This is a genomic window from Variovorax sp. J22G73, assembly GCF_030317035.1.
GTDB lineage: Bacteria > Pseudomonadota > Gammaproteobacteria > Burkholderiales > Burkholderiaceae_C > Variovorax.
The window spans coordinates 1-111,389 of the sequence record NZ_JASZYK010000007.1 but is presented as its reverse complement, the minus strand read 5'-3'; the positions used below and the strand labels follow the sequence as shown (position 1 = coordinate 111,389).

The following is a 111,389-nucleotide window of genomic DNA, read 5'->3' as shown; positions in this document are numbered from 1 at the left end:
ACGGGCTGGCGCTGCACCCGCCGTTGCTCAAGCGCTATGTCAACACGCTGTTCATCACCATGCTCGGGGCGGTGGTGGTGCGCATGGTCACGCTGCAGATGCAGCACCCGCAGTTCCAGTACGGCTACCTGATGCCGGTGCTGCCCGTGCTGCACTGGTTCCTGCTGTTGCGCGCCGGCCGGCACATCTACGAGACAGCGCGCAACAGCCTGGAGCTGCTGTTCCACAACCACATCCTGATCAAGTCGCTCACGCAGCAGCGGCAGGCGGCGGTGTCGGCCGTGGCCATGAAGAACCGCTTTCTGGCCAGCGCCGCGCACGACATGCGCCAGCCGGTGCTGGCGCTGTCGCTGTACGCCGACTGGCTGCGCAACGAGCCCGAGCTGGTGCTCGAGCTGGCGCCGAAGATCGTGCGCGCCACGCACGCGGTGAACGCGCTGTTCGACTCCATGTTCGACCTGGCGCGCATCGACTCGGGCCAGGTGCGCCTGCACGTGGAGCGCGTGGACGTGCCCGAGCTGCTGCACGACCTGGAGCTGCAATACCGCCCGGTGGCCGAGAGCCGCGGCCTGGACTTTCGCGTGCACGTGTGCGAGGGCTCGTTCCTGACCGACCCGATTCGCGTGCGCCGCATGATCGGCAACCTGCTGGCCAATGCCATCAAGTACACGACCGAGGGCGGCGTGCTGCTGGCCGCGCGCACCACGCGCGAAGGCTTGCGCGTGGAGGTGTGGGACACGGGCATAGGCATTGCGCCCGAGCATCTGCGCGACGTGTTCCTGGAGTTCTACAAGGTGGCGGACCATGCGGGCACGTCCGACGGCTTCGGCCTGGGCCTGGCCATCGTGGCGCGGCTGTCGCATGTGCTGGGGCACCCGGTGAGCGTGCGTTCGCGGCTGGGCAGCGGCAGCGTGTTCCGCGTGGCGCTGCACGACGCCGACGAGGCGGTGGCGCAGGCGCGGGTGACGGCGTCGGGCGGCGGGTGAGCGAGTGAGCGAGCGAGTCAGCGGCCACGGCGGCCACCCATAAAAAAAACCGCGCACTGCGCGGTATTTTTTAATTTTCGGAAACGGAGATCAGCCCGAGAGCAGTCCGTTGGTGCGCGCGTAGTGCAGCGCCTGCGTGCGGCTCTTCACGCCCAGGCGGCGGAACAGGCGCCACAGGTGGACCTTCACCGTGTGCTCGCTGATTTCCAGGTCGGTGGCGATGTCGCGGTTGCTCATGCCCTTGTCGAGCATGGCGATGAGCTGCGTCTGGCGCTTCGACAGCTTGCCGCTGTTGGCGGCCGGGGCGTCGTCGGTTTCCTCTTCCGAGCCGGCCATCAGCAGGCCGCGCAGGGCGGCCGCCAGCTCGTTGGAGCTGGCCGACTTCTCGATGTAGGTGTCGGCACCGGCCTCGATGCAGGCGTCTTCCATGTCGGCCGCGGGGGCGGCCGAGTACACGGCGATGGGCACGTTCGGGTAGACCTGCTTGACCGCGATCACGCCCGACACGCCGTTGGTGTCGGGCAGCTTCAGGTCCAGGCAGAAGAGCGTGGGGGCGCCACGCTGCTGCACGGAGCCCGCCAGCTTGTCGAGGCGCTCGAGTTCGACGATGTTCTCGGCCGGGCGCAGGCGCCGCAGGACCATCACGATCGCGTCGCGCATCAGGGGGTGGTCGTCGATGACATAAATGCTCATGTTTTCTTCCTTTGTGATCGCACCGTCTTCTCTCTCTGTTTCCTGCTCACCAGCGGATGGCCGATGGGCTCTTCCGGGTCAACTCCCTGGGTTGGTGGGCGTTGCCTCCGCCAGTGCCTCCAGCGCCTCGGTGACGGCGCGTGTTCCTTGTGTGTCGATGGGTTCGAGCTGGGCGGCCAGCGAGGCCAGGGCCTCGCCGCGCTGCGCCTGCAAGAGCGCGATGGTACGGCCCGCTTCCTGCGGCGTTGTGAAACCACGGCTCTGCAGCAGGGTTTCGCCGCGCGCGTCCAGCAGCTTGAAATAGAAGAGGCCGTCGGCCTTCTCGCGGTACTGCTTGAAGCTCGGCCTGGCGACCTTCGCCGCCTTGGCGCCGGCCTTGTCCTTGCCGGCGGCCAGGTTGCGCAGGCCCACGGCGTGGCGCAGGCTGGTCATGAAGGGCTTCGACAGCGCGCGGGCCTTGTCGGCGCCGATGAGCAGGATGCGCTCGATTTCGGCGGGGTCGTTCATCAGCGCTTCGTAGCGCGCGCGCAGCGGGGCCACTTCCTGGTCGATGCGCTCGAACAGCGTGTGCTTGGCGTCGGCCCAGCTGATGCCGTCGGCATACGCCTTGCGCAGCGCCTCGGTTTCCTCGGCGCTGGCAAAGGCCTGGTAGATCTGGAACAGGGCGGAGCCTTCGGTGTCCTTGGGCTCGCCGGGCGCGCGCGAGTCGGTCACGATGCTGGAGATCTGCTTTTGCAGCTGCGCGCGCGGCGCGAACAGCGGAATCGTGTTGCCGTAGCTCTTGCTCATCTTGCGGCCGTCGAGGCCGGGCAGGGTGGCGACGGCGTCGTCGATCTCGGCGTCGGGCAGCGTGAAGTGCTCGCCGTACTGGTGGTTGAAGCGCTGCGCCATGTCGCGCGCCATCTCGATGTGCTGCACCTGGTCGCGGCCCACGGGCACCTTGTGCGCGTTGAACATCAGGATGTCCGCGCCCATGAGCACCGGGTACATGAACAGGCCGGCCGTGACGTCGGCGTCGGGGTCTTCGCCCTTGGCCACGTTCTTGTCGAGCTGCGCCTTGTAGGCATGCGCGCGGTTGAGCACGCCCTTGCCGGTCACGCAGGTCAGGAACCAGGTGAGCTCGGGGATCTCGGGAATGTCCGACTGGCGGTAGAAGGTGACGCGCGCCGGGTCGAGCCCGCAGGCCAGCCAGCTGGCGGCGATCTCGAGGGTGGAGCGCTGGATGAGCGCCGGCTCCTGCACCTTGATGAGCGCGTGGTAGTCGGCCAGGAAGAAGAAGCTCTGCACACCGGGCGCGACGCTTTGCCGCACCGAGTGGCGGATCGAGCCGACGTAGTTGCCGAGGTGCGGCGTGCCGGAGGGCGTGATGCCGGTCAGGACGCGCAGGGGAGCTTGGGAAGACGAGGCCATGGAACGAGGAGACTTAGAGCAGCAATGCCTTGAGCGGGGTGATGAGCAGGTTGATGACGTAGTAGCCCACGTCCATCAGCGGGCGCAGCCAGTAGTTGCTGACCACGCCAGCAATGACGAGACCCATCACGATGAAGAAGCCGTAGGGCTCGATGCGCGCCAGGAACTGTTGCGCGGGGCCGTTGGGCAGCAGGCCCGCCAGCACGCGGCCACCGTCCAGCGGCGGCAGCGGAAACAGGTTGAAGGCCCACATCACGAGGTTGACCAGGATGCCGCCTTGCGCCATCTTGATGAAAAAGGTTTCATTGACGCCGGAAGCCACCAGGGCCACCAGCACCAGCGCCCACAAAATGGCCTGGATGAAATTGGACACCGGCCCGGCCAGCGCCACCCAGATCATGTCGCGCTTCGGATGGCGCAGCCGCCCGAAGTTCACGGGCACCGGCTTGGCATAGCCGAACAGGAAGGCGCCCGAGGTGGCGAAGTACAGCATCAACGGCATCAGGATGGTCCCGATGGGGTCGATGTGCTTCATCGGGTTGAGGGTGACGCGTCCCATGACCTCGGCCGTGTTGTCGCCGAAATGGCGCGCCACATAGCCGTGAGCCGCCTCGTGCACGGTGATTGCGAAGATCACCGGCAGTGCGTAGATCAGTACGGTCTGTATCAGATTGGAAATATCCACCGGGCGATTGTGTCAGACGGAACGTGCAAAACAGCCCGAATTCACAGGCCCAGCACGGCCAATGCACCGCGTCCCTGGCGCACCACGACCGGGTCGTCGCCCGTGCCCATGGGCGTCAGGTCGACCACGGTGGTGGGCTCGGACGCGCAGGCGCCGGCGTCGATGACAGCGCCGATCTGCTTCTCGAAGCGCTCGCGGATGGTCTGCGCGTCGTTCAGCGCCTCGGTCTCGCCGGGCGGGATCAGCGTGGTGGCCAGGAGCGGCGCGCCGTGCAGCGCCAGCAGCTCCAGCAGCACCTTGTGGTCGGGCACGCGCAGGCCGATGGTCTTGCGCTGCGGGTGGCTCACGCGGCGCGGCACTTCCTTGGTGGCTTCGAGCAGGAAGGTGTACGGGCCCGGCGTGGCGGCCTTCAGCAGGCGGTACTGCTTGTTGTCCACGCGCGCGTAGTTGGCCAGCTCGCTCAGGTCGCGGCACAGCAGCGTGAGGTGGTGCTTGTCGTCGACCTGGCGGATGCGGCGCAGCTGGTCGACCGCGTCCTTGTCGTCGAGGTGGCAGCCCAGCGCGTAGCTGGAGTCGGTGGGCACGGCCACGATCTCGCCGCGCTCCAGCAGCGCAACGGCCTGCTTCAGCAGGCGCTGCTGCGGGTTCTCGGGGTGGACTTCGAAGTACTGGGCCATGTCTGGATTCTCCTGTTCAGGATTCGGCGGGTTCGATGGGCACGCGGCGCTCGCGCACCGTGAGCCATGCGCCGGCGGCGCCGCAGACCGCGATCATCGCCATCCCGATGAGCGAGAAGCGGTCGGGCACATGCGAAAAGATGAGCCAGCCGCCGAGCATCGCGAACGCGATCTGCGCATAAAGATAAGGGGTGAGCGTGGAGGCCGGCGCGCGCTGGTAGGCCAGGATGAGCATGAAGTGCCCCACCGTGCCCATGAACCCCATGAGGCACAGCAGCGCCCACCATTCCCACGAGGGCAGGGCGCTCCATGCGAAGGGCAGCGCCACCGACGCGATCAGCGTGCCGACCCAGCCCGTGTAGAAGTGCATGGTCAGCGGGTTCTCGGTCTGCGCCAGCTTGCTCGTGAGCACCTGGAACCAGGCGTTGGTCAGCACCAGCCCCAGCGGCAGCAGGATGGCCCAGCTGAATGCGCTGCCGCCCGGGCGCAGGATGACCAGCGTGCCCGCGAAGCCCCCGGCCACCAGCGCCCAGCGCAGCGGCGACACATGCTCCTTGAGCGTGGTGGCGGCCAGCAGCGTGATCACCAGCGGCGCGATCAGCACGATGGAGGTGAACTCCGCCAGCGGCATGTAGCGCAGGCTGAAGAACGCGAACACGCTCGACGCCAGCAGCAGTGCCCCGCGCAGCACCTGGTAGCGCGGATGGCGCGTGCGCAGCAACCCCACGCCGTGCAGCGGCAGCAGCACCAGCGTGGTGGCCACCGCCTGGAAGGCATAGCGAAACCACACGCCCATGAGGATGGGCACGCCCAGCGTGGAGAACTTGGTGGCTGTGTCCAGCGTGGCGAAGCAGCCCACCGCCAGCACCACCAGGCCGATGCCCGCGAGGATGCGTTCGGATTCCCTGCTGCGGCTGGCCTGCTGGGCGGCGCGTGCATTGGCCAGCGCAACGGTCGCCGCGCTGTCGGTGCCGGGCCGCGGGCTCTGGCTCACTGCTGGATGCGGTCGCCGAGCAGTTCCCACACGGGAGTGAGCGCGCCGGGCAACGGCGGCAACTTGCCCAGGTCGCAGTGGCTTTCGTCGGGGCTGTGGAAATCGCTGCCGCGCGAGGCGGCGAAGTCGAATTCGAGCGCCTTGTCGGCGTACTCGACGAACTCGGCCGGCGTGTGGCTGCCGGTGACCACCTCGATGGCTTGGCCGCCGTGCGCCTTGAACTCGAGGAACAGCGCGTACTCCTCGTTGGCCGTGAACTTGTAGCGGCCCGGGTGGGCGATCACGGCCATGCCCTTGGCGGCGGTGATCCAGTGCACCGCGTCCTTCAGCGTGGCCCAGCGGTGCGGCACGTAGCCGGGCTTGCCTTCGGTGAGGAACTTGCGGAACACCTCGGGCGTGTCGCGGCAGTGGCCCTGCTCGACCAGGAAGCGCGCGAAGTGCGTGCGCGAGATGAGCTCGGGGTTGCCCACGAACTTCAGCGCGCCTTCGTACGCGCCCTGGATGCCGACCTTGGCCAGCCCCTCGGACATTTCCTGCGCGCGCTTGCCGCGGCCGCCGCGCGTGTCGTACAGGCCCTGCGACATGGCGGCGTCGTCGGGGTCGAAGCCCAGGCCGACGATGTGCACCGTTTCGTTGGCGAAGGTCACCGAAATCTCGGTGCCCGTGAGGTAGCGCATGCCGTTCGCACGCGCTGCCGCCGCGGCGCGGTGCTGGCCGCCTATTTCGTCGTGGTCGGTGAGGGCCCAGAGCTCCACGCCGTTGGAGGCCGCGCGCGCGGCCAGTTCTTCGGGCGTCAATGTGCCGTCGGAGACCACGGAGTGGCAGTGAAGATCGGCGTTGAGAATGGAGGACACCCCTGCATTCTATGGGGTCTGGAACATCGGTGCGGGCGCGTGGATGCTATGCAATGCGCTACTAAATAAATAGCATTACCGCACCGCTGGACGCGGCTCAGCGCTTCTTGCGAAAAGCCGCCCAGGCCGCCACCGCGGTGAAGCTGGCCACGATGGCCACCACGATCCAGAAGCCGTGCTTGTGGTCGGCCAGCGGAATCCCGCCCACGTTCATGCCGAACAGGCCGGCCAGGATGTTGATCGGCAGCGCCAGCACCGTGACCACCGTCAGCACGAACAGGCTGCGGTTGTTGTCCTCGTTCACGTTGGCGGCAATTTCTTCCTGCAGCAGCTTGATGCGCTCCTGCAGCGCCTGCATGTCGCGCAGCACCACCGAGAACTCCTCGGTCGAGCCACGCAGCTCTTGCGCGTCGGGCTCCGACATCCAGGCCGGCGGCCCCTGCAGCAGGCGGAAGAGGGCGGCCGGCTCGGGCGCCAGCAGCCGCTGCAGCCGCACCAGCAGCCGGCGCAGCACGCCCAGGCGCGCGCGCTTGTGGTCCAGCCGACCGGCCAGCAGTTCGTCTTCGATGCGGTCGATGCGCGAGGTCACGCCGCGCACGATCTTCACCAGCACGTCGGCCTGCGCGCGCAGCAGGTGCTCGAGCAGTTCGGTGCTCGAGCGCGGCGCGTCGCCGGCCTTCACCGCCGTGCGCAGCGCATCCACCGAGCGCAGCGGCTTGGTGCGCGCCGTGACCACCAGGCGCGGGCCCACGCTGATCCACAGCGTGGAGATGTCCGAGGGCTCGAAGCTGAACTCGAAGTGCACGTCGTTGATGACGGCAATCAGCGAGTCGTCCGCGCGCTCGATGCGTGTGGAGGGCAGGCCTTCGTGCAGCGTCTCGTAGAAGGTGTCCGACAGGTTCGCGTGCCGCAGCAGCCAGCGCTCCGCGTGCGCGTGGCTCAGGTTGAAGTGCAGCCACACATAGGCCGGATCGCGCTCGCTGCATTCGCGCTCGCGCTCCTCGGCCAGCCACGCCGCGGCCTGCGCCGAGTCGATGGCCCGCGCGGGCTCCGGCGCCGAGGCGTCGAACAGGTAGCCGGAGATCAGCCCGGCTTCGTCGCCGCCGTAAGACTGGGCGGCGAGGTCATGAAATGCCGACAAGGTGCGTGGTCAGGAAAAGGAGCGGATCGAAAAAGCGCGAATCAGGCGGCGTGATCAGAAGACCCGCGTGAACAGCCAGTACAGCGAGCCCGACAGCAGCATCGCCACCGGCAGCGTCAGCACCCAGGCCAGCGCCAGGTTGCGCAGCGTGGACATCTGCAGGCCCGAGCCGCTGGCCGTCATGGTGCCCGCCACGCCGGAAGACAGCACGTGCGTGGTGGACACCGGCAGCCCGTACATGTCGGCCGCGCCGATGGTGATCATGGCCACCACCTCGGCCGAGGCGCCCTGGGCGTAGCTCAGGTGCGTCTTGCCGATCTTCTCGCCCACCGTGACCACGATGCGCTTCCAGCCGATCATGGTGCCCAGGCCCAGCGCGATGGCCACCGCCACCTTCACCCACAGCGGAATGAAGCGCGTGGCGCTGTCGAGCTCTTCGCGGAAGGCGTTCACGCGCATTTTGGTGTCGGCGTCGAACTTGGCGGCGCCGCTCTTGTCGAGGTGGCGAATCGCTTCCGAGGCCAAATACATGTCGTTGCGAACGTTGGCCACGGCCTCGGCCGGCACGGCGGCCAGCGAGCCGTGCTTGCGCACCTGCTCGCCGATGCTGCCGGCGGTGATGGCAAGCGCCGGCACCACCGTGGGGGCGAACTCGCGGGTGCGCACATAGGTCGACAGCGCGTCGCGCGCGGCGGCGGGCTGCAGCGCCGGCAGCGAGGTCGGCACGCTGCGGTTGAGCGCGGTCTGCGCCATCTCGGCCACGGCCACGAACTTGATGGTTTCGTCGGCCGGCATCGCGCGGTTCAGCGCATAGGCCATGGGCACCGTGCCCACCAGGATCAGCATGATCAGCCCCATGCCCTTCTGGCCGTCGTTGGAGCCGTGCGCGAACGACACGCCCGTGCAGGTCAGGATGAGCAGGCCGCGAATCCACCACGGCGGCGGCGCGCTGCCCTTGGGTTCTTCGTACAGCGCGCGGTTCTTCACGAAGGCGCGCAGCGCCAGCAGCAGCAGCGCCGCGCAGCCGAAGCCCACCAGCGGCGACAGCAGCAGCGAGTAGCCCACCTTGGTGGCCTGCGCCCAGTCGACACCGCTGGTGCCGTCGCGCCCGTGCATCAGTGCATTGGCCACGCCCACGCCGATGATCGAGCCGATCAGCGTGTGCGACGACGACGCCGGCAGCCCCAGCCACCACGTGCCCAGGTTCCAGATGATGGCGGCGATGAGCAGCGCGAACACCATCGCGAAGCCCGCGCCCGAGCCCACCTGCAATATGAGCTCCACCGGCAGCAGCGCGATGATGCCGAAGGCCACCGCCCCGCTGGACACCAGCACGCCCAGGAAGTTGAAGAAGCCCGACCACACCACCGCGAAGTTGGGCGGCAGCGAGTGCGTGTAGATCACCGTGGCCACCGCGTTGGCCGTGTCATGGAAGCCGTTGACGAACTCGAACCCCAGCGCAATCAGCAGCGCCACGCCCAGCAGGATGTACGGCACCCAGGTGGTCACCGGCGCGCCCGAGGACGTCACGTCGCCCACCAGGCTCCAGGCCGTGAAGAGCAGGCCGGCGGCCAGCAACCCCACGAAGGTGATCAGCGTGAGCGGACCGGGCTTGGCATCGAGCTTGGGCCGGTGCGCGGCGCCGGGCGCCGGTGGCATCTCGGCTTTGGGGGCGGCGAGGGTGTTCATGGCGGCGGTTTTTTAAGCTGTTGGTATGCCGCGGATGGTGTTCCGGGTATATGACAACTTTGTGTCGGGACCTGTAAAAGAGCGTTCGTCCGTCACGCAGCGGTCATACAGGCGGCGCAGCATGCTTTTTCCTTCGCCTTCCCATTCGAGCTTCCATCATGCTGAACAGCGCCCTCCCGGACCACGAAGAACTGATGCAACGCATCGCCCGCGACCTGATCGACAGCTACGACGAAGAGCTCGAGCTCGAGATCGAGGACCGCAACATCGACGCGCTCGACCCTGCCGCCAGCATTGCCAGCAGCAGTGCCGACAAGGCCGCGCGCCAGGCCTACTTCAAGGAACTGTTCCGCCTGCAGGGCGAGCTGGTGAAGCTGCAGGACTGGGTGCAGCACAGCAAGCAGAAGGTGGTCATTCTTTTCGAAGGCCGCGACGCCGCGGGCAAGGGCGGCGTCATCAAGCGCATCACCCAGCGGCTGAACCCGCGCGTGGCCCGCGTGGCCGCGCTGCCCGCGCCCAACGACCGCGAACGCACGCAGTGGTACTTCCAGCGCTATGCCGCCCACCTGCCCGCCGCCGGCGAAATGGTGCTGTTCGACCGCAGCTGGTACAACCGCGCCGGCGTGGAGCGCGTGATGGGCTTCTGCTCGGACGACGAGTACGAGGAGTTCTTTCGCACCGTGCCCGAGTTCGAGAAGATGCTGGTTCGCTCGGGCATCAAGCTCATCAAGTACTGGTTTTCCATCACCGACGACGAGCAGCACATGCGCTTTCTCGGCCGCATCCACGACCCGCTGAAGCAGTGGAAGCTCAGCCCCATGGACCTGGAAAGCCGCCGCCGCTGGGAGGAATACACCAAGGCGAAGGAAATCATGCTCGAGCGCACCCACATTCCCGAGGCGCCGTGGTGGGTGGTGCAGGCCGTCGACAAGAAGAAGGCGCGCCTGAACTGCATCAGCCACCTGCTGGGCCAGCTGCCCTACAACGAAGTGCCGCACCCGACGGTCGAGCTGCCCGAGCGCGTGCGCCACGCCGACTACCTGCGCCAGCCGGTGCCGGCCAACATGATCGTGCCGGAAATCTACTGAAGCACGCGGGGCCGGGGCGGAGACGGCCGCCGGGCAGGTTCCTGGCAGGCAGCTAGGCCGCCCGGCGCTTTGCCTTCACACTGCGCCATGGCCCGCCGCTCCACCGCCTCCGTCTTCGCCCGCGCGTACCAGCGCAACCTGCGTGCGCTGACCAAGGTCACGCTGAGCAACAGCAAGCGCATCGCGGGCCAGGTGCAGCGCGCCGCCGCCAAGCGGCTCAAGCCACCGCCCGGCAAGGGCGACTGGCTCAGCGGCATGGCCGTGGGCGCGGGCGGGGCGCGGGGCTACCACCTGTTTCGCCCGGCCGACCTGCAGCTCGCGCCCGGCGAGAAGCTGCCGCTGATGGTCATGCTGCACGGCTGCGGCCAGACCGGACGCGACTTCGCGGCCAGCACGCGCATGAACGCGCTGGCCGTGCGCCACCGTTTCCTGGTGCTCTACCCCGAACAAGACCGCCTCGCCCACCCGCAAGGCTGCTGGAACTGGTACGAGCGCCGCTCGGGCAAGGCCGACGCCGAGGCCGCCACGCTGATGGCCGCGGTCGACCAGGCCTGCATGCTCTACCCCGCGGACCGCGACCGCGTGGCCGTCGCCGGGCTCTCGGCCGGCGCCAGCATGGCGGCGCTGCTGGCCACGCGCTATGCCAACCGCTTTCGCGCCGTCGTCATGCATTCGGGCGTGGCGCCCGGCGCGGCCAAGTCGTCGGCCACGGCGCTGGGCGCCATGCGCGGCAAGAACGTGCCGCCCATGCCCACCACCGCCGTCGGCAAGGCCCTGGGCGCCGCGGCCGTCTTCGCCACCTTGCCGCCGATGCTGGTGCTCCACGGCGACGCCGACGCCGTGGTGGCGCCGAGCAATGCCGTGAGCAGCGCCGCCGTGTGGGCCACGGCCCTGGGCGCGCGGCCCGGCATGCCGCGCAACATGCAGCGCGGCAAGCGCCGCGCCATGCAGGTGACCGACTTCAAGCGCAAGGGCCGCACCGTGGTCACGCTGTGCGAGATCGCGGGGCTCGGGCATTCGTGGAGCGGCGGCGCCTCGGCGCTGATGTTCAGCGACCCGACCGGGCCCGACGCCACGCGCATGGCGTGGGCGTTCGCGCTGGCGCAGTTCAAGGCGACGCAGAAGACGGTCTAGCAGCGTCGCGCTGTCATGCCGCGACCACGTCGCGCGCCGCGGCCCGCCACGCGCCCGGCGCCATGCCCTTCTCGCGCTTGAAAGCCTTGCTGAACGCCGCCTCCGAGTCGTAGCCGACCGCCGCGGCAATCGTGCCCAACCGCGGCGTTGCCCTGGCCGAGCATGTTGCCGGCCTTGAACATGCGCCATTGCGTCAGGTATTCGAGCGGCGCCTGCCCCACGCGCTCCCGAAAGCGCTGGGCGAAGGCCGAGCGCGACAGGCTCGCGGCCGTCGCCAGCGACGCCATCGTCCAGTCGCGGGCCATGTCCTTGCGCATCGCGCGCAGGGCGGGGCCGATGCGCGCGTCGCCCAGCGCCGCGAGCCAGCCCGCCTGCGATTCGCCGTGGGCCGCGACATGCGCGCGCACCGCCTGCACGAACACGATGTCCGCCAGCCGGCTCACCAGCAGGCTGGAGCCCAGGCCGGGCTGGCCGGTTTCCATCGCCAGCAGCTGCAGCGTGCCCTGCAGCGCGAGGGCGCGGGCCTCTCCATCTTCACGTGCAGCGGCACCGGCAGCACCGGCAGCAGGTTGAGCAGGGGGCACGCCGCGCGCTGGTCGACATGGAACCAGCCGCAGATCGATGACCTCCCGGCGATGACCTCCAAGGTCATCGCCGCCATGCGCCTTCCTCCCAACACTGGAGCCCACCATGACGCAGTCGCACTTCGCTGCCCCGGCAGCCTCGCTTCCTTCTACGGCCCGCGCGGCCGTGCCGGGCCGACTCGCCCTGTGGGTGATGCTCAGCGGCACCTTCCTGGTGGTGCTGGACTTCTTCATCGTCAACGTCGCGCTGCCCTCGATGCAGCACGAGCTGCACGCCGGCGCCGCGACCTTGCAGCTGGTGGTGGCGGGCTACGGCCTCGCCACGGCGGCGGGCCTGGTCACAGGGGGCCGGCTGGGCGATCTGTTCGGCCGCCGCCGCATGTTCATGCTGGGCCTGCTGCTGTTCACGCTGGCATCGGCCGCCTGCGGCTTCGCGCCGAATGCCGAGCTGCTGGTGGCGGCGCGCGTGCTGCAGGGCCTGGCCGGCGCGCTGCTGCAACCGCAGGTGCTGGCGATGATCGGCCTGGCCTACAGCGGCGAAGACCGGGCACGCGCCTTCGCGGCCTACGGGCTCACGCTCGGGCTGGGCGCCACGCTGGGGCAGCTGGTCGGTGGCGTGCTGATCCATGCGGACCCTGCCGGGCTCGGCTGGCGCAGCTGCTTTCTCATCAACGTGCCCATCGGCCTGCTGGCGCTGGTGCTGGCACCGCGCGTGATGCCGCCGCTGGCGAACGGCGGCCAGGGGCGGAGCGGGCTCGACCTCGTCGGCATGCTGCTGGTGGCCGCGGGCTCGGTGGCCGTGGTGCTGCCGCTGGTCGAAGGGCGCGAGCAGGGCTGGCCGCCGTGGAGCTGGGTGTGCCTGGCCGCGGCGCTGCCCTTGCTCGGCGCCTTCGCGCTGCAGCAGCGTCGCCTGGCCGCATGCGGCGGTTCGCCGCTGGTCGCGCCGGTGCTGCTGGCCGACGGCCGCTTCGTCGCCGGGCTGTTCACCACGCTGGTCTTCTACGTGGGCAACGCTTCGCTGTACTTCGTGCTGGCGCTGTACCTGCAGCAGGGGCTGGCGCTGGGCCCGTTGGCGTCGGGGGCGGTCTTCATGTCGCTGGCGGTCGGGTTCTTCGCCACGTCGATGGCCGGGGCGCGGCTGGCGCGGCGCTTCGGCGGCAAGCCGCCCATCGCGCTCGGCGCGCTGGTGCTCGCGACGGGGCATGCACTGCAGTTCGCCAACGTGGCCGGCTGGCCGGGGCACACGCATGCGGCGCATGTAGTCGGGTGGATGGTGCCGCTGCTGCTGGTGCAGGGCGCCGGCCTGGGCATGGTGATGGCGCCGCTGGTGGCGACCGTGCTGGCCGGCCTGCCGCCGCAGCACGCGGGCGTGGCGTCAGGCGTGCTGTCGATGGTGCAGCAGGCGAGCAACGCACTGGGGGTGGCGCTGATCGGGATTCTTTTCTACGGGCGGCTGGGACAGGGGGCGGATGCGGCCAGTTACTCCGGGGCGTTCGGCGTGGCGTTGCTGTACCTGGTGGTGTCGGCGCTGCTGGTGGCGGTGCTGCACCGGCGTGGAAGCCGGGCAACGCCAGCGCCCTCGTGACGACGTACCCAATCCGGGCTTGTACAAGCCCGGATTGGGCTTCTTCAGGGAGCCCATGCCACACTCGCCGCCCGACTACAGGTGCGCCATGGACTCCGATCTGAAACTTCTGACCCAAGCCCTGCGCGACTTCGCCCAGGCCCGCGACTGGGAGCAGTTCCATTCCCCCAAGAACCTCGCCGCCGCCCTGTCGGTCGAGGCGGCCGAGTTGCTCGAGCATTTCCAGTGGCTGACCGAGGCGCAGAGCCGCTCGCTGCCGGCGGACAAGCGCGCCGAGATCGGCACCGAGATCGCCGACGTGCTGCTCTACCTGCTGCAGCTCGCCGACAAGCTCGGCATCGACGTCGTCGAGGCGGCCAGAAGCAAGATGCTCCTCAACGCGAAGAAGTACCCCGCGCAAGGTTGACTCCCGCTGAGTACCTCCGTGTACGCCACCCGGCGTATTTCACCTTCATGGTGCATTCCGCAGACTCCTCTCCACGCCAGCACAGCGCTGGCGACCCCGTTCAAACCACCCCGGAGCAGGAGTCCACATGCAACGTCGTTTCACACTCAAGGCGCTCACCGCCGCCGTCGCGCTGGCCAGCATTTCTGCTGTGCCGGCATTCGCTGCCGACACCATCAAGGTCGGCGTGCTGCACTCGCTGTCGGGCACGATGGCCATCTCGGAAACCGTGCTGAAAGACACGGTGCTGATGGCCATCGACGACATCAACAAGAAGGGCGGCGTGCTGGGCAAGCAGCTCGAGCCCGTGGTGGTCGACCCGGCCTCCAACTGGCCCCTGTTCGCTGAAAAGACCAAGCAGTTGCTCGGCCAGGACAAGGTCTCGGTGATCTTCGGCTGCTGGACCTCGGTGTCGCGCAAGTCGGTGCTGCCGGTGGTCGAGGAAATGAACGGCCTGCTGTTCTACCCGGTGCAGTACGAGGGCGAAGAACTCTCCAAGAACGTGTTCTACACGGGCGCCGCGCCCAACCAGCAAGCCATTCCGGCGGTCGACTACCTCATGAGCAAGGAAGGCGGCGGCGCCAAGCGCTGGGTGCTGCTGGGCACCGACTACGTGTACCCCCGCACCACCAACAAGATCCTGCGCGCCTACCTGAAGAGCAAGGGCGTGAAGGAAACCGACATCGACGAGAAGTACACCCCCTTCGGCCACAGCGACTACCAGACCATCGTCGCCGACATCAAGAAGTTCTCGGCCGGCGGCAAGACGGCCGTGGTGTCCACCATCAACGGCGACTCCAACGTGCCCTTCTACAAGGAACTCGGCAACGCCGGCCTGAAGGCCAAGGACGTGCCGGTGGTGGCCTTCTCGGTGGGCGAGGAAGAACTGCGCGGCGTGGACACCAAGCCGCTGGTGGGCCACCTGGCCGCGTGGAACTACTTCATGAGCCTGAAGAACCCGACCAACACGGCCTTCATCAAGGAGTGGAGCGAGTACGCCAAGGCCAAGAAGATCCCGGGCCACATGGACAAGCCGCTCACCAACGACCCGATGGAAGCCACCTGGATCGGCATCCACATGTGGAAGCAGGCCGTGGAGAAGGCCAAGTCGACCGACACCGACAAGGTGATCGCCGCCATGGCCGGCCAGACCTTCACCGCGCCCTCGGGCATCGTGTCGAAGATGGACGAGAAGAACCACCACCTGCACAAGAGCGTGTTCATCGGCGAGATCAAGGCCGACGGCCAGTTCAACGTGGTGTGGAAGACGCCCGGCCCGGTGAAGGCCAAGCCGTGGAGCCCGTACATCGAAGGCAACGACAAGAAGCCTGACTACCCGGCTGGCAAGTCGATGTAACTCATCGGGCAAGTCCCTGGCCTTGCTCCCTCTCCCCTCGGGGAGAGGGCGGGGGTGAGGGCAGCGGCGGCCAATCTGGCGGCCGCGTCTGTTGGAAGGCCGCCGGCCCTCACCCCAACCCTCTCCCCCAGGGGAGAGGGGGCAACACGAAACTCATCATGCTTCGACGAACCCTTCACTGCGCACTCGCCGCCATGCTCCTCATGGCATCGGCCGCCCACGCGCTGACCGCCGACGAAGCCCGGGCCATCGCCTCCGGCGAGTCCGAAGCCCGCATCGCCGCGCTCAACAAGGCCGTGCTCACGGCCGACGAGAAGACCGCCGCCTTCATCCAGGCGATGTCCGACGACGCGGTCAAGTTCACCGAGGACAAGGTCTTCGTGATGAAGGACGACAAGGGGTTCGACCCCGTCACCGGCACCGAGCTGAAAGTGCCCGACACCGCCGAAGACGTCGTCAACAACAACCTCATGCGCGGCGCGCTCGATGCCGCGCAGGCCGCGCTCAAGCTCACGAGCAAGGACGACGCGGTGCGCGCCGAAGCCGCGCAGGCGCTGTTCAAGGAGCCCGACGAGTCGCGCCTTCCCATGGTCGAGAAGGCGCTGGCCGCCGAGACCAACCCGAAGATCAAGGCGCAGCTCGAACTGGTGCGCGCCGCCGGCATGCTCACCAGCGCCGACAAGGTCAAGCGCCTCGCCGCCGCGAAAGAGCTGGGCAACAACCTCAACCCCGACACCAAGCTGCTGCTCAACCAGCGCCTGGCCGACGAGACCGAGGCCGACGTCAAGGCGGCCATCGTGGCCTCCATCGCCAACATCGACGCCTCGCTGGTGTGGGGCGACCGCATCAACGCCGTGTTCAGCGGCATCAGCCTGGGCTCGGTGCTGCTGCTGGCCGCGCTGGGCCTGGCCATCACCTACGGGCTGATGGGCGTCATCAACATGGCGCACGGCGAGCTGATGATGATCGGCGCCTACGCCACCTACGTGATGCAGGGCGTCTTCCAGAAGTACCTGCCGGAGGCCATGTTCGGCTGGTACCTGGTGGCCGCCATTCCGGTGTCGTTCCTGGCCTCGGCGCTGGTCGGCGCCATCCTGGAGCGCGGCGTCATCCGCTTCCTGTACGGCCGGCCGCTGGAAACCTTGCTGGCCACCTGGGGCATCAGCCTGATGCTGCAGCAACTGGTGCGCACCATGTTCGGCGCGCAGAACGTGGGCGTGGAAAACCCCGGCTGGATGAGCGGCGGCTTCACCATGCTGAGCAACGTCACGCTGCCGTGGAACCGCATCGGCATCATCGTGTTCGCGGTGCTGGTGCTGCTGGCCATGGGCTGGCTCATCGGGCGCACGCGGCTGGGGCTGTTCGTGCGCGGCGTCACGCAGAACCGGCCCATCGCATCGTGCATGGGCGTGAACACCGCGCGCATCGACACCTACGCCTTCGCGCTGGGCTCGGGCATTGCCGGGCTGGCCGGATGCGCGCTGAGCCAGATCGGCAACGTGGGCCCCGACCTGGGCCAGAGCTACATCGTCGACAGCTTCATGGTGGTCGTGATGGGCGGCGTGGGCCAGCTCGCGGGTACGGTGTACGCGGCGCTGGGGCTGGGCATTCTCAACAAGTTCATCGAAGGCTGGGCGGGCGCGGTGCTCGCCAAGATCGCGGTGCTCGTTTTCATCATCATCTTCATCCAGAAGCGTCCGCAAGGCATCTTCGCGATGAAGGGCCGGAGTGCAGAGGCATGAGCAAGGTCACATTGCCAACCAAGGGGCCGCTGCTGAGCGGCAAGGGCTGGACGGCCTTCTTCGTCGCGCTCATCGTGGTGTGCGCGGTGGCGCCCATGCTCAACATGTGGGTGCCGGTGGACAGCCCGCTGCACATGAGCGACTACGCGGTGGCGTTGGTCGGCAAGATCATGTGCTACGCCATCTGCGCGCTGGCCATGGACCTGATCTGGGGCTACACCGGCATCCTGTCGCTGGGCCACGGGCTGTTCTTCGCGCTGGGCGGCTACATGATGGGCATGTACCTCATGCGGCAGATCGGGCGGGACGGCAACTACAAGAGCGACCTGCCCGACTTCATGGTGTTCCTCGACTGGAAGGAGCTGCCCTGGCACTGGACCTTCAGCGGCAGCTTCGTCATGACGCTGGTGATGATCGTGGCGGTGCCGGGCCTCATCGCCTTCGTGTTCGGCTTCTTCGCGTTCCGCTCGCGCATCAAGGGCGTGTACTTCTCGATCATCACGCAGGCCATGACCTTCGCGGCCATGCTGCTGTTCTTTCGCAACGAGACGGGCTTCGGCGGCAACAACGGCTTCACCGACTTCAAGCGCATCCTGAACATCCCGATCGCCACGCAGGAGATGCGCATGACGCTGTTCGCGCTCACGGGCATCACGCTGCTGGGCTTCTTCCTGTTCGCCAAGTGGCTCATCGGCAGCAAGTTCGGCCGCGTGCTGCAGGCCATTCGCGACGCCGAAACGCGCGTGATGTTCTCGGGCTACAACCCGCTGCCGTACAAGCTCACGATCTGGGTCATCTCGGCCGTCATGTGCGGCGTGGCCGGCGCGCTGTACGTGCCGCAGGTGGGCATCATCAACCCGGGCGAAATGAGCGCGGCCAACTCCATCGAGATCGCCATCTGGGCGGCCGTGGGCGGGCGTGCCACGCTGATCGGCCCCATCATCGGCGCCTTCATCGTCAACGGTGCCAAGAGCTGGCTCACCGTGGCCTACCCGGAGTACTGGCTGTACTTCCTGGGTGCCCTGTTCATTGCTGTCACGCTGTTCCTGCCGAACGGCATCGTGGGGTTGGTGCGCAAGTGGATGTCGAGGGAGAAGAGAGGGCCGGCGGCCGACGCGCCGGCGGTGAGCGACGGCCGCGATGCCGCGCAGCGTGCCATTGCCGCCGAGCAAGGCATGGCGCCGGAGTCGCTGCACGCGCCGCTGGCCGCCGAACCGAAGGGAGCGCGCGCATGACGCCCGATCTGATGGAAGCCGGCGCCGAGCGCAACGCGCGCGCGCACGGCCTGCCGTATGCGAGCAGCATGACCGAGTCGGGCGGCCGCAGCGCCGACTTCGGCCGCCACGTGACGCCGGGCGAGGTCGACGTGACGCACGGGCGCATCCTGTACCTGGAAGACGTGAGCGTGAGCTTCGACGGCTTCAAGGCCATCAACAAGCTGTCGCTGGACATCGCGCCGGGCGAGCTGCGCTGCATCATCGGGCCGAACGGCGCGGGCAAGACGACCATGATGGACATCATCACCGGCAAGACGCGGCCCGACTCGGGCACCGTGTTCTTCGGCAGCACCATCGACCTGCTGCGCCATCGCGAGGCCGACATCGCGCAGCTGGGCATCGGCCGCAAGTTCCAGAAGCCGACCGTGTTCGAGCACCTGACGGTGTTCGAGAACCTGGAGCTCGCGCTGAAGACCAACAAGGGCGTGCGCGCGTCGATGCTGTTCAGGCTCGACTCCGCGCAGAGCGACCGGCTGGCCGAGGTGCTGGAGACCATCCACCTGGCCGACAGCGTGTCGCGCCTGGCGGGCAACCTGAGCCACGGCCAGAAGCAGTGGCTGGAAATCGGCATGCTGCTGATGCAGGACCCCAAGCTGCTGCTGCTCGACGAGCCCGTGGCCGGCATGACCGACGAGGAAACGGCGCGCACGGCGGAGCTGTTCCTCACGCTGAAGGGCAAGCATTCGCTGATGGTGGTGGAGCACGACATGAGCTTCATCCGCACCATCTCCGAGATCGTCACCGTGCTGTGCGACGGCTCGGTGCTGGCACAAGGCACGCTGGACGAAGTGCAGGCCGATGAACGCGTGATCGAGGTGTACCTTGGTCGCTGACCAAGGCAGCGTCGTGGTGCGGCGCCTGCCTTGCTCCCTCTCCCTCCGTGAGAGAGCAGGGGAGAGGGCCGACGGCGCACACGCCACGGCCGCGCCGGATACCGGGCGCTTTCAACAACGCCAGACGAAGGGCGCACGAACATGCTGACAGTCAAGAACATCCACCAGTACTACGGCGGTTCCCACATCCTCAGGGACGTGAGCTTCGAGGCGAAGCTCGGCAAGGTGACCGTGCTGCTCGGCCGCAACGGCGTCGGCAAGACCACGCTGCTGAAGTCGCTCATGGGCCTGGTGCCCATCAAGAGCGGCAGCATCGAGCTGGAAGGCAAGCCGATCCAGAAGTCGACCCCCTACGACCGCGCCAGGGCCGGCATCGGCTTCGTCCCGCAGGGCCGTGAAATCTTCGCCAGGCTCACCGTCGAAGAAAACCTGCGCATGGGCCTGGCCTACAAGAGCGGCAGCACGCCGATTCCGGCCGAGCTGTACGAGCTGTTCCCCGTGCTCAAGCAGATGATCAACCGCCGCGGCGGCGACCTCTCGGGCGGGCAGCAGCAGCAGCTCGCCATCGCGCGCGCGCTGGCGCCCAAGCCGCGCCTGCTGATCCTGGACGAGCCGACCGAAGGCATCCAGCCGAGCATCATCAAGGACATCGGCCGCGTCATTCGCATGCTGGCCGACCGCGGCGATATGGCCATCGTGCTGTGCGAGCAGTACTACGACTTTGCCCAGGAGCTGGCCGACGACTACCTGGTGATGGAGCGCGGCGAAGTGATTGCGCGCGGCCTCGGCAAGGACATGGAAGCGCAGGGCGTGCGCCAGCTGGTGGCGATCTGAGCTTCAGCGGGGCCGACCGCGCGCTGGCAAACCGATGCCGGTGCCGGTACCAGGGCCTCGGCAATTCCGTATCGGCATAAATTCAGGGTTTACCCTAAAATCCGGGTTCTGCCCGCGGCCGCCGGGCACCTTCCCAGGAGCCTGGCCTTGAACGCCTCCCCACCCGCGCTGGACAGCGCGGACACCGACATTTCCGTTTCTTCTTCTTCGTCTGCAGCACCCGTCAATTTCCTGCGCGCGGTGCTCGCGCTCGGCGTCGGCGGCTTTGCCATCGGCACCGGCGAGTTCGTCATCATGGGCCTGCTGCCCGAGGTGGCGAAAGACATCGGCGTGAGCATTCCAGAGGCCGGCCACGTCATCAGTGCCTATGCGCTGGGCGTGGTCATCGGCGCGCCGGTGCTCGCGGTGCTGGCCGCGGGCTGGCGCCGGCGTGCGCTGCTGATCGCGCTCATGGCCGTGTTCGCGGCCGGCAACTTCGCCAGCGCCGCGGCGCCCACCTACCTGCTGCTCAACCTGCTGCGCTTTGCCACCGGCCTGCCGCACGGCACCTATTTCGGCGTGGCCGCGCTGGTGGCCGCGGCGCTCGCGCCACCGGGCAAACGGGCGCGGGCCGTGGGGCTCGTCATGCTGGGGCTCACCGGCGCCACGCTGGTGGGCGTGCCCATCGCGGCGTGGCTGGGCCAGCTCTTCGGCTGGCGCGCGGCCTTCGTGTTCGTGGGCGTCATCGCGCTGGTGGCCATCGTGCTGCTGCGCCGCGACATTCCCGACCTGGCGCCGCCGGCCGGCGCCAGCCCGTGGCGCGAGCTGGGCGCGCTCAAGCGCAAGCAGGTGTGGTTCACGCTGGGCATCGGCGCCATCGGCTTCGGCGGCATGTTCTCGGTGTTCAGCTACATCAAGCCCACGCTGATCGAGGTGGCCGGCATGCCGCTGGGGGGCGTGCCCCTGGTGCTGGCGCTGTTCGGCCTGGGCATGGTCATGGGCAACCTGGTGGGCTCGCGCCTGGCCGACAAGTCGCTCATGCGCACCATCGGCGGCCTGCTGGTGTACGCGGCCGTGGTGCTCGCGCTGTTCACCTTCGCGGCGCACAACGTGTACACGGCGGCGTTCAACGTGTTCCTCATCGGCACCACGGTGGCGATCGGCCCGGCGCTGCAGATCCGCCTGATGGACGTGGCCGGCGACGCGCAGACGCTGGCCGCCGCGCTCAACCACTCGGCCTTCAACATGGCCAACGCGCTGGGCGCCTGGCTCGGCGGCGTGGCCATTGCCGCGGGCCTGGGCTGGACTTCGACCGGCTGGGTCGGCGCCTTGCTGGCGCTGGCCGGCATCGGCGTGTTCGGCTGGGCCGTGGCCAGCGCGCGCGCCACGGCGCGGCAGCCGGCCGCGGCAGCCTGCTGAAACATCGGCTGAACACCTGCCGATCGCCTGCAGAAGCGCTTCGGCATTCGCAAGGATGCAAGGATGCAAGGATCAGGGCGCGCGCGGCGCGGTGCGCGCGTGCAGCAGCGCCGCAAAGTTGCGCAGCTCCGCCGCGTTCAGGTCCGACACGGCCCACGCCTGCATGCCGCCCTGCGTCCAGTGCGCCAGCTGGTAGCCCTGGCGCGTGGAGAACACCGGCGGCATCGCCTTGCCCGTACCCTTGGCCTCGGCCGCGGGCCACACGAACAGGTTGATCACGTGCGGCCCCGCGCGGTACACCAGCGCCGCCACGGTGCGCCCGTCGAGGTAGTCCAGCCGGCCACCGGCGAGCGGAAAACCTTCGTCGGCCAGGTCGACCACGGGCGGTGAAAAGTCCAGCTTGCCGGCGAACCACGGCTTGACCGTGTGCTGGTCGGTGGAGGCCACATCGGCCAGGTGCGCGGCCATCAGCGAGCGCACGTGGTTGCCGGTGACGGCCTCGGCGAGCGCGTCGGAAGAGGGCGCCAGCGGCGACACAGGCCCCGCGAGCAGCACCAGCGCCAGCCCCCAGGCCGTGGCCGCGCCCGTGCCGAACCAGGCCAGTCCGTGCCACCAGCCGCGACGCTTTGGCAAAACGCTCGCGGCAGACGCAGGCGCAGGCGAAGCAACCGGCACGCGCACAGGCGCAGGCAACGGCACCGGTGCCGCAGGCATGGCCCCCGCCTCCGCCCGCACGGCCCGCCCGATGCGCTGCGCCAGCCCGCCCGGCGGCGCATGCCGCGCGGCCTGCCGGCGTATCAGCATGCCCAGTTCGTCGTCAGACATTGCCATGGTGCGTCCTTCCTCCCTCATCCCTGTGATCCCCGTGGTCGCCGCGATTGCCCTGGCCGCCCGGGCGGTCGTCGCGCAGGCTCTCACGCAGCAGCGCCCGCGCGCGCGACAGCCGCGACATCACCGTGCCCAGCGGCACGCCCGCGATGCGCGCGATGTCTTCGTAGCGCATCTCTTCCAGCTCGCGCAGCACCACCACCTCGCGGTACACCGGCGGCAGCGCGTCGATGGCGGCGTTGATGCGCTCGCCCTGCGCGCGCAGTTCCCATTGCCGCGCCGGGTCGCCGCCGGCGGCCGGTACAGCCGAGCCTGTGCCTGCGCTTTCCATGGCCGTTTCGCTGTCGCGCAGCTCGTCGAATTCGACCTGGTCGGCCAGCTGGCGGTTCTGCCGCATCCAGTCGAAGCAGGCGTTGCGCACGATGCCCAGCAGCCACGGCCGCGCGCTTTCTCCGCGCAGCCCGTCGAAGAAGCGAAAGGCGCGCAGGTACGCCTCCTGCACCGCGTCTTCGGCGAGCTGGTCGTCGCGCAGCAGCCAGCGCGCAAGGTTCCAGGCCGCGTCCAGGTGCGGCAGCGCGGCGGCTTCGAACTGGCGTGTGCGGTCGGTGGTCAACAGGCTCAAGGGCTCCTTCTTCCTGCATGACGGAGCGGGCCGGCGGTTTATTCCCGCGCGAAGGAAATTTTTTCTTCGCGCTGCACGGAATAAGCAGGGCATGTCATGCGTCATGCCCTGTACGGAATTTTCGGATTCTGCGTGCTCCCGCCCTTTTCAACAGGAGGTTTTTCACCATGCTCGCCCACCCCGCAATGTCCCGCTTCGCCCGAACACTGGTCGTGCTCTCGGCATTGGCCGCTTCGGCCGCCCCCGCGCTGGCGGCCGGCCCCAAGGCCTACGTCGGCAACTTCAAGGACAACACCGTCAGCGTGATCGACACCGCCGCCGAGCGCGTCGTCGCCACCGTGCCCGTGGCGGCGGGGCCCGACGGCATCGTGCTGGCGCCCGGCGGGCGCAGCGCGTTCGTCAGCGGCTCCAGCGCGTCTGCCGTGAGCGAGATCGACACCGCCACCGACAGCGTCACCCGCAGCATCGACGTGGGCAAGGGCCCGCAGGGCCTGGCCATGACGGCGGACGGCAAGTGGCTGCTGGTGGCCGTCAACGGCGACGACCGCGTGGCCTTCGTCGACACCGTGGCGCACGGCGTGAGCGCCAGCGTGGCGGTGCCCAAGCCGCACACCATCGCCATCCGGCCTGACGGGCGGCAGGCCTACGTGGCCTCGCAGGAGCCCGGCCACTTCGCGCTGGTCGTCATCGACATGGCCACCCGCGCCGTGGTCACGCAGATTCCGCTGGACAAGCCGCCGCGCGACCTGGAGTTCGACGCCGACGGCAAGTCGCTGTACCTCACGCTGGCCGGCGTGCCCGCGGTGCAGGTGCTGGACGCGGCCACCAACCAGTGGGGCGCGCCGGTGTCCACCGGCGTGTCGCCGCACATCGCGCAGCACTTCGCCGGCATGGCGAGCGGCGTGGTGGTGGTGCAGGGGCCGGGCGAGGTGATGCTGTTCGACCCTGTGGCGCGCGCGTCGGTGCGCAGCATCGGCGTGGGCAAGCAGCCGCACTGGCTCGACCTGTCGGCCGACGGCAGGAAGCTGTGGGTGAGCAACGAGGGCTCCAACGACGTGAGCGTGGTCGATCTGGCGGGCGGGCCGATGCACACGGTGGCGGTCGGCAACGCGCCGCGCAAGATCGCGGTGCAGCGCGTGGCCGCTTCGCAGGGCGCGAAGGCTGTGCAAGCCGTGCAAGGCACGCAAGCCGCGCATGCTGCGCATGCCGCCGGCTCCGCCCACGTGGCCATTCGCAACTTCGCCTTCGAGCCCGCGCAGGTCACCGTCGAGGTCGGCCAGACGCTCACCTGGCAGAACGACGACGGCTCGCCGCACGGCGTGGTCTTCAAGAACGGCACCGGCGGCATCGACCTGCTGCTGCCGGGCAAGGCCTTCGCGCGCAGCTTCGACAAGCCGGGCGTGTACGAGTACGCCTGCTCGGTGCACCCGTACATGACGGCGCGGGTCACGGTGGTGGCGCCGCAGTCACGCTCCTGAGCCCGCGGGTTGACAGGAGCGAGCGAAGCAAACGACAGTGCGGCGCATCGATCTGATGTGGGCACCGTCGCGTGCGAAGAATGAAGATGGAACGAATTTCGCGCCGGCGCCTGCTGTGCGGCGGGCTGGCGGCCGCGTCGCTGGGGCATCCTTTCTTGCGGCTGCATGCGCAGGGGTCATCGCGCGAGCTCTTCATGCTGGGCGTGGCCTCGGGCGCGCCGCAGCCTGATGGTTTCGTGCTGTGGACGCGGCTCGCACCCGACCCGCTGCAGGGCGGCGGCATGGGCGATGCGCCGGTCGAGGTGCGCTGGGAAGTCGCCGACGACGAGCGCTTCAGCCGCGTCGTCGCCAAGGGCTCGGCCACGGCGACCGAGGCGCTGGCGCATTCCGTGCACGTCGAGGTGGGCGGCCTTGCGCCGGGCCGGCCGTACTGGTACCGCTTCACCGCCGCCGGTGCGCGCAGCCCCGTCGGCCGCACGCGCACCGCGCCGGCCGATGCAGACGAGTCGACGCGACCGGTGCGCTTCGCCTTCGCCTCCTGCCAGCACTACGAGCAGGGCTTCTACGCCGCATACCGCGACATGGCCGAGCAGCCGCTGGACTTCGTCGTGCACCTGGGCGACTACATCTACGAGAGCTCGCGCGGCGCGGAGCGCGTGCGCCAGCACCAGGGCGGCATTCCGACGCAGCTGGCCGGTTTTCGCGACCGCTACGCGCTGTACAAGACCGACCCGCAGCTGCAGGCCGCGCACGCCGCGTTCCCGTGGCTGGTGACCTGGGACGACCACGAGGTGGCCAACGACTACACGAACGACATGTCGCCGCGCACGCCCGACCCGGCGCAGTTTCTCGCCATTCGCGCGGCCGCCTACCAGGCCTGGTACGAGCACATGCCGGTGCCCGAGCGCATGCGCCCGCGCGGTGCCGATGCAGTCATCTACGGGCGCCATCGCTTCGGCCGCATGGTCGACCTGCTGCTGACCGACGGGCGCCAGTACCGCTCGCACCACGTGTGCCTGTCGGGCCGCAGCGCGTCGCCGCTGGCCGACTGCGCAGACCGCTTCGCGCCGGGACGCAGCCTGTTCGGCGGGGCGCAAGAGGCATGGCTCGCGCGCGAACTCGCGGCGCCGCCCGCGCGCTGGACCGTGCTCGCGCAGCCCACGCTGCTGGCCGAGGCCGACCGCAAGCGCGGACCCGAGCACGGCTACTGGATGGACGGCTGGGACGGCTACGCCGCGGCGCGCACGCGCCTGCTCGACGGGCTGGCGCTGAACAAGGCGAACGGCGGCAGCGCGCTGGTCGCCAGCGGCGACGTGCATGCGTTCTGGGCGGCGGACCTGCGGCAAGAGCAGCAAGACCAGCAAGACCGGCATGGGGCCGCCATCGCGACCGAGTTCGTCGGCGGCGCCATCACCTCCGAGGGCCCGAGCGCCAAGAGCGTGGCGAACATGCTCGCGAAGAACCCGCACCTGCGCTACGGCCGCGCCGACAAGCGCGGCTATGCGCTGGTGACGCTCGATGCCGGCGGCGCCGCGGTCGAGTTCCGCGCGGTGGACGACGAGACGCAGGCCGGCTCGGCCGTGCGCACCATGGCGCGCTTCGGCGTGGAGCGCGGCGCGCCGGGCGTGCATGTCGAGAGCGCATGAAAGCGCATGAAAGTGTTTTGAAAGCGTCTGAGCGCGCCTGAAACCCGCGCGCGCCTGAAGGATTGGACGGCCGTGTCTATGATGGCCGCCGCCCTTTTTTCCTCACTTTCCGAGAGCGAAACACCATGAGCATTCCCACCACCCGTCTCGGCCGCACGGGCCTCACCGTGTCGCGCCTTGCCCTCGGCACCATGACCTTCGGCCTGCAGACCGACGAGGCGGTGTCGCACCAGATCCTGGACAAGGCGGCCGAAGGCGGCATCAACTTCCTCGACACCGCCGACGTGTACCCGCTGGGCGGCACGGTGGAAACCACGGGCCGCACCGAGGAAATCATCGGCCGCTGGCTGCAGAAGCAGGGCCCCACCGGGCGGCGCCGCTTCGTAGTCGCCACCAAGGCGGTCGGCAAGGTCGGCCCCAACAGCTGGGACCAGGGCGCCTCGCGCAAGCACCTGCTGGACGCCATCGACGCCTCGCTCAAGCGGCTGCAGACCGACCACGTCGACCTGTACCAGCTGCACAGCGACGACCGCGAGACGCCGCTGGAAGAAAGCCTGGAGGCGCTGGACATCATCGTGAAGTCGGGGCGTGCGCGCTACATCGGCGTGTCGAACTTCCTGGCCTACCGGCTGGCGCGCGCGCTGGGCAAGGCCGAGCTGCACAAGCTCACGCGCTATGTGTCGGTGCAGCCGCGCTACAGCCTGCTGTTCCGCGAGATCGAGCGCGAGCTGCTGCCGCTGGTGGGGGAAGAGGGGCTGGGCGTGATTCCCTACAACCCGCTGGCCGGCGGCCTGCTCACCGGCAAGTACAAGCCCGGTGCCAAGCCGGAGGAAAACACCCGCTTCACCCTGGGCACCGCCGGCAACATGTACCAGGACCGGTACTGGAACGAGCGCAGCTTCAACACCGTGACGCAGCTGCACAAGCTGGCGGACGAGGCCGGCGTGCCCCTGGCGACGCTGGCGGTGGCGTGGGTGATGGCGAACCCGCTGATCACCGCGCCGCTGCTGGGCGCGAGCCGGCCTGAGCAGCTGGACGCGACCCTGGCTGCGGCTGAGTACAAGCTGGAGCCGGCGCTGAAGCAGAAGCTGGACGAGCTGACGGCCGAGTACCGCAAGGGCGACGCGCCGCGCTGATCGGCGGTATTTCTCCTTCCCCCGCTGGGGGAAGAACCCGTTTTGCTCCTTCCCCCTCTGGGGGAAGGCGGGGATGGGGGCAAGCAGCGTTGGAAACAGGCGCTGCGTTCAAATGAGCGCCGTCGTGCCCCCACCCCAGCCCTCCCCCAGCGGGGGAGGGAGCAAGACGGGGCCCCGCTCCTCCCTTCGGCAGGGAGCAACTACGGAAACTGTCAGAACTGTCAGTTAACCGACAGCGAGCGGTTTGATGCCTGCACCTAGAGTGCCTTCATCATGGATTCATCCGCCGCCATCCCCCCATCGCGCAAGGCCTTCGCGCCGTCCGCCATCGCGCTGGCCGCCTTGCTGCTCGCAGGCTGCGCCGTCGGCCCCGACTACGTTCGCCGGCAGATGGACGTGCCGGTCGCCTACAAGGAAACCGGCGGCCCCTGGAAAACCGCCGCCCCGCAGACCATCGACGCGAGCCACCCCTGGTGGGACGCCTACGGCGACAGCACGCTCGGCGCGCTCATCGTGCAGGCCAACGCGGCCAACCAGAACATCCGCGTCGCCGAGGCCCAGTACCGGCAGGCGCAGGCCATCACCGCGGCGGCGCGCGCCAACTTCTTTCCGAGCGTCGGCCTGAATGCCGGCGCCAGCCGCGCGCAGACCAACAGCACCGGCACCGTCAAGCTGGGCACCACCGACACGCTCGGCCTCGCCGCCAGCTGGGAGCCCGACATCTGGGGCGCGGTGCGCCGCTCGGTCGAGGCCGACAACGCGAGCGCGCAGGCCAGCGCCGACGACCTTGCCGGCGCGCGCCTGAGCATCCAGACCACGCTCGCGCAAGACTATCTGCAGATCCGCGTGATCGACCTGGAGCGCGACCTGTACGCCAGCACCACCGCCGCCTATGCCAAGGCGCTGGAACTCACGCAGCACCAGTACGCCGCCGGCACCGTGCTGCGCTCCGACGTGGCGCTGGCGGAAAGCCAGCTGAAGACCGCGCAGGCGCAGGCGGTCGACCTCGACGCCCAGCGCGCGCAGCTCGAACACGCCATCGCGGTGCTCACCGGGCAGGCGCCCGCGTCGTTCTCGCTGGCGCGACTCGAAACGCCCGCGCAGCCGCCGACCGCCGAAACGCTGTCTTCCTCGGCCGCGCTGCGCGTGCAGCTGCAGGTGACGCCCGCGGGCCTGCCGTCGGAGCTGCTCGAACGCCGCCCCGACATCGCCGGTGCCGAGCGCCGCGTGCAGGCGGCCAACGCCAACATCGGCGTGCAGAAGGCCGCGTACTTTCCGCAGATCGTGCTCAGCGCCAGCGGCGGCTTCAGCGCGGCCAGCCTGGCCACGCTGTTCAACACGCCCAGCCGCGTGTGGTCGCTGGGCGCGGCGCTGGCGCAGACGGTGTTCGACGGCGGGTTGCGCAAGGCGCATACCGACCAGGCCGTGGCCGCCTACGACGCCTCGGTGGCGCAATACAAGCAGACCGTGCTCGGCGGCTTCCAGCAGGTGGAAGACAACCTGTCCACGCTGCGCGTGCTCGACAACGAATCGGCCCTGCAGGCCGACGCGGTGCGCGCCGCGCAGCTCGCCGAGCGACTGGCGCTGAGCCAGTACCGCGCGGGCACCGCCACCTACCTCAGCGTGGTGACGGCGCAGACGCTGTCGCTCACCAACCAGCGCACGGCCGCCCAGGTGCTGGGCCGCCAGCTGGCGGCCAGCGTGTCGCTGATCGCGGCGACGGGCGGCGGCTGGAACGCCTCCGATGCCAGTGCCAGTGCCAACACAACTGCCAGTGCGGCTGCCAGCGCCACCGCCAACACAAGTGCCACCGTTGCCGCCGCACAGAAGACTTCCGGGAATTGACGCCATGACGACCTCCGCAGACACCACCGCCGCGAACCCGCATCCCTCACACGCGCACCCGCACTCACCCTCGCAGCATCCACAGGAACCTCATCGGCGCCGCACCACCTGGCTCGCCGCCGCCACGCTCGTGGTGCTGCTGGGCGGCGGGGCCTGGGCGCTCACGCACCAGGCCGCCAACGCCGCCAAGCCCGATGCGCCCAAGACGCCGCCGGTGCAGGTGACCACCGCGCGCGTCACGCCGCAGAACGTGCAGGTCTACCGCTCGGGCATCGGCACCGTCGCCTCGATGGCCACGGTGACCGTCAAGGCGCGCATCGACGGCCAGCTCGACAAGGTCGGCTTCGTCGAGGGGCAGGACGTCAAGGCCGGCCAGCTGCTCGCGCAGCTCGACCCGCGCACGCTGCAGGCGCAGCTCGCGCAGGCGCAGGCCACCAAGGCGAAAGACGCGGCCACCCTCGCCAACGCGCGTGCCGACCTCAAGCGCTACACCACGCTGCTGGGGCAGGATGCCGCCACGCAGCAGCAGGTCGACACGCAGAAGGCGCTGGTCAACCAGCTGGAAGCCGCGGTGCAGAACGACGCCGCGCAGGTGCAGTACGCCGAGGTGCAGCTGAGCTTCACGCGCATCGCCTCGCCCATGAACGGCCGCGTGGGCGCGCGGCTGGTCGACCCCGGCAACATCGTGCACGCGACCGACGCCAACGGGCTGGTGGTCATCAACCAGATCGACCCCATCGCCGTGCAGTTCACGCTGCCCGAAGACGCGGTGCAGGACATCAACCGCGTGCAGCAGCAAAGCAGCCAGCCGCTGGCCGTGGTGGCCTACGACCGCAGCGGCGCGCAGCTGCTGGGCACCGGCAAGCTCATATTGCTGAACAACCAGATCGACACCACCAGCGGCACCGTGCAGCTCAAGGGCAGCTTCGCCAACCCGCAGCACACGCTGTGGCCCGGCCAGTATGTGAACGTGCGGCTGCAGCTCGACCGCCGGGCCGACTCGCTCACCGTGCCCGCCGCCGCCATCCAGCGCGGCCAGGACAACACCTACGTCTGGGTGATCGATGCCGAGAACAAGGCCGAGAACGTGCCTGTGCACGTGGTGCAGATCGCCGACGGCACGGCCGTGATCGACAAGGGCGTGAGCGCCGGCCAGCGCGTGGTGACCGACGGGCAGTACAAGCTCAAGCCCGGCGCTGCCACCGTGGAGCCGCCGCCCGCGCAGAAGGGTGAAAAGGCCGGCAAGGCCGAAAGCTCGACCCCGGCCGCGGGCGCCAAGCCCACCAGCGGGAGCAGCAATTGAGCATTTCCGCCGCCTTCATCAAGCGCCCCATCGGAACCACGCTGCTGGCGCTGGCCATCCTGCTGGTGGGTGCGGCGGTGTTCCCGCTGCTGCCGGTGGCGCCGCTGCCGCAGGTCGACTTTCCGACCATCCAGGTGTCGGCCAACCTGCCGGGCGCCAGCCCCGAGACCATGGCCTCGAACGTGGCGCAGCCGCTGGAGCGGCAGTTCTCGCTCATTGCCGGCCTGTCGCAGATGACCTCGACCAGCGGCCTGGGCTCCACGCAGATCACGCTGCAGTTCGACCTGGACCGCAGCATCGACGCCGCCGCGCTCGACGTGCAGGCCGCCATCAACGCCTCCACAGGCCAGCTACCGGCTAACCTGCCGAGCCCGCCGACCTTTCGCAAGGTGAACCCGGCCGACTCGCCCATCCTCATCCTGTCGGTGCAGTCGAAGACGCTGCCGCTCACCGAGGTGAACGACTACGCCGACAACATCCTGGCGCAGCAGATCTCGCAGATCTCGGGCGTGGGGCTGGTGAACATCGGCGGCGTGCAGAAGCCGGCGGTGCGCATCCAGGTCGACCCGGCCAAGCTCGCGGCATTGGGCCTGGGCCTGGAAGACGTGCGCACCGTGCTGGCGTCGGCCACCGTCAACGCGCCCAAGGGCACCATCGACGGGCCCAACCAGAGCTTCACCGTCTACACCAACGACCAGCTGCTGAAGGCCCAGCCCTGGAACGACGTGGTGCTGGCCTACCGCAACGGCGCGCCCATTCGCGTGCGCGACCTGGGCGTGGCGGTCGACGGCCCCGAGAACGCCAAGATCGCCGGCTGGGCCTATGCCGGCGCCGCCGCCCCCGAAGGCAGCACCGTGCAGAACGGCCGCTCCATCGTGCTGGCCATCACCAAGCAGCCGGGCGCCAACGTGATCGAGACGGTCGACCGCATCAACGCCGCGCTGCCGCGGCTGAAGGCATCGATTCCGCCGACGGTGGAGGTCAACGCCATCATCGACCGCACGCAGACCATCCGCGCCTCGGTGAAGGACGTGGAGTTCACGCTGCTGCTGACCATCGCCCTGGTGGTGGCGGTGATCTTCGTGTTCCTGCGCAACGTGCCCGCCACGCTCATTCCCAGCGTGACGGTGCCGCTCGCGCTGCTGGGCACGGTGGCCGTCATGTACCTGCTGGGCTACAGCCTGGACAACCTCTCGCTCATGGCGCTGACCATCGCGGTGGGCTTCGTGGTGGACGACGCCATCGTCATGCTGGAGAACATCTACCGCTACGTGGAAGAGGGCATGTCGGCCATGGAGGCCGCGTACAAGGGCGCGGGCGAAATCGGCTTCACCATCATCTCGATCTCGGTGTCGCTCATCGCGGTGTTCATTCCGCTGCTGCTCATGGGCGGCATCGTGGGGCGGCTGTTTCGCGAGTTCGCGGTCACGGTCACGCTCACCATCGTGGTGAGCGTGGTGATCTCGCTCACGCTCACGCCCATGCTGTGCTCGCGCTTCCTGAAGAACGAGCACGGCAGGCAGCACGGGCGGCTCTACCAGCTGTTCGAGCGCGGCTTCGACGCCATGCTCAACGGCTACAAGCGCGGGCTGCACGTGGTGCTCGACCACCAGTTCATCACACTGATGGTGTTCATCGCCACGGTGGCGGCCACGGGCTTCCTGTTCATGGTGATTCCCAAGGGCTTCTTTCCGCAGCAGGACACCGGCTTCATCTCGGGCTTTGCCGAGTCGGCGCAGGACGCCTCCTTCGCCTCCATGAACGCCCGCATGCTGGCGCTGGCCGACGTGGTGCGCAAGGACCCCGACGTGACCGGCTTTGGCATGAACGGCAGCTCGTCGACCTACAACACGGGCAACTTCTTCATCAGCCTGAAGCCGAAGGACGAGGGCCGCACGGCCACGGCCGACGAGATCATCACGCGGCTGCGCCCGCAGCTGGCCAAGGTGCAGGGCGTGAACCTGTTCCTGCAGGCGGGGCAGGACATTCGCGTGGGCGGGCGCTCGTCGCGCACGCAGTACCAGTACACGGTGACCGACGCCAACCTCGACGAGCTCAACACCTGGGCGCCGCAGCTGCTGGCGCGCTTCAGGCAGCTGCCTGAAATCACCGACCTGGCCTCCGACCAGCAGAACGCCGCCGCGTCGGCGGTGCTCACCATCGACCGCGACCGGGCGTCCAGCTTCGGCATCACGCCGGCCACCATCGACGCCACGCTGTACGACGCCATCGGCCAGCGGCAGGTGGCGCAGTACTTCACGCAGCTCAACAGCTACCACGTGGTGCTGGAGGTAACGCCCGCGCTGCAGCAGGACCCGGCGCTTTTCAGCAAGCTGTACCTCAACTCGCCCATCACCGGGCAGCAGGTGCCGCTGTCGACCTTCGTGAAGGTGGACACCAGCAAGACGGCCTACCTGTCGATCAGCCACCAGGGCCAGTTCCCGGCCGTGACCATCTCGTTCAACCTGGCGCCGGGCCATGCGCTGGGCGAGGCGGTGGACGCCATCAACAAGGCGCAGGCCGACATGGGGCTGCCGCAGTCGCTCACCGGTGCGTTCCAGGGCACGGCCCAGGCGTTCCAGGACTCGCTGTCTTCGCAGCCCTACCTGATTGCCGCGGCGCTGGTGGCGGTGTACATCGTGCTCGGGCTGCTGTACGAGAGCTACATCCATCCGCTGACCATCCTGTCGACGCTGCCCTCGGCCGGCGTGGGCGCCTTGCTGATCTTGATGGCGGGGGGCTACGACCTGAGCGTGATCGCGCTGATCGGCATCATCCTGCTGATCGGCATCGTGAAGAAGAACGGCATCATGATGATCGACTTCGCGCTCAAGGCCGAGCGCGAGCAGGGCATGTCGCCGCACGACGCCATCTACCAGGCCTGCCTGCTGCGCTTTCGCCCGATCATGATGACCACCATGTGCGCGCTGCTCTCGGGCCTGCCGCTGATGCTGGGCCACGGCTCGGGCTCCGAGCTGCGCCGCCCGCTGGGCTACGCGATGGTCGGCGGGCTGATACTCTCGCAGGCACTCACCCTGTTCACGACCCCGGTGGTGTACCTGTACCTCGACCGCGCGCACTACTGGTACCTGAGCCGCAAGGAGGCGCGAAAGGCCCGCAAGGCCACCCGCGCCGGCGAGGCGCCTCCGGCCGCCGAGGCGCACGGATGAGCGGCAGTTGAACCACGACAGCGACACGAGACATCGCACCGCCATGAAGATCCTGATTGTCGAAGACGAACTGAGAACCGCCGACTACCTCTCCAAGGGGTTGACCGAGCAGGGCTGCACGGTCGACATGGCGCACAACGGCATCGACGGCCAGCACCTGGCGCTCACCCACGACTACGACGTGATCGTGCTCGACGTGATGCTGCCGGGGCAGGACGGCTTCTCGGTGCTGCGCGAGCTGCGCGCCGTGAAGCAGACGCCAGTCATCATGCTCACCGCGCGCGACCGCGTGGAAGACCGCATCAAGGGCCTGCACGAGGGCGCGGACGACTACCTCATCAAGCCCTTCTCGTTCCTGGAGCTGCTCGCGCGGCTGCAGGCGCTGAACCGGCGCGGGCGCAAGCAGGAGCCGATGCAGCTGCGCATCGCGGACCTGCAGATCGACCTGCTCGCGCGCAAGGCCTTCCGGGCGAGCAGCAGCGGTGGCACCAGCACGCGCATCGACCTCACGGCCAAGGAGTTCGCCTTGCTCGCCGTGCTGGCGCGACGCCAGGGGGAGATCCTGTCGAAGACGGCCATTGCCGAGCTGGTGTGGGACATGAATTTCGACAGCAACACCAACGTGGTCGAGGTGGCCATCAAGCGGCTGCGCGACAAGATCGACGTGCCTTTCGGCACCAAGCTGCTGCACACGATCCGCGGCATGGGCTACGTGATGGAGGTGCGCGACACACCGAGCGTGCCGAGCGCGCCGAATGCGCCCGACGGAGCCCCCGGCGAGCAGGGCCGGCACGGGGAGGGCGCCGCGCCGTGAAGCGCTCCATCACCGCGCGGCTGGTGCTCATGTTCGCCGCCGCGGCGCTGGCCACCTTCACGCTCGCGGGCTTCGCGCTGCACAACGTGCTGGCGCGCGAGCTGGAGCGCCACCAGTACGAAGAGCTGGACACCACGCTGAAGAGCCTGCAGTTCTGGATCGGCGCCATCGGCTCGCCCGACCGCTGGTCGCGCGTGCAGGCGCGCATGGACACCCTGACGCCCGAAGACGGCAGCGTGCGCTTCTGGGTGCTCAGCGACGACCCGCGCTTCCAGTACGGCAAGGGCCTGGCGGAAATAGACGGCCTCACGCGCGAGGCCAACGGCCACACCAGCGCCATCGTGCTGCCCGGCGAAGAAAAACCGTTTCGCACGCTGTCCGCGCACATCGGCGCCTTCGAGCAGCGCCCGGCGGTGCGGCTCATCGTCGGGCGCAACACCGAGCCCTATGCGCGCACGCGCCACACCTTTCTGACGGCGCTGGTCGCGCTCGGGCTGGGCGCCATGCTGGCGGTGGCCTTCATGGGCTACTGGATCGCCCGCGTGGGGCTGCGCCCGCTGGAGCGGCTGTCGGCCGAGGCGCAGGCGCTGCGGCCCAAGACCTTGTCGCAGCGCCTGCGCGCGCAGCCGCTGCCGGTGGAACTGTCGGCGCTGGCCGAGGCCTTCAACGGCGCGTTGGCGCGGCTCGAAGAGGCCTACGGGCAGCTCGAGTCGTTCAACGCCGACGTGGCGCACGAGCTGCGCACGCCGCTGGCCAACCTCATCGGCAGCACGCAGGTGGCGCTGTCGCGCCAGCGCAGCGCCGAGGAGTTCGAAGAGGTGCTGCAGGCCAACCTGGAAGACCTGGAGCGGGTGCGCTCCATCGTCAACGACATGCTGTTCCTGGCGCGCGCCGACCGCGGCGAGGTGGCCACCGGGCTGGTGCTCACGCCGGTGGCGCAAGAGGTGCGCAAGACCATCGAGTTCTTCGAGTTCGTGCTCGACGAAACCCGCGCGCAGGTCGCCATCGAAGGCGACGTGCTGGCCGAGGCCCGGCTGGAAAGCGCGCTGTTCCGCCGCGCCATGTCCAACCTGCTGCAGAACGCCATCGAGCATTCGAAGCCGGGCGCGCAGATTGCCGTCACGCTGCGCGAAGCGCCGGGCGCCACGTGGATCAGCGTGTCGAACCCCGGCGAGCCCATCGACGCCCAGCACCTGCAGCACCTGTTCGACCGCTTCTACCGCGTGGACGCCGCGCGCAACGACGGCGGCGGGGAGCACCACGGCCACGGCCTGGGGCTGGCCATCGTGAAGGCGGTGGCGCGCATGCACGGCGGGCAGGTGGCCGCGTCGAGCGAAGGCGGGGTGAACACCTTCGGCTTCAGCGTGTCGCGCGGCACCTGAAAAAACGACGGCCTGCGGCGGGTTTTTCAATGGCCTGCCGCCGGTACGTTCTTGGGCCATGCAGGACAATCCCGCCTGGCATGAACCCCCCACCCACCCAGCGATTTTTCGCACCACCGACCGCAGCACAAGGGCACCCGGCATGGCACAGCTGATGTCGATGCTCGTGCAGAACGCGATCCTGGTGGTGTTCGCCGCCAGCTTCGCCGCGCGCCTGGGCCTGCCCGTGCCGGCGGCCGCGGTGCTGGTGCTCACCGGGGCGCTGCTGGCAGCGGGCGACGTGTCGGTGCCCGGCGTGGTGCTGGCCGCGGTGGTGGCCAACCTGCTGGGCGACGGTGCCTGGTTCTACGCGGGGCGGCGCTTCGGCTACCGCTTCATGCGCCTGCTGTGCCGCATCTCGCTGTCGCCCGACACCTGCGTGCGGCGCGGTGAATCGCTCATCACCGACTGGGGTGGGCTCTCGCTGGTGGCGGCCAAGTTCGTGCCGGGCGTGTCGGTGGTGGCGCCGCCCATGGCCGGGGCGCTGGGCATGTCGGTGCGGCGCTTCATCGGGTTCGACATTGGCGCCGCGCTGGTCTGGACGGGGTTGTTCCTCGGGCTGGGCTGGGTGTTTCGCAACCAGATCCAGGAGGTGCTGGCCGTCATGGCGCAGGCCGGCGGCATCGCCACCATCGCGCTGGCGGTGCTGCTGGTGGTCATTTTGGCGGTGCGCTACTGGCGGCGCCGCGCCTTCATGCGGCTCACGGGCATGCCGCGCATCTCGGTGGAAGAGCTGCACGCGCTGCTCGAAGGCGAGGAGCCGCCGCTGGTCATCGACGTGCGGGGCAAGGCCGGCGTGCAGGTCGACCCGCGGCGCATTCCGGGGGCGCAGTCGTACACGCTCAAGGCGCTGCAGCAGCGCGGGCTCGACCTGTCGCACGCGGCGGGGCGCGACGTGGTGCTGTACTGCAACTGCCCCAACGAGGTGTCGGCCGCGCAGGCCGCACGGGTGCTGCTGGCGCGGGGCGCCAAGCGGGCGCTGCCGCTCACGGGCGGGCTCGATGCGTGGGTGGCCTCGGGCCGGCCCACCAGCGTCGACTGACATTCCCCTGGCCTGCAGGAACCGGGAGCGCGTGCTAAGGTGCCCCGGCCCGGGTTAACCCTGGGCCACCCCTCTTTCATTTCCTGATCCACCGGGATCTCCCGACACCCGACAGCCACCGAGGCCCTTCGTGCCACTTCCCGACGCCCCCCTTCCCACCGCCGCGCAGAGCGCCCGCGCCGACGCGTCCGACCGGGCGAACGCCCAGGCCAATGCCAATGCCCAGGCCAATGCCCAGGCCGACGCACGTGCCGAACACGCCCCCGGCCTCAGCCCCGCGCTCACGCTGGTCTTCGCCGTCGCCTGCGGCCTGTGCGTGGCCAACATCTACTACGCCCAGCCGCTCATCGGCCCCATCTCCGAAACGCTGCAGCTGCACGCGGGCCTGGCCGGGCTGATCATGACCCTGACGCAGCTCGGCTACGGCGCCGGCCTGCTGCTGCTGGTGCCGCTGGCCGACGTGGTGGAAAACCGCCGGCTCATCGTCGGCGCGTTGTTTGGCGCGGTCGTCGGGCTGGTGGGCATCGCGCTGTCGAACTCGGCCGTCACTTTCCTGGCGGCCTCGTTCGTGGTGGGCACCTGCGCGGTGGCGGCCCAGGTGCTGCTGCCTTTCGCCTCGCACCTCGCGCCCGAGTCGTCGCGCGGCAAGGTGGTGGGCAACATCATGGCCGGCCTGCTGGGCGGCATCATGCTGGCGCGGCCCTTTGCCAGCATCGTGGCCTCGGCGCTGGGCTGGCGCGCGGTGTTCTGGGTGTCGGCCGTGCTGATGGCCGTGCTCATCGCCGTGCTGTGGCGCGCGCTGCCTGAGCGCCGCCCGCATGCCTCGGTGGGCTATGCGCGCACCATGGCCTCGCTGCCCGGCATCGTGTGGAACACGCCGCTGCTGCGCCGCCGCGGCTTCTACCAGGGAATGATGTTCTCGGCCTTCCAGGTGTTCTGGACGGCCGTGCCGCTCGCGCTGGTGCACGAGTTCGGCATGGGCCAGCGCGGCATTGCGCTGTTTGCGCTGGCCGGCGCGGCGGGCGCCTTGCTCGCGCCCGTGGCGGGCCGCCTGGCCGACCGCGGGCTCACGCGGCCCGCCACAGGCTGGGCCATTGCCGTGGCGCTGCTGTCGTTCGTGCTGGGCGCGGTGTCCATGCACTTCCATTCGCTGGCCGGGCTGGTGGCCGCGGGCATCCTGCTCGACGGCGCCGTGCAGCTGTGCCAGGTGCTGAACTTTCGCAGCCTGTTCATGCTGGCGCCCGAACTGCGCGGGCGGCTCAACGGGCTGTTCATGACCTTCATCTTCATCTGCGCGGCGGTGGCCTCGGGCATTGCGGCGGCGGTGTATGCCTTTCATGGCTGGAGCGGCGTGTGCCTGCTGGGCGGCGCCTACGTGGCGCTGGCGCTGCTGTACTACGGCACCGAGTTCCGTGCGCGGGCCGGGGCCCTGGCCGTGGGCCGGTAGCCGCGGCGTTCGATGGGTTCCCCGGCTTTTTCGCGACGCGTCCACGTCACCCAGTTCGACGGGGCCCTCATCTGGCCCACGCTGGTGGTGTGCGCGCTGTACACCGCGCTGATCATGGCTGCGACCGTCTGGATCATCGACATGGAGGCGACGGGCTGGTACATCGCGCTCGGCATGGTGGTGTGGCTGGCCCTGTTCGCCCTGTGGCTGGTGGGCCTGGTGGTCGTGGTGCGCGCATGGATCTGGGTGGAAACGCGCTGGCTGCGCGCGGGCGAGGCCCGGCCCAAGCCGTTCGACGCGACCGCGCAGGTCGACATCGGCGAAGACGGCTTCTCGGTCGAGGGGCTGGGCCGCGTCGACTGGATCGACGTGCTGACCATCGAGGGCATTCCCGACAGCGACAGCTACCTGATCGTTCACACACGCCCATTCAGGAAGCTGATGCTGGCGGCGCCCGTCGACGAGCTGGCGCCGGTCATCAACCACTACCTCGAGCTGAAAAGCAACGCCGCGCCGACCCGCGCGGGCACCTTGCAGAGCCGCGCGATGGCGGTGTGCTGGCGCTGCTTTCTGGCATGGATCTGGGCCGGCTATGTGCTGGCGGGCGCCGCGGGCATCGCGGTTTTCTCCAACGCATCGGACGCCGGTTTCCTGAAGACCATGGTGGCCTTGTGCGTGCTGCTGCCGTTGACCGCATGGCTGGTGTGGGCGATTCCGTTCGCGCAGGTCAGCACCTTCGCAGCCTCGCGGGTGCGCGCCTTCGAACTCGACGGCACGCAGTTGCGCAGCACCGATGGCCAATGGCATGCGGACCTGATGCAGGCCCGCGTGAGCTATCGGCAGGTCAGCGGGGTGGGCTACGCGTTCTTTCTGCTTGCCGTGCGGCCGAAGGCGGGCAAGCGGTTGGACCTGCTTCTGGAGGGGGACGCGGACCAGGAGGCGCTGCTGGACGCGTTGAGGGAGCGGAACGTGCTGCTTTCGTCGGCGAACCCGGAACGCTGAACGCCCCGTTCGCAGCGTTGCTACCGCTGTAGTGGCCTCACGGCCCTGGTGGTAGTCTTGCCGCCCCATGAATCTCCGCACCAAGATCGTTGCGCTCGCCGTGGCACCGCTGCTCGTCGCGCTGGTGCTGGTGGCGCTTGCGGTGCGCCACCAGGAGCACGACCTCGCGCAGCGCGAGCGGGCCCTCATCGAGCGCAGCTACATGGCGCAGCGCCGCAGCGAGCTGCGCAGCTATGTCGACCTGGCCGTGAGCAACCTGCTGCCGCTGTACGAATCGGGGCAGGACGACGAGGCCACGCGCGCCGAGGCGCTGCGCCGCTTGGCGGCGCTGAACTACGGCGACGACGGCTACTTCTTCGTGTACGACCTGGACGGCAACTCGCTCATGCATTCGCGCCAGCCCGAGCTGGTGGGCAAGAACCTGTGGGACATGCGCGACTCGCACGGCCGCTTCACCATCCAGGAGCTGATCAAAGGCGCGAAGGACAACGGCGGCGGCTACGTGGAGTACGAGTGGCGCAAGCCCTCCAGCGCGCAGATGGCGCCCAAGCTGGGCTACGTCACGGCCATGCCGCGCTGGAACTGGATGGTGGGCACCGGCCTGTACCTGGACGACATCCAGTCGACCATGGACACGCTGGACCGGCAGATGAACGCCAACGTGACCGCCACGCTGCTGTGGATCGCCGGCATCGCCGCGCTGTGCCTGGGCACGGTCAGCGCCGCGGGGCTGCTGCTGAACCTCAGCGAGCACCGCACCGCCGAGGCCAAGCTGCGGCTGCTGGCGCGCCGCGTGGTGCAGTCGCAGGAAGAAGAGCGCGGCCACCTCGCGCGCGAGCTGCACGACGGCACCAGCCAGACGCTGGTGTCGGCCAAGCTGCTGATCGAGTCGGCCGTGGAGCAGCTCGACCGGCAGAACCACAGCCCGCCGCCCGCATTGGGCAAGGCGCTGCAGCGGCTGAACGATTCGCTGGTGGAGGTGCGCCGCATCTCGCACCGGCTGCGCCCGGCCTTGCTCGACACGCTGGGCCTGCCCGCCGCGCTCGAACGACTGGTCGACGAGTTCCGCGAAGAGGGCAGCGTCGATGCCTCGATGATGATCGGCGGCGAGGCCTTCGAGCTGCAGCCCGAGGTGAAGACCGCACTGTTCCGCCTCACGCAAGAGGCGCTCACCAACGTGCGCAAGCACGCGCAGGCGCAGCGCGTGAGCATCGAGCTGAACTTCGACGAAGAAGCGGGCGTGCGGCTGGAGGTGAGCGACGACGGCACGGGCTTCGACATCGAGGCGGTGCAGCTCGACGCGCGCCGCGGCATCGGCCTGCGCAACATGCGCGAGCGCATGGAGGCCATCGGCGGCAAGCTGGTGATGTGTTCCAACGACGGACGCACGTCGATCGAGGCCGAGGTGCCGGTGCGCAACGCGCGGGCCGATGCAGCTGGCGCGGCGCGTGCGGCTTACGTCGGTGCGATGGGATGACCACGACACCACGACGACCATGACGATCACCAAGACCATCCGCCTCTTTCTCGTCGACGACCATCCGCTGGTACGCGACGGCCTGCGCGCGCGGCTGGGCTCCATGCCCAACCTGGAGATCGTCGGCGAGGCCGGCCACGCCACCGAGGCGCTGGCGCAGATCGACAGCCTGCGGCCCGACCTGATGCTGATGGACGTCGGCATGAAGGACATGAACGGCATCGAGCTGGCGGCGCTGCTGCTGCAACGCCAGCCGGCCACGCACATCGTGATGCTCAGCATGTACGACAACCCCGAGTACGTGCAGAAGGCCCTGCAGGCGGGCGCGCGCGGCTATGTGCTGAAAGACGCGCCAGCTGCGGAGATCGTCGCGGCCATCGAGGCCGTGTCCGCGGGCGGCACCTTCCTGAGCCCGGCGGTGTCGAAGAAGCTGTTTCGCACGCAGGCGCCGCGTCCGCTGCTCACGCCGCGCGAGAGCGAGATTCTTTCCGCGCTGGGCCGCGGCGAGTCGAGCAAGCAGATTGCGCGCGACCTGGGCCTGAGCGTGCGCACGGTGGAGGCACACCGCCAGAGCATCAAGCGGCGGCTGGGCATCGAGGGGCAGGCCGAGCTCATCAAGTACGCGGTGGAGCACGCGCGGGAGTTCGGGCAGGGCTGACCGGCATCTCGCTGTGAACGTGCGTGCCGAGCGCGCAATTTGCGCAAAAGACAACACACACGAAACCTGAACGAGCAAGCCGCTTCGTCTCGCGGCGGGCTGCAGTTGCCGCACATGCAAGTGGGGCAACGGTGGCGAATGCGAGACCAAAAAAGAGAAGAGGCGACGACCGAGGTGCTGAAACACCAAGGCCGTCTGACCACTTGACGTGCACGAGACTTCGACAAAGGAGCACACCAAGTGGCTAAGCGAACTATGGCCGGGTCGAACACGCCCGGCGCTTCCCCAGACCCCGCCCACCCCGGCGCGGCGCAACCGGAGCCGGTCGACCCCAGTTTCCCCGACACCGCCCACGGCGGCGGACCGGCTGGAGAACACCCTCGAAAGACTGAACTCCCTGCTGTGGTGTTGCCACGGCACCGGCGACGGATGGTTCGAGGAGGTGGGCGAGCAGCACCGGGACAACCTGCTGTGGATCGCGTCCGACCTGGCGCGTGAGGCGGTGGGGCTGTTCCAGGAAAGTGCGGGCGAACTTCGGAGTTGATTCGGGCGCGCACCGCGCGAAGTCACCTAAAGTCTCCTGAAGTCTCCTGAAGTCTCCTGAAGTCTCCTGAAGTCGCTTGAGAGCGCGCGCGCCGGCCCCACGGTCGGCGCGCCAGGAAAAAGCCATATTCAGTGGCCGCATCAATGGCGGCATCAATGGCCGCATCCCTACTGCATTCGGGGGATGCCCCGATCGTCGGTCAATGCCAACATCCCGCCCGTCCGATCTCCCCGCCGGTCGCGCTTGCGCCGTGCGGGCTTTCTTTCTTCTCCACAGAAATCACACTCGGGGGCATATGCACAACAGACCGTCGGTACTGCTGGCCTTGGTCGCAGGTCTTGTCTTCACGCTGTCGGGCTGCGGCAGCACGCAACCCATGCGATTGGCCTTGACCGAACTGGGGACCACATCGGACAGCGAATACGGCGCCTACGGGCTGCGCCTCATCAGGGCCGTCAACATCACGGGGCTGGGCCCCGAAGAGGTGGTCGGGACGATGACGACCGACCCGGACAAGTGGTCGATACGGGAGCAGCTGGCAAAGCTTTCGCCGTTCCGCTCGGACCTGCCCGACACGATGACGCCGCGGATACGGCCAGGGCCCTCGCAGATCGTCGAGCGCAAGTTCTGCAAAACCAGCGGCACCGAGCCGAAGAAATGCCAGGACGGCGGCGTCAAGCTGACAGAACTCACGTCGTTGCGCGACGGCCTGCAGAAGTACCAGCAGGCCGTGGCCGACGCCATGAATGCAGCGCTCAAGCAGGAAGCCTTGGTGGCGGCGAGAGGAGTGCTGGCCGAACACGGTGCCGAAGCGCAAGCCGCGTTAGCCAACCTGCAGGCACTCTTCCCCGAAGACAGCAAGACCACGTTGAAAGACCTGGCGGCTGCGCGGACACAGGCTGCGAAAAGCGCTGATGAAGCGTTCGATGCGCTCAACGCCAAGTTCGCGTCGACGCGCGCCGCCCTGAACACATCGGGCGTGCTGGTGACCAACTGGGAGCGCGAAGTCGTTGTCTCCGGCAGCGCCGATGCAGGGGAGAGCTTTCAGGCTTCGGCTTCGAAGAAGAAAAAGATCAGCGGCTTCCTGATCCTGGGAGAACCGGCGTCCATCAGTCTGCAGATTGGTTCAGACATCTTCAGCAGGGTCAATGAGGAACGGGCTGCGGGCGCAGTGTGGACTGAACGAGTCTTCAAGCGTCACCGCAACTACTTCACCTACTACCAGCTTCGCGCGAAGTACGTGGTGTTCGCAGAGAGCAACCTGAGTGCGCTGCAAGGCGCGCTGAAGGCCGACACCAAGGCGCTCATGGCCTCGCTCGGGCCTGCGGCCGCTGCCACCTTCGCCGGCAAGGTCGATGCATTGAAGCTGAAGGTGGAGGCCGCGTATGCCGCCGTTGCTGCAGCGTCTGAGTCCGGCGTGATGGACGCAAGCCAGAGCGTCACCACCCACCGCGACTTTTCGTTCGACAGAGCGCTGATGGACGCCCATGTGAAGAGCGAGATGGAACTTGCACAGACCAGCCTCCCGGTCATCAGCATGCGAATTTCGCTGGACGACTACATCGATACCCATCGCAACGAAATCCTGAAAGATCCGCCTCGCAGAAACTGATCGAATGCCGCAGAGCGTCGAGGCCTTTCCTTAATGGCGCAATCACCGCCAAGGCGACTCCAACCCCTTTACATAGTCAAAGACCAACTCACGCACCGCACCGCCATCGCGCGGCACCACGTACCAGCAACGCTCCGCCGGAATGCGCCCCGCCATGAACATCACGCGCACCACGGCTTCGTGCGCGTCGATGCGCAGCACATGCGCACCCACCGGCGCCACACTGTGCGTGCGCCCGAATTCAGTCAGTGCGCGCTCGCATGCATCGCGTCGTGAGCGCTTGCTGTCACGCCAGTTTCGAAGAAGTTCGAACCATTTCATTCTTGATGCGCTCTCATGCAACACGAACTGTCTCCCGGTAGCGCGCGGTTGACTTCTTGACACACAGATTTCTCCGGCCTCGCCGAATGCATCCACGTCCCCGCGCCGGGCATCGATCACGATGTTTCAATTTTGAAACCCCCGCGCTTCTCGATCCCCCCGGCGGGGCGTTTAAAGTTCGTCCCCCGGTAGCGCTTTCGCGCTATGGATTTTTCCCCCAACCGTTTCATAAAAAAGGAACCACCCGTTTTGAACAAGACCGAACTCATCGCCGCCATCGCCAACGACACCAACCTCAGCAAGGTCGATGCCGCTCGCGCATTGGACTCCGCTCTCGACAACCTCTCGCGCGCCCTGGCCGGCGGCGACACGGTGCAACTCATCGGCTTCGGCGCCTTCTCGGTGGCCGCACGCCCCGAGCGCACGGGCCGCAACCCGTCGACCGGCGAGCCGATGACCATCAAGGCCAGCAAGGCACCCAAGTTCACCGCCGGCAAGGCGCTGAAGGACGCGGTCAACGCTGCTCCCGCCGCCTGATCGCACGCTCCCCCGTGCATGACGCCCTTTGGCGGCCCCGGTGCGAACGCATCGGCCGCGAAGGGCGTTTCGCTTTCAGGTTCATCTTCAGAGAGATGGCGCGTTCCGCGATAGAGTCTGCGCACACCCACCAGACCCGTCATCCCGATGCATGAACTGCACGCCACGCACGACGCACTCCCACCCCGGTTGTCGTTTTCGTCTTCGTCGCGCATGCCGCGGCAATGGATCTCCAGGCTGCTGCCGCTCGCGGCCTGCGTCCTGATCGTCGGCTGCGCGGGCCCCTCCGGCGTCAAGCCGCGGCAAGGGCAGGGCCAGGCTCCCGTCGTCACCGGCGTGCCGCTGACCGACGAGCAATCGAACAGCGTCGCCATCCACGCGCTCGGCCTCGTCGGCACGCCGTACCGCTATGGCGGCAACACGCCTGACGGCGGCTTCGACTGCAGCGGGCTCATCGGCTACGTGTACCTCAACAGCGTGGGCCAGTCGCCGCCGCGCACGGTGGCGCGCATGTCGGGCTTCGGCCACCCGGTGGCGATGTCGGAGCTGCGCACCGGCGACCTGGTGCTCTTCGGTTCGTCCACGCCATCGCATGCAGGCATCTACGTGGGCGGCGGGCGCTTCGTGCACGCGCCTTCGACCGGCGGCGAGGTGCGGCTGGACAGGCTCGACGGCGTGTACTGGTCGCGCCAACCGCAGCAGGCACGGCGACCCGGCGCATGACCGTGGTGCGGCCCGACGGCAGCCCCGTCTACATCGGCTACGCAGGCGAAACCGTGGTGTCGCCCAACGGTGCGCACCGCACCGTGTGGAGCTACGAAACCGAGATGCCGCGCAGCGACAGCCTGAACAGCGTGATGCTCGACGGCGTCGTGATTCCGGGCCGCTACTGGGGGCGCGGCCACGCGTGGTCGCCGGACTCGGGCTACTGCACGCTGGAGAGCTACGGCGACGAAGGCAGCGTGCTGCGCATCGTGCGCGTGGCCGATCTCGCGTGGTTGAAGGTGGCCAAAAACGCGACCACGGTGTCGCTCGACTTTCCCCATCTCGTGCTGCACGGCTATGGGCGCGGCGACGACGGGTCGCACACGCGCCTCGCGTTCACGGGACACGAGCAGTGGGCGCCGCTGGCATCGCCGGCGCGCTGGGCATTCGGCGAACGCTGAGGCTGCGAAGCTGCCGGCCTCGTCGTCAGTCTTCGAGGTCGCGCTGCTTTCTTCGCCGCCACGCGATGCGCTCGTCGGTGGCGCGCGCCGGTTTGCATGCCGGTCTTGCGGTGATCGCCTTACTGCGTTGCAAGGGCTGCCAGTCGCCCGGCTGTTCCGCTTGCGACATGCTCAGCCACTCCGCGCCGCAATGGCTGCACGAAGCCACCAGCACGTCGCGCCCGCCGTGGCGTCCGAGCGGTGTTTGCGCGCCCAGCGCGGGCGTGCCGCAGCACGACCAGAGCAGCGTCATGTCGGGCCGCGCCCGCGCCTGACGGGCCCACGCCGCGGCGCGGTACCAGAGCGTTGCGTTCAAGGCCATGTCAGGCCACCTCAGGCCTTGGTGGCGCGCTTGCCCGGCCTGTCGAGCCTGAGCACGCGCACCAACGCCTCTGCCGAAATCACCCATGCGGCCGCCATGGCGGCCAACCAAACGATGTCCATTGCTCACCCATGCAAATGCAATGCATCGAGTGTCTGCAGGCCCGCATAAAAACGGCATCGAATGTTCACGCGCGCGCGTAAACAAAACATAAAAGGCGCTCAGGCGCGGGGCGACTTCACATGCTCCGGCCGCACCCCGAGGCCCACCGCGCGCGCCGGCAGCCGGCGCAACATGGGCCAGCGAGACAGCAGGCGCAAGGGCCACGGCACATGGCCCACCTTGGTGTTGACCTTGCCGCCGAGCACCGGCATGAGCACGCGGTCTTGCACCATGCGCTGCGCCGCCTGCGTCACGCGCACGGGCCATTCGCGGCGGCGCTGCAACTGCGGCAGCAGGGTGTCGATCTGCTTGTCGGTGGCGGTGCCCGCGAGCGACGCGGCCAGCAGGTTGGCGGCGGCCACGGCGTCCTGCACGGCCAGGTTGATGCCCACGCCGCCCACCGGGGACATGGCATGCGCCGCATCGCCGATGCACAGCATGCCCTTGCAGGCCCACGACTCCAGCCGGTCGACCATCACTTCGAGCAGCTTCACCGCGTTCCAGTCGGGCAGGGCCTGCGGCAGCCGGTCCTGCATGAAGGGGGCGACCTTGGCGATCTCGGCGTGGAAGGCGCCGATGCCGCGCTGCTGCAGCGCGTCGTGCCCGCCCTTGGGAATGACGAAGGCGCACTGCCAGTAGTCGCCGCGGTTCAGCGTCACCAGAAAGTGGCCGCCGGCGATGTGACCCGCGGTGGCGTCGGGGTCGCCGGGCTGCTTGGGAATGCGCATCCACAGCACGTCGATGGGCGCGCCGTAGCTGATGTGCGGCAGCGCCGCGGCATCGCGCAGGGTCGAATGCCGGCCGTCGGCCGCGACGACGAGCGAGGCGTGCAGCTCGACTTCCTGCGGCTTGCCACCGGCGGGGCTGCCAGGGCCGCGTGCACCGCGCCGCACCCTCACGCCGTTCACGCGCCCGTTGTCCTGCAGCAGGCCGATGGCTTCAGCGTCGGTCCACAGCTCGAAGCCGGGGTAGCGCCGCGCTTCCTCGCACATGAAGTCCAGAAACTCCCACTGCGGCATCAGCACCAGGAACTTGCTGTAAGAGGGCAGGTGGGTGAAGTCGGCCACGGGGAAGCCCTGGCCCTCGAAGGTGGCGCGCAGCTGGTCCACGCGGTCGTGCGGGCGCTGAAGGAAGGCATCGAGCAGGCCGAGCTCGTGCAGGACCTCGAGCGTGGACGGGTGCACGGTGTCGCCGCGAAAGTCGCGCAGAAAGTCGAGGTGCTTCTCCAGCACCACGACCTTCACACCGGCACGGGCAAGCAGCAGGCCCAGCACCATGCCGGCCGGGCCGCCGCCCGCGATGCAGCAGCGGGGGTGGTTGTCCATTGCGTCGATTCGGTTTGCTCCCTTGGACCCGATTGAAGGACCCAATCGGGTCCAAGGAAATATGGTGGCGCCTGGCGCGCTTCATGCGTGTAGGCCCGCAGGCATTGAACAGCGGGCGTGCGTCTGAAGTATTCGGGTTTTTACTTATCCGGGTTTTCCATTAAGCAAAGCCACGCACCCCGCCCACGCAGTCCGACGGATGCGCGGCGGCGCCCGCGCGGGAAGACTCGGCGGGTTCAATACTGGAGACATCCCCATGCACAGCATCCGCCGCCACCTGGTGTGGCTGGTCGTGGCCGTGGTCGGCGCGTTTGCGCTGGGCACCGTGGCCCTGACCCGTGGTGAAAGCGTCAACGCCCTCTGGGTGGTGGCCGCCGCGATCTGCACCTACCTCATCGCCTACCGCTACTACAGCCTGTTCATCGCCGACAAGGTGCTGGGGCTCGACGGCAACCGCAAGACGCCGGCGCACCGCCACAACGACGGGCTGGACTACGTGCCCACCGACAAGAACGTGCTGTTCGGCCACCACTTCGCGGCCATCGCGGGCGCGGGTCCGCTGGTGGGCCCGGTGCTGGCGGCGCAGATGGGCTACCTGCCCGGCCTGCTGTGGGTGCTGGCGGGCGTGGTGTTCGCGGGGGCGGTGCAGGACTTCATCATCCTGTTCATTTCCACGCGGCGCGACGGCCGCTCGCTGGGCGACCTGGTGAAGCAGGAGATGGGCGTGGTGCCCGGCATGATCGCGCTGTTCGGCACGTTCATGATCATGATCATCATCCTGGCGGTGCTGGCGCTCATCGTGGTCAAGGCGCTGGCCGAGTCGCCGTGGGGCACCTTCACGGTGGCCGCGACGATTCCGGTGGCGCTGTTCATGGGCGTGTACCTGCGGTTCATTCGCCCGGGGCGCATCGGCGAGGTGTCGCTCATCGGCTTCGTGCTGTTGATGCTGGCCATCTTCGGCGGCCAGGCCGTGAGCCAGAGCGCCGAGTGGGCGCCGCTGTTCACCTTCGACGGCAAGGCGCTCACCTGGATGCTGGTGGGCTACGGCTTCGTGGCCGCGAGCCTGCCGGTGTGGCTGCTGCTGGCGCCGCGCGACTACCTGTCGACCTTCCTGAAGATCGGCACCATCATCGCGCTGGCCATCGGCATCGTGTTCGTGATGCCCACGCTGCAGATGCCCGCGGTGACGCAGTTCGCGCAGGGCAACGGGCCGGTGTGGTCGGGCAGCCTGTTCCCGTTCCTGTTCATCACCATCGCGTGCGGGGCGGTGTCGGGCTTTCATGCGCTCATTTCCTCGGGCACCACGCCCAAGATGCTGGACAACGAGCGCCACGCGCGCTTCATCGGCTACGGTGGCATGCTGGCCGAGTCTTTCGTGGCGGTGATGGCGCTGGTGGCGGCGTCGTGCATCGAGCCGGGCGTGTACTTCGCAATGAACAGCCCGGGCGCGCTGGTGGGCACCACCGCGCAGCAGGTGGCGGCCACGGTGTCGGGCTGGGGCTTCGTCATCACGCCCGAGATGCTGCTGCAGACCGCCAAGGACGTGGGCGAGACCACCATCCTGGGCCGCGCGGGCGGCGCGCCCACGCTGGCGGTGGGCATGGCGCACATCCTGCACCAGGTGATCGGCGGGCAGGCCATGATGGCCTTCTGGTACCACTTCGCCATCCTGTTCGAGGCGCTGTTCATTCTCACGGCGGTCGATGCCGGCACCCGCGCCGGGCGCTTCATGCTGCAAGACCTGCTCGGCAGCTTCGTGCCCGCACTGAAGCGCACCGACTCGCTGCCGGCCAACCTCGTGGCCACGGCGCTGTGCGTGGCGGCGTGGGGCTACTTTCTGTACCAGGGCGTGGTCGATCCGCTGGGCGGCATCAACACGCTGTGGCCGCTGTTCGGCATCTCCAACCAGATGCTGGCCGCGGTGGCGCTGCTGCTGGGCGTGGTGGTGCTGTTCCGCATGAAGCGCGAGCGCTACGCGTGGGTGGCCGCGGCACCGGCGGCGTGGCTGCTGGCCTGCACGCTCACCGCGGGCTGGCAGAAGATTTTCTCGGCCGACCCGAAGATCGGTTTCCTGTCGCATGCGGCCAAATACACCGAAGGCATCGCCAACGGCGTGCTGGTGGCGCCGGCCAAGACGCCCGAGGCCATGTCGCGCATCGTGTTCAACGACCGGCTCGACGCCGCGCTGTGCGCGCTCTTCATGTTCGTGGTGCTGAGCGTGCTGGTGTACAGCATCAAGGCCTGCCTGGCAGCCCGCGCCGCCAACCGGCCGACCACGCACGAGACGCCGTTCGAGCCGATGGGTGCCGTGTCGTCGGCGGCGCACTGAGGCCATGGGGCTCGCACTGCCGAAGGCCGGGCTCGAAACCGGCCGTGAAGCTGGGCGCTACATTGCGCGCACGCTCAGGCAATCGTTGCGGCTCATGGTCGGGCTGCCCGACTACGACGTGTACCTGACGCACATGGCGGCCACCCACCCCGACCAGCCGCCGATGAGCTACGAGGCCTTCTTCCGCGAGCGGCTCGAGGCGCGGTACGGCGCGGGCAAGGGCCGCTGCTGCTGAGCGCGGTGCCGGTGGTGCCCATGGCACCCGCCGCGCAGGCATCGCGTTACGCTTCTTTCGCGCCGTGCCTATGCGCGCGCCGGTGCCGGGCCTAGAGTTTGCCCACGTCCGCAGCCTCGCGGCCGGCACGGAGGGCGACATGAGCCAGGATCCATTCGCGGAGTTCAAGCAGCGCCAGCGGCAGATGTGGTCGACCTTCGCGCCCACCGCCATGTTCACGCCGCCGGTGGCCGGCCACCTGGTGCGCTTCGCGCAGGTCGAGCCCGGCGAGGCGGTGCTCGACGTGGGCACGGGCACCGGCGTGGTCGCCATCACGGCCGCGCGCCGCGGTGCCAAGGTGACGGGGCTCGACCTGACGCCCGAGCTGCTGGCGCTGGCGCGCGACAACGCCCACATCTCGCGCCACGAGGACATCGAGTGGACCGAGGGCGACGCCGAGCAGCTGCCGTACCCCGATGCCTCCTTCGACGTCGTGCTCAGCCAGTTCGGCCACATGTTCGCGCCGCGTGCCGAGGTGGCCATTGCCGAGATGCGCCGCGTGCTCAGGCCCGGCGGGCGCGTGGCCTTCGCGACCTGGCCGCCGGAGCACTTCGTGGGCCGCATGTTCGCCTTTGTCGGGCGCAACTCGCCGCCCCCGCCGGCCGGGGCCTCGCCGCCGCCGCAATGGGGCAACCCGGCCACCGTCACCGAGCGGCTGGCGCCGCACTTCGGCGCGCCCTTCTTCGAGCGCGGCACCATGCACTACCCGGCGTTGAGCATCGACCACTTCCGCATGTTCATGGAGCGCTCGATCGGCCCGATGCAGAAGCTGGTCGAAAGCCTGGCCGCCGACCCGCAGAAGCTGGCCGCGCTGCGCGACGAGTTCGATGCGATGGCCGCACCGTATTTCTCGGGCAACGTGATGCACCAGAACTATTTGCTCACGCGCGCGCGGGTGCGTTGAGGGGCAGGGGCAGGGGCAGGGGCGGAGGCGGGCCTGGGCCCGGGCTTCGCCGCGTCCAGCAGCTCGGCCATCTTCAGCGCCGCAGGTGCCAGCGGCCGGCTCTTCAGCGCCAGCCGGTAGAGCGGCCGGGACAGCCTCGCGTCACCCGCCAGCTTCAGCTCGCGCAGCGTGCCCAGCGCCAGCATGTCGGCCACCACCACGCGCGGCAGCATCGAGATGCCGACGCCGCTGGCCACGGTGCGCGCGATGGCCTCGTTGCTGGCCATTTCCATCCAGGGCAGGGCGGCGATGCCGTGGGCCGCGCACAGCGCCTCGGTGGCCTGGCGCGTGCCCGAGCCCGCCTCGCGCAGGATCCAGTTCTGCCGGCCCAGCAGCTCGGCCGACACGGTGCGCCGCGGCAGCGCTGAATCGGGCGCGACCACCAGCGTGAGCGGGTCGGCCTGCCATTCGTTCACCTCGATGCGCTCGTCGTCCACGCGGCCTTCCACCAGCGCCATGTCGATGCGGCATTCGAGCAGCTGCTCGCACACCCTCTGCGTGTTGCCCACCGTCACGCGCGGCACCACCGCCGGGTAGGCGGCGCAGAAGGCGGCCACATACGGCGGCAGCCAGTAGCTCGCCACCGTGGTGCTCGCGCCGATGGTGAGGCTGCCGCGCTGCACGCCCACGCGGGCGCGCACGTCTTCGAGCGCGGCGCGCTCCATCGCGAAGATGCCGCGCGCATGCGTGAGCAGCGAGGCCCCCGCTTCGCTCAGCCTGAAGCCCTTGCCGGTGCCGCGTTCGATCAGCGTCAGGTCGAGCTGGTGCTCCAGCTCCCGGATGCCCTTGGACACCGCGGGCTGGCTGATCCACAGGCTCTCGGCCGCGCGAGAAAAGCTGCCCGACTCCGCCACGGCGACGAAGAGGCGCAGCAGGTGCAGGTTCATTGCCATAACTTCAGTTCATGCATCGGTGAAGTTTATGTCTTTGACTCATGGGGTGCCAGTTTCTAACCTTGGGCCCATGCAGTCATTCGTCGCTTCGCTGTCCGGGCTTTCGGGCTTGACCTTTCAGGGCTTCAGCTTTCTTCGCACCCGCTGGCCCGGCGTGCTGCTGGCCCTGCTGCTCGCGGGCGTGGCGGCGCTGCTCGCGCAGTGGGGGCCGATGCTGCGGATGGGCCTGAGCGCGCTCACGTTGGCCATCGCGCTGGGCATGGTGGTGGGCAACACCGTGTTCGCGCCGGTGGCCGAGCGGGCCGGGCCGGGCGTGGACTTCGCGCGCAGCACGCTGCTGCGCGCGGGCATCGTGCTGTACGGCTTTCGCATTTCGCTGCACGACATCGGCGCGGTCGGCTGGCCCGGCCTGCTGATCGCCGCGGCCATGGTGGCGCTCACCTTCTGCGTGGCGCTGTACGTGGGCACGCGCTGGCTGGGGCTCGACCGGCAGACGGCCGCGCTCATCGGCGCGGGCAGCGCCATCTGCGGCGCCGCGGCCGTCATGGCCACGCAACCGGTGGTGCGTGGTGAAGAGCACAAGGTGTCCGTCGCGGTGGCCACGGTGGTGGTGTTCGGCACGCTGTCGATGGTGGCCTACCCGCTGGTGTTCCCGTACCTGGGGCTGTCGGAGCATGCCTTCGGCCTGTTCGCGGGCTCGACCATCCACGAGGTGGCGCAGGTGGTGGCGGTGGGCGATGCCATCGGGCCCGCGGCGGCCAACGCGGCGGTGGTCGAGAAGATGCTGCGCGTGATGATGCTGGCGCCGTTCCTGATGGTGCTGTCGTTCCAGGCCGCCGCATCGTTCAAGGGCGCGGCCACGCAGGGCGCGGCCGGCTTCCGCCAATGCTGCAGCCAGGTGCGCGTGCCGTGGTTCGCGGTGCTGTTCATCGCGGTGAGCGCGGTGCATTCGCTGGGCGTGCTGCCGCATGAACTGGTGGCGCGGCTGGTGCAGCTCGACACCCTGCTGCTGGCCACCGCCATGGCCGCGATGGGCCTGCGCACCAGCGTCGCGAGCCTGCGCCGCGCTGGGGTGCAGCCGCTGAAGCTGGGGGCGCTGCTGTTCGTGTTCCTGACAGTGGGCGGCTACGCGGTGAACGCGGCGGTGCTGTCGCTGTTCTGAGCATTGCATGAACACAGCAGGCCGGGCCTCAGCCAGCCGCTGAGGCAGGCTGCGCCAATTCCAGCTTCCGCGAAGCACGCGCTCGCGAGACCATGTCGTTCACCTCATTCGTGGAGAACCGACGATGTCATCCGAACTCAACCAGATCGCCAGCTGGTCGCTGCGCTGGCGCATCTGCCTCTCGGGCCTGCTGTGCCTGGTGGCGGCGCTGTTCGCGGCCAACCTGTCCGACGCCAGCGCGCAGATCCAGGCGGAGCAGCGCTTTCAGATGGCGCTCGAGGCGCAGGCCGATCGCGACTACCGCGGCATGCTCGAACTGCTTCGGCAGGCTGCCGAAGAGGGCAACGCCGAGGCGCAGGAAATGCTCGGCATGGTGCTGCTGAGCGGTCCCACGCTGTATGGTCCGGCTGTGCGGGCCGACCGCTGCGAGGCGCGCGAGTGGATGCACCGCGCGGCCGTGCAGGGCAGCGAAACCGCGAAGGTGCAGCTGGCCTTCCTGAACCGGCTGCGCGGCTCGCCGGAAGGGCGCAACGTGTGCGGCTGATGCCTGCTGCTTGATTGCCCGTTTGTTTGCGTGCGCCGCGGGCCGTTAAGCGACTGCCGTGCGAACCACCGGCTCCCGTATCGCGGCCCGCGCCAGTCGCCACGCCGCGAACAGGAACACCAGCGGCAGCACGATGGTCTGCAGCACGAAGAGGGCGATGAGCTTCACGATGCGCTCGGCCCAGTCGGAGGCGGACTTCAGGATCTGCTCGTAGGTCGCTTTCAGGTTGGGCAGCTTGGGCAGCCAGCGCTCGACGCGGTCGCGCCAACCCTCTTGCGCGACGGGCGCCTCCTGCGTGGCGTCGACCACGGCGGTGGGCGATTTCTCGATGCCCGACAACGCCGTCTGGTAGTCGTTCGCCATGAAGGCGCGGTAGAGGCCTTCATTGGCCACGGCGCTCAGCGGCACCGCGAAGCGCACCAGCAGCAGCCCGATGAGCAGCGACTGCAGCCAGCGCGGCGAACGCCCGCGCTGCCAGCGCCATGCCACCCACGCCAGCGCCACGCCGCTCACCAGCCACGACATGAGATGGTGCGCGCCGATGTTCAGCAGCATCAGCTGGATGCCGAAAGACACGCTGGCCGCCAGCATGATGGCCGCGAACTGCTCGATGAGCTCGTTCAGCGGCTTCAGCGCCTGGCCCGGCGCAAAGCTCACGCCCACGCCGCCGGGCGTGGCATCGACCTGCGTGCCCTGCGCCACCGACACCACCGCGCCCAGCGCGCGCGCCGCGGCGAAGGTGGTCAGCGCGCGCTTCAGCCCGTCGTTGACCTGCTCGCGCGCGGGCGTGTCGATGGGCGCGACCCAGCAACCCACCAGCACCACCACGGCCACCAGCAGCAGGTAGATGCGTTGCAACGTGCGTTGCGGCAGGGGGTTGTTCACGGTGCTCACTTCTTCGCTCCTCCTTGCATGCGCTGGATGATCTTGCTCGTCTCGTTGCCTTCTTCACGCCCGTCAGGGTGCCTGCGCGCGTAGTCGAAGACCTTGGCCTGCGACACCTTCACCATCTGACCCGCGTGCAGGCTGGGCACGTCGACCGGCTCGTTCTTCAGCAGCCCTTCGATGGTGTCGCCGTTCCACTTCGCGACCTCCACCCACATCCATTCGTTGCCGCCGTCGCGCGTGGCGAAGGGCGCCTTCACCAGGATGTATTCGCCGGGCTGCAAGCCCTTGGCGAAGGCCTCGCGCAGCTGGGGCAGCTGCGCATTGGCCGCCTTGCTGGCCGCGCGCAGCTCGTCGTTGTGCTTCAGCCGCGTGACCGCGTCTTCGTCGGCGCCGAAGGCCGCGACCAGCATGGCCGTCTGCTGCGCGTAGCGGTCGGGGCCGGCGTAACGGTCGAAGCGAATCTCGTACAGCCAGTTGCGCGGGTCGCCGTCTTCCCACTTGCCGGTAACCAGGGAGAGCTTCGCCGTGGCGCTGGCGTTGGGCTTCAGGTTGGCCAGCAGCGGGTCGCGCGCGGCGGCGTGGCGCAGCGCGCGCACGTCCAGGTCGTACTGGCCGGCGCGCGGCAGCGTGGCGCCTTCGCCCAGCGCCTGCGCGAAGGTGTTCACCAGGTTGCCCATGGCGCGGTTGCTCGACCATGCGAAGTCGCTCACCACCACGTCGGGCAGCCCGAACTTCGACATGCCCAGCGTGATGGCCCGCACCAGCGAGTCGCTGCGGTAGGCGTGAATGACGGTCTGCTTCGCCATGTCGGGCACGTTGCCCGACCACGAGTCGATGCGCCGCGCCTGCCACGCGTCGGGCGTGAAGACCTCGCGCGTTTCCTCGTCCCAGAGCAGGCCGTTGGTGTCGCGCGCCACCTGTTGCGCGAGCTGCAGCGCCTTCAGCATGGCGGCGGACGACTGCTGCGCGGGGTGCGCGAAGTCGAGCACCAGCGCGCGGTCGGCCTTCTGCAGGGCTTCGGCCTGCTCGCGCGAGAGGCCACGGCCGAAGCGCTGCAGCATCTCCAGGCTGGGCGCGCGGTAGTCCTGCAGCACGGTGGTGGTGTTCCAGTTCGCGAAGACCACGGGCTCGGTCGCCTGCGCGGGCGTGGGCATGGCGCCCAGCAGCTTGGGGCTGCCCAGCTTGGCGAGCCGGCTGCGCAACGCGGCCATCGGGTCGGTGGCCGGGGGCTTGGCGTAGTAGATGGCGAACTGGAAGTAAATGGGCCCGGCCCGCGGCGAGCCGGCGGGCACGGGCGTGCCGGGCGCTGCCTTGGCCATGCCGGGCGTTGCTGCCTGGGGTTGCTGTTGCTGTTGTTGCTGCTGTTGTTGCGCCGTGGGATTCGCGGCAAGGCACGGCGTGCCCGCGCAGAGAACCAGCGCCGCGAAGGCGATGCGATGGATGAAGGTCTTTGGCAGGGGCATGGGTGTGAACGTCTGTCGATGCTGCGGAAGGCCGCATTCTCGTTGCGGCGAAAGACGTGGATGCATGCAGCGGGCCACCGATGAACTGCGCGCGGCCGGGCCGCCTCGGTCCTGCCGAATGAAATTTAGTGTCTGCAAAACCCCCGTCGATACACAGCGATACGAAACGCCGGTTCTTCCGCGGCCAGGGGAAGAAGATCGCGGCCGTCAGTCGCTGCAACGCTTGCACGTGTCACTCACGAGCAAGGCATCGACCGCCCTTCAACCCTATTCGACGCTGTTCAACCGCTAACTCTTGCTACGCAAAAAGGAGATCCCCATGTCCGCTCCCTTCCAGCTTCCCCGCCGCTCGTTCCTCGGCACCGCCGCGCTCGGCGTGGCCGCCGCCCAGCTCGCGGTGGCCCTGCCTGCCTTCGCCCAGTCGTCGGGTGCCTCCGCACCGAAGAACGCGCAAGTCCCGCTGCGCCGCCTCGAGCCCTTGAAGAGCATCGATGCCGGCTCGCTCAACGTCGGCTATTACGAGGCCGGCCCCGCCACCGGCGAGCCCGTGTTCCTGCTGCACGGCTGGCCCTACGACATCCACATGTTCGTCGACGTGGCGCCACTGCTGGCCGCCGCGGGCTTTCGGGTGATCGTGCCGTACCTGCGCGGCTACGGCAGCACGCGTTTCCTGTCGGTCGACACGGCGCGCAACGGCCAGCAGTCGGTGGTGGCGGTCGACATCATTGCCCTGATGGACGCGCTGAAGATCAAGACCGCCACCGTCGCCGGCTGCGACTGGGGCGCGCGCACGGCCTGCATCATGGCCGCGCTGTGGCCCGAGCGCGTGAAGGCGCTGGTGTCGGTCAGCGGCTACCTCATCGGCAGCCAGGAGGCAGGCAAGACGCCGCTACCGCCCGCCGCCGAGCTGCAGTGGTGGTACCAGTACTACTTCGCCACCGAGCGCGGCCGCGCGGGCTACGAGAAGAACCGGCACGACTTCGCCAAGCTCATCTGGCAGACCGCGTCGCCCAAGTGGGCGCTCGACGACGCCACCTTCGATCGCAGCGCCGCCGCGCTCGACAACCCCGACCACGTGGCCATCACCGTGCACAACTACCGCTGGCGCCTTGGCCTGGCCGAGGGCGAGGCCAGGTACCAGCCGCTGGAAGACAGGCTCGCCAAGGCCCCGGTGATCGGCGTGCCCACCATCACGCTCGAAGGCGATGCCAACGGCGCGCCGCACCCCGAGCCCGCCGCCTACGCGAAGAAGTTCTCGGGCCCCTACGAGCACCGCACGGCCACCGGCGGCATCGGCCACAACCTGCCGCAGGAAGCGCCCGAGGTGTTCGCCAAGGCCGTGGTGGACGTGGCGCGCCGCTGAGGTTCTTGCTTTTTTTTTGTCGCACTGCAGGCCCCCGCGCGGGGCCTGTAGTGCTTTTTGCGCATGACCTTCGGCACTGGCTGCGCGAATACCCCTCGCCTAAGGTTCGAGCCTCGCGCGCCCGGAGACCCGCGCCGAAGTCATCGCCAAAGAAGCCTTTGTCTCATTGCCTCATCGGGCGATGCATCAACTTAAAACTTATTGTTTTGTTTGGCGCGCGACGTGAAGAGATCGACAAAAAAGATCTGCGAAAGCTGTCGATCAATTGCAAAAAGTTTGTTAAAAATCGGGCGCCTTGCAAACACTGTGTCGACGTTTGATCGAACGCACAGTGGGCAAGAATGGATTCGAAGGTGCGATGTAGCGCGAAAGCGTTGCTCTTGAGAAATATCCCGGCCCCGCTGTGTCACCAGCGCCCGGGTGTCATCAAAGTTTATTTCGCGGCCGTCATCCTGCAGGCAAACGTGGTTGGTTGATGGCTGGTTTTCACAGTGTCCGAACGGACACGCAACAACTGAGGGAGTTGATTTCATGGCAGTAGACATGTTCATGCGCGTCGAAGGCGCAGGCGGCGAATCGAAGGACGCGAACCACAAGGAGTGGAGCGACATCAAGTCCTTCGCCTGGGGCGCGACCCAACCCGGCAACATGGTGAGCGGCGGCGGAGGCGGCGTGGGCAAGGCCAGCTTCAACGACCTGCAAGTGCTCGCGCGCATCGACAAGGCCGCGCCTTCCGTGCTGAAGAACTGCGCCAGCGGCAAGCACCTGGCCAAGGTCGAGGTGTCGGTGTGCAAGGCCGGCGGCTCGCAGATCGAATACACCCGCGTCACCCTCGAAGAAGTGCTGGTCACTTCGGTGCAGTACACCGCCGAGCAGGGCTCCGACGCGGTGTTCGTGCAGTACGCCTTCCAGGCCGCGAAGGTGAAGCAGCAGTACTGGGAACAGACCGACAAGGGCGGCAAGGGCGCCGAGACGGTGCTGGGCTGGAACCTGAAGGAAAACAAGGAAGCCTGACCCCGCTGCGGCGGTCCTCTTGCACGCGCAAGAGGACGCGCAGGGCCAAAGGAGCCGAAGAGGCCAAAGGGCCCAAGAGGCCAAAGAGGCCAAAGAGGCCACAGGGAACGGCAGAAGAGGGAAGGCGCGCGCAGCGCGGCAAGAACGACAACAACGGGGAGCGCGCAAACACACACGCGCGCGCCTCCCAGCCGCGCATTCACGCAACCGCACAGGCACTTTGCATGGCAACGCCGCAGGCGTCGCTTGCTGCGCGCGCCTGTGCCATTCGCAAGTCGATTCGAATACCAGGGAGAGTGTCATGCCACCAGGCGCCGCGCAGTCCGTTCGCGTCCTGACCGCGTCGTCGGCCGCGATGCCGACCTTGGGCGGCCAACCGGCGCTGGAGCCCATCGCCATCGAGGGCGACGAAGGCCTGGGCAGCCTGTTTCGCTACACCGTCACCCTGGGCACGCCCGACCAGGCCGGCTTCAACGAGCGGCAGGCGGCCAATGTCGACATCAAGCAGCTGGTGGGCCAGGCGTTCACCGTGCACCTGGTGCTCGACGGGCGCCCCGGCGCGGGGGAAGAGAAGCGCCACATCTCGGGCCTGGTCACGCGCGTGCGCTTCCTGCGGCTGGAGGGCCGGCGCGCGCTGTACGAGGCCGTCATCGAGCCCTGGCTCACGCTGGCCACGCGCACGAGCGACTACCGCATCTTCCAGAACAAGAGCGTGCTCGACATCGTGGCCGAGGTGCTGGGCGACTACGACTTCGCGCACGAGATCAAGGCCTCGCGCAGCTACCCGACGCGCGAGTTCCAGGTGCAGTACGGCGAGAGCGACCACGACTTCATCGCGCGGCTGCTGCACGAGTGGGGCCTGTACTACTTCTTCGCGCACGCCGACGGCAGCCACCGGATGGTGATCGTCGACGACATGGCCGCGCACCAGCCCTACGCCAACGCCGCGTACCAGAAGGTGCCCTTCCACGGCGCCGAAGACACCGTGCGCGAAGAGCACTGCGACCGCTTCAACGCCTGCGAAACGCTGCAGAGCGGCCGCTGGGTGACCGACGACTTCGACTTCAAGCGGCCCAAGGCGCGCCTGCAGCAGGTGAGCGCCATGCCGCGCAAGACCGCGCAGAACACGCAGGAGCGCTACGGATGGCCGGGCGACTACGGGGTCGAGTCCGAGGGCGAGCAGCTGGCGCGCACGCGTATGGAAGAGCAGGGCAGCCAGGGCGAGCGCGCCAGCGGCTCGGGCAACCTGCGCGCCGTGGTGCCGGGCTGCCTGCTCACGCTGGAGCGGCATCCGCAGAACGAGTCCAACCGCGAGTACCTGGTGACCGACGCGCACCTGCGGGTGCAGGACATCGGCGACGCCAGCGGGCAGCAGGCCTTCGAGTGCCGGGTCGACTTCGAGGTCATTCCCAGCAGCAAGGTGATCCGCTGCGCCGCGCCCGCCGTGCCGCGCCCGCGCACCACCGGCCCGCAGACCGCCATCGTCACCGGGCCCGCGGGCCGCGAGATATGGACCGACGAGTACGGCCGCGTGAAGCTCAGCTTTCACTGGAACCGCTACTGCAGCAAGGACGAGAACAGCTCCTGCTGGGTGCGCGTGTCGTCGCCCTGGGCCGGCACCAACTTCGGCGGCATCCAGATACCCCGCATCGGGCAGGAGGTGATCGTCGACTTCGAGCATGGCGACCCCGACCGCCCCATCGTCACCGGCCGCGTCTACAACGCCGACAACATGCCGCCGTGGGCGCTGCCGGCCAACGCCACGCAAAGCGGCCTGCTCACGCGCAGCAGCGAAGGCGCGAGCGACGCCAACGCCAACGCCCTGCGCTTCGAGGACAAGAAGGGCGCCGAGCAGCTGTGGCTGCACGCCGAGCGCAACCAGGACATCGAGGTCGAGAACGACGAGACCCACTGGGTGGGCCACGACCGCAGCAAGACGGTGGACCACGACGAGACCGTGCACGTGAAGCACGACCGCACCGAAACCGTGGACCACGACGAAACCATCACGGTGCACAACGACCGCACCGAGACCGTGGACGGCAACGAGACCATCACCATCCACAAGAACCGCACCGAGACCGTGGACCTCGACGAGCGCATCACGGTGCACAAGAACCGCACCGAGCGCGTCGACCTGAACGAGACCATCGGCATCGGCATGAACCGCACCGAGACCGTGGGGCTGAACGAAACCATCCACATCGGCGAGCACCGCAGCGTGACCGTGGGCGGAGCGAAGATGGAAACCGTGGCGCTGGCCAAGGCCGAAACCATCGGGCTGGCCAAGGCGCTGACCATCGGGCTGGGCTACCAGGTGTCGGTGGGCGCGGCGATGAACACCACGGTGGCGTTGATGCAGACGGAGCAGTGGGGTTGTCGAAGCGGGTCGATGTAGGCAAGACGCTGACGCTGCAGGCCGGCGAGCGCATCGAGCTGGTGTGTGGCAAGAGCTCGCTGGTCATGACCTCGCAGGGCGTGGTGACCATCAACGGCTCCTCGTTCGATTTCTCCGCGAGCGGGCCTGTGCAGGTGAGCGGCAAGGACATCGACCTCAACTGACCCCACGAAGAAAACACGCACCGTGGAGTTCCGCAATCTCACGCCCTTCGACGCCCTGTGCTTTCGCGCGGCCACGCCCAGCGACCGCGAGTACCGGGTGGTCGCGATGAAGGTGGGCTACCGGCTCATGCAGGGTGCGCGTGGCGGGTGGGCGGCCGAAGTGAACGACGACGACCCCGTGCCGCTGGCAATGGCCGACGCCTACTGGGGCGAGGAGGGCGCGTCGAGCCCGCGCGAAGAGAGCGACCTCGCACCCTGCAAGCCGCGCTGCGACGTGATCGTGAATGCCACCGCCCATGCGCCCCACGGCGTGGCGGCAAGCGAATGGGAAGTGCGCGTGAAGGTGACGGCCGGCCGCCAGTGGGTGCGGGCCCCCGAGCCGCCCCGGCCCCTGCACCCGGGCGCACGGCTCACCTCGCAGCAGCAAGCCGCGTGGGACGACGAGCGCCAGCGTGCCAGCGCGCAAGCCGCGCCGCGCGCCGTGCTCGACAAGCGCTTGCGCGTGAGCGGTCCGTCGCTCTTCTACCTGCGCAACGGGCGCGAATGGGCGCGCACCGCCAGCGAGCCCATGCTGAGCCTGGACATGCGATGGGAGCACGCGTTTGGCGGCCGTACCTTGCTGCGCAAGCCCGGTGCGCGCGACGACGCGCCGCCGCTGCTGAACGAGGTGTGCTTTTCGAACCCCCTCGGCCAGGGGTGGCTGGACCGGCGCGCCATCGAGCAGGCGCGCCACGCCGGCCTGCCCGACATCGAGCGCATGCCGGCGCCGCGCATCGAATTCGCGCACGAGCGCATGCACCAGCCCCTGCTCGCCACACATGCCGGCACCGGCCTGGACGCGCAGGCCATGGCAGAAACCGCCAGGGGCTACGGGCGCGCGCCGGCCGGCCTGGGCGTGGTGGGCCGGGCCTGGGCGCCGCGGCTGGCGCTGGCCGGCACCTACGACGATGCCTGGCTCGCGCAGCGCCACCCCTGGCCGCCGCACGACCTCGACTTCGGCTACTGGAACGCCGCGCCCGCCGACCAGCAGGTGCCCTACCTGCCGCCCGATGCATGCATCGAGCTGTGGAACCTGAGCGAGCCGGCATCGACGCCCGACGGCCACTTGCGCGTCACGCTGCCTGGGCACCGCGCGCTGGTGCTGCTGCGGCTGGAAAACGGCGCGCTCCTGCCCCTGCCCATGGTGACCGACACGCTGCTCGTCGATGCGCAGGCCATGACGCTGTCGCTGGTGCACCGGGTGTGGATTCCGTCGGACGCGCCCGTGCGGGTCGTCGAGGCGCGCTTCGAGACCGACCCCGCCGCGCCATTGGTTCGCCCCGCGCCGCACGCGGCCCCCGCACCGGGCGCGATGGAGCCCGTGGCATGACCGCCAACGTCGCCGCCCGCAAGCAGGGCAGCTGGCGCGTCGTGAGCCTGGCGCCTGATGTGTGCAAGACCCCGATGGGGAGCGCCATTCCGCCTGTGCCGTATCCGGTCACCGCGCAGCTGGCGAGCACCACCGCGGTGGCCAGCAGCGTGCGCGCCAACGGGCACCCGGTGGTGGTCTACGACATGAGCGTGGTGCCCACCACCATCGGCGACGCGGCCGGTGCCGCCAAGGGCGTGAAGAGCGGCACCGTGCAGGGCAAGTGCTACCCCAAGGACCACAGCCGCACCGTGCGCGCCGAGGGCAAGCTGCTCGTGCGCCACGACGACCTGTTCTGGATGAACGGAAAGTAGCGCGCATGGCCGTCACGGTGGACATCGCTCCCGCGTTCAGCAGGTCGGTCGGCAATGGCGGGCGGCTGGTGGGCTACAACTACGCCGACTCGGTGTCGCTGCTGTACTTTCCGTCCGACCTGGGGCCGGCGCAGAACACCTGGAACATGTCGCACGAGCAGTACGCGGCGCTGCGGCAAGAAAAGCCCACGCTCGAGCTGCCCGAGCTCAAGCCACGCAAGCCCGGCACCAACGCCAACGGCAACACCCTGGGCACCGTGGTCGGCGAAACCCCTTCGACCGCCGCCAAGGCGCAGCAGGCCAACCCCGAGGTGAAGCCCGAGACGCCGAAGGAAGAGAGCTGGTGGAGCAGCTGGGGCAGCTCGGTCACGCACACGGTGCTCGACATCGGCGGCGTCATTCCGGTGGTGGGTATTTTTTCGGATGGTGCCAACGCGGCCATCTACGCGGCCGAAGGCGACTACGCGAATGCCGCGATCTCCGGCGCGTCGGCGGCGGCCAACCTGGTGCCCGGCGGCGGCATCGCCGCCAAGGCGGGCAAGGTGGCGATCAAGGGGGCGTTGAAAGGCGGCGAGCGCGCCGGGATCAAGCAGGCCGAGAAGCTGCTCGCGGAGCGCATTGCGAAAGAGAAGCTCGAGAAGGAAGCCGCGGAGGCCGCGGCCGAAAAAGCGGCGCAGGAAGCGGCGCAGGAAGCGGCGGAAAAGAAGGCCGCTTCAAAGGCCGAGTCGGGTGGCTCCAAGAAGAAGGACACCCAGGTCAAGAAGAAGCCCAAGCCAAAGCCCAAGTGCGGACAGAAAGGCCCCTACAAGGACCGCAACAACCACGACAACGCCGGCGTGAACTGGGATCATGTGCCTTCCAAGGAGGCGCTGCTCAGGGCTGCTCGCGAGGTCAAGGGCGAAGCCCTGAATGCCCTTGAGATCGCGGCCATCGTCGAAAATGCGCCGACCATTGCGATCCCGGGCGAGCTCCACCAGAAGCACAGCGAAACCTACGGTGGTCGGCAGCACCAGAAGATCGACGGCCTCAAGCGCCCCGACAGGGACATGCAAGACCTGCAGCGAGCGGCCAAGGAGAACACGGACAAGATTCTCGAGTCCATCGACAAGTACGACCCCGGCTGCAAAGGGGCTTACAAAAAAGCGGCCGACGAGATCACGAAAATGACGCACGGCGAATGGAAGAAATGGTTGAAGAAAATCATGAAATCCGTCGATGAATGAAAACAGGAAACACACCATGACATTGACCGAACTGTTGCCCTTCATTGGATGCTCCGAGCTGAACGCCGGACTCGCGGAACTGATGAAGTCCGCCGGCGGGAGCATCTCTTCTCTTTCCATGAAAAAGCTTCGCTCGCAAGGTGTGGAGGGCATGGAGTTTCATGCGCAGGGCCTGTCCTTGACCTTCAACGAGCGAGAGGACTACATCAGGACCTATGCCGAACCCAAGGACGCCGGCGAAGCCATTCTGGTGGCCGTGTTTGCCTATGTCGCCGGCAGCAAGACCTTCACGCCCTACACCGGGCCGATTCCGTTCAGCACCGGCCCCGTCGCGACCCGCGAAGACGCACTTCGAGAGTTCGGCACGCCCGCGCGCACCGAAGAAGAGGACGATGTCATCGAGTGGGACCAATGGCTCAAGGACGGCTTTCAGATGCGTGCCAGGTACAGGGACGACGGCGCGGTGAAGATCGTGTCGATCACCCTCCCGTTCAAGTGAAGGCGTGCATGCCCCGGCGTCGCAAATGAACAACCAGGCTCACGCCTTGCAGGCAAGCAACCATCTGCTGGGGCACGCCTGGGAGAGTGCGCCGGTGCAAGCACTGATCGAGGGCTGGGAGCAACTCGAATGGCTGGACCAGGAGGCGTTGAAGAAGGCCCGTGCCGACCATCGCCTTTCGCTCGTGAATCCGGGGTTGGGCATCTACTTGTTCTTCACCGATGCCGATCACTACGAGGCGCGATACGGCCCGCCTCGCAGCCAGGGCAGTTTGATACTCAGCCGGGTCACGCTGATGCTGCATTTCAATGCGCAATGGTCCCCGTACGCGGGCGCCTTGCCTCTGTCGTTCCGAGCGGACGAGATGGTGGGCGATGTGTTGCAGCGACTGGGCTCGCCCGCGGAAATGTGGCGCGTGGGCTTGAAGGTCTCGAAGGCGCGATGGCCTCTGGCGGATGCCGAAGTGGACGCGAGCTTTGAGCAGGGCACCGGCCGGCTCAAGCTGGTGACATTGACTCCGCCCCGCGTGACGCCGGTGCTGGCAAGCGCGGTGCCATCGCCAGAGCAGTTCGCAGAACACTTCGGCCGGCCGCTCGACGAGCTGCGAGGCGATGCGCGGTTCGACATCTTTTCGCTCGGCAAGAAAGCGCGCGAGATTGCCGAGTACGGCGAGGCCGACTACTCCGAGCAGCTCGGCATGGAGCTCTATTTCAAGCCCGGTGCCGACATGGCGGACTTCATACCCGAAGCACCGCGCACCCGCCAACCCTGCCTGAGCGGCGTGCGCTACAGAGCCGACCTGGATTTTCAGAGCAGCGGCTATGCGGGCCCCTTGCCTTGGGGCCTGCAGATGAGCGACCCCCTCGACGTGGCAACCGCGAAGGCTGCGGGGCAACTGGTCAGGCAGGTGTTGGACGAGGACGACGGCTACCAGTTGTGGCGCACCGACCTGTGCGACGTGCATGTGCTGCACAGCTTTCTTGAAGACCGCATCTACCGCGTCACGCTGCTGGCACGCGGTTGCTACGAGTAGCCCGGGCGCAGCGCGAGCGCTGATTTTTTATGCATGCCCCAGTGCCATCGACCTGTACGCAGTCGCGGGCCGGGGCTGCGGGTGGCATTGCGATGGCAGCCGCTGGACCCGGCCCCCATTCCCCTCGAACATGCTGCTGAGCGGCGGCGCGCCATGCTCGACATCTACTTCATCGACCCCTCGCGCACGCACATGCCCAAGGACCCGCGCGGCCTGGAGCGCGCGGGCGCCATCGACTTCGACGCGCACGGCTCGCTGGCCGCGCTGTTCGATGCATGCAGCCAAGCGGGCTTGAACCTGCGCTACTTCGACGACTCGCTGCTGAGCCCCGCGCAGGTCGTGAGGATGCTGGAGATGTTCATCGCCAAGGCCGACACGCTGGCCAGCCACCGCGGGCAGGCCGCCGCCTTCAAGGCCATGCACGACATGCTCTCGCGCGCCGCGGACCGGGGCATGGGGCTTGCGGCGTTCTGCGACTGAGTTGCCGACCGGCTATGGACCGGCCTGCTGGCCGTGCAGGGGCGCCATGCGCCGCCGCGTGTCCGCATCGACCAGCTCGCGCAGCGCGCTGAACAGCGGTGTGGTCCCCGTGTGCTTGCGGCCGTAGCCCAGGTTGAAGGCGTAGTCGAAATCCGCGGGGTTCGCGCCCTGGTTGTGCTGCAGCATCGTCTCCAGCTTGTCGAGCGCCTTCACCGCTTGGGCCTCGGGGGTGGCGGCGGCGTCGTACTCATCCCACAGCGCGAGCAGCTCGCCGTGCAGGCCGAGCGATGGCTCGCCGCGTGGCTGCAGCGGCGCCATCAGCGTGAGCAGGTCGTGGCGCTCGCGCGCGCTCTTGTCGGGGTGCGCGGCCTGGCTGATGGCCGGAATGTCACCGTTGATCGCCTCGCCCAGGTCGTGCACCACGCACAGCTTGAGCACCTTCAGCAGGTCGAGCGGCGCCAGCTCTTCGGCGAAGGCCATCGCCATCAGGCACAACCGCCAGCTGTGCTCGGCCGTGCTCTCGGCGCGGCCTGAAGAGGTGTGGCCGCTGCGCAGCACGTCCTTGAGTTTTTCCGCTTCGCGCAGGAAGGCGAGCTTGCCCTTGAGTGTCTCGGTGTTCATCGCCGGGCATCGTAGGCAGGCGGGGTGGCGATGTCCACGCATGAGATATGCGTGCTGGTGCGCTACATGGCCCGTTACAAGGCCCGCTACATGGTCACTGACCGGGCGGCTACTTCGCGGGTGCGATCGACACGGCAAAGACCAGCACGTTCGTCTGGTGGTTGCCGTTGTCCGCATGAAAGAGCTTGCCCCGCACCTGCACCCGCTGGCCCTTCAGGCGCTTGAACGCGGCCATGTTCGCGGGGTCCAGCGCCATGTGCAGCAGCACCACGCCTTGTTCGGCGGGCCAGTCGCGCGGCGCGTCTTCGGCAACGGCGATGGGCTCGGCCAGCCGTATCGCCGGAAACTTGAGCTTCACGCCATCGGGCGTCATGCCGTCGGCGGAAAGCAGCGTGCCCTGCAGCGTGACGATGGTGGGGTCATAGGGAAGGGGCCTGGCCGCCACGGCAGCGGGCGGGAACCCGAAGGCCAGGGCGAGCGCAAACGCCAGGGCGAAGGCCATGTCCAAGGCGATGCGCGCAGCGAGCGCGACGGGTGCGCGGGTCATTGAAGCGAGGGCGCGGGCAGCGTTTCGTCCAGCGTTTCGACCAGCCGCGCCGACGTGCCATCGGACAGCGTCATGCGCGTCCACCGGCACACGCTGGGCACGATGGGCACCAGCGCCGATCCGTTGGTGCCCGTGGCGAACTCCAGCGAGGGCGGCGCCAGCGCGTCGCGCCAGCCGATGCGCTCGAGCAGCGCCTCCTTGCCCGCGATCTCGGCCGTGGCGTAGCGCCACAGCGAGCGGCCCAGCAGCGTGGACAGCGGCGCGCCGAACTCGGCCTGCCTGCGCGCCGAGCAGGCCAGCAGGCGGTGCGTGATGTCGCACACCAGGTGCACCGCGCGCGGGCTCTCGCCCACCAGCCGGGCCAGCGCGTGGTCGGCAGCCGCGTCGAGCCGGGCCGACAGCAGCTGCTCGGCCCGCGCGCGCTCGGCCGGCTCCATCGCCTGCGCGCCGGACTCCCAGCGGGAGATGGTCGATTGGTTCACGTTGAAGAGCTGCGCCGCGTGCGATTGCTTCACGCGGTGGAGCAGGCGCCAGCGCCTGAGCGCAGGGCCGAGCGAAGAGGCCATCGAAGGCGTGATCGATGAAGCGATCGGTAGCCCGATGCCGGATCTGATGAGCGGGTCTTGCATGTCGATTTCTCGTCGCCGCAGACGGCTATTTTGTTTGGCTTTGCGGATGCGGGCAAAGTTGCGCAGAAGCGCATTTGTTCGCAGCACCAGGCTTCCAATGCAGCGTTTCTCTCCCTACATTTGATGACCGCCGCGCCTCACGGCGTGACACCGATGCACACCGCAGCGGTGTCGATGTGAGGCAAAAGAGAGAAGAGGCGACGGCCAAGGTGCGCTAACACCATGGCCGTCTGACCAATCAACGTGCCAATCTTTCGAAGGAGTGCACATCAAATGGCTGATCAAATTATCGCCGGGCAAAACTCGCCCACCCCCACCGACCCCGCCGAGGGCCCGGACGCGTTGGACATTCTTGAGAACAAGTTGACCCAAATGCAATCTCTGCTGAGTTGCTGCTACGGCGACTGGAGCGAGTGGTTCGAGGGAATAGGGGAGCGGCACCGGGACAACATCATGTGGATCGCGTCCGACCTAGCGGACGATGTTGCCCGGCTCGCCCAGGAGCTGTTGAAGCGGCTCAACGCGATGGATCGGCCACAAGCCAAGCCTGAAGGAGCCCCTCAGCCGGCGAGCGCCAGCGCCCGCCGCTGATCTGACGGATCGCTTTCAAGGTTTGGTGAAGACCGCGGCAAGCGCACCGGGTGACAGCCGGTCGCGAAAGTAGAGCGCGGTCTCTTCGTCGCTGCAGTAGACGTAACACCCTTTCATGCCGCGCGTCATGAGCGTGCGGTAGGTGTTCTTGATGATGAGGTCGGCTGCTGCAGCGGCGTTTTTTGGGTTGGTTTTGGCGCGGGTCTTGTGGCCGCGCAGGGTTTTGTCGAAGCGGTCTCGTGCCGTTGGCTCGGTGCGAACGTGGCCGTCTCGCACGATCAGGTCCGGCCCGATGATGACGCCGATGTAGTCCACCTCCAGGCCCTGGCAGGTGTGAATGCAGCCCACTTCGTTGATCGAGTTCGGCGCAATGATCCACAAGCTGCCGTCGACGTCGAGGTTCCAGCGCTTCCGGTAGCTGCCGATGACGATGTCGAAGGCCTTCGGATCTTTCTTGCTGGTCCATGGCCAGCAGTAACCGGCGACCACGCGCGCGGTACCGGTCGTGTTCTTGGCGGCGATCGAGGCGTGCAGCTGGTCGGGCGTGCTGAAGACCTGAAAATCGAACTCTGCGGGCGTCAGCATCTTGTTGGCGGTTTCTCGCACACCGAGCGTGTCGTCCAGCCACGCGATGTAGCCGTCTGACCCGCTGCACCTGAACTGCGAGGCCAGTTCGTGCTGCGACACCTCCGCGCCTTTGCCGACACCGAAGTCGCGAATGGTCTGCTTGGTGCCGATGTCGCTCAGCGCCACGCGCTGGTCTTCGTCGATGAAGAACACGGTGCACTTCGCGGCAGCTATGAGCTCTTTGACTTGGTTCTCGCCCAGGTTGCCGTACAGCCCGCTCTTTTCGTTCAGGCGGTGCGCCTCGTCCACGATCAGCACATCGAATTGGTCGGCGGGTGTATTGATGAAGCCGCCCGAGCCAGTGAACAGGTTGACGTAGTGCGTGCGCTTCATCGTCCCGACGAGCTTGGTCTCGTAGACACGCCGGGGCGCAGCGTTCTTCGAAACGTACTTGCAGTTCAGTCCGGCCCCCATCAAGGTAACGAGTGCGTTGATGGCAAGAACTGTCTTGCCCGTTCCGGGGCCGCCTTCGACGATCACCACTTTTGGGTTCGTGCTCGATGCGGACCGGCCGGCGGCCAAGATGTGCTCGTAGACCTCTTTCTGGTCATCGATCAAGATGAACTCGGCATTGCCCTTGAGCAGCCCTGCAAGGCTGTCACTGAGTGCTTTCGATGGCCGGATGCGGCCGTTGGCCAGTTCGTAGAGCACGCTCGGGTCACCGAACTTGATGTGCTGCTTGATGAAATTGCGCAGCATGCCGCGCTCGGTCTCACCGCGCAAAAATAGCGGGGCCTTTGCGATGTAGTCGGCGTAGTGGGGCGAGTCGATGACGCCATCGCGCTCGTAGTTGTGCAGGTAGGCGCAAGCCTGGACGGCGATGCCGCCGGAGTAAACGGCTTCGTTGAACCCCTCCATCAGCGACGCATAGGACCACGCTTGGTACGAAGGGTGCACCACCTCGCGGTGCCCGCCGCCGAGGTAGGTGCTGACCAGCGCGTCTTTCATCGAAGACTTCACCTTGTCCCATTGCTTGAGTTCGACGATGACGACGTTCTTGGTGTTGTCGTGACCTCGCCCGGTCAGGCTGATGTCGATGCGCTTGGAGCTTTGCGGAATGTGAAGCTCGACAGCCACCCCAACGTCATTCGGAATCTCGGAGTCGCTGAGCACCTTCGACATGTACCCGAGCGAATCGCGCCACGCCCTCATCTCCGCCGCCGGCACTTTGCGGCCCGTGGCGCTGAAGTACTTGGCAAGGATGACGTCTTCGATGTCGCGGTCGTTGTTGTCGCTGAGAAATTGCTTCTTGTCGGCCTCGTAGACGATCACATCAGTCCTTCCCGGATTCGCCAGCTTCGGACCGGCTGTGCTTTTGGCTGCTGCCACGCACCTTGTCTGCGGGGTAGCGCAGGGCGTTGGCCTTCAGCTTCTGTTGAACGGCGGCATCAAGGTCCACGCCGAGCACGGAAGACAGGCGAACGAGGTAGAGCAAAACGTCTGCAAGTTCGTCTTTAACGGCTTGGGCCGTTTGCGGATTGCGGCCGGCTTCCTTGGACGCTTCTTCGGGCATCCACTGGAAGATTTCGTTCAGTTCGCCAACTTCTCCGGTCAGCGCCATGACCAAGTTCTTGGGGGAATGGAACTGGGCCCAGTCGCGCTCCGTGGCGAATTGCTCCAAATGGGCTGCAAGTTGCGCGAAGTCGACAAGCGCGGTGCCTGACGTTGCGTCAGTCGCATCGGTCATGTTGAGGCTCTCCTATTGCCCATTGCCAAGGAAATTGCTGATTCGGGCTGTGCTCGCGTCGGAGGGGTGGACGTCGCCGGCAGGCCCTGATCATGAAACAAGTGTATCGGTCGAGACAGAGGGACTTTACAGTCGTGCAGGACGGCAGACGCCACAACCGCACTTCTTCCCTGTAGATCGTCGCCTCATCGAACCCGCGCGCCGATCGTTCGCGAACCAATAGTTAGCTAGCTCGAACGATTGACGTTAAAGTGTGTCACGAATCGTTAATTCAGGGCGGGTGATGAACGGTAACTCCTACGCAGGTCGTGCAATGCGGTCTCAGCGCGATAGCTTTCAAGCGAAAAGATCGATGTCGATTTGCGAGTCGGCATTCAATTCCTCGGCAGGTTGAGGATGAAAGAAAAAAGCGCTTCACCTCCGATAGCTGACCCCGATCTCCCTTCGTTTGATCTGGGCCACGTTTATGACCGATGGCCAAATCTAAATATCCCGTATGGAGGTGGGAGACAAGGCGGAATTTCTGATTCGGCAAGATCGCCTGTTACGTTCTTGTTTACTGGCGAAAGTGGTGAGCGCTATGGTTACCACGACCGATATGACGATGAAGGCACCTTCTTATTCTTTGGCGAAGGACAAGAAGGCGATATGAGGTTTGAGCGGGGCAATCTTGCGATTAAGAGCCACTCGAGCAGAGGCAAAGCGCTACATCTATTCCGCACTGTTGTGGAAGGAAAAGGGAAGGCCAAGCGTAAGCTCCAAAAGTATCTTGGCGAGTTCATTTATCAAGATCACGAATGGGTCACCGCGCCTGATCTCAAGGGCAATTTGCGGCAGGCGATTATTTTTCATTTGGCGCCCGTTGCGCGTTTGGAGCGGCTTGAGCTTTCCCCGGCAGTTGAGCCGGATGAGGGCATGACGCTTCAAGAATTTAGAAGTCGAGCAATTGCCGCGTCGAAGGTCGACGGATCGGGTGACAGCAAGAAGGGCAGTCGCACGATTTATGAACGCAGTCGTGCAGTGCGCGACTATGTGCTGCGACGCGCGGCGGGGAAATGCGAGCTTTGCGAGCAGCCGGCGCCGTTTCGCAGAAAGGGCGGCTTGTTGTATCTAGAACCTCACCACACCACGCGGCTGTCTGACGGAGGGCCCGATCACCCGCAGTTTGTTGCTGCACTTTGCCCGTCTTGCCATCGCGAGGTGCATTACGGTGAGCACGCACATGAAAAGAACTCGGCTCTGAAAGACAGGCTGCAGGTTCTAGAGTTGTCTGACCCGAGCTGATTTCGCACATAGCCTGATTGCAGGCCGACATGCAAAAAGCCCCTGACTCTTGCGAATCAGGGGCTTTCTATTTGGTGCCGGAGAGACGAAAAATGCACCTCTCCCATCTTTGTACGCCTATCGCCATAAATGGCCCATTTCAGATGGAAAACAGGCAGGTTCTGCTCAGTCAGAAACCGTGAATCCCCACCTATCGACATATCAAACCGTCGCGTTCTACACCAGTTGCTGCACCAAATTTCGACCCTCAGATCGCCGGTTGAACACCAGACAAAATGCCTTCGGGATGCAAGCTACTTCGATGACCGCTCGGCCTGTTTCAGGATCGTTGGGACGAGGCGGTCTGAAGCCTGAACGTAGTCCCATGCGGCCTCAGGTGTTGGCTCTAGCTTGACGTGAGCAACGCGATTCCGAAGGTCTCGCAGCTCGTTCACCAGCGTGTAAGTCTCTTCAGTCACGAGCCCTTGTTTAGCCAGAGCATTCAGCCACATGTGCGGATGCTGAGTGTGGCGCTCGGATACGTACACGCCATGCCTCTCAATCGCCATCTTCATCGCGGTTTCGATGTTGTCCCACGCGAGCAGAATTGCGGCCGTCGGCTGGGTAAGAGCGAACAGCTTGTTCACTCTTTCGGGCCGCTTCTCGGGGAGGATGTGGTCGATCTCTAATGGAGCGCCGTTTTCATCCGCTGATAGCACGATCATGTTGTCCGGCACGCCCTCTTGAATCCGGATCGTCTCCGCTTCCTCTAAGACCTTGGCAGCCTCGGCGCCGAACTCGGCCTTCAGCGGCCCTGCCTCAAGCTTCTGTAGATTTGGCAGCAGCGCTGCGAACTTGTCTCGGTAGTGGATGATCACGTACAGTACGACTGCTGGCCAGGCCAGTGCCTTGAAGATCTCGACGATGAAGGTGAGCCAATCCATGGCGCCGGAATGTACCGGCGCCGTGGGCTTGGCTGCTTCTAAGCTTCGGCCAACTCCAGAAGGTCTGGCTGCGCGGTCGGGATAGGTGCCAGTGCACGCTCGATGCGCTCGCAGGCAACTGCTACACCAATATCCGACCCCCGTACCGCCACTAGCCTTACTTGGAAAGACAAGGGGTTGAAATGTGTTCAGCCGCCCGCATGTTCGCGGATCACCAATAACCTGGAGACAAATGATGAGCCTTGTCAAACGTGAGATGGCAGAGTACGAAGGCAAACAACGAGCAGCCGTCGATTTGTTGGTCAAGAGCGGCTTCCTGGAAACCTGTGAAAGCCACGATGAGATCACCTACACAGTTGGTGGCGATGAGGAAGTGACTGAAGCGTACAAGCTTGGCAACATCCAGTGGAACGGCGGATTGAAAGACGTGTTCAAAGACCGGCGCGAGATGACCGACATCATCAAGGCCACGTCGGAGGACAGCGACTACGGCGAAGACGGCTGCAATATCTGTCGCGGCCTGATGTCAAGGGACTGACGCGCCCAGAGGCAAGGCCTAGACAGTCCATGGCGTCGAAGTGCAACGACGCCGTGGCCTTGGCTGCTCCTAAGCCTCAGCCAGCTTCATAAGGTCGGGTTGCGCGCGCAGGGTCGCTGTGACCGCGCGCTCGATGCGCACGCAGGCAATTTCGAAATATTCGGGCAGTCGCTCCATGCCGATGAACCGGCGACCCGTGTTCATGCAAGCCACGCCCGTGGTGCCGCTGCCCATGCAGTTGCCGAGAACAGTGTCACCTTCGTTCGTGTATGTGCGAATCATATTCCTTCAAGGAAAGCCGAAGTCTCACGGGCTGGTTCCATCTACTGGCCTCCATCCAGATTAGTTCAAGCCTAGAGACGCTGACGCCAAGTCATTCGCCTGAGCTACGATGCTGTTACAAATCTCGGAGACGCAATGCTGCAGTGGTTGGAGAAGCACCGGGTTGGATTCGCCCTATCCGTCCTTTCGATGGTGGCGCTGATTGGCATGTTTGTGACCAGCGGCGAAAAAGTTTTCGGGCCGATTCGGGGTACTAATATCGAGCCGCTGCTGCTTGCGCTTGGATGGACCAACACGATTGCATTCAACCTGTGTCTAGGCTACCTCACCAGCGTTTTTTTCTGGCTGTTGGTCGTGCACGTCCCTGAGCGTCAACGGCGGAAACTGTTGCGGGAAAGCCTGTCGCGCCGGTACGCAGACTTCAAGCACAACACGATTCAGATTTGCTCATGGGCAGGGAACCTCCAACTATCGACGATGGATGTCGATGAGCTAACGGAAAAGTCGAAGTTCAAAGACTACTTCCACAGGCAGCGTTGGTATGACGTGGCGAATGGGCTAGAGGCCAATCAAGACTATGTGGACGGCCTATTGCTTGAAATGCAATTGCTGGCTGACGAACTCACGTACATCTTGAACAACGTCGTGATCCAAGATGTTGAAGTCCATGGACTCTTCAAGCAACTGACAGAACGGGTCTACCGCATGAAATATGACCCGAACTACACCGCAGACCCAGTGAAGTACATCTGCCAATTTCTTTGGGAACTGCATGCCAATTGGAGCTTCGTCGTTGGCTACATGCCCAACGATCCTGTCACCGACAAGATCGCCCGGGTTTGAATGCGCCAAGGATTGCCATGCGAAAAATGCAATAGCTAAGGCCTTCGCTGGTCGGAGCGGGAGGCAGCAAGCGACGGGCAGAAAAAAGCCACCTTTCGGTGGCTGTCTTCCGCGTTTGTGCACTAAACATGCACAACGCTTTGAGTTTCCCAGCGGAAACTGAGGTGGGCTAGCGTGGTTATGAGGTATCGTCCCGGCTGGGCGCTACACCAAAAATACACCAACCCTCCTGCAACCCGCATGGATACTGGGTTGTTGGTGCCGGAGAGATGAATCGAACACCCGACCTTCTCATTACGAATGAGCTGCTCTACCGACTGAGCTACACCGGCGAAGCCTCAGATTATACCCACAGTTTTATGCCTTCTCGGCGTGGTACTGCGTCAAACGCTCAACTTCGTTTCGCGAACCCAACAGCACGCTCACGCGCTCGTGCAGCTTGGTCGGCTGCAGCTCCAGAATGCGCTGCTTGCCGTTGGTGGCGGCGCCGCCGGCCTGCTCGATCAGCCAGCTCATGGGGTTGGCCTCGTACATCAGGCGCAGCTTGCCGGCCTTCTCGGGCTCGCGCTTGTCCCACGGGTACATGAACACGCCGCCGCGCATCAGGATGCGGTGCACGTCGGCCACCATGCTGGCAATCCAGCGCATGTTGAAGTCCTTGCCGCGCGGGCCTTCCTTGCCGGCCAGGCACTCGTCGATGTAGCGCTTCACGGGCTCGTCCCAGTGGCGCATGTTGCTCATGTTGATGGCAAATTCCTTGGTGTCGGCCGGAATCTGGATGTCTTCCTGCGTGAGCACGAAGCTGCCCTGCTCGCGGTCGAGCGTGAACATGGCCACGCCGTTGCCCACGGTGAGCACCAGGGTGGTCTGCGGGCCGTAGATGCAGTAGCCGGCCGCCACCTGCTGGGTGCCAGGCTGCAGGAAGTCGTTTTCCTGCACGCCGGGGTGGTCGTCGGGCTTCTTCAGCACGCTGAAGATGGTGCCGATGCTCACGTTCACGTCGATGTTGCTGCTGCCGTCCAGCGGGTCGAACATCAGCAGGTATTCGCCCTGCGGGTAGCGGTTGGGCACGACGTGGATGGTTTCCATCTCCTCGCTGGCCATGGCCGCCAGGTGGCCGCCCCATTCGTTGGCCTCGATGAGCACTTCGTTGGCGATGATGTCCAGCTTCTTCTGGATCTCGCCCTGCACGTTCTCGCTCTCGGCGGTGCCCAGCACGCCGCCCAGCGCGCCCTTGTTCACGGCCTGGCTGATGCTCTTGCAGGCGCGGGCCACCACTTCGAGCAGCAGGCGCAGCTGGCCCGGAATGAGGCCGCCGGCGCGCTGTTGTTCGACGAGGTAGCGGGTGAGGGAAATCTTTTGTTGAGCCATGGTTTCTCTGTTCAGTCTCTTGCTTAGTTACCTGCCAGGGCGCGGGTTACGACTTCGTGCGTGTCCTTGCTCAGGTCGGGCTTGGCGGCCACGCGGGCGATGGCTTCGCGCGCGGCGCTGCGGTAGGGCTCGGCCAGCTTGCTCCAGCGGTCGAGGGCGCGCGCCAGGCGGGCGGCCACTTGCGGGTTGATGGCGTCGAGCTCGGTCACGCGCTCGCTCCAGAACACATAGCCTGCCGCGTCGGGCCGGTGGAAGGCGCCGGGGTTGGCGCTGCAGAAGGCAAAGATCACGCTGCGCGCGCGGTTGGGGTTCTTCAGCGAGAAGTCGGGGTGCTTCATGAGCTGCTTCACCAGCGGCAGGATGTCGCCGCCGCGGTCGCTGGCGCCGGCTTGCAGCGAGAACCACTTGTCGATGACCAGCGCCTCGTCCTTGAAGATGGCGTGGAAGCGCGCGAGCGCCTGCGCGGCCAGGGTGTGGCCCGACGACACGAGGGCGTTGAGCGCGTTGAAGCGGTCGGTCATATTGCCCGCGTCCTTGAAGCGCTGCAGCGTCTTGCCCGGCCACACCACGTCGCCCGAGGCGCGCGCTGCAAGGCACAGGAAGTTCAGCGCCATGCCGGCCAGCGCACGGCGGCCCGACGAGGTGGGGTCGGGGCTGTAGGCGCCGGTGTCCTTGTTGTCCTCGTACACCTGCTGCCAGTCGCTGAAGAGGGCGGTGGCCAGCTGGGCGCGCATGGCTTCGCGCACCAGGTGCACGCGCTGCGGGTCGACCACGTCGAGCTGCTCGGCGATGTAGGTTTCCGAGGGCAGGGTGAGCACCAGCTCCTTGAAGGCGGCGTCGAGCTGCGGGTTGCGCAGCACGCTGCGCATGGCGTCGATGTAGGCGTCGTTCAGCACCGGGGTGGTGTCGGTGGCCAGGGCGGCAATGCCCTGCAGCGCGGCGCGCAGGCCCAGGCGCTGGCCGGCTTCCCAGCGGTTGAACGGGTCGGGGTCGTTGGCCAGCAGGGTCAGCAGCTGGGCGTCGGTGTAGTCGAAGTCCAGGATCACCGGCGCGCTGAAGCCACGCAGGATGGAAGGCACGGGCTCGGCGTCGAGGCCCACGAAGGTCAGCTGCTCGCCGGCGCGCGAAAGCACCAGGGTGCGTGTGCCGCGCGTGACTTCGCTTTCGCCTTCGAGCTGCAGCGGCAGCTCGCGGCCGTTGGCGTCGAGCAGGCCCACGTTCAGCGGAATGACGAAGGGTTCCTTGGTCGGTTGGCCGGGCGTGGGCGGGCAGCTTTGCACCACGCTGAGGGTGTAGCTGCGGTTCTGCGCGTCGTACACGCCGTGCGCGGCCAGTCGGGGCGTGCCGGCCTGGCTGTACCAGCGCTTGAACTGGGGCAGCAGGCGCGCCAGTTCCGATTCGGGGTTGGCGTCGGCAATGGCCTGCGCGAAGTCGTCGCAGGTCACGGCCTGGCCGTCGAAGCGTTCGAAGTACAGGGTGATGCCCTTTTCGAAGCCCTTGCGACCGACCAGCGTCTGCATCATGCGCACGACCTCGGCACCCTTCTCGTAGATGGTGACGGTGTAGAAGTTGCTGATCTCGATGTAGCTGTCGGGCCGCACGGGGTGGGCCATGGGGCCGGCGTCTTCGGGGAACTGGGCGGTGCGCAGCACGCGCACGTCTTCGATGCGCTTCACGGCGCGCGCCGAGGCGTCGGCGCACAGGTCCTGGCTGAACTCCTGGTCGCGGAAGACGGTGAGGCCTTCCTTCAGCGACAGCTGGAACCAGTCGCGGCAGGTCACGCGGTCGCCGCTCCAGTTGTGGAAGTACTCGTGGCCGACCACGCTTTCGATGTTGCTGTAGTCGGCGTCGGTGGCGGTGGCCTGGTTGGCCAGAACGTACTTCGTGTTGAAGATGTTCAGGCCCTTGTTCTCCATGGCGCCCATGTTGAAGTCGCTGGTCGCGACGATCATGAAGCGGTCCAGGTCCAGCGGCAGGCCGAAGCGCGCCTCGTCCCACAGCACGGAGTTGATGAGCGAGTTCATCGCGTGCTCGGTCTTGTCTAGGTCGCCGGCGCGCACGTACACCTGCAGCAGGTGGTCGCGGCCGTTGCGCGCCTTGATGCGCTGCTCGCGCGCCACCAGCTTGCCCGCCACCAGGGCGAACAGGTAGGCGGGCTTCTTGAACGGGTCGACCCACTTGGCGAAGTGGCGGCCCTCGGGCAGCTCGCCTTGCTCGACCAGGTTGCCGTTGGACAGCAGCACCGGGTACGCGGCCTTGGCGGCGCGCAGCGTCACGGTGTACATGGCCATCACGTCCGGGCGGTCCAGGAAGTAGGTGATGCGGCGAAAGCCCTCGGCCTCGCACTGCGTGAAGAAGGTGTCTTCGCTCACGAACAGGCCCATCAGCTTGGTGTTCTTGATGGGGCAGCAGGTGGTGAAGAGTTCGAGCTCGAACGCGTCGGGCAGGCCGTCGATGACGAGCTGGTCGCCTTCCATGCGGAAGGACGCGCCCTGGCCGTTGACCAGCACGCGCGCCAGGTTCAGCTCGTCGCCGTCCAGGCGCAGCGGCTGCACCGGCACCTCGGGGTTGCGGCGCATCTGCATGCGGTTGAGCACGCGGGTCTTGGCGGGGTCGAGGTCGAAGGTGAGGTCGACGGTGTCGATCCAGTACGCCGGGGCGGCGTAGTCTTCGCGGCGGATGGCAATGGGTTGCCCTTGAGCGTCACGTAGCAGCATCGAGTGTCTCCAGAAAGTTCGAGTGGGCGAGTTCGTTGTAGTCGCGAACCGCGGCAATCACATGGGGGCCGGCAAGCTCGGCGGCGGTATGGGTGCTGCACACGGCCACGGCGCGCATGCCGCCGCGGCGCGCGGCCTCGATGCCGAAGGGCGCGTCTTCGAAGACGATGCAGCGCTCGGGCGCGATGCCGATGCGCCGCGCGGCTTCCAGGAAGATGGCGGGCGTGGGCTTGCCGCTGAAGCCTTCGTCGCCGCCCACGATGGCCAGGGGCAGCGGGCTCATCTTCAGGCGCGACATGGCGAACTCGATGTTGCCCTTGTCGCCCGCGGTGCCCACGGCCACCTTCAGGCCGCGCGCGACGGCGGCCTTGGCGAAGGCGGTGAAGCCGGCCACCTCGGTGAAGTTGTCGTGGAAGAGGGCGCGGTAGATCTCTTCCTTCTCGTGCACCATGGCCTGGCACTCGGCGTCGGACAGCTCGCGCTCGAACAGCTCGCGCATGCTCTCCGCGCCGGTGCGGCCCGTGGTGCGCGCCAGGATGTCGCTCACGTCGAGCGCGAGGCCGTGGCGCTCCACGAATTCGACCCACGACCGCGCATGCCAGGGCATGGAGTCGATCATGGTGCCGTCCATGTCGAAGATGAAGGCTTCGACCTTGCCGTGTGTCAGCGTCATCGGTTACACGCCCTGCTTCAGCGAAGCTTCGATGAACACGTCGAGATCGCCGTCGAGCACCTTCTGGGTGGCCGAGACTTCGACGTTGGTGCGCAAGTCCTTGATGCGGCTGTTGTCCAGCACGTAGCTGCGAATCTGGTGGCCCCAGCCCACGTCGGTCTTGCTGTCTTCGAGCTTCTGCTGTTCTTCCTGGCGCTTGCGCATCTCGAAGTCGTACAGGCGCGAGCGCAGGCGCTTCCACGCCACGTCGCGGTTGCTGTGCTGGCTCCGGCCGTCCTGGCACTGCACGACGATGCCGGTCGGAATGTGCGTGAGGCGCACGGCCGAGTCGGTCTTGTTGATGTGCTGGCCGCCCGCGCCCGATGCGCGGAAGGTGTCGGTGCGCACGTCGGAAGGGTTGATCTCGATTTCGATCGAGTCGTCGATTTCCGGGTACACGAAGATGCTGGCAAAGCTGGTGTGGCGCCCGCCCGACGAGTCGAACGGCGACTTGCGCACCAGGCGGTGCACGCCGGTTTCGGTGCGCAGCAGGCCGAAGGCGTAGTCGCCTTCCACCTTGATGGTGGCGCCCTTGATGCCGGCAGTGTCGCCCGGCGTTTCGTCTTCGATCTGCGTCTTGAAGCCCTTGCGCTCGGCGTACTTCAGGTATTGGCGCAGCAGCATGCTGGCCCAGTCGCAGGCCTCGGTGCCGCCGGCGCCGGCCTGGATGTCGACGAAGGCGTTCAGCGGGTCTGCCGGGTTGTTGAACATCCGGCGGAATTCGAGCTGCTTGATGTCGGTTTCGAGCGTGGCGGCGTCATCAGCAATGGCCTGCAGGCCGTCCATGTCGCCGTCGGCCTTCGACATTTCGAAGAGCTCGGTGTTATCCGACAGGCCGTTGGTGAGGCGGTCGAGCGTGACGACCACGTCGTCGAGCGACTTCTTTTCCTTGCCCAGTTCCTGGGCCTTCTTCGGGTCGTTCCAGACGTTCGGGTCTTCGAGCGATGCGTTGACTGTCCTCAGTCGTTCAGCTTTGGCATCGTAGTCAAAGATACCTCCGTAAATCGACCGTACGGACGCTCAGGTCCGCGAGCATTGCGCCGATTTGGTTGATTTGTTCTGCGTCCATGGGGTGTCCTGACTGTGGAGGGTTGGTGTTCGGGCGGAACCCGACATTTTCTCACGGTCCGCGAACCCGCCAGGCAGCGCCCCTGTATTGCGCCTTCCCCCTCTGGGGGAAGGCTGAAGAGCGAACTCAGAACGCCGGAACGAGCGAGCCCTTGAACTGGGTCTCGATGAAGCTCTTCACCTCCGGCGACTGGTATGCCGCCACCAGGCGCTTGGCCCACGGCTTGTCCTTGTCGGCACGACGCACGGCAATGATGTTGGCGTACGGGCTCTTGGCGGCTTCCTTGATCACGGCGTCCTTGTCCAGCGACAGGCCGGCCTTGCCCGCGTAGTCGTTGTTGATGGCGGCAATGGTCAGGTCGTCCAGCGAGCGCGGCAGCTGGGCGGCGTCGAGCGCCACCAGCTTGAGCTTCTTCGGGTTGGTCACCACGTCCAGCGGGGTGGCGGTGTTGTTCTTCACCGCCTCGGGCTTGAGCGTGATGAGGCCGGCCGCCTGCAGCAGCAGCAGGGCGCGGTTGCCGTTCGACGGGTCGTTCTGGATGCCGACCGCCGCGCCGTCGGGCAGCTGGTCGATCGACTTGATCTTGCGCGAGTAGAAGCCCAGCGGGGCGGTAATGGTCAGGCCCACGGGCACGATGTCGAAGCCGCGCGACTTGTTCTGGTTGTCCAGGAAGGGCTGGTGCTGGAAGGCGTTGGCGTCCAGGTCGCCGGAGGCCAGCGCGGCGTTGGGCAGCTGGTAGTCGTTGAACACGACGAGCTGGATGTTCAGGCCGTCCTTGGCGGCAACCTTCTTGACCACCTCGAAGATCTGCTCGGCGCTGCCGACCGAGACGCCCACCTTCAGGCTGTTCTTGTCTTGCGCGAAGGCGGCGCTGCCGCAGAAAAGAGCGGCCGCCAGCGTGACGGAAAGGGCGCCAAGGGCGGTACGGCGGCGGAAAAAGGTATTCATGGTGACGCGGAAAGCAAAAAAAGAAGGCGCGAATGTGACAGGGCGTGTCGCCTTTGGGAACGAACCAATAGGCATATCGATATGGCGTTCATTGCCCGCCCTCGGGTTTTGATATGCACATTGCGATATAAACACCCTCCTTTTTCTTCGTTTCCTTTTGCCGCTTTTGTTTTCATACTCGGCACCTTTTTCGCGAACCTTCGTGTTCGGCTTTCTGGCCGGGCGCGCTTCTTCCCAATGAGCCATCCTTCGCCCGATGCGGGCCGCGACGCCGCGACGCCCGTCATCCGTCTTCAATCCGTGCAGAAGTCATTCGCACTGCCCAGCGGCGAGGTGTTCGACGCCGTGCAATCGCTGTCGCTCGAGATCCAGCAGGGCGACGTGTTCGGCCTGATCGGCAAGAGCGGCGCTGGCAAGTCGACGCTGCTGCGCCTCATCAACCTGCTGGAGCGGCCCGATTCGGGCCAGGTGCTGGTGGGCGGGCGCGACCTGACCACGCTGTCGCGCCGCGAGCTGCGCGACACGCGCCAGAACATCGGCATGATCTTTCAGCAGTTCAACCTGCTGCAGAACGCCACCGTGTTCGACAACGTGGCCTTCCCGCTGAAGATCCATGGCCGCCACTCCAAGGCCGAGATCAACGCCCGGGTGCGCGAATGCCTGGCCCTGGTGGGCCTGGCCGAGAAGATCGACACCTACCCCGCGCAGCTCTCCGGCGGCCAGAAGCAGCGCGTGGCCATTGCCCGCGCGCTGGCGCCGCGCCCGCAGGTGCTTCTGTGCGACGAGCCCACCTCGGCGCTCGACTCCGAAACCACGCGCTCGCTGCTGGAAACGCTGCGCGACATCAACCAGAAGATCGGCGTGACCATCGTCATCGTGACGCACGAGCTGTCGGTGGTCGAGGTGCTGTGCCGCAACGTCGCCATCCTGGAAAAGGGCCGGCTGGTGGAGCAGTTCGCCGTCGAAGACGCGCCCAAGGCCGAGCGCAAGACGGCGCTGGGCCGCGAAATCGACGAACTGGTGCGCCGCCGCGAGCGCGATGCGCGCGAAGCACTGGCAGCCGGCGCCCTGGGCGCCGCGCCCAGCCTGAACGCCAAGGAGCCCGCCTATGTTTGAGAACATCGCCCCCATCCTCCCCGAGCTGTGGGTTGCCACGGGCCAGACCTTCATGATGCTGGCCATCGGCCTGACGGCCGCGGTGCTCATCGGCGGGCCGCTGGGCATCCTGCTGTTCCTGCTGGGGCCGGGCCAGTCGCTGGAGAACAAGCCGGCGTTCCTGGTGCTGAACTGGATCGTGAACACCGTGCGCTCGTTCCCTTTCATCATCCTGCTGGTGGCGCTGGTGCCGTTCACGCGGGTGATTGCGGGCACCTCGATCGGGCCGCTGGCCGCGGCGGTGCCGCTGTCTTTCGCGGCCATTCCGTACCTGGCGCGCCTGGTCGACCAGTGCCTGCGCGAAGTGCCGCGCGGCGTGATCGAGGCGGCACACGCCATGGGCGCGTCGGAGCTGCAGATCGTCTGGCGCGTGCTGCTGGTGGAAGCCCGCTCGGGTCTGGTGCTGGCGCTGACGGTGCTGGCCGTGAGCTTTCTCTCTTACTCGGCGGTGGCCGGCGTGGTGGGCGGCGGCGGCATCGGCGACCTGGCCATCCGCTACGGCTACTACCGTTTCCAGACCGACGTGATGGTGCTCACCGTGGCGCTGCTCGTGGTGCTGGTACAGATCCTGCAATTCGTGGGCAACACCACGGCAAGCAGGCTCGACAAGCGTTGATCTTTTTGTTCTCTGTTTTCTCTCTAGCTTTTTGCTCAATCAAAAAATGAAGACCGTTTTCCTGCGCCGTTCCGTTCTTGCCCTCTCGCTGGCCGCGCTGTCGCTCGGCGGCCTCTCGCTGCAGGCTCATGCGCAAGACCCCGCCAAGAAGAACCTGGTGATCGGCGGCACCGCCGGCTCCAACACCGACCAGCTCAAGCAAGGCATCGTGCCCCTGCTCGAGAAGAAGGGCTACACCGTGAAGGTTGTGGAGTTCAACGACTACGTGCAGCCCAACCTCGCGCTGGCCCAGGGTTCGCTGGACGCCAACTTCTTCCAGCACCAGGTCTACCTGAAGAAGTTCGCCGCCGACCAGAAGCTGGACATCACCGAGCTGGTGCAAGGCCCGATCGCGCCCATGGGCGTGTACTCGACCAAGCGCAAGACCCTGGCCGAAGCCAAGGAAGGCGACCGCGTGACGCTGCCGAACGACCCGAGCAACCTGGCGCGTGCGCTGGTGCTGCTGGAGCAGAACAAGCTGATCACGCTGAAGACGGGCATCGATCCGCTGCGCTCCACCGAGAAGGACGTGGCCGAGAACCCGAAGAAGCTGAAGTTCATTCCGCTGGAAGCCGCGCAGCTGCCGCGCTCGCTGGGCGACACCGAGTACGCCATCGTCAACGGCAACTTCGCGATCTCGTCGGGCCTGAAGCTCACCGAGGCCGTGGTGCTCGAGAAGACGCCCGACTACTACCTGAATGTGGTCGCCGTGAAAACGGCCGACAAGAACACGCAGTGGGCCAAGGACCTGAGCGAGATCTACCGCTCGAAGGAATTCAAGGCCGTGGTCGACAGCAAGTTCCAGGGCTACGCCAAGCCCAGCTTCCTGCAGTAAGCAAGTCTTTCTCGCTGCCCCCCTTTCCCCTTTCCCCCTTTTCTTCCCGACAAAGGACGCCCTCATGCCCGTTCTGGCCGTATTCGATGCCCAAGGAAGCTGGCGCGACACCCACGTGTGCGACGGCTGGATCACCGAACACCTGGCCGGGCAGGGCGTGAGCTGGGGGCGAGGCAAGAAGAAGGGGCAGCAGGTGCTCGACAGCGCCGGCCTGTTCTACCTGCCGGTGACCGACGGCTACCTGGGCCTGCTGGTCGAGGCCGGCGAATGGGTGTCGGTGCCGGCTGGCAAACCGCATTTCTTCGACGCGGGCGAGGCGGAGTCTTTCGAGGCCCTGCCTGCTGCGTTGCCTTTGTTCGAGGCGTTTGTCGAAGAAGTCCTGTCGTTGACCGGGAACGACGCCGAAGACGAGTGACCTTTTTTCGCTCTGTTCGCGCTCTTCTTCAGGGCGTGTGAACAGGCCGCCGGGTACTTCCCTCCGCGAATGTCCCCCGGCTTCGCTTCCTCCTTTGTTTCGCTGCGGGAAGCACCCGACGCCCTGTTCAACTGGGCACGTTGCTGGCTTGCGGCCGATCAACGACCGCCCTGAACAGCCGAACTTACGCAGCCAACCGCTGCGCCACCCGTCCGCCAGGCCGCGCCAACCCGAGGTGATCGCGCAAGGTGCGCCCCTCGTAGTCCGTGCGGAAGATCCCGCGCTTCTGCAGGATCGGCACCACGCCGTCCACGAAGTCTTGCAGCCCGTGCGGCAGCGCATCGGGCATCAGGTTGAAGCCATCGGCCGCACCCGCCTTGAACCAGTGTTCGATGTCGTCCGCGATCTGCTCGGGCGTGCCGACGATCACGCGGTGACCGCCGCCGCCCGCGAGTTCGCGAATCAGCTGGCGCACCGTGTAGCCGTGGGTGCGGCCTGCCGCCACCACCGCGTTGAAGAAGGTGTGGTTGCCGTTGCCATTGCCGGGCAGGGGCAGGTCTTCGGGCAGGCGCTCGTCGAGCTTCAGGCGGTCGGGCGTGATGCCCAGCGTGCCGGCGATGCGCGTGAGGCTGTAGTCCCACGGAATCAGGTCGACCAGCTCGTCGCGACGGCGGCGCGCCTCGGCCTCCGTGCTGCCGACGATGGTCGTCAGGCCCGCGAGCACCTTCACCGCGTCGGGGCCGCGGCCCAGTTCGGCCGCGCGGGTCTTCAGCGCGCGGGCGTACGCCAGCGATTCGTCGAACGACTGCGAGGCCGAGAACACCGCCTCCGCATGGCGCGACGCCAGCTCGCGCCCGTCGGCCGACGCACCCGCCTGCACCAGCACCGGATGGCCCTGCGGCGCACGCGGCAGGTTCAGCGGGCCCTGCACCACGAAGTGCTCGCCGCGGTGCGCAATCGGGTGCACCTTGGTCGCGTCGATGAAGCTGCCGCTGGCCTTGTCGCCGACGAAGGCGTCGTCTTCCCAGCTGTCCCACAGCGCCTTCACGATGTCGGTGAACTCCGAGGCGCGCGCGTAGCGCTTCGCATGGTCGGGCGTGGCATCCAGGCCGAAGTTGCGCGCCGAGGGCAGGTCGGCCGTGGTCACCACGTTCCAGCCCGCGCGCCCGTTGCTCACGTGGTCGAGCGTGGCGAAGCGCCGCGCGATGTTGTAGGGCTCGTTGTAGCTGGTCGAGGCCGTGGCGATCAGCCCGATGTGCGTCGTGGCCGCGGCCACGCAGGCCAGCAGGATGGTCGGCTCCAGCGCGGTGATCGGGCGAAAGTGGATCTGGTCGACGATGGCCGCGTTGTCCGCCAGGAACACCGCATCGAGCTTGCCCGCCTCGGCGATCTGCGCCGTGCGGATGTAGTGCTGGATGTCGGCGAAGGCCCAGGGGTCGGCCTCGGGCAGGCGCCAGGCCGAGGGCACGAAGCCCGAGTGCAGGATGTTGACGTTGAGGTGCAGCTGCCTGGGCCGGGGGGAGCGTGGGCTGTGGGGGCTGTGGGGGTTGTGGTTCGAGGCGCTCATTGGGCGAAGTAGTCGGGCAGGCGGTAGCCGGCCCAGGTCGGGTTGGCCTTGAAGAAGCGCTGGAACTCGGGCGACTGGTAGGCCGCGGCGATGTCCTTGGCGAACTTTGCGTTCTCGTTGCTGCGCTTGACGGCCACCACGTTCACGTAGGGCAGCGTCATGTCTTCCAGCTTCAGCGCCTCGGTGAGCTTCAGGCCCGAGGCCACGGCGAAGTTGCCCTGCACGGCGGCGATGTCGCTGTCGGCCAGCGAGCGCGGGGCCTGCGCGGCGTCCAGTGGCACGAGCTTCAGGCGCTTGGGGTTGTTGACCACGTCGCGCTCCGACACGGCCAGCGGGCTCACGCCCTGTTTCAGCGTGACCCAGCCCACGGCCGCGAGGATGTTGAGCGCGCGCGCCGCGTTCACCGGGTCGGCCGGCAAGGTGACGGTGGCGCCGTCGGGCACCGCGTCCAGCGACTTGTGGCGCTGCGAGTACAGGCCCATGGGCGGCGTCGGCACGTGCACGATGGGCACCAGGTCGAAGCCCTGCTGCTTGTTGGTGGCGTTGAGGTACAGCGTGTGCTGGAAGATGTTGGCGTCGATCTGCCCGCGCTCGACCGCGTCGTTGGGCTGCACGCCCTGGCTGAACTCCACGTACTTCACGGTGTAGCCCAGCTTCTTCAGCTGCGGTTCGATGCCGTTGGTGAAGGCGTCGCGGTACGGGCCGGGCATGAAGCCCACGCGCAGGTCGGCCGCCTGGGCGGACACATGAACAAGCAGGCTCAGGGCCAGGCCGCCCAGCAAGGGCACGGACCAGCGCGCCAGCAAGGGCGCGCGCGAAGAAAAGCGCATGACGGGCAACTCCGGGGAGGCAAGGGGAGCTGCGCACTCTAGGGTGCGGTGCCGGCGGCGCGAACGAAGATTCGCGCGCTTGGTTATCCGCTGGGCGAATATCGCGAGAGGTCGGGGAGGGGCCGCGAGAGACCGAGCGCGTCAACCCTCGCGCTTCAGGAAATCGACAAACGCACGCAGCGGCGCCGGCATGTGCGTGCGGCTCGGGTAGTACAGGAACGGGCCCGAAAAGCTCTGCCACCACTCCTCGAGCACCGGCACCAGCTTGCCCTGGTCGATGCCGGGGCGCACGTATTCGTCGAAGGTGTAGATCAGCCCCAGGCCCGATTCGGCGGCGTGCACTTCCAGGTCGGGCATGGAGGCGAACAACGGTCCGCTCGGCGTGATCTTCACGACCTTGCCCTTGCGCACGAAGCCCCAGGCCGCGAGCACGCCGCTGGAAAACCGGTGGCCGATGCAGGCGTGCTGCAGCAGGTCGGTCGGGTGTTTCGGTGTGCCGTGCGTTGCCAGGTAAGAGGGCGCGGCGGCTGCCACGAAGCGCTGGGTGCGCGGGCCCAGCGGCACGGCGATCATGTCGCGCGCGATGCTCTCGTCATAACGAACGCCGGCATCGAAGCCTTCGGCGAGCACATCGACGAAGGCGTCGTTGGTCGTCACTTCGAGCGTGATGCCCGGATGCGCCGCCAGGAAGCGGCTGGCCAGCGCCGGCAGCACGCGCTGCGCCACGATGATCGGCACGTTCAGCCGCAGCGTGCCGGTGGGGCTGTCGCGAAAGCTGTTGAGGGTGTCGAGCGCGCCGGCAATGTCGTCGAGCGCGGGCCCGATGCGCTCCAGCAGCCGCTGGCCGGCCTCGGTGGGCGTCACGCTGCGCGTGGTGCGGTTGAGCAGGCGCACGCCCAGTTGCGCCTCCAGCCGGCGCATGGCCTCGCTCAGCGAGGAGGGCGACACGCCGCGCAGCGCGGCCGCCCCGCGAAAGCCGCGCGCCCGTGTCACCGCCACGAAGGCGCCGAGGTCGGAGAGGTCGGGGTCGGCCATGAAGCAATGTCCCGATGCGACTCAGCCCGCGGTGTTCCTGATCGGCTCCCCGATGAATTCTTCGATCATCTGCGCCACGCGCTGCGGCTGGTCGTGGTGCAGCATGTGGCCCGCGTCGTCGAGCCGCTCGATGCGCGCCACGGGCACGGACTTCAACCGCTCGTGGAATTCTTCGAGCGTGTAGCGGTTCTTCCACCAGCCGTGCAGGCTGTCGTCGGAGGCCTCGACCATCAGCAGCGGCGCGGTGATGCGTGCGTAGAGCGCCAGCGTTTCGTCGACACGGAAGATGTGGGCGTTGACGATCTTGTGCGCCGCGTCGCCCAGGATCTGCCAGCGCTCGGCGCCGTCGGGCTGCCCGTGGTTCACCGACCAGTGGCTGGCCAGCCAGTTGGCCTTGTCGGGCGTGAGGCGCGGGTTGGTCTTCATCAGGCGGCGGGCCACGCCCTCGACCGCCGAGTAGCCGGCCAGCGCCATCTCGCCGCGGTGCAGGCGCTTGAGCTCGTCGATCCACTGGCCGTAGCGCGCGGGCGCTTCCTCGGGCTTGCGCGCGGGCATGCCGAAGCCTTCGAGGTTGACCAGGCGGCGAATGCGCTCGGGCCGCACGCCGGCGTAGTGCATGGCAACGTTGCCGCCCATGCTGTGGCCGACCAGGTCGACCTGCCGGGGGCTTTCGCCTTCGCTGGGCTCGCCCACGTAGTGGTCGAGCAGCCATTCGAGGTCGGCCAGGTAGTCGGCCAGCCAGTAGTTGTCGACGCCGCCGCCGTCGGTGAGGCCGAAGCCGCGCCAGTCGGGCGCGATGATGAAGCGGTCCTGCGCCATGGCGTCGACCACGAACTGCCAGGAGGCCGCCACGTCCATCCAGCCGTGCACCAGCACCAGGGGAGGGCGCGTGTCTGAGGGCTGGCCCCAGAGGCGCACGTGGTAGCTGAGGTTGCGCACGGGCACGAATTCACTGCGGGAGGGGCGAAGGGCTTGGTACATGGCGACCGATGATAAGGAGGCCTTCGTGACGGCGCAGTCCGCCACAGGACAGGTGGCAGGGCGAAAAAGCGAAGCGAGGCGAGGGAAGGCGCGGCAAGGCGCGGTCGCTCGGGTTTTGCGCCCGCCGCGAGCAGGGTGCGGGCGGGGACGGTAGCATCCCGCGCATGAAAAAGATCCAACTCGGTCAAAGCGACCTGCATGTCACACCCATCTGCCTCGGCACGATGACCTTCGGCGAACAGGTGGACGAGCCCACCTCCCATGCCATCCTGAGCCGCTCGCTGGAGCGCGGCGTCGACTTCATCGACACCGCCGAGATGTACTCGGTGCCCACGCGCAAGGAAACCTTCAGCATCACCGAGACCATCATCGGCAACTGGTTCAGCAAGAACCCCGGCGCGCGCGAGAAGCTGGTGGTGGCCACCAAGGTGGCGGGCCCCTCGCGCAACATGCCCTGGGTGCGCGAAGGCAGCGGCATGACGGCGGCGGACATCGAGGCCTCGTGCAACGCCAGCCTGAAGCGCCTGAAGACCGACGTCATCGACCTGTACCAGATCCACTGGCCCGAGCGCCACGTGCCGGTGTTCGGCGCCATGTACTACGACCCGGCCAAGGAAACGTCGAAGACGCCGATCCACGACCAGCTCGACGCGCTGGGCAAGCTGGTGAAGGCGGGCAAGGTGCGCGCCATCGGCCTGTCGAACGAAACCCCGTACGGCGTGCACGAGTTCGTGCGCCTGGCCGAGCAGCACGGCCTGCCGCGCGTGGCCACGGTGCAGAACGTGTACAGCCTGATCAGCCGCGCGCACGAAAACGGCCTGGACGAGACGATGCACCGGCTGAACGTGTCGCTGCTGGCGTATTCGCCGCTGGCCTTCGGCCTGCTCACCGGCAAGTACGACCAGAGCGGCATCGACGGCCCCGACGCACCGAAGGGCGCGCGCATTTCCAGCTACGAGTCGGTGCGCAAGCAGCGCTGGGGCAAGCCCGACGCGCTGCGCGCCGCCCGCCGCTACAACCAGCTGGCGCGTGACAACGGCCTGACGCCCGCGCAGCTGGCGCTGGCCTTCTGCTACACCAAGTGGCAGGTGGCGAGCACGATCATCGGCGTGACCTCGGTGGCGCAACTGGAAGAAGACCTGGACGTGTACGGCACCACGCTGTCGCCGGAAGTGCTGGCGGAAATCGACAAGATCCGCCTGGAAATCCGCGACCCGGCGGCGTGAGCGCAGCGCCGGGCCGCCCCAGGCAAGCGTGTGCCGCAGTGCAAAGCACGAAGGTACTTCGATGAGCAAGAAGGTCCATGTGTCAGAAACGCCCGCAACCCAGCTGTTGCGGGCGCACAAGGTCGCTTTCACCGAGCACCCGTACGAGTACATGGAGCACGGCGGCGCCCAGCGCGGCGCCGAGATGCTGGGGCTCGACCCGTTCATGGTCATCAAGACGCTGGTCATGCAGGACCAGGACGCCAAGCCGCTCATCGTGCTGATGCACGGCAACCGCACGGTGTCGACCAAGAACCTGGCGCGGCAGATCGGTGCCAAGTCGGTCGAACCGTGCAAGCCCGAGGTGGCGCAGCGCCACAGCGGCTACATGGTGGGCGGCACCTCGCCCTTCGGCACGCGGCGCGAGATGCCGGTGTACGTGGAGGCCACGGTGCTGGCGCTGCCGCGGATCGTGCTCAACGGCGGGCGCCGCGGTTACCTGATCGGCATCGATCCGCGGGTGTGCGTGGACCTGCTGGGCGCCACGCCGGTGCAATGTGCGCTGGCAGAATAGCCGCCCCAGGCGGTCGTCGCCGAATAAGAACAACCTTTCCCGCGGAGTGCCGTCTTGAGCTTCACCTTGCCTTCCCTCGCCGCCATCGTGGCCGTCGTGGCGTCCTACCTGATCGGCTCGCTGTCGTTCGCGGTCATCGTGAGCAAGGCGCTCGGCATGGCCGACCCGCGCAGCTACGGCAGCAAGAACCCCGGCGCCACCAACGTGCTGCGCTCGGGCAACAAGGGCGCGGCGCTGGCCACGCTGCTGCTCGACGCGGTCAAGGGCTGGGTGCCGGTGTTCGTCATCCACCAGTTCGGCGCGCAGTGGGGCCTGGGCGCCGGCGTGGCCGCGCTGGCGGGGCTGGCCGCGTTCCTCGGGCACCTGTACCCGGTGTTCTTCGGCTTCCAGGGCGGCAAGGGCGTGGCCACGGCCGCCGGTGTGCTGGTGGGCATCGCGCCCTGGCTGGGGCTCGCCACGGGCGCGACCTGGCTGATCATCGCGGTGTTCTTCCGCTACTCGTCGCTGTCGTCGCTGGTGGCGGCCTTTTTTGCGCCGGCCTATTACCTGATAGGCGGCAACATCGCATGGCCTCTGGACCGCACGGTGCTGATTGCGCTCATCATCATGAGCCTGCTGCTGATCTGGCGGCACCGCGAAAACATCCGCCGGCTCGCGGCCGGCACGGAGTCGAAGCTCGGCGCCAAGAAGAAAACGAACTGAAGGAACACACACCATGGCCACCATCACCCGCCACCACGTCGGCCCCCGCCTTTCTGAAACCGCCGTTCACAACGGCACCGTCTACCTCGCCGGCCAGGTGCCCGACGACACCGCGCAAGACATCCGCGGCCAGACCGCGCAGGTGCTGGCGATGGTCGATCGCCTGCTGGGCGAAGTGGGCAGCGACAAGTCGCGCATTCTCATGACGCAGATCTTTCTGGCCGACATCGGCGACATCACGGCCATGAACGAGGTGTGGGACGCGTGGATTCCAGCCGGCAACACGCCGCCGCGCGCCACCGTGCAGGCCAAGATGGCCAATGCGGCCTACAAGATCGAGATCGTCGTCACGGCCGCGCAGGCCTGAGGCTTCGACGGGGTCGGAAGCGCTAGAACCGCTTCTCGAGGACCATCTGGTCCGCGTCGCGGCGCATCGAGAAGCGGTTGATGAAGCTGTTGCCCAGCAGCACGAAGGGCATGCCCTGCTGCGACACGATGGCGTCGATGTCGTAGACCTCGACGTCGCCCACCCGCACCGAATTGAGCCGGAGCCTGAAACCCGGCGCCACGCCGTTGGCGGTGTTGATCTGCACGGGCTGGCCCTTGCTGTAGTCGAGCCCGATGCGCTGGGCGTCGGCCATCGACAGGGCGACGGTGGTGGCGCCGGTGTCCAGCATGAAGGTCACGGGGCGTCCGTTGATGGCGCCCTGTGTCATGAAGTGGCCGCGGCTGTCGGCCGACAGCACCACGCGGTTGCCGCCGCCTGAACCCCCATCCCCTCCACCCCCACCCCCGCCACCGATGCTGACGGGCGTGTCCATGCGCAGGTTGACGCGCTTGCCCTCGAGCTCGACCACGGCCTGCTCGGCCTGCAGCGACACCAGCTTCACGCCCTGGTAGCTCTCGCCGACCGCCACGGTCTTGGGCGGGTTGCCGTTCACGATGAGGATCGCGCGGCTGCCGATGCTGCCGGTGAGGGTGACCGAGCTGGCGGCGTGCGCCACGCCGGCGGCGGCCACCAGCTGGACCGCGGCGGCGAGCACGAGCAGCCGTGCGGCCGCCGCAAGCGCTTTCATGAAGCGCCGGTCAGTCGCGGAAGTTGTTGAAGGACACCGGCATGTCGGGCACGTCCTTCTTGATGAGGGCCATGGCGGCCTGCAGGTCGTCGCGCTTGGCGCCGGTGATGCGCACCGCGTCGCCCTGGATCGCGGCCTGCACCTTGAGCTTGCTGTCCTTGACGATGCGGGTGATTTTCTTGGCCTGCTCGCTCTCGATGCCGCTCTTGATCTTGATGACCTGCTTGACCTTGTCGCCGCCCATTTTCTGGACGTCGCCCTTGTCGAGGAAGCGCACGTCGACGCTGCGCTTGGTGAGCTTGCTGCGCAAGATGTCTTCGACCTGGACGAGCTGGAACTCGGCGTCACCGATCATGGTGATCTCCTTGTCCTTGAGGTCGACGGCGGCGGCGGTGCCCTTGAAGTCGAAGCGCGTCGCGATCTCCTTGGCGGTGTTCTCGACCGCGTTCTTCACTTCGGGCAGGTTGGGCTCGCAGACGGTATCGAAAGACGGCATGGACTCTCTCCTGAATTCACTGGTGCTGGATGCGACAATTCTCCCATGATCGTGGAGTCCAACGTCCCGCTGCAGCCCTACAACAGCTTCGGCATCGTCGCGCGTGCGCAGCACCTGCTGCGCATTGCCGATGAAGCCGACCTGGTCGCGCTGCATGCCGACGCGCAATGGCGCGACGCGTCGCGTTTCGTGCTGGGCGGCGGCAGCAACATCGTCATTACCGGCGACGTGAAGCAGCTGGTGCTGAAGGTCGAGATCAAGGGCCTGCGGCTGGTCGAGGAGACCGAGCGCGCCTGGATCGTCGAGGCCGGTGCCGGCGAGGTCTGGCATGACGCGGTGGAATGGATGGTGCGCAACGGCTACCCGGGGCTCGAGAACCTGGCCCTCATTCCGGGCACGGTGGGCGGCTCGCCGGTGCAGAACATCGGCGCCTACGGGGTCGAGCTGCAGGACCGCTTCGAGTCGCTGGACGCCTACGACCTGGAAACCGGCCGCAGCTTCACGCTCGACGCCGCGCAGTGCGCCTTCGGCTACCGCGACTCGGTGTTCAAGCACGTGCGCAGCGGCCCGAACGACTTCGGGCTGGCCGGCCGCGCGGTGATCACCCGGGTGCGTTTTCGCCTGCCCAAGCCGTGGAAGGCCGTGGTCGGCTACCTCGACCTGGAACGCAAGATGGAAGAAAGCGGCAACTTCACCCCGAGCGCGCAGGACGTGTTCGATTGGATCTGCGCCATCCGCCGCGCCAAGCTGCCCGACTGGCGCGTGCTGGGCAACGCCGGCAGCTTCTTCAAGAACCCGACGGTCACGCCCGAGCAGTGCGCCGACATCATCGCGCGCGACCCCAAGATCGTTCACTACCCCATGGACGACGGCAGCATCAAGCTGGCGGCGGGCTGGCTCATCGACGCCTGCGGCTGGAAGGGCAAGTCGGTCGGCAATGCCGGCGTGTACGAGCGCCAGGCGCTGGTGCTGGTGAACCGCGGCGGCAACGAGAACCCGGTAACCGGCGGCGAGGTGATGACCCTGGCCAAGGCCATCCAGACCAGCGTGTACGAGCGCTTCGGCATCCGGCTGGAGCCGGAGCCGGTGGTCGTCTGAGCTGCTGACCGGCCGGCATGGATCTCGACTTCCTGCACCTGAATTTCCGGCGCCGCATCGGCGCCCTGGTGTGGGCCCGGCGTGCGGTGCCGTTGCTCGCGTTGCTGTCTTTGTTCCTGGGCTCGCGCCGCTGGGGCGTGGTGGTCTCGGTGATTTTGGTGGCGGTGCTGTTCTCGGCGGTGCTGAAGTTCCTGGAGACCAGCCTGCGCCGGCAGTTCATTCGCGAAGCGCGGCTGCCCCCGTTTCTCATCGGCAAGCTGCGCGAGGCGCACCCGCAGCTGAGCCGTCGCGATGCCGAACTGGTGCTGCGCGGCCTGCGCCAGTTCTTCATGTCGCACCTGCGCAGCGACCGCAAGTTCGTTGCCATGCCCTCGAAGGTGGTCGACACGGCGTGGCACGAGTTCATCCTGCACACGCAGGGCTACCAGAACTGGTGCAAGGCGGCCTTCGGCGGCATGCTGCACCACAGCCCCGCCGAAGTGCTGGGGCGCGACCCCAAGCGCAACGACGGCCTGCGCCGCACCTGGTACTGGGCCTGCAAGGAGGAAAGCATCGACCCGCGCAACCCGGCGCGGCTGCCGCTGCTGTTCGCGCTGGACGTCAAGTTCGCGATCGCAGGCGGTTTTACCTACGTGCCCGACTGCCGGGCGGTGGAGCGCTACATCGGCTCGGACACGCAGTGCGGCACCAGCTTCGGTGACTCGTCGTCCGACGGCGGCAGCTCGGGTGATGCGGGCGGCTTCGGCGGCAGCGAGTCGAGCAGCAGCGACGGCGGTGGGTCGAGCGATGGCGGCGGCGCGAGCGGCGATTCGTCCGGCTGTGGCGGCGGCAGCAGCTGCGGGGGCGGTTGCGGCGGGGGAGGCGGCGGGGACTGAGCCGTCCGCCGGCGGTGCAATGACAAACGGGCCCCGAGGGGCCCGTTGTCTTTGGGGCTGCGGTCAGCCCCGGGGTCAGCGCACGATCAGTTCGCGTCGCCGTCGTTCGTCAGCTTCGGCAGCGAGGCGCCTTCGCTCGACGACAGCAGGCCGACGCGCGTGTAGATCGCCAGCTTCTCGCGCGTGTCGACGATGTCCAGGTTGCGCATGGTGAGCTGGCCGATGCGGTCCAGCGGCGTGAACGCGCCTTCGACCTTTTCCATGCTCAGGCGCTCGGGCTTGTACGTGAGGTTGGCCGACTCGGTGTTCATGATCGAGTAGTCGTTGCCGCGGCGCAGCTCGATGGTCACCTCGCCGGTGATGGCGCGCGCCACCCAGCGTTGCGCCGTCTCGCGCAGCATGATGGCCTGCGGGTCGAACCAGCGGCCCTGGTACAGCAGGCGGCCGAGCTTGCGGCCGTTGTCGCGGTACTGCTCGATGGTGTCTTCGTTGTGGATGCCGGTCACCAGGCGCTCGTAGGCGATGAACAGCAGCGCCAGGCCGGGGGCCTCGTAGATGCCGCGGCTCTTGGCCTCGATGATGCGGTTTTCGATCTGGTCGCTCATGCCCAGGCCGTGGCGCCCGCCGATGCGGTTGGCCTCGAGGATCAGGTCGACCAGGTTCGCGTAGCGCACGCCGTTCAGCGCCACGGGCACGCCTTCTTCGAAGCGCACCGACACGGTTTCGCGCTTGACTTCGACTTCGTCCTTCCAGAAGGCCACGCCCATGATGGGCTGCACGATCTGGATGCCGCTGTTCAGGTGCTCGAGGTCCTTGGCCTCGTGCGTGGCGCCGAGCATGTTGGAGTCGGTCGAGTAGGCCTTCTCGGACGACATCTTGTAGGCGAAGCCGGCCTGCTGCATGAACGCCGACATTTCGGCGCGCCCGCCCAGCTCGTCGATGAAGACCTGGTCGAGCCAGGGCTTGTAGATCTTCAGGTTGGGGTTGGTGAGCAGGCCGTAGCGGTAGAAGCGCTCGATGTCGTTGCCCTTGTAGGTGCTGCCGTCGCCCCAGATGTGGACGTCGTCTTCCTTCATGGCCGACACCAGCATGGTGCCGGTCACCGCGCGGCCCAGCGGCGTGGTGTTGAAGTAGGTCACGCCGGCGGTGGTCACGTGGAAGGCGCCGGCCTGCAGGGCGGCGATGCCTTCGTTGGCCAGCTGCACGCGGCAGTCGATCAGGCGGGCGTTCTCGGCGCCGTAGAGCATCGCCTTGCGCGGGATCTCGTCGTAGTCGGGCTCGTCGGGCTGGCCGAGGTTGGCGGTGTAGGCGTAGGGAATGGCGCCCTTGTTGCGCATCCAGTGGAGCGCCGCGCTGGTGTCCAGGCCGCCCGAGAAGGCGATGCCGACCTTCTGGCCGGCGGGAACGTTTTGGAGGATGGTCGACATGTCAGGGGTTCCGGTTCGCGGGTTCGCGGTTCAGCCGAAGTGGCAGATGTAGCTGTAGGGCTCGCCAGTCACGCGGATCTGGAAGCTGGAGTTGCCGGGAATGCTGAACTTCTGGCCGGGGCCCGAGGCGAGCCACTCGGTGGTGCCCGCGAGCTGGTATTCGCAGCTGCCGCCGGCGCCTTCCATGATTTCAGGGGCGCCGGTGTTGAAGGTGAGGGTGGACGGCAGGATCACGCCGACCGATTTCTTGGTGCCGTCCGCCAGCGTGAGGTTGTGGCTCACGCACTTGCCGTCGAAGTACACATTGGCCTTGGTGGCCACTGCGGCGCTGTTGATAGTGTCGGTAGTCGTCGTCATTGGGTGGCGCCGGCGCCATGGCGGTCGGCGAATCGAGGACGCACCGCACCAGCGGCGCACCCGTCAAGGGTTGGAAAAGTCCTCGATTTTAGGGGCTTGGCCGGTCGGCGCCGACGGCCCGTGGCTCAGCGGTGCCAGCCGCCGCGGTAGCCGCCACCCCAGCCGCGGTAGCCGTGGCCGTAGTAGCCGCCGCCCCAACCCCGCGAATAGCCCAGGTTCAGCGAGATGCCCACCGGCGGGTAGGCGTAGGGGTAGCCGTAGGCATAGCCCGGGTCGACGTACACCGGGGCCGGTGCGTAAACGGGCGCCGGCTGCGCATACACGGGCGCCGGGCCGCCGGCGCCGACCACCACGCCGGGTTCGGGCACCACGTTGTCCCACGGCGAGCCGCCGGACTGTTGCTGCTGGTAGCCGCTGCCGCTGGCTTCCACCGGGTAGGTCTGAACCTGCGCCTGCGGCGCTACCGCCGAGGTCGTCACGCCGTAACCGCTCGCCTGGATGGGGATGGTGGCGCCGGGCCGGCTGTTCATGCGGGTGGTGTAGCGCTGGCCGTTGTATTCGTAGGTGACGTTGTAGCTGACGTCGCTGCCGGTGGTTTCACGCACCGGCGTGGCCGAGACCACGCGGGCCTGCACCACCTGCCCCTGTTGCTGGGCGTGCACGAGGCCGGTGCCCGCCGCCAGGGCGCCGGCCACCGAAAGGCCGGCAAGGGTGCGAAAAGCAAGTTTGTTCATGGTGTGTCTCTCCTGCAGATGCCGGTTGGAGGCGCCCGCGCCGGGCGGGTTCCGGGGTTTACACGCCGTTGACAGCCCAGGCCTGCGCGTCGAATCCGGTGGTTACAGCTTTTTTCGGGCCCCAGTCGACCACGGGGCGCTTGATGAGGCTGGGGTTGGCCAGCAGCACCGGGCGGGCCGACGCGGCATCGACGACGCCGTTGCGGGTGGCCTCGTCGAGCTTGCGCCAGGTGGTGCCCTTGCGGTTGACCAGCGCCTCCCAGCCGGGCTGCTTCAGCCACTGGTCGAGCTCGGGCTCGGGCACGCCCTGTTTCTTGAAATCATGGAAGGTGTAGGCGACGCCGTGTTCGTCGAGCCAGGTGCGCGCGCGCTTGACGGTGTCGCAGTTCGGGATGCCGTATAGGGTTGTCATGGCCACGATGATGCCGCGATCGGCGGGTCGGCGACAATGCCGGCCTCCATGGAAACCCTTAACGACTGGCTCGCGCGCGCCGAGCAACTCCATCCCAAGAACATCGAGCTCGGGCTCGATCGTGCCAAAGAGATGGCGCAGCGCCTCGGGCTGCGCTTCGACTGCCCCGTCATCACGGTGGCGGGCACCAACGGCAAGGGCTCGACCTGCGCCATGCTCGAGTCGATCCTCACGCACGCGGGCTACCGCACCGCGGTGTTCACCTCGCCGCACCTGGTGCGCTTCGAGGAACGGCTGCGGCTCAAGGGCGAAGCCGTCGATGCTTCCAAACTGATAGCAAGCTTCGAAGTGGTCGAAAAGGCGCGCGGCGACCTGAGCCTGACCTACTTCGAGTTCACGACGCTCGGCATCCTGCATCGCATGATCGAGGAAAAGCCCGACGTGGCGATCCTCGAAGTGGGCCTGGGCGGCCGGCTGGACGCGGTGAACATCATCGACGCCGACTGCGCGGTCATCACCAGCATCGACCTCGACCACATAGAGTATCTCGGGCCCGACCGCGAGAGCATCGGCTTCGAGAAGGCCGGCATCCTGCGCGCCGGCAAGCCCGCCATCGTGAGCGACCCGATGCCCCCGCAGAGCGTGATCGACCATGCCAACGCCATCGGCGCCGACTTGTGGCGCTTCGGCACCGACTTCAACGTGTCGGGCGACAAGCAGCAGTGGGGCTGGTCGAGCCGCGGCCGGCGCTACAGTGGGCTGGCCTATCCGGCGCTGCGCGGCGCCAACCAGCTCATCAATGCCGCGGGCGTGCTCGCGGCGCTGGAAGCGGTGCGGCCGCAGCTGCCGATCACCGCGCAGGCAGTGCGCAACGGGCTGGCCATGGTCGAGCTGCCGGGGCGCTTCCAGATCGTGCCGGGCGAGCCCGCGCTGGTGCTCGACGTGGCGCACAACGCGCACGCCGTGGCCGCGCTGGCCGAGAACCTCGACGCGATGGGTTTCTACCCCACCACGCACGGCGTGTTCGGCGTGATGGCCGACAAGGACCTCGCACCGATCCTGGCGCGCATCGGCCCACTGATCGACCGCTGGTACTTCACCGACCTGCCCACGCCGCGCGCGGCCAAGGGGGCCGACTTGCTGGCCGCCTGGCAAGCGCAGAACACCCGCGCCGACGCCTCGGGCAGCGTGCATCCAGGCCCCATGGACGCGTTGCGCGCGGCCATCGAGCACGCAGACCCCGCTGATAGAATCGTCGTCTTCGGATCGTTCTTCACCGTGGGTGGCGTGCTTGAAAACGGCACCCCCCGGCTGCAAGCCAAACACCTGCTGCCAGGCGGCTGACCGTCGGGCTGTCCAAACACCCATCCGGCACCATCGGGCACACCTCGCTGCACTCCTTCAGGGATCGAACTTCATGGCGTTTTTCAAGTTCCGCACGCGCGGCCCACAAGGCAACGAAGGACGCAGCGCACCGGCTGCCGTGCCGGCGGAAAGTGTCGAATCCATGCGTCGGCGTGCGCGCCACCGGCTGCTGGGCGCAGCGGTGCTGGTGCTGCTCGGCGTGATCGGTTTCCCGCTGCTGTTCGACACGCAGCCGCGCCCCGTGTCGGTCGACATTCCCATCGAGATTCCCGACCGCAACAAGGTCAAGCCGCTGCCCGTGCCGGCCACGCCCGCGCCTGCTGCGAGCACCGCCCCGGCCGCGCCCGACAACGGCTCGCGCGTGGCCTCCGCCGGCGGCATGATCACCGAGACCGCCGACGGCACCGAGATCGATTCCAGCAAGCCTGTCGCCAGCACGCCCGCGGCTGTTGCCCCCGTTGCGCCAGCCGCGCCCGTGGAGCGCAAGCCCGAGCCCAAGCCGGAACCGAAGCCTGAGCGCAAGCCCGAGCCAAAACCGGAACACAAGCCCGAACCCAAGCCGGAGCCGAAACCGAAAGCGGAAGCCAAGCCCGAAACAAAGCCTGAACCGAAGCCCAAGCCGGCTGCCACCGCGGACGACGGCGCGCGCGCCCGTGCGCTGCTCGAAGGCAAGCCTTCGACCGCCTCCACCGCCGCGGCCAAGCTCGCCGACGAGGCCGCCGCTGGTCGCTTCGTGGTGCAGGTCGGTGCGTTCGCCGATGCGGACAAGGCGCGCGAAGTGCGCCAGAAGCTCGAGCGCGCCGGCCTGAAGACCTATGTGCACGTGGCCAAGACGGCCGACGGCGAACGCACGCGTGTGCGTGTCGGCCCGTTCGCCTCGCGTGCCGAGGCCGACCGCGCGGCGGAGAAGGTCAAGGGCTTGTCTTTGTCGGCCGCGATCCTCACGTTGTAAGCACTGCCGCCTGTCGCCGTGGCCATGCTCGACTGGACCGCCGTCGCGCTCATCGGGGTGTCGATGCTCTTCGGCCTGATGCGCGGCCTGGTGTTCGAGGTGATCTCGCTGATCGGCTGGGTGGCCGCCTTCGTCGCCGCCCAGTGGCTGGCCTCCGGTGTGGCGGCATGGTTGCCGTTCGGCGAGCCGCAGGCGGCGTGGCGTTATCCGCTGGCCTTCGTGCTGGTGTTCGTGGCGGTGGTGTTCGGCGTGGGCCTGGTGGCCGCGCTGACGCGCAAGTTGATCACGGTCGTGGGTCTGCGGCCGGTGGACCGGATTTTGGGAGCAGCGTTCGGTGCGGCGCGGGGTGCGGTGGCCCTGCTCGTGCTGGCCGTCGTTGTTCATTTGCTGGTGTTGAGCGACAGTGCCTGGTGGCACGAATCGCGCAGCGCCATTGTTCTCGATGCGGCACTGCAGGGCCTGAAGCCTGCGCTGCCTGAAAAGTTGGCAAGCTACCTGCCCTGAGAGGAATCGTTCATGTGTGGAATCGTCGGCGTTGTCAGCAACGCACCCGTCAATCAACTGCTCTATGACGCACTGCTGCTGCTGCAGCATCGCGGACAGGACGCGGCTGGCATCGTCACCTTGCTCGAGCGCAAGTTCTTCATGCACAAGGCCAAGGGCATGGTGCGCGACGTGTTCCGCACGCGCAACATGCGCGCGCTGCCGGGCAACGTGGGCCTGGGCCAGGTGCGCTACCCGACCGCCGGCAACGCCTACAGCGAGGAAGAGGCGCAGCCCTTCTACGTGAACGCGCCCTTCGGCATCGTGCTGGTGCACAACGGCAACCTGACCAACGCTCACGCGCTGCGTTCGGAGCTGTTCTCCACCGACCACCGCCACACCAACACCGAGAGCGACTCCGAAGTGCTGCTCAACGTGCTGGCGCACGAACTGGAGCGCTCGTCGCGCGGCGTGCCGCTGCACCCGGCCGAGGTGTTCGCCGCGGTCAAAAACATGCACAAGCGCCTGCGCGGCTCGTATGCCGTGGTGTCGCTCATCGCCGGGCACGGCCTGCTTGCTTTCCGCGATCCGTACGGCATTCGCCCGCTGTGCATGGGCCGCAGCGCCGACGGCGCCGTGATGGTGGCCAGCGAGTCGGTCGCGCTCGAAGGCTCGGGCCATGTGTTCGAGCGCGACATCGCGCCGGGCGAGGCCGTGTTCATCGACCTCGAAGGCAAGGTGCATTCGATGCAGTGCGCCGAGTCGCCGTCGCTGAACCCGTGCATCTTCGAATTCGTGTACCTCGCGCGTCCGGACTCGGTGCTCGACGGCATCTCGGTCTACCAGGCGCGCCTGAACCTGGGCGAAACGCTGGCCAAGCGCGTGGTCTCGACCGTGCCGCCCAACCAGATCGACGTGATCATCCCGATTCCCGAGTCGAGCCGCCCGAGCGCCACGCAGCTCGCGCACCTGCTGGGCGTGCCCTACCGCGAAGGCTTCGTGAAGAACCGCTACGTGGGCCGCACCTTCATCATGCCGGGGCAGGGCGTGCGCAAGAAGTCGGTTCGCCAGAAGCTCAACGTGATCGCCAGCGAGTTCAAGGGCCGCAACGTGCTGCTGGTCGACGACTCGATCGTGCGCGGCACCACCAGCCAGGAAATCGTGCAGATGGCACGCGACGCCGGCGCCCGCAAGGTCTACCTGGCCAGCGCCGCGCCGCCGGTGCGCTACCCCAACGTCTACGGCATCGACATGCCGACCAAGGGCGAGCTGGTGGCGCACGACCGCACCATCGAGGAAATTCGCCAGCTCATCGGCTGCGACGCGCTGATCTACCAGGACGTCGATGCCATGAAGCGCGCCATCGGCTCGCTCAACGGCAAGCTCGACGGCTTCGATGCCTCGTGCTTCGACGGCGTGTACGTGACCGGCGACATCGACACCGAAGCCATCTCGCGCATGAACGGCAACCGCCCGCGCATCGAAGAGACCGAGGAAGACTCTTCGCGCCTCGCGCTGCCCAACCTCAGTGAGTGAGAGCTGAAGTGACCGACGAACGCCCCCTGCCGCCCGGCCTGCACCCCGACACGCTCGCGCTGCGCACCGGCCTCGCGCCGAGCCAGTACGGCGAGCACTCCGACGCGTTGTTCCTCACCAGCGGCTTCGTGCAGCCCGACGCCGAAACCTCGATGCGCCGCTTCGCGGGCACCGAGCCCGGCTTCACCTACTCGCGCACCTCGAACCCGACGGTGACCAGCTTCGAGCAGCGCATCGCGGCGCTCGAAGGCACCGAGGCGGCCATCGGCGCGTCCACCGGCATGGGCGCGATCCTCATGATGTGCATGGGCCTGCTGAAGGCCGGTGACCACGTGATCTGCTCGCGCTCGGTGTTCGGCTCCACGCTGAACCTGTTCGGCAAGGAGTTCGCCAAGTTCGGGGTGGAGACCACCTTCGTCTCGCAGACCGATGTGGCCGAGTGGCGCGCGGCCGTCAAGCCCAACACCAAGCTGCTGTTCGCCGAAACGCCGACCAACCCGCTGACCGAGGTGTGCGACATCCGCGCCCTGGCCGACGTGGCGCATGCCGCGGGTGCGCTGCTGGCGGTGGACAACTGCTTCTGCACGCCCATCCTGCAGCGCCCGGCCTCGCTGGGGGCCGACCTGGTCATCCACTCGGGCACCAAGCACCTCGACGGGCAGGGCCGGGTGATGGCGGGCGCGATCTGCGGCCCCGCGAAGTACATCGTCGACGTGTTCGGCCCCGTGGTGCGCACCGCCGGTATGGCGCTGGCACCGTTCAATGCGTGGGTGGTGCTCAAGGGCATCGAAACGCTGGGCGTGCGCATGAAGGCGCATTGCGCCAATGCGCTCGACATTGCGCAGTGGCTCGAGAAGCAGCCCGGCATCGCCCGCGTGTACTACCCCGGACTTGCGTCGCACGCCCAGCACGAGCTGGCCATGCAGCAGCAGTCGGGGCAGGGCGGTGCGGTGGTGTCGTTCGACGTGGTCGGCGACACGCCCGAGACGGCCCGCGCCAATGCGTTCCACGTCATCAACAGCACGCGCGTGGTGAGCGTCGCCACCAACCTGGGCGATGTGAAGACCATCATCACGCACCCCGGCACCACCTCCCACGGGCGCCTGACCGAAGCGCAGCGCCAGGCTGCGGGCATCGGCCAGGGGCTGATCCGCCTCGCGGTCGGCCTCGAGCACGCCGAAGACATCAAGGCCGACCTTTCGCGCGGCCTGGGCACCCTGAATCCACGATAAAGACATGACCGGCAAAGTACGCACCCGCATCGCACCGTCCCCCACGGGTTTTCTTCACCTGGGTACTGCGCGCACCGCGCTGTATTCGTGGGCCTACGCGCGCCACTACGGCGGCGAGTTCGTGCTGCGCATCGAGGACACCGACGTGGCCCGCTCCACGCAGGACTCGACCGACCAGATCCTGGCTTCGATGCACTGGCTCGGCCTGGACTACAACGAAGGCCCGATCTACCAGATGCAGCGCCTGGAGCGCTACCGCGAGGTGATCGCGCAGATGCTCGCGGCCGGCACGGCCTATCACTGCTACTGCACGCCCACCGAACTCGACGCGATGCGCGAGGCGCAACGCGAGCGCGGCGAAAAGACCCTGTACGACCGCCGCTGGCGCCCCGAGCCGGGCAAGGTGCTGCCGTCCGTGCCCGAAGGCGTGCCGCCGGTGGTGCGCTTCTGCAATCCGCCCGAAGGCGACGTGACGTGGAACGACCTGGTGAAGGGCGAGATCACCATCAACAACCGCGAGATCGACGACCTGATCATCCTGCGGCCCGAAGGTGTGCCCACCTACAACTTCGCGGTGGTGGTCGACGACTGGGACATGAACATCACGCATGTGTTCCGCGGCGACGAGCACATCAACAACACGCCGTGGCAGATCAACATCTTCCGCGCGCTCGGCGCACCGCTGCCCGAGTTCGGCCACGTGCCGGTGATTCTTGGCGACGACGGGCAGAAGCTCTCCAAACGCCGCGGCGCGGTGAGCGTCACTGCATATGAAGAGAACGGCTACCTGCCAGAGGCCATGCTGAACTACCTCGCGCGCCTGGGCTGGAGCCATGGCGACGACGAGCTCTTCACGCGCGAACAGATGGTGAGCTGGTTCGACGGCACGCACCTCTCGAAGAGCCCCGCACAGTGGGACGCTGCAAAGCTCGCCTGGGTGAACGCGCAATACATCAAAGCAAAGAGCGGTGAAGCGCTTGCGCCGCTGGTTGCAGCGCAACTGCAAAAGCGCGGCATCGTGAGCGACGAGCGGCTGCCGGCAATCTGCGCGCTCTTCAAGGACCGTTGCGACACCACGGTGGCGCTGGCCAACTGGGCGGCGGCGTTCTACGCGGACATCACGGTGACCGAAGAAGACCGCGCACAGCACATCACCGAGGCCGTTAAGCCCGCGATTGCAACACTCGCCGAAAAATTGATAACTGCGACCTGGGATAAGGCCTCAATCTCAGTTATGATCAAGGAAGTGCTCGCAGCGCACAGCATGAAAATGCCAGCGTTAGCGATGCCAGTACGTGTGCTTGTGATGGGAACATCGCAGACACCGTCCCTCGATTCAGTCCTCGAGATCTTTTCGAAAGAAAAAGTTATCGAAAGATTGAAAAAGGCCTGATAAACGGGCTATAATTCGAGGCTCGACACCCACAGGGGGTATAGCTCAGCTGGGAGAGCGCTTGCATGGCATGCAAGAGGTCATCGGTTCGATCCCGTTTACCTCCACCATTAAGTGTCGAGAGAAGAGATAAGTGCTGATCGCAGCACGGTTCCTAAGGTTTTGACCCTATCGTCTAGAGGCCTAGGACACCACCCTTTCACGGTGGCTACCGGGGTTCGAATCCCCGTAGGGTCGCCAGTTTCACGCAAGTGAAGCCGGCACGAGTCGTCAGCACTCGGCTTCGCAAGAAGTGAACGTTGTCTACCAGGAGTGGTAGTTCAGTTGGTTAGAATACCGGCCTGTCACGCCGGGGGTCGCGGGTTCGAGTCCCGTCCACTCCGCCAGTTCCGACAAGGGTTAGCAGATTCGTCTGCTAACCCTTTTGTCTTTTCGGAGCTCGATGCTGTTCATTTCGACGATGGGCCTTCGCATCACATCCCTCTTTTCAGCTTCTCCGCAACGCGCTCAAGCGATGCGCTAACGCCCTCGTGCATTGCATGAGCGAAGTTCGATGCGTGATCGTTGCTCCCAACTTTGCGCCTTGCTTAACTCGGCATGAATCCCGTCGATAGCGAAGAACAAAAAACCGACAGGCATCGAGCACAAGACTTCCTCACACAGAGGAGCAATCGACCTTCGTTCTCCGCTCCGCACCTTCGAAAAACACCCCGCCGCGGCCCTCGCGATATCACTTTAAGTGGCCGAGTTACATAGGCCTTCTCGCAGTCGAATAAACTCCCCCCGCTTGCAGCTTGTATTTGTGCTGCGCCGCCATAGGCAACATGGCGAAATCAAACCTATTAGGAACTCAGTTGAACCGCATCGAACTCGTCGAAAAAATCGCAACCGCCCACAACGTCAGCAAGGCAGAAGCCGCGCGCATCCTCGAGACCATCACCGGCTCGATCGTTGCCGCAGTGAAGAAGGGCGACCCGGTGCAGATCGTCGGTTTCGGCACTTTCAAGCAAGTCGCTCGCGCCGCACGCTCGGGCTTCAACCCCAGCGCCGGTACCAAGATCAAGATCGCTGCACAGAAGGTGCCGAAGTTCGTGCCGGGCGCTGCCTTCAAGGCCGCCGTGGACCCGAAGGCTGCCAAGCGCAAGGCTGACAAGGCCGTGGTCGCAAAGCCGGCCGCCAAGGCTGCCAAGACCGCCGCCAAGCCGGCTGCAAAGCCCGCAGCCAAGAAGGCCGCCGCACCCGCCAAGAAGGCTGCCGCGCCTGCCAAGAAGAAGTAATTGATGCGTTGCGGCCCTCGCGGCCGCGCATGCACCAAGCAAAACGGCCCCGCGGGGCCGTTTTTTCATGGGCGACGCACAAGCAAGTGCGTCGGGCGAGCGCTTCAATGGGGCTCGATCACGCCTTCGTCGAGGTAGCGCTGGTATTCGGCCAGGGGAATGGCGGCCGTCTGGATGTTGCCGGCGTCACCCCAGCTCAGCACGGCGCTGTCGGGTGCGAGTTCCACCTCGATCGGGCCTTGGGGAATGAGGATCAGGGGGCCGTCGCCGGCCCTGTATTCGACGTCTCCGGTGACATTGGCGTTGGCTGGCATGAATGCACTCCTCGGTTCGGGTTGGGGGGTTGCGAGACTCGGTTGTAGCCCAGCTTACTCAGCCCACTCCGGCGCGGGGGTCATCGGCCTGCGGCGTTGGATGTAGGCCAACGGGCCAGCGCCTGCGTCAGGTGCCGCGAACAGCCCTTACCCTGGTCTGCGCCGACGGCCGGGCGTGCACCAGCCGTTGCCAGGCCCACTCGAGCGGCCCGTGGTGAAAGCGCGTCACCCACCAGCAACTGGCCATGGCCTGCAGCGCGAAGACAGCGGCCCCGAGCACTGCCGCACCCACGACGCTTTCCACATCGAGCCCGAGCCGGGGAAGCAGCACCAGGCCGACGAGCCCTTGCACCGCGCAGTTGGTGAACGCCATGCGCCCCATTGGCGAGAGCTTGCACAGCTTGCGGCGCCAAGCCGCGCGCTGGAACAGCAACACGAAGGCGGCGACACAGAACAGGCCCTGCGCGAGCGGTGCGGCCTGCCGCAGCAGCGCGCGCGCCCAGGCAGTGGCGCCGCCGTCTTGCAGCAAAGGCCCCGCCGCGACGACAAGGCTTCCCACCACCAGCACGCGCCAGAAGCGCCGATGCGCCACCGATTCCCGCAACACCCCCGCCGTGCTGCCTCCAAGCAGCAGCATCGCCAGCAGCACCCATCGCACGTCGAGCAACGGAACGCGCTGCAGGCAGAGCATCAGCGTGCCGGCCAGCGCGAAGCCGCGCAGCGCATCGAGCAGCTCAAGACGACGGAGACGGCCGGCGCTCGAATCGCGCGGCGTTGGGGCAGGAGCGAAGGTCATGGAGGTACGCGTGGACTGGCCGAGTGCCAGACCCGCGATGCTATGAACCCGCATTGCGCGAACATTGCGTTGCGCCTTTGCCGGGTGCCATCGGACCGGCGATCCATCGACCGCTCCTCAGCGAGTCAGCGCCTGTCGCGTGTCTCTCGCGTCTCCGACGGCCGTTCGCCGAAGCGTGCGCGGTATTGCGCCGCGAAATGCCCCAGGTGCAGGAAGCCGTACTTCTGCGCCACCTCGCGCACCCCCGCGTCCGCCCCATGGGCAGTTGCCTTGAGTTCCTCGCGCACCCGGTCGAGCCGCAGCTCGCGCAGGAACTCCATCGGCCCCTGGCCCACATGCTGGCGAAACGCCTGCTGCAGCGCGCGCGCGCTGCAGCCCACTTCGCCGCACACGTCCGCCAGCGACAGCGGTTGCGCTGCGTGCGCCGCCATGTACTCCTGCGCCCTGCGCACCACGCGTGGCAGCAACTGGCGCTGCGTGTCGCCTGCCAGCGCGCGTGAATGGTTGTGGCCCGCCGACATCAGCAGGCTGGACATCAGGTATTCCTCGGCATGCTCGCCGAGGCGGCCGCCCGCCTGCAGCGCGTTGCCGGCATCGAGCGTGAGCCGCAGGTAGTCGATGAAGTGCACCAGCGGCGCGAGCGCGGGGTTGTCCAGCGGCACGCCCAGCTCGAACACCAGTGCCTGCTTCAGCGGTGCCTGCAGCAGCGATTCGAGCCGCGACAGCAGCGCCGCGCGCGCGAGCCGCACGATGAGGTGCGGGCTGTCGTCGGCCCAGCGCATCGACAGTGGCTCGGTGGGCGAGGGCAGCGAAGCCATGCGGGGCGTGGCGTCGACCTGCTGGCTGCCGCAACGGATGTCGGCGCCGCCGCGCAGCGGAATCTGCAGCAGGAAAAAGTCCTGCAGGTAGCCCGGGTCGATCTGCACGCCGGGGCCGTACTGCACGTAGTTGAGGCTCACGTCGCGGTGCAGGCGCGCGCTGTGGTGGCAGGCGTCGAGCTCGACGCGCGGGCGCAGCATGGTCAGGCCGTGCGGGCAGAACACGCGGGCCACGCTCTCGCGCGCCTCGTCCATGTCGTGGCTCTCGAACAGGCGGTAGCGCTGCAGCGGCAGCACTGGGGTGATGACGGCGGTTTCCATGGGGATGGCGTGGGGCAGTGGCACCGTAGCAAAAACCATCCCTGCCCACAATTCGGATCGCCCCTCGGCAAAAAGCTGCGCGCCAGGGACATCGCCTGCGTTTGCGGGATGCAGCTGCGGCCCCTGCCCACCTAAGGTACGCCCACAGGCCAACCGGCCTGCGACATCCCCCCGTTCCCACAGTTCACTACCCAGGAGAGCCAGCCCCATGTTCAAGGGACTCGAAGGACGCAGCGCCATCGTCACCGGCGGCGCCACATTATTAGGCACCGGCGTGGTGCGGGCCCTGCACGCCGCCGGCGTGAAGGTCGTCGTCGCCGACATCGACGAAGCCAACGGCCAGGCGCTGGCCGATGCACTGGGCACCGGCGTGCGCTTCGTGCGCACCGACATCACCGACGATGCGCAGGTGCAGGCCTGCGTGGCGCAGGCGGCGCGGCACCACGGCGGCGTGCACTTCCTGGTGAACCTGGCGTGCTCGTACGTGGACGACGGCTTCAAGTCGCCGCGCGCCGACTGGCTCACCTCGTTCAACGTGAACGTCGCCAGCGCCGTGGCCATGCTGCAGGCGGTGCATCCGCACATGGTGGCCGCGGGCGGTGGGGCGGTCGTCAACTTCACGAGCATCTCGTCGCGCGTGGCGCAGACCGGGCGCTGGCTGTACCCGGTGAGCAAGGCCGCGATGGCGCAGCTCACGCGCAACATGGCGATGGACCTGGCGGGCGACCGCATCCGCGTGAACAGCGTGTCGCCGGGCTGGACGTGGTCGGCCGTGATGGACAAGCTGAGCGGCGGCGACCGTGCCAAGACTGATCGCGTGGCCGCGCCTTTCCACCTGCTGGGGCGCGTCGGCGACCCCGACGAGGTGGCGCAGGTGGTGCTGTTCCTGTGCTCGGACCACGCGAGCTTCGTGACCGGCGCGGACTACGCGGTGGACGGCGGCTATTCCGCCATGGGCCCCGAGCAGGCGGTGCCGGCCATTCCCAAGCTGATGGACTGACGAAGCCGCGAACCCACGAACCCACGAACCTACCCGGAGCAACACCATGAAACGAATCGCCATCATCGGCGCGGGCCAGTCGGGCCTGCAACTCGGGCTCGGCCTGCTGCGCGCGGGCTACGAGGTCACGATGTACAGCAACCGCACCGCGGACGACATCCGCCAGGGCAAGGTGATGTCCAGCCAGTGCATGTTCCACACCTCGCTGCAGATCGAGCGCGAGCTGGGGCTGGACCATTGGGCCAAGGACTGCCCCACGGTCGACGGCATCGGCCTGGCCGTGCCGCACCCCGAGCAGAAGGGCGCCAAGGTCATCGACTGGGCGGCGCGGCTCCATTCGAGCGCGCAGTCGGTCGACCAGCGCGTGAAGGTGCCGGCCTGGATGGCCGAGTTCCAGCGCCAGGGCGGCGAGCTGGTGTTCAAGGATGCGGGCATCGACGAGCTGGAGGCCTGCACCCGCAGCCACGACCTCACGCTGGTGGCAAGCGGCAAGGGCGAGATTTCGAAGCTCTTCGCGCGCGACGCGCACAAGTCGCGCTTCGACGCGCCGCAGCGCGCGCTCGCGCTCACCTACGTGAAGGGCATGAAGCCCGCCGAGCCGTTCTCGCGCGTGAGCTTCAACCTGATTCCGGGCGTGGGCGAGTACTTCGTGTTCCCGGCGCTGACCACTTCTGGCCCCTGCGAGATCATGGTGTTCGAAGGCGTGCCGGGCGGCCCGATGGACTGCTGGGCCGACGTGAAGACGCCGCAGGAGCACCTCGCGCGCAGCAAGTGGGTGCTCGACACCTTCGTGCCGTGGGAGGCCGAGCGCTGCCGCGACATCGCGCTCACCGACGACAACGGCATCCTCGCCGGGCGCTTCGCGCCGACTGTGCGCAAGCCGGTGGCCACTTTGCCCTCGGGCCGCAAGGTGCTGGGCCTGGCCGACGTGGTGGTGCTCAACGACCCGATCACCGGCCAGGGCTCCAACAACGCGGCCAAGTGCGCCGACGTGTACCTGAAGAGCATCGTCGCGCGCGGCGAGGGCGCGGCCGATGCCGCATGGATGCAGCAGACCTTCGACCGCTACTGGTTCGGCTATTCGCAATGGGTCACGCAGTGGACCAACATGTTGCTGATGCCGCCGCCGGACCATGTGCTGAAGCTGCTGGGCACGGCGGGCGCGGTGCCGCCGCTGGCCAGCGCGATTGCCAACGGCTTCGACGACCCGCGCACCTTCTTCCCGTGGTTCGCCGACCCGGTGGAGGCCGACCGCTACATCGAGACCTCGGTCGAGGCCGCGTGATGCAGCGGGAGGTTCAGCAGAAGGTGCAGCAGGAGCCCATCGCCGATGCCTGTCGCTTCGACCGGCAGGACTTCCGCAGGGCGCTCGGCCAGTTCAGCACCGGCGTCACCGTCGTCACCACGCGCGCGAGTGACGGGCGGCGCGTGGGCATGACGGCCAATTCGTTCTCGTCGGTCTCGCTCGATCCGCCGCTGGTGCTGTGGAGCCTGTCGCGCAACGCGCCCAGCGTGGCGGACTTCACCGGCGCGAGCCACTTCGCCATCAACGTGCTGGCGGCGCACCAGCACCACCTGTCGCGCCGGTTCGCGACGCCGCTGCCCGACAAGTTCGGTGGCGTGGACTGCTGCGAAGGCACGGCCGGCGTGCCGCTGCTGGACGGCGCCATCGCGCGCTTCGTCTGCCGCAACGTGAGGCAGTACGACGGCGGCGACCACCTGATCTTCATCGGCGAGGTCGAGCGCTACGACCGCGTCGACGGCGAGCCGCTGGTGTTCCACGCCGGGCGCTACCAGGTGACGGCGCGGCACCCCGAATGCGTGCAGTGAGCACACGCGCGACCCCATTCAACCCATCGATCGGAGAGCACTACATGCAAGAGAAGACAGCGCGTCGCGGACAGCGCATTCGCATCGACGCCGCGGACGGCAGCGGCAGTTTCAGCGGCTACCTCGCCCTGCCCGAGAGCGGCAGCGGCCCCGGCCTGGTGATCGCGCAGGAGATCTTCGGCGTGAACCACACCATGCGCGAGATCGCCGACTACTACGCCGAGGAAGGCTACGTCGCGCTCGTGCCCGACCTGTTCTGGCGCCAGGAGCCCGATGTGGAACTGGGCTACAGCGAGGCCGACTGGCAGCGCGCCTTCGCGTTCTACGGCGGCTTCGACGAGGCCAAGGGCATGGCGGACATGCAGAGCGCCATCGATGTGCTGCGTGCCCGCGCCGAGGTGCCAGAAAAGAAGGTCGGCGTGCTCGGTTTCTGCCTCGGCGGCAAGCTGGCCTATCTGGCAGCCTGCCGCACCGACTCGGACGCCGCGGTCGGTTACTACGGCGTGGGCATCGACGCCGCGCTCGACGAGGCCGACAAG

Annotated in this window: 110 protein-coding genes, 4 tRNA genes and 1 pseudogene (1 of these 115 running past the window's edge); 72 read left to right on the top strand and 43 right to left on the bottom strand. The window is 67.3% G+C overall.

Annotated elements, in window-relative coordinates:
• Positions 1–986 carry the 3' portion of a surface-behavior sensor histidine kinase ShkS gene (gene shkS, locus QTI51_RS24025; protein ID WP_116911011.1) on the top strand. 433 nt of this gene lie to the left of the window's left edge, so 986 of the gene's 1,419 nt are visible here — the last part of the coding sequence; its start codon lies off the left edge, out of view; its stop codon occupies positions 984–986.
• Positions 987–1,076: 90 nt separating this feature from the next.
• On the opposite strand, the gene QTI51_RS24020 is transcribed toward shkS, so the two are convergent.
• The 8 genes from QTI51_RS24020 to QTI51_RS23985 form a co-directional block, all read right to left on the bottom strand.
• The gene (locus tag QTI51_RS24020) at positions 1,077–1,679 is read right to left on the bottom strand and encodes a LuxR C-terminal-related transcriptional regulator (RefSeq protein WP_116911012.1); all 603 of its coding nucleotides are present in this window, start codon (positions 1,677–1,679) and stop codon (positions 1,077–1,079) included.
• Positions 1,680–1,757: 78 nt separating this feature from the next.
• The gene (locus QTI51_RS24015; protein ID WP_116911013.1) at positions 1,758–3,089 is read right to left on the bottom strand and encodes a tryptophan--tRNA ligase; all 1,332 of its coding nucleotides are present in this window, start codon (positions 3,087–3,089) and stop codon (positions 1,758–1,760) included.
• Positions 3,090–3,102: 13 nt separating this feature from the next.
• Positions 3,103–3,774 (bottom strand): site-2 protease family protein, encoded by a 672-nt coding sequence (locus QTI51_RS24010; RefSeq protein ID WP_116911014.1) that lies wholly within the window; start codon positions 3,772–3,774, stop codon positions 3,103–3,105.
• 41 nt (positions 3,775–3,815) lie between these two features.
• Positions 3,816–4,451: an L-threonylcarbamoyladenylate synthase gene (locus QTI51_RS24005; RefSeq protein WP_116911015.1), complete on the bottom strand. Its 636-nt coding sequence runs from the start codon at positions 4,449–4,451 to the stop codon at positions 3,816–3,818.
• Between the two features lie 16 nt (positions 4,452–4,467).
• Positions 4,468–5,445, bottom strand: a complete 978-nt coding sequence (locus QTI51_RS24000; protein WP_116911016.1) for a DMT family transporter — start codon at positions 5,443–5,445, stop codon at positions 4,468–4,470.
• Positions 5,442–6,299: a 3',5'-nucleoside bisphosphate phosphatase gene (locus QTI51_RS23995; RefSeq protein ID WP_116911017.1), complete on the bottom strand. Its 858-nt coding sequence runs from the start codon at positions 6,297–6,299 to the stop codon at positions 5,442–5,444. Before QTI51_RS23995 ends, QTI51_RS24000 begins: the two co-directional genes overlap by 4 nt.
• A gap of 97 nt (positions 6,300–6,396) precedes the next feature.
• Positions 6,397–7,440, bottom strand: coding sequence for a transporter (locus tag QTI51_RS23990; RefSeq protein ID WP_116911018.1), 1,044 nt, complete (start codon positions 7,438–7,440; stop codon positions 6,397–6,399).
• Between the two features lie 54 nt (positions 7,441–7,494).
• Positions 7,495–9,129, bottom strand: a complete 1,635-nt coding sequence (locus QTI51_RS23985; RefSeq protein WP_116911019.1) for an inorganic phosphate transporter — start codon at positions 9,127–9,129, stop codon at positions 7,495–7,497.
• Between the two features lie 158 nt (positions 9,130–9,287).
• Here QTI51_RS23985 and ppk2 point away from each other — a divergent pair, with 158 nt between their 5' ends.
• Both ppk2 and QTI51_RS23975 read left to right on the top strand, forming a co-directional pair.
• Positions 9,288–10,217, top strand: coding sequence for a polyphosphate kinase 2 (gene ppk2 / locus QTI51_RS23980; protein WP_207786743.1), 930 nt, complete (start codon positions 9,288–9,290; stop codon positions 10,215–10,217).
• A gap of 87 nt (positions 10,218–10,304) precedes the next feature.
• On the top strand, positions 10,305–11,351 hold the full coding sequence (locus QTI51_RS23975) for an extracellular catalytic domain type 1 short-chain-length polyhydroxyalkanoate depolymerase (RefSeq protein WP_116911021.1): 1,047 nt from the start codon (positions 10,305–10,307) through the stop codon (positions 11,349–11,351).
• 13 nt (positions 11,352–11,364) lie between these two features.
• Here QTI51_RS23975 and QTI51_RS39100 read toward each other — a convergent pair.
• Positions 11,365–11,976, bottom strand: a pseudogene (locus QTI51_RS39100) (helix-turn-helix transcriptional regulator); the annotation flags it as partial.
• Between the two features lie 65 nt (positions 11,977–12,041).
• Between QTI51_RS39100 and QTI51_RS23960 the strand changes: the two are divergent.
• The 8 genes from QTI51_RS23960 to QTI51_RS23925 all read left to right on the top strand — a co-directional run bounded on the left by QTI51_RS23960 (position 12,042) and on the right by QTI51_RS23925 (position 21,406).
• Entirely contained in the window at positions 12,042–13,520 is a 1,479-nt protein-coding gene (locus QTI51_RS23960) for an MFS transporter (protein ID WP_116911022.1), read from the top strand.
• Between the two features lie 88 nt (positions 13,521–13,608).
• Positions 13,609–13,926, top strand: coding sequence for a nucleotide pyrophosphohydrolase (locus QTI51_RS23955; protein ID WP_116911023.1), 318 nt, complete (start codon positions 13,609–13,611; stop codon positions 13,924–13,926).
• Between the two features lie 127 nt (positions 13,927–14,053).
• Positions 14,054–15,322: an urea ABC transporter substrate-binding protein gene (gene urtA, locus QTI51_RS23950; RefSeq protein ID WP_116911024.1), complete on the top strand. Its 1,269-nt coding sequence runs from the start codon at positions 14,054–14,056 to the stop codon at positions 15,320–15,322.
• 194 nt (positions 15,323–15,516) lie between these two features.
• On the top strand, positions 15,517–17,064 hold the full coding sequence (urtB, locus tag QTI51_RS23945) for an urea ABC transporter permease subunit UrtB (RefSeq protein ID WP_116911025.1): 1,548 nt from the start codon (positions 15,517–15,519) through the stop codon (positions 17,062–17,064).
• Entirely contained in the window at positions 17,061–18,299 is a 1,239-nt protein-coding gene (gene urtC, locus QTI51_RS23940; protein ID WP_116911026.1) for an urea ABC transporter permease subunit UrtC, read from the top strand. Before urtB ends, urtC begins: the two co-directional genes overlap by 4 nt.
• A complete protein-coding gene (urtD, locus tag QTI51_RS23935; protein ID WP_116911027.1) occupies positions 18,296–19,174 on the top strand; it encodes an urea ABC transporter ATP-binding protein UrtD in 879 nt (292 codons plus the stop codon). The genes urtC and urtD overlap by 4 nt, the downstream gene beginning before the upstream one ends.
• A 141-nt stretch (positions 19,175–19,315) precedes the next feature.
• Positions 19,316–20,008 (top strand): urea ABC transporter ATP-binding subunit UrtE, encoded by a 693-nt coding sequence (gene urtE / locus QTI51_RS23930; protein WP_116911028.1) that lies wholly within the window; start codon positions 19,316–19,318, stop codon positions 20,006–20,008.
• Between the two features lie 147 nt (positions 20,009–20,155).
• Positions 20,156–21,406, top strand: a complete 1,251-nt coding sequence (locus QTI51_RS23925; protein WP_116911029.1) for an MFS transporter — start codon at positions 20,156–20,158, stop codon at positions 21,404–21,406.
• Positions 21,407–21,478: 72 nt separating this feature from the next.
• Here the strand turns inward: QTI51_RS23925 and QTI51_RS23920 are convergent, their stop codons facing one another.
• On the bottom strand, positions 21,479–22,237 hold the full coding sequence (locus tag QTI51_RS23920) for an anti-sigma factor family protein (RefSeq protein ID WP_286516390.1): 759 nt from the start codon (positions 22,235–22,237) through the stop codon (positions 21,479–21,481).
• Positions 22,224–22,856 (bottom strand): sigma-70 family RNA polymerase sigma factor, encoded by a 633-nt coding sequence (locus QTI51_RS23915; protein ID WP_286516392.1) that lies wholly within the window; start codon positions 22,854–22,856, stop codon positions 22,224–22,226. Before QTI51_RS23915 ends, QTI51_RS23920 begins: the two co-directional genes overlap by 14 nt.
• A gap of 167 nt (positions 22,857–23,023) precedes the next feature.
• Here QTI51_RS23915 and QTI51_RS23910 point away from each other — a divergent pair, with 167 nt between their 5' ends.
• The 14 genes from QTI51_RS23910 (at position 23,024) to QTI51_RS23845 (ending at position 43,451) form a co-directional block, all read left to right on the top strand.
• Positions 23,024–24,334 (top strand): YVTN family beta-propeller repeat protein, encoded by a 1,311-nt coding sequence (locus tag QTI51_RS23910; protein ID WP_116911031.1) that lies wholly within the window; start codon positions 23,024–23,026, stop codon positions 24,332–24,334.
• An 86-nt stretch (positions 24,335–24,420) separates the two neighbouring features.
• A complete protein-coding gene (locus tag QTI51_RS23905) occupies positions 24,421–25,980 on the top strand; it encodes an alkaline phosphatase D family protein (protein WP_286516395.1) in 1,560 nt (519 codons plus the stop codon).
• Between the two features lie 125 nt (positions 25,981–26,105).
• Positions 26,106–27,116, top strand: coding sequence for an aldo/keto reductase (locus tag QTI51_RS23900; protein WP_116911033.1), 1,011 nt, complete (start codon positions 26,106–26,108; stop codon positions 27,114–27,116).
• Positions 27,117–27,389: 273 nt separating this feature from the next.
• Entirely contained in the window at positions 27,390–28,961 is a 1,572-nt protein-coding gene (locus QTI51_RS23895; RefSeq protein ID WP_286516397.1) for an efflux transporter outer membrane subunit, read from the top strand.
• A gap of 4 nt (positions 28,962–28,965) precedes the next feature.
• Positions 28,966–30,264 (top strand): efflux RND transporter periplasmic adaptor subunit, encoded by a 1,299-nt coding sequence (locus tag QTI51_RS23890; RefSeq protein WP_286516398.1) that lies wholly within the window; start codon positions 28,966–28,968, stop codon positions 30,262–30,264.
• Positions 30,261–33,434, top strand: a complete 3,174-nt coding sequence (locus QTI51_RS23885) for an efflux RND transporter permease subunit (protein WP_116911034.1) — start codon at positions 30,261–30,263, stop codon at positions 33,432–33,434. The genes QTI51_RS23890 and QTI51_RS23885 overlap by 4 nt, the downstream gene beginning before the upstream one ends.
• A gap of 43 nt (positions 33,435–33,477) precedes the next feature.
• Entirely contained in the window at positions 33,478–34,248 is a 771-nt protein-coding gene (locus QTI51_RS23880; RefSeq protein ID WP_286516400.1) for a heavy metal response regulator transcription factor, read from the top strand.
• Complete coding sequence (locus tag QTI51_RS23875) at positions 34,245–35,630, top strand: heavy metal sensor histidine kinase (RefSeq protein ID WP_116911035.1); 1,386 nt, start codon at positions 34,245–34,247, stop codon at positions 35,628–35,630. Before QTI51_RS23880 ends, QTI51_RS23875 begins: the two co-directional genes overlap by 4 nt.
• A 142-nt stretch (positions 35,631–35,772) precedes the next feature.
• Complete coding sequence (locus QTI51_RS23870) at positions 35,773–36,711, top strand: DedA family protein/thiosulfate sulfurtransferase GlpE (protein ID WP_116911036.1); 939 nt, start codon at positions 35,773–35,775, stop codon at positions 36,709–36,711.
• Between the two features lie 130 nt (positions 36,712–36,841).
• Positions 36,842–38,158 (top strand): MFS transporter, encoded by a 1,317-nt coding sequence (locus QTI51_RS23865; protein WP_286516403.1) that lies wholly within the window; start codon positions 36,842–36,844, stop codon positions 38,156–38,158.
• 12 nt (positions 38,159–38,170) lie between these two features.
• The gene (locus QTI51_RS23860; RefSeq protein ID WP_116911037.1) at positions 38,171–39,160 is read left to right on the top strand and encodes a hypothetical protein; all 990 of its coding nucleotides are present in this window, start codon (positions 38,171–38,173) and stop codon (positions 39,158–39,160) included.
• A 67-nt stretch (positions 39,161–39,227) separates the two neighbouring features.
• Positions 39,228–40,637, top strand: coding sequence for a cache domain-containing protein (locus QTI51_RS23855; protein WP_116911038.1), 1,410 nt, complete (start codon positions 39,228–39,230; stop codon positions 40,635–40,637).
• Positions 40,638–40,656: 19 nt separating this feature from the next.
• Positions 40,657–41,295 carry a response regulator transcription factor gene (locus QTI51_RS23850; RefSeq protein ID WP_116911132.1) on the top strand — a complete coding sequence of 213 codons (639 nt, stop codon included), beginning with the start codon at positions 40,657–40,659 and terminating at the stop codon, positions 41,293–41,295.
• An 839-nt stretch (positions 41,296–42,134) separates the two neighbouring features.
• Complete coding sequence (locus QTI51_RS23845; RefSeq protein WP_132748889.1) at positions 42,135–43,451, top strand: hypothetical protein; 1,317 nt, start codon at positions 42,135–42,137, stop codon at positions 43,449–43,451.
• Between the two features lie 42 nt (positions 43,452–43,493).
• On the opposite strand, the gene QTI51_RS23840 is transcribed toward QTI51_RS23845, so the two are convergent.
• Entirely contained in the window at positions 43,494–43,772 is a 279-nt protein-coding gene (locus QTI51_RS23840) for a hypothetical protein (protein ID WP_133251719.1), read from the bottom strand.
• 249 nt (positions 43,773–44,021) lie between these two features.
• On the opposite strand from QTI51_RS23840, the gene QTI51_RS23835 reads away from it, so the two are divergent.
• The 3 genes from QTI51_RS23835 to QTI51_RS23825 all read left to right on the top strand — a co-directional run bounded on the left by QTI51_RS23835 (position 44,022) and on the right by QTI51_RS23825 (position 45,475).
• Positions 44,022–44,309 carry an HU family DNA-binding protein gene (locus tag QTI51_RS23835; protein ID WP_116911041.1) on the top strand — a complete coding sequence of 96 codons (288 nt, stop codon included), beginning with the start codon at positions 44,022–44,024 and terminating at the stop codon, positions 44,307–44,309.
• 213 nt (positions 44,310–44,522) lie between these two features.
• On the top strand, positions 44,523–45,032 hold the full coding sequence (locus QTI51_RS23830; protein WP_286516438.1) for a C40 family peptidase: 510 nt from the start codon (positions 44,523–44,525) through the stop codon (positions 45,030–45,032).
• The gene (locus QTI51_RS23825) at positions 45,029–45,475 is read left to right on the top strand and encodes a hypothetical protein (RefSeq protein WP_116911043.1); all 447 of its coding nucleotides are present in this window, start codon (positions 45,029–45,031) and stop codon (positions 45,473–45,475) included. Before QTI51_RS23830 ends, QTI51_RS23825 begins: the two co-directional genes overlap by 4 nt.
• A gap of 25 nt (positions 45,476–45,500) precedes the next feature.
• Here QTI51_RS23825 and QTI51_RS23820 read toward each other — a convergent pair whose 3' ends face one another.
• Both QTI51_RS23820 and QTI51_RS23815 read right to left on the bottom strand, forming a co-directional pair.
• Positions 45,501–45,836, bottom strand: coding sequence for a hypothetical protein (locus tag QTI51_RS23820; RefSeq protein ID WP_116911044.1), 336 nt, complete (start codon positions 45,834–45,836; stop codon positions 45,501–45,503).
• 221 nt (positions 45,837–46,057) lie between these two features.
• Positions 46,058–47,323: an FAD-dependent oxidoreductase gene (locus tag QTI51_RS23815; protein ID WP_116911045.1), complete on the bottom strand. Its 1,266-nt coding sequence runs from the start codon at positions 47,321–47,323 to the stop codon at positions 46,058–46,060.
• Between the two features lie 256 nt (positions 47,324–47,579).
• On the opposite strand from QTI51_RS23815, the gene QTI51_RS23810 reads away from it, so the two are divergent.
• The 3 genes from QTI51_RS23810 (at position 47,580) to QTI51_RS23800 (ending at position 50,830) form a co-directional block, all read left to right on the top strand.
• A complete protein-coding gene (locus QTI51_RS23810; RefSeq protein ID WP_116911046.1) occupies positions 47,580–49,652 on the top strand; it encodes a carbon starvation CstA family protein in 2,073 nt (690 codons plus the stop codon).
• A 4-nt stretch (positions 49,653–49,656) separates the two neighbouring features.
• Entirely contained in the window at positions 49,657–49,887 is a 231-nt protein-coding gene (locus QTI51_RS23805) for a YbdD/YjiX family protein (protein ID WP_116911047.1), read from the top strand.
• A 139-nt stretch (positions 49,888–50,026) separates the two neighbouring features.
• Positions 50,027–50,830, top strand: coding sequence for a class I SAM-dependent methyltransferase (locus QTI51_RS23800; protein WP_116911133.1), 804 nt, complete (start codon positions 50,027–50,029; stop codon positions 50,828–50,830).
• Here the strand turns inward: QTI51_RS23800 and QTI51_RS23795 are convergent.
• A complete protein-coding gene (locus tag QTI51_RS23795; protein ID WP_286516406.1) occupies positions 50,800–51,756 on the bottom strand; it encodes a LysR substrate-binding domain-containing protein in 957 nt (318 codons plus the stop codon). The two genes, QTI51_RS23800 and QTI51_RS23795, sit on opposite strands and share 31 nt — an antisense overlap.
• A 76-nt stretch (positions 51,757–51,832) precedes the next feature.
• On the opposite strand from QTI51_RS23795, the gene QTI51_RS23790 reads away from it, so the two are divergent.
• Positions 51,833–52,924 carry a YeiH family protein gene (locus tag QTI51_RS23790; RefSeq protein WP_116911049.1) on the top strand — a complete coding sequence of 364 codons (1,092 nt, stop codon included), beginning with the start codon at positions 51,833–51,835 and terminating at the stop codon, positions 52,922–52,924.
• A 124-nt stretch (positions 52,925–53,048) separates the two neighbouring features.
• Entirely contained in the window at positions 53,049–53,468 is a 420-nt protein-coding gene (locus QTI51_RS23785) for an SEL1-like repeat protein (RefSeq protein ID WP_116911050.1), read from the top strand.
• A gap of 45 nt (positions 53,469–53,513) precedes the next feature.
• Here the strand turns inward: QTI51_RS23785 and QTI51_RS23780 are convergent, their stop codons facing one another.
• Both QTI51_RS23780 and QTI51_RS23775 read right to left on the bottom strand, forming a co-directional pair.
• Positions 53,514–54,362: a hypothetical protein gene (locus QTI51_RS23780; RefSeq protein ID WP_116911051.1), complete on the bottom strand. Its 849-nt coding sequence runs from the start codon at positions 54,360–54,362 to the stop codon at positions 53,514–53,516.
• A complete protein-coding gene (locus QTI51_RS23775; RefSeq protein ID WP_116911052.1) occupies positions 54,359–55,819 on the bottom strand; it encodes a DUF2314 domain-containing protein in 1,461 nt (486 codons plus the stop codon). Before QTI51_RS23775 ends, QTI51_RS23780 begins: the two co-directional genes overlap by 4 nt.
• Before the next feature lie 319 nt (positions 55,820–56,138).
• Between QTI51_RS23775 and QTI51_RS23770 the strand changes: the two genes are divergently transcribed.
• The 10 genes from QTI51_RS23770 to QTI51_RS23725 all read left to right on the top strand — a co-directional run bounded on the left by QTI51_RS23770 (position 56,139) and on the right by QTI51_RS23725 (position 65,715).
• The gene (locus tag QTI51_RS23770) at positions 56,139–57,182 is read left to right on the top strand and encodes an alpha/beta fold hydrolase (RefSeq protein WP_116911053.1); all 1,044 of its coding nucleotides are present in this window, start codon (positions 56,139–56,141) and stop codon (positions 57,180–57,182) included.
• Between the two features lie 531 nt (positions 57,183–57,713).
• On the top strand, positions 57,714–58,196 hold the full coding sequence (locus QTI51_RS23765) for an Hcp family type VI secretion system effector (protein WP_116911054.1): 483 nt from the start codon (positions 57,714–57,716) through the stop codon (positions 58,194–58,196).
• A 301-nt stretch (positions 58,197–58,497) separates the two neighbouring features.
• On the top strand, positions 58,498–60,594 hold the full coding sequence (locus QTI51_RS23760; protein ID WP_286516409.1) for a type VI secretion system Vgr family protein: 2,097 nt from the start codon (positions 58,498–58,500) through the stop codon (positions 60,592–60,594).
• Positions 60,573–60,758 carry a hypothetical protein gene (locus tag QTI51_RS23755; protein WP_286516410.1) on the top strand — a complete coding sequence of 62 codons (186 nt, stop codon included), beginning with the start codon at positions 60,573–60,575 and terminating at the stop codon, positions 60,756–60,758. Before QTI51_RS23760 ends, QTI51_RS23755 begins: the two co-directional genes overlap by 22 nt.
• 22 nt (positions 60,759–60,780) lie before the next feature.
• Positions 60,781–62,127: a DUF2169 family type VI secretion system accessory protein gene (locus tag QTI51_RS23750; RefSeq protein ID WP_116911055.1), complete on the top strand. Its 1,347-nt coding sequence runs from the start codon at positions 60,781–60,783 to the stop codon at positions 62,125–62,127.
• The gene (locus QTI51_RS23745) at positions 62,124–62,480 is read left to right on the top strand and encodes a DUF4150 domain-containing protein (RefSeq protein WP_116911056.1); all 357 of its coding nucleotides are present in this window, start codon (positions 62,124–62,126) and stop codon (positions 62,478–62,480) included. The genes QTI51_RS23750 and QTI51_RS23745 overlap by 4 nt, the downstream gene beginning before the upstream one ends.
• A 5-nt stretch (positions 62,481–62,485) precedes the next feature.
• Positions 62,486–63,703 carry a hypothetical protein gene (locus QTI51_RS23740; RefSeq protein ID WP_286516412.1) on the top strand — a complete coding sequence of 406 codons (1,218 nt, stop codon included), beginning with the start codon at positions 62,486–62,488 and terminating at the stop codon, positions 63,701–63,703.
• A 16-nt stretch (positions 63,704–63,719) separates the two neighbouring features.
• Positions 63,720–64,202: a hypothetical protein gene (locus QTI51_RS23735; RefSeq protein ID WP_286516414.1), complete on the top strand. Its 483-nt coding sequence runs from the start codon at positions 63,720–63,722 to the stop codon at positions 64,200–64,202.
• 25 nt (positions 64,203–64,227) lie between these two features.
• Positions 64,228–65,235 carry a hypothetical protein gene (locus QTI51_RS23730; protein ID WP_116911059.1) on the top strand — a complete coding sequence of 336 codons (1,008 nt, stop codon included), beginning with the start codon at positions 64,228–64,230 and terminating at the stop codon, positions 65,233–65,235.
• 153 nt (positions 65,236–65,388) lie between these two features.
• Entirely contained in the window at positions 65,389–65,715 is a 327-nt protein-coding gene (locus QTI51_RS23725) for a hypothetical protein (protein ID WP_116911060.1), read from the top strand.
• A 12-nt stretch (positions 65,716–65,727) separates the two neighbouring features.
• Here QTI51_RS23725 and QTI51_RS23720 read toward each other — a convergent pair whose 3' ends face one another.
• From QTI51_RS23720 to QTI51_RS23710, 3 genes are all read right to left on the bottom strand, one after another.
• A complete protein-coding gene (locus tag QTI51_RS23720) occupies positions 65,728–66,336 on the bottom strand; it encodes an HD domain-containing protein (RefSeq protein ID WP_116911061.1) in 609 nt (202 codons plus the stop codon).
• 109 nt (positions 66,337–66,445) lie between these two features.
• Positions 66,446–66,883, bottom strand: a complete 438-nt coding sequence (locus tag QTI51_RS23715; RefSeq protein ID WP_116911062.1) for a DUF4431 domain-containing protein — start codon at positions 66,881–66,883, stop codon at positions 66,446–66,448.
• Positions 66,880–67,449: a helix-turn-helix transcriptional regulator gene (locus QTI51_RS23710; protein ID WP_116911063.1), complete on the bottom strand. Its 570-nt coding sequence runs from the start codon at positions 67,447–67,449 to the stop codon at positions 66,880–66,882. Before QTI51_RS23710 ends, QTI51_RS23715 begins: the two co-directional genes overlap by 4 nt.
• Positions 67,450–67,506: 57 nt before the next feature.
• Between QTI51_RS23710 and QTI51_RS23705 the strand changes: the two genes are divergently transcribed.
• Together QTI51_RS23705 and QTI51_RS23700 are read left to right on the top strand one after the other, a co-directional pair.
• Positions 67,507–67,692 carry a hypothetical protein gene (locus QTI51_RS23705; protein ID WP_132748895.1) on the top strand — a complete coding sequence of 62 codons (186 nt, stop codon included), beginning with the start codon at positions 67,507–67,509 and terminating at the stop codon, positions 67,690–67,692.
• Between the two features lie 93 nt (positions 67,693–67,785).
• Positions 67,786–68,103, top strand: coding sequence for a hypothetical protein (locus QTI51_RS23700; RefSeq protein ID WP_286516415.1), 318 nt, complete (start codon positions 67,786–67,788; stop codon positions 68,101–68,103).
• 15 nt (positions 68,104–68,118) lie between these two features.
• Here the strand turns inward: QTI51_RS23700 and QTI51_RS23695 are convergent, their stop codons facing one another.
• Positions 68,119–70,002 (bottom strand): DUF2075 domain-containing protein, encoded by a 1,884-nt coding sequence (locus QTI51_RS23695; protein WP_116911064.1) that lies wholly within the window; start codon positions 70,000–70,002, stop codon positions 68,119–68,121.
• A 1-nt stretch (position 70,003) separates the two neighbouring features.
• Positions 70,004–70,417 carry a nucleotide pyrophosphohydrolase gene (locus tag QTI51_RS23690; protein ID WP_116911065.1) on the bottom strand — a complete coding sequence of 138 codons (414 nt, stop codon included), beginning with the start codon at positions 70,415–70,417 and terminating at the stop codon, positions 70,004–70,006.
• A 396-nt stretch (positions 70,418–70,813) separates the two neighbouring features.
• On the opposite strand from QTI51_RS23690, the gene QTI51_RS23685 reads away from it, so the two are divergent.
• Entirely contained in the window at positions 70,814–71,701 is an 888-nt protein-coding gene (locus tag QTI51_RS23685; protein WP_116911135.1) for an HNH endonuclease, read from the top strand.
• Between the two features lie 293 nt (positions 71,702–71,994).
• Here QTI51_RS23685 and QTI51_RS23680 read toward each other — a convergent pair whose 3' ends face one another.
• Complete coding sequence (locus tag QTI51_RS23680) at positions 71,995–72,624, bottom strand: hypothetical protein (protein ID WP_116911066.1); 630 nt, start codon at positions 72,622–72,624, stop codon at positions 71,995–71,997.
• Between the two features lie 235 nt (positions 72,625–72,859).
• On the opposite strand from QTI51_RS23680, the gene QTI51_RS23675 reads away from it, so the two are divergent.
• On the top strand, positions 72,860–73,162 hold the full coding sequence (locus tag QTI51_RS23675) for an Ea8.5 family phage-derived protein (protein ID WP_132748897.1): 303 nt from the start codon (positions 72,860–72,862) through the stop codon (positions 73,160–73,162).
• Positions 73,163–73,231: 69 nt separating this feature from the next.
• Here the strand turns inward: QTI51_RS23675 and QTI51_RS23670 are convergent, their stop codons facing one another.
• Positions 73,232–73,444, bottom strand: coding sequence for a DNA methyltransferase (locus QTI51_RS23670; RefSeq protein WP_116911068.1), 213 nt, complete (start codon positions 73,442–73,444; stop codon positions 73,232–73,234).
• A gap of 135 nt (positions 73,445–73,579) precedes the next feature.
• Between QTI51_RS23670 and QTI51_RS23665 the strand changes: the two genes are divergently transcribed.
• Positions 73,580–74,287: a hypothetical protein gene (locus QTI51_RS23665; protein WP_116911069.1), complete on the top strand. Its 708-nt coding sequence runs from the start codon at positions 73,580–73,582 to the stop codon at positions 74,285–74,287.
• 256 nt (positions 74,288–74,543) lie between these two features.
• On the opposite strand, the gene QTI51_RS23660 is transcribed toward QTI51_RS23665, so the two are convergent.
• The 6 genes from QTI51_RS23660 to QTI51_RS23635 form a co-directional block, all read right to left on the bottom strand.
• Positions 74,544–74,619 (bottom strand) — tRNA-Thr (locus QTI51_RS23660).
• A 25-nt stretch (positions 74,620–74,644) separates the two neighbouring features.
• Positions 74,645–75,658, bottom strand: coding sequence for a class 1 fructose-bisphosphatase (locus tag QTI51_RS23655; protein ID WP_116911070.1), 1,014 nt, complete (start codon positions 75,656–75,658; stop codon positions 74,645–74,647).
• 23 nt (positions 75,659–75,681) lie between these two features.
• Positions 75,682–78,375 carry an aminopeptidase N gene (gene pepN, locus QTI51_RS23650; RefSeq protein ID WP_116911071.1) on the bottom strand — a complete coding sequence of 898 codons (2,694 nt, stop codon included), beginning with the start codon at positions 78,373–78,375 and terminating at the stop codon, positions 75,682–75,684.
• Complete coding sequence (locus QTI51_RS23645; RefSeq protein WP_116911072.1) at positions 78,362–79,048, bottom strand: HAD family hydrolase; 687 nt, start codon at positions 79,046–79,048, stop codon at positions 78,362–78,364. The genes pepN and QTI51_RS23645 overlap by 14 nt, the downstream gene beginning before the upstream one ends.
• Positions 79,049–79,051: 3 nt before the next feature.
• A protein-coding gene (gene prfB / locus QTI51_RS23640; RefSeq protein ID WP_116911073.1) for a peptide chain release factor 2 occupies positions 79,052–80,156 on the bottom strand; the annotation gives its coding sequence in 2 pieces (ribosomal slippage) (positions 79,052–80,074 and positions 80,076–80,156; 1,104 coding nt in all).
• Between the two features lie 126 nt (positions 80,157–80,282).
• On the bottom strand, positions 80,283–81,104 hold the full coding sequence (locus QTI51_RS23635; RefSeq protein WP_116911074.1) for a MetQ/NlpA family ABC transporter substrate-binding protein: 822 nt from the start codon (positions 81,102–81,104) through the stop codon (positions 80,283–80,285).
• Positions 81,105–81,341: 237 nt separating this feature from the next.
• On the opposite strand from QTI51_RS23635, the gene QTI51_RS23630 reads away from it, so the two are divergent.
• From QTI51_RS23630 to QTI51_RS23615, 4 genes are all read left to right on the top strand, one after another.
• Entirely contained in the window at positions 81,342–82,220 is an 879-nt protein-coding gene (locus tag QTI51_RS23630; protein ID WP_116911075.1) for a methionine ABC transporter ATP-binding protein, read from the top strand.
• Positions 82,213–82,875 carry a methionine ABC transporter permease gene (locus QTI51_RS23625; protein WP_093135722.1) on the top strand — a complete coding sequence of 221 codons (663 nt, stop codon included), beginning with the start codon at positions 82,213–82,215 and terminating at the stop codon, positions 82,873–82,875. The genes QTI51_RS23630 and QTI51_RS23625 overlap by 8 nt, the downstream gene beginning before the upstream one ends.
• A gap of 46 nt (positions 82,876–82,921) precedes the next feature.
• The gene (locus QTI51_RS23620) at positions 82,922–83,749 is read left to right on the top strand and encodes a MetQ/NlpA family ABC transporter substrate-binding protein (protein ID WP_116911076.1); all 828 of its coding nucleotides are present in this window, start codon (positions 82,922–82,924) and stop codon (positions 83,747–83,749) included.
• Positions 83,750–83,813: 64 nt separating this feature from the next.
• A complete protein-coding gene (locus tag QTI51_RS23615; RefSeq protein WP_116911077.1) occupies positions 83,814–84,164 on the top strand; it encodes a cupin domain-containing protein in 351 nt (116 codons plus the stop codon).
• 184 nt (positions 84,165–84,348) lie between these two features.
• On the opposite strand, the gene QTI51_RS23610 is transcribed toward QTI51_RS23615, so the two are convergent.
• From QTI51_RS23610 to QTI51_RS23595, 4 genes are all read right to left on the bottom strand, one after another.
• Positions 84,349–85,731 (bottom strand): LLM class flavin-dependent oxidoreductase, encoded by a 1,383-nt coding sequence (locus QTI51_RS23610; protein WP_116911078.1) that lies wholly within the window; start codon positions 85,729–85,731, stop codon positions 84,349–84,351.
• Positions 85,728–86,561 carry a MetQ/NlpA family ABC transporter substrate-binding protein gene (locus QTI51_RS23605; RefSeq protein WP_116911079.1) on the bottom strand — a complete coding sequence of 278 codons (834 nt, stop codon included), beginning with the start codon at positions 86,559–86,561 and terminating at the stop codon, positions 85,728–85,730. The genes QTI51_RS23610 and QTI51_RS23605 overlap by 4 nt, the downstream gene beginning before the upstream one ends.
• Positions 86,562–86,702: 141 nt before the next feature.
• Positions 86,703–87,596 (bottom strand): LysR family transcriptional regulator, encoded by an 894-nt coding sequence (locus QTI51_RS23600; RefSeq protein WP_286516418.1) that lies wholly within the window; start codon positions 87,594–87,596, stop codon positions 86,703–86,705.
• A 21-nt stretch (positions 87,597–87,617) separates the two neighbouring features.
• Positions 87,618–88,577 (bottom strand): alpha/beta fold hydrolase, encoded by a 960-nt coding sequence (locus QTI51_RS23595; protein WP_116911081.1) that lies wholly within the window; start codon positions 88,575–88,577, stop codon positions 87,618–87,620.
• A gap of 164 nt (positions 88,578–88,741) precedes the next feature.
• Between QTI51_RS23595 and QTI51_RS23590 the strand changes: the two genes are divergently transcribed.
• The 4 genes from QTI51_RS23590 (at position 88,742) to QTI51_RS23575 (ending at position 91,425) form a co-directional block, all read left to right on the top strand.
• Entirely contained in the window at positions 88,742–89,803 is a 1,062-nt protein-coding gene (locus QTI51_RS23590; RefSeq protein ID WP_116911082.1) for an aldo/keto reductase, read from the top strand.
• A 61-nt stretch (positions 89,804–89,864) separates the two neighbouring features.
• Complete coding sequence (locus tag QTI51_RS23585; RefSeq protein ID WP_116911083.1) at positions 89,865–90,356, top strand: aminoacyl-tRNA deacylase; 492 nt, start codon at positions 89,865–89,867, stop codon at positions 90,354–90,356.
• 54 nt (positions 90,357–90,410) lie between these two features.
• A complete protein-coding gene (gene plsY, locus QTI51_RS23580; RefSeq protein WP_116911084.1) occupies positions 90,411–91,058 on the top strand; it encodes a glycerol-3-phosphate 1-O-acyltransferase PlsY in 648 nt (215 codons plus the stop codon).
• 13 nt (positions 91,059–91,071) lie between these two features.
• Complete coding sequence (locus QTI51_RS23575) at positions 91,072–91,425, top strand: RidA family protein (protein ID WP_116911085.1); 354 nt, start codon at positions 91,072–91,074, stop codon at positions 91,423–91,425.
• Between the two features lie 22 nt (positions 91,426–91,447).
• Here the strand turns inward: QTI51_RS23575 and QTI51_RS23570 are convergent, their stop codons facing one another.
• Both QTI51_RS23570 and QTI51_RS23565 read right to left on the bottom strand, forming a co-directional pair.
• Positions 91,448–92,134, bottom strand: coding sequence for a retropepsin-like aspartic protease family protein (locus QTI51_RS23570; protein ID WP_116911086.1), 687 nt, complete (start codon positions 92,132–92,134; stop codon positions 91,448–91,450).
• Positions 92,135–92,144: 10 nt separating this feature from the next.
• Positions 92,145–92,630 (bottom strand): YajQ family cyclic di-GMP-binding protein, encoded by a 486-nt coding sequence (locus QTI51_RS23565; protein WP_116911087.1) that lies wholly within the window; start codon positions 92,628–92,630, stop codon positions 92,145–92,147.
• A gap of 45 nt (positions 92,631–92,675) precedes the next feature.
• Between QTI51_RS23565 and murB the strand changes: the two genes are divergently transcribed.
• Entirely contained in the window at positions 92,676–93,728 is a 1,053-nt protein-coding gene (murB, locus tag QTI51_RS23560; protein ID WP_116911088.1) for a UDP-N-acetylmuramate dehydrogenase, read from the top strand.
• A 17-nt stretch (positions 93,729–93,745) separates the two neighbouring features.
• Positions 93,746–94,603 carry a glycine-rich domain-containing protein gene (locus tag QTI51_RS23555; protein WP_116911089.1) on the top strand — a complete coding sequence of 286 codons (858 nt, stop codon included), beginning with the start codon at positions 93,746–93,748 and terminating at the stop codon, positions 94,601–94,603.
• 86 nt (positions 94,604–94,689) lie between these two features.
• On the opposite strand, the gene argG is transcribed toward QTI51_RS23555, so the two are convergent.
• From argG to QTI51_RS23535, 4 genes are all read right to left on the bottom strand, one after another.
• On the bottom strand, positions 94,690–96,030 hold the full coding sequence (gene argG / locus QTI51_RS23550) for an argininosuccinate synthase (protein ID WP_116911090.1): 1,341 nt from the start codon (positions 96,028–96,030) through the stop codon (positions 94,690–94,692).
• 30 nt (positions 96,031–96,060) lie between these two features.
• Complete coding sequence (ppnP, locus tag QTI51_RS23545) at positions 96,061–96,387, bottom strand: pyrimidine/purine nucleoside phosphorylase (protein WP_116911091.1); 327 nt, start codon at positions 96,385–96,387, stop codon at positions 96,061–96,063.
• A 125-nt stretch (positions 96,388–96,512) separates the two neighbouring features.
• Positions 96,513–97,121: a hypothetical protein gene (locus QTI51_RS23540; protein ID WP_116911092.1), complete on the bottom strand. Its 609-nt coding sequence runs from the start codon at positions 97,119–97,121 to the stop codon at positions 96,513–96,515.
• A gap of 58 nt (positions 97,122–97,179) precedes the next feature.
• Positions 97,180–97,533 carry an ArsC family reductase gene (locus QTI51_RS23535; RefSeq protein ID WP_116911093.1) on the bottom strand — a complete coding sequence of 118 codons (354 nt, stop codon included), beginning with the start codon at positions 97,531–97,533 and terminating at the stop codon, positions 97,180–97,182.
• Between the two features lie 36 nt (positions 97,534–97,569).
• Here QTI51_RS23535 and folC point away from each other — a divergent pair, with 36 nt between their 5' ends.
• The 10 genes from folC (at position 97,570) to QTI51_RS23485 (ending at position 105,771) form a co-directional block, all read left to right on the top strand.
• Positions 97,570–98,877, top strand: a complete 1,308-nt coding sequence (gene folC, locus QTI51_RS23530; RefSeq protein ID WP_116911094.1) for a bifunctional tetrahydrofolate synthase/dihydrofolate synthase — start codon at positions 97,570–97,572, stop codon at positions 98,875–98,877.
• Between the two features lie 73 nt (positions 98,878–98,950).
• Entirely contained in the window at positions 98,951–99,850 is a 900-nt protein-coding gene (locus QTI51_RS23525) for an SPOR domain-containing protein (protein WP_116911095.1), read from the top strand.
• An 18-nt stretch (positions 99,851–99,868) separates the two neighbouring features.
• Positions 99,869–100,354: a CvpA family protein gene (locus QTI51_RS23520; protein WP_116911096.1), complete on the top strand. Its 486-nt coding sequence runs from the start codon at positions 99,869–99,871 to the stop codon at positions 100,352–100,354.
• A gap of 12 nt (positions 100,355–100,366) precedes the next feature.
• Positions 100,367–101,869 carry an amidophosphoribosyltransferase gene (gene purF / locus QTI51_RS23515; protein WP_116911097.1) on the top strand — a complete coding sequence of 501 codons (1,503 nt, stop codon included), beginning with the start codon at positions 100,367–100,369 and terminating at the stop codon, positions 101,867–101,869.
• A gap of 8 nt (positions 101,870–101,877) precedes the next feature.
• Positions 101,878–103,101 carry an O-succinylhomoserine sulfhydrylase gene (locus QTI51_RS23510; protein ID WP_116911098.1) on the top strand — a complete coding sequence of 408 codons (1,224 nt, stop codon included), beginning with the start codon at positions 101,878–101,880 and terminating at the stop codon, positions 103,099–103,101.
• Positions 103,102–103,105: 4 nt separating this feature from the next.
• A complete protein-coding gene (gltX, locus tag QTI51_RS23505) occupies positions 103,106–104,494 on the top strand; it encodes a glutamate--tRNA ligase (RefSeq protein ID WP_116911099.1) in 1,389 nt (462 codons plus the stop codon).
• Positions 104,495–104,528: 34 nt separating this feature from the next.
• Positions 104,529–104,604, top strand: a tRNA-Ala gene (locus tag QTI51_RS23500).
• Between the two features lie 54 nt (positions 104,605–104,658).
• Positions 104,659–104,734 (top strand) — tRNA-Glu (locus QTI51_RS23495).
• 69 nt (positions 104,735–104,803) lie between these two features.
• Positions 104,804–104,880, top strand: a tRNA-Asp gene (locus QTI51_RS23490).
• Positions 104,881–105,294: 414 nt separating this feature from the next.
• Positions 105,295–105,771, top strand: coding sequence for an HU family DNA-binding protein (locus QTI51_RS23485; RefSeq protein WP_286516426.1), 477 nt, complete (start codon positions 105,295–105,297; stop codon positions 105,769–105,771).
• A 104-nt stretch (positions 105,772–105,875) separates the two neighbouring features.
• Here the strand turns inward: QTI51_RS23485 and QTI51_RS23480 are convergent, their stop codons facing one another.
• The 3 genes from QTI51_RS23480 to QTI51_RS23470 form a co-directional block, all read right to left on the bottom strand.
• Positions 105,876–106,085: a hypothetical protein gene (locus tag QTI51_RS23480; RefSeq protein ID WP_116911101.1), complete on the bottom strand. Its 210-nt coding sequence runs from the start codon at positions 106,083–106,085 to the stop codon at positions 105,876–105,878.
• Between the two features lie 127 nt (positions 106,086–106,212).
• Positions 106,213–106,881: a DUF418 domain-containing protein gene (locus QTI51_RS23475; RefSeq protein WP_165840392.1), complete on the bottom strand. Its 669-nt coding sequence runs from the start codon at positions 106,879–106,881 to the stop codon at positions 106,213–106,215.
• Between the two features lie 125 nt (positions 106,882–107,006).
• Positions 107,007–108,020: an AraC family transcriptional regulator gene (locus QTI51_RS23470; protein WP_116911103.1), complete on the bottom strand. Its 1,014-nt coding sequence runs from the start codon at positions 108,018–108,020 to the stop codon at positions 107,007–107,009.
• A 208-nt stretch (positions 108,021–108,228) separates the two neighbouring features.
• Between QTI51_RS23470 and QTI51_RS23465 the strand changes: the two genes are divergently transcribed.
• From QTI51_RS23465 to QTI51_RS23450, 4 genes are all read left to right on the top strand, one after another.
• The gene (locus QTI51_RS23465; RefSeq protein WP_116911104.1) at positions 108,229–109,020 is read left to right on the top strand and encodes an SDR family oxidoreductase; all 792 of its coding nucleotides are present in this window, start codon (positions 108,229–108,231) and stop codon (positions 109,018–109,020) included.
• 46 nt (positions 109,021–109,066) lie between these two features.
• Positions 109,067–110,305 (top strand): styrene monooxygenase/indole monooxygenase family protein, encoded by a 1,239-nt coding sequence (locus tag QTI51_RS23460; RefSeq protein WP_116911105.1) that lies wholly within the window; start codon positions 109,067–109,069, stop codon positions 110,303–110,305.
• On the top strand, positions 110,305–110,850 hold the full coding sequence (locus QTI51_RS23455; protein ID WP_116911106.1) for a flavin reductase family protein: 546 nt from the start codon (positions 110,305–110,307) through the stop codon (positions 110,848–110,850). The genes QTI51_RS23460 and QTI51_RS23455 overlap by 1 nt, the downstream gene beginning before the upstream one ends.
• A 44-nt stretch (positions 110,851–110,894) precedes the next feature.
• On the top strand, positions 110,895–111,389 hold a 495-nt coding region (locus tag QTI51_RS23450; RefSeq protein ID WP_286516428.1), incomplete at its 3' end, for a dienelactone hydrolase family protein.

Excerpts from the sequence above, each read along its gene's own strand:
- QTI51_RS24020 (WP_116911012.1), bottom strand. The coding sequence starts at position 1,679 with ATGAGCATTTATGTCATCGACGACCACCCCCTGATGCGCGACGCGATC.
- QTI51_RS24015 (WP_116911013.1), bottom strand. The coding sequence starts at position 3,089 with ATGGCCTCGTCTTCCCAAGCTCCCCTGCGCGTCCTGACCGGCATCACG.
- QTI51_RS24005 (WP_116911015.1), bottom strand. The coding sequence starts at position 4,451 with ATGGCCCAGTACTTCGAAGTCCACCCCGAGAACCCGCAGCAGCGCCTG.
- QTI51_RS23985 (WP_116911019.1), bottom strand. The coding sequence starts at position 9,129 with ATGAACACCCTCGCCGCCCCCAAAGCCGAGATGCCACCGGCGCCCGGC.
- ppk2 (WP_207786743.1), top strand. The coding sequence starts at position 9,288 with ATGCTGAACAGCGCCCTCCCGGACCACGAAGAACTGATGCAACGCATC.
- QTI51_RS23975 (WP_116911021.1), top strand. The coding sequence starts at position 10,305 with ATGGCCCGCCGCTCCACCGCCTCCGTCTTCGCCCGCGCGTACCAGCGC.
- QTI51_RS23960 (WP_116911022.1), top strand. The coding sequence starts at position 12,042 with ATGACGCAGTCGCACTTCGCTGCCCCGGCAGCCTCGCTTCCTTCTACG.
- QTI51_RS23955 (WP_116911023.1), top strand. The coding sequence starts at position 13,609 with ATGGACTCCGATCTGAAACTTCTGACCCAAGCCCTGCGCGACTTCGCC.
- urtA (WP_116911024.1), top strand. The coding sequence starts at position 14,054 with ATGCAACGTCGTTTCACACTCAAGGCGCTCACCGCCGCCGTCGCGCTG.
- urtB (WP_116911025.1), top strand. The coding sequence starts at position 15,517 with ATGCTCCTCATGGCATCGGCCGCCCACGCGCTGACCGCCGACGAAGCC.
- urtC (WP_116911026.1), top strand. The coding sequence starts at position 17,061 with ATGAGCAAGGTCACATTGCCAACCAAGGGGCCGCTGCTGAGCGGCAAG.
- urtD (WP_116911027.1), top strand. The coding sequence starts at position 18,296 with ATGACGCCCGATCTGATGGAAGCCGGCGCCGAGCGCAACGCGCGCGCG.
- urtE (WP_116911028.1), top strand. The coding sequence starts at position 19,316 with ATGCTGACAGTCAAGAACATCCACCAGTACTACGGCGGTTCCCACATC.
- QTI51_RS23920 (WP_286516390.1), bottom strand. The coding sequence starts at position 22,237 with ATGGCAATGTCTGACGACGAACTGGGCATGCTGATACGCCGGCAGGCC.
- QTI51_RS23910 (WP_116911031.1), top strand. The coding sequence starts at position 23,024 with ATGCTCGCCCACCCCGCAATGTCCCGCTTCGCCCGAACACTGGTCGTG.
- QTI51_RS23905 (WP_286516395.1), top strand. The coding sequence starts at position 24,421 with ATGGAACGAATTTCGCGCCGGCGCCTGCTGTGCGGCGGGCTGGCGGCC.
- QTI51_RS23900 (WP_116911033.1), top strand. The coding sequence starts at position 26,106 with ATGAGCATTCCCACCACCCGTCTCGGCCGCACGGGCCTCACCGTGTCG.
- QTI51_RS23895 (WP_286516397.1), top strand. The coding sequence starts at position 27,390 with ATGGATTCATCCGCCGCCATCCCCCCATCGCGCAAGGCCTTCGCGCCG.
- QTI51_RS23890 (WP_286516398.1), top strand. The coding sequence starts at position 28,966 with ATGACGACCTCCGCAGACACCACCGCCGCGAACCCGCATCCCTCACAC.
- QTI51_RS23880 (WP_286516400.1), top strand. The coding sequence starts at position 33,478 with ATGAAGATCCTGATTGTCGAAGACGAACTGAGAACCGCCGACTACCTC.
- QTI51_RS23870 (WP_116911036.1), top strand. The coding sequence starts at position 35,773 with ATGGCACAGCTGATGTCGATGCTCGTGCAGAACGCGATCCTGGTGGTG.
- QTI51_RS23860 (WP_116911037.1), top strand. The coding sequence starts at position 38,171 with ATGGGTTCCCCGGCTTTTTCGCGACGCGTCCACGTCACCCAGTTCGAC.
- QTI51_RS23855 (WP_116911038.1), top strand. The coding sequence starts at position 39,228 with ATGAATCTCCGCACCAAGATCGTTGCGCTCGCCGTGGCACCGCTGCTC.
- QTI51_RS23850 (WP_116911132.1), top strand. The coding sequence starts at position 40,657 with ATGACGATCACCAAGACCATCCGCCTCTTTCTCGTCGACGACCATCCG.
- QTI51_RS23845 (WP_132748889.1), top strand. The coding sequence starts at position 42,135 with ATGCACAACAGACCGTCGGTACTGCTGGCCTTGGTCGCAGGTCTTGTC.
- QTI51_RS23840 (WP_133251719.1), bottom strand. The coding sequence starts at position 43,772 with ATGAAATGGTTCGAACTTCTTCGAAACTGGCGTGACAGCAAGCGCTCA.
- QTI51_RS23830 (WP_286516438.1), top strand. The coding sequence starts at position 44,523 with ATGCCGCGGCAATGGATCTCCAGGCTGCTGCCGCTCGCGGCCTGCGTC.
- QTI51_RS23825 (WP_116911043.1), top strand. The coding sequence starts at position 45,029 with ATGACCGTGGTGCGGCCCGACGGCAGCCCCGTCTACATCGGCTACGCA.
- QTI51_RS23820 (WP_116911044.1), bottom strand. The coding sequence starts at position 45,836 with ATGGCCTTGAACGCAACGCTCTGGTACCGCGCCGCGGCGTGGGCCCGT.
- QTI51_RS23815 (WP_116911045.1), bottom strand. The coding sequence starts at position 47,323 with ATGGACAACCACCCCCGCTGCTGCATCGCGGGCGGCGGCCCGGCCGGC.
- QTI51_RS23810 (WP_116911046.1), top strand. The coding sequence starts at position 47,580 with ATGCACAGCATCCGCCGCCACCTGGTGTGGCTGGTCGTGGCCGTGGTC.
- QTI51_RS23805 (WP_116911047.1), top strand. The coding sequence starts at position 49,657 with ATGGGGCTCGCACTGCCGAAGGCCGGGCTCGAAACCGGCCGTGAAGCT.
- QTI51_RS23800 (WP_116911133.1), top strand. The coding sequence starts at position 50,027 with ATGAGCCAGGATCCATTCGCGGAGTTCAAGCAGCGCCAGCGGCAGATG.
- QTI51_RS23795 (WP_286516406.1), bottom strand. The coding sequence starts at position 51,756 with ATGAACCTGCACCTGCTGCGCCTCTTCGTCGCCGTGGCGGAGTCGGGC.
- QTI51_RS23790 (WP_116911049.1), top strand. The coding sequence starts at position 51,833 with ATGCAGTCATTCGTCGCTTCGCTGTCCGGGCTTTCGGGCTTGACCTTT.
- QTI51_RS23785 (WP_116911050.1), top strand. The coding sequence starts at position 53,049 with ATGTCATCCGAACTCAACCAGATCGCCAGCTGGTCGCTGCGCTGGCGC.
- QTI51_RS23775 (WP_116911052.1), bottom strand. The coding sequence starts at position 55,819 with ATGCCCCTGCCAAAGACCTTCATCCATCGCATCGCCTTCGCGGCGCTG.
- QTI51_RS23770 (WP_116911053.1), top strand. The coding sequence starts at position 56,139 with ATGTCCGCTCCCTTCCAGCTTCCCCGCCGCTCGTTCCTCGGCACCGCC.
- QTI51_RS23765 (WP_116911054.1), top strand. The coding sequence starts at position 57,714 with ATGGCAGTAGACATGTTCATGCGCGTCGAAGGCGCAGGCGGCGAATCG.
- QTI51_RS23760 (WP_286516409.1), top strand. The coding sequence starts at position 58,498 with ATGCCACCAGGCGCCGCGCAGTCCGTTCGCGTCCTGACCGCGTCGTCG.
- QTI51_RS23745 (WP_116911056.1), top strand. The coding sequence starts at position 62,124 with ATGACCGCCAACGTCGCCGCCCGCAAGCAGGGCAGCTGGCGCGTCGTG.
- QTI51_RS23740 (WP_286516412.1), top strand. The coding sequence starts at position 62,486 with ATGGCCGTCACGGTGGACATCGCTCCCGCGTTCAGCAGGTCGGTCGGC.
- QTI51_RS23735 (WP_286516414.1), top strand. The coding sequence starts at position 63,720 with ATGACATTGACCGAACTGTTGCCCTTCATTGGATGCTCCGAGCTGAAC.
- QTI51_RS23730 (WP_116911059.1), top strand. The coding sequence starts at position 64,228 with ATGAACAACCAGGCTCACGCCTTGCAGGCAAGCAACCATCTGCTGGGG.
- QTI51_RS23725 (WP_116911060.1), top strand. The coding sequence starts at position 65,389 with ATGCTCGACATCTACTTCATCGACCCCTCGCGCACGCACATGCCCAAG.
- QTI51_RS23720 (WP_116911061.1), bottom strand. The coding sequence starts at position 66,336 with ATGAACACCGAGACACTCAAGGGCAAGCTCGCCTTCCTGCGCGAAGCG.
- QTI51_RS23715 (WP_116911062.1), bottom strand. The coding sequence starts at position 66,883 with ATGACCCGCGCACCCGTCGCGCTCGCTGCGCGCATCGCCTTGGACATG.
- QTI51_RS23710 (WP_116911063.1), bottom strand. The coding sequence starts at position 67,449 with ATGGCCTCTTCGCTCGGCCCTGCGCTCAGGCGCTGGCGCCTGCTCCAC.
- QTI51_RS23700 (WP_286516415.1), top strand. The coding sequence starts at position 67,786 with ATGGCTGATCAAATTATCGCCGGGCAAAACTCGCCCACCCCCACCGAC.
- QTI51_RS23690 (WP_116911065.1), bottom strand. The coding sequence starts at position 70,417 with ATGACCGATGCGACTGACGCAACGTCAGGCACCGCGCTTGTCGACTTC.
- QTI51_RS23685 (WP_116911135.1), top strand. The coding sequence starts at position 70,814 with ATGAAAGAAAAAAGCGCTTCACCTCCGATAGCTGACCCCGATCTCCCT.
- QTI51_RS23680 (WP_116911066.1), bottom strand. The coding sequence starts at position 72,624 with ATGGATTGGCTCACCTTCATCGTCGAGATCTTCAAGGCACTGGCCTGG.
- QTI51_RS23675 (WP_132748897.1), top strand. The coding sequence starts at position 72,860 with ATGAGCCTTGTCAAACGTGAGATGGCAGAGTACGAAGGCAAACAACGA.
- QTI51_RS23670 (WP_116911068.1), bottom strand. The coding sequence starts at position 73,444 with ATGATTCGCACATACACGAACGAAGGTGACACTGTTCTCGGCAACTGC.
- QTI51_RS23665 (WP_116911069.1), top strand. The coding sequence starts at position 73,580 with ATGCTGCAGTGGTTGGAGAAGCACCGGGTTGGATTCGCCCTATCCGTC.
- QTI51_RS23655 (WP_116911070.1), bottom strand. The coding sequence starts at position 75,658 with ATGGCTCAACAAAAGATTTCCCTCACCCGCTACCTCGTCGAACAACAG.
- pepN (WP_116911071.1), bottom strand. The coding sequence starts at position 78,375 with ATGCTGCTACGTGACGCTCAAGGGCAACCCATTGCCATCCGCCGCGAA.
- QTI51_RS23645 (WP_116911072.1), bottom strand. The coding sequence starts at position 79,048 with ATGACGCTGACACACGGCAAGGTCGAAGCCTTCATCTTCGACATGGAC.
- QTI51_RS23635 (WP_116911074.1), bottom strand. The coding sequence starts at position 81,104 with ATGAATACCTTTTTCCGCCGCCGTACCGCCCTTGGCGCCCTTTCCGTC.
- QTI51_RS23630 (WP_116911075.1), top strand. The coding sequence starts at position 81,342 with ATGAGCCATCCTTCGCCCGATGCGGGCCGCGACGCCGCGACGCCCGTC.
- QTI51_RS23625 (WP_093135722.1), top strand. The coding sequence starts at position 82,213 with ATGTTTGAGAACATCGCCCCCATCCTCCCCGAGCTGTGGGTTGCCACG.
- QTI51_RS23620 (WP_116911076.1), top strand. The coding sequence starts at position 82,922 with ATGAAGACCGTTTTCCTGCGCCGTTCCGTTCTTGCCCTCTCGCTGGCC.
- QTI51_RS23615 (WP_116911077.1), top strand. The coding sequence starts at position 83,814 with ATGCCCGTTCTGGCCGTATTCGATGCCCAAGGAAGCTGGCGCGACACC.
- QTI51_RS23610 (WP_116911078.1), bottom strand. The coding sequence starts at position 85,731 with ATGAGCGCCTCGAACCACAACCCCCACAGCCCCCACAGCCCACGCTCC.
- QTI51_RS23605 (WP_116911079.1), bottom strand. The coding sequence starts at position 86,561 with ATGCGCTTTTCTTCGCGCGCGCCCTTGCTGGCGCGCTGGTCCGTGCCC.
- QTI51_RS23600 (WP_286516418.1), bottom strand. The coding sequence starts at position 87,596 with ATGGCCGACCCCGACCTCTCCGACCTCGGCGCCTTCGTGGCGGTGACA.
- QTI51_RS23595 (WP_116911081.1), bottom strand. The coding sequence starts at position 88,577 with ATGTACCAAGCCCTTCGCCCCTCCCGCAGTGAATTCGTGCCCGTGCGC.
- QTI51_RS23590 (WP_116911082.1), top strand. The coding sequence starts at position 88,742 with ATGAAAAAGATCCAACTCGGTCAAAGCGACCTGCATGTCACACCCATC.
- QTI51_RS23585 (WP_116911083.1), top strand. The coding sequence starts at position 89,865 with ATGAGCAAGAAGGTCCATGTGTCAGAAACGCCCGCAACCCAGCTGTTG.
- QTI51_RS23575 (WP_116911085.1), top strand. The coding sequence starts at position 91,072 with ATGGCCACCATCACCCGCCACCACGTCGGCCCCCGCCTTTCTGAAACC.
- QTI51_RS23570 (WP_116911086.1), bottom strand. The coding sequence starts at position 92,134 with ATGAAAGCGCTTGCGGCGGCCGCACGGCTGCTCGTGCTCGCCGCCGCG.
- QTI51_RS23565 (WP_116911087.1), bottom strand. The coding sequence starts at position 92,630 with ATGCCGTCTTTCGATACCGTCTGCGAGCCCAACCTGCCCGAAGTGAAG.
- murB (WP_116911088.1), top strand. The coding sequence starts at position 92,676 with ATGATCGTGGAGTCCAACGTCCCGCTGCAGCCCTACAACAGCTTCGGC.
- QTI51_RS23555 (WP_116911089.1), top strand. The coding sequence starts at position 93,746 with ATGGATCTCGACTTCCTGCACCTGAATTTCCGGCGCCGCATCGGCGCC.
- argG (WP_116911090.1), bottom strand. The coding sequence starts at position 96,030 with ATGTCGACCATCCTCCAAAACGTTCCCGCCGGCCAGAAGGTCGGCATC.
- ppnP (WP_116911091.1), bottom strand. The coding sequence starts at position 96,387 with ATGACGACGACTACCGACACTATCAACAGCGCCGCAGTGGCCACCAAG.
- QTI51_RS23540 (WP_116911092.1), bottom strand. The coding sequence starts at position 97,121 with ATGAACAAACTTGCTTTTCGCACCCTTGCCGGCCTTTCGGTGGCCGGC.
- QTI51_RS23535 (WP_116911093.1), bottom strand. The coding sequence starts at position 97,533 with ATGACAACCCTATACGGCATCCCGAACTGCGACACCGTCAAGCGCGCG.
- folC (WP_116911094.1), top strand. The coding sequence starts at position 97,570 with ATGCCGGCCTCCATGGAAACCCTTAACGACTGGCTCGCGCGCGCCGAG.
- QTI51_RS23525 (WP_116911095.1), top strand. The coding sequence starts at position 98,951 with ATGGCGTTTTTCAAGTTCCGCACGCGCGGCCCACAAGGCAACGAAGGA.
- purF (WP_116911097.1), top strand. The coding sequence starts at position 100,367 with ATGTGTGGAATCGTCGGCGTTGTCAGCAACGCACCCGTCAATCAACTG.
- gltX (WP_116911099.1), top strand. The coding sequence starts at position 103,106 with ATGACCGGCAAAGTACGCACCCGCATCGCACCGTCCCCCACGGGTTTT.
- QTI51_RS23480 (WP_116911101.1), bottom strand. The coding sequence starts at position 106,085 with ATGCCAGCCAACGCCAATGTCACCGGAGACGTCGAATACAGGGCCGGC.
- QTI51_RS23475 (WP_165840392.1), bottom strand. The coding sequence starts at position 106,881 with ATGACCTTCGCTCCTGCCCCAACGCCGCGCGATTCGAGCGCCGGCCGT.
- QTI51_RS23470 (WP_116911103.1), bottom strand. The coding sequence starts at position 108,020 with ATGGAAACCGCCGTCATCACCCCAGTGCTGCCGCTGCAGCGCTACCGC.
- QTI51_RS23465 (WP_116911104.1), top strand. The coding sequence starts at position 108,229 with ATGTTCAAGGGACTCGAAGGACGCAGCGCCATCGTCACCGGCGGCGCC.
- QTI51_RS23460 (WP_116911105.1), top strand. The coding sequence starts at position 109,067 with ATGAAACGAATCGCCATCATCGGCGCGGGCCAGTCGGGCCTGCAACTC.
- QTI51_RS23455 (WP_116911106.1), top strand. The coding sequence starts at position 110,305 with ATGCAGCGGGAGGTTCAGCAGAAGGTGCAGCAGGAGCCCATCGCCGAT.